At 55.8% G+C, this 115,343-nt stretch carries 89 protein-coding genes and 1 pseudogene (2 of these 90 running past the window's edge); 51 read left to right on the top strand and 39 right to left on the bottom strand.

The features are described 5' to 3' along the window. On the top strand, positions 1-1,617 hold the 3' portion of the coding sequence (gene betA / locus LT85_RS18090) for a choline dehydrogenase (RefSeq protein ID WP_038491590.1). It extends 54 nt beyond the left edge of the window; the window shows 1,617 of its 1,671 coding nt (coding positions 55-1,671); its start codon lies beyond the left edge, outside the window; its stop codon occupies positions 1,615-1,617. Positions 1,618-1,667: 50 nt separating this feature from the next. Here the strand turns inward: betA and LT85_RS18085 are convergent, their stop codons facing one another. Then, positions 1,668-2,930 carry an MFS transporter gene (locus LT85_RS18085; protein WP_038491587.1) on the bottom strand — a complete coding sequence of 421 codons (1,263 nt, stop codon included), beginning with the start codon at positions 2,928-2,930 and terminating at the stop codon, positions 1,668-1,670. A gap of 138 nt (positions 2,931-3,068) precedes the next feature. Between LT85_RS18085 and LT85_RS18080 the strand changes: the two genes are divergently transcribed. Continuing rightward, positions 3,069-3,980 carry a LysR family transcriptional regulator gene (locus LT85_RS18080; RefSeq protein WP_038491585.1) on the top strand — a complete coding sequence of 304 codons (912 nt, stop codon included), beginning with the start codon at positions 3,069-3,071 and terminating at the stop codon, positions 3,978-3,980. Between the two features lie 302 nt (positions 3,981-4,282). Here the strand turns inward: LT85_RS18080 and LT85_RS18075 are convergent, their stop codons facing one another. The 6 genes from LT85_RS18075 to LT85_RS18050 form a co-directional block, all read right to left on the bottom strand. Then, positions 4,283-4,792 carry a DUF1993 domain-containing protein gene (locus LT85_RS18075; protein WP_038491583.1) on the bottom strand — a complete coding sequence of 170 codons (510 nt, stop codon included), beginning with the start codon at positions 4,790-4,792 and terminating at the stop codon, positions 4,283-4,285. A 93-nt stretch (positions 4,793-4,885) separates the two neighbouring features. Continuing rightward, complete coding sequence (locus tag LT85_RS18070) at positions 4,886-5,581, bottom strand: DUF4429 domain-containing protein (RefSeq protein ID WP_038491580.1); 696 nt, start codon at positions 5,579-5,581, stop codon at positions 4,886-4,888. Positions 5,582-5,761: 180 nt separating this feature from the next. Continuing rightward, a complete protein-coding gene (locus LT85_RS18065; protein WP_038491577.1) occupies positions 5,762-7,537 on the bottom strand; it encodes a glutamine--tRNA ligase/YqeY domain fusion protein in 1,776 nt (591 codons plus the stop codon). A gap of 203 nt (positions 7,538-7,740) precedes the next feature. After that, the gene (locus LT85_RS18060) at positions 7,741-8,535 is read right to left on the bottom strand and encodes a LytR/AlgR family response regulator transcription factor (RefSeq protein WP_038491574.1); all 795 of its coding nucleotides are present in this window, start codon (positions 8,533-8,535) and stop codon (positions 7,741-7,743) included. Next, complete coding sequence (locus LT85_RS18055) at positions 8,532-9,632, bottom strand: sensor histidine kinase (RefSeq protein WP_038491571.1); 1,101 nt, start codon at positions 9,630-9,632, stop codon at positions 8,532-8,534. Before LT85_RS18055 ends, LT85_RS18060 begins: the two co-directional genes overlap by 4 nt. Further along, positions 9,629-9,913 (bottom strand): 2TM domain-containing protein, encoded by a 285-nt coding sequence (locus LT85_RS18050; RefSeq protein ID WP_038496711.1) that lies wholly within the window; start codon positions 9,911-9,913, stop codon positions 9,629-9,631. Before LT85_RS18050 ends, LT85_RS18055 begins: the two co-directional genes overlap by 4 nt. A 255-nt stretch (positions 9,914-10,168) precedes the next feature. On the opposite strand from LT85_RS18050, the gene ugpQ reads away from it, so the two are divergent. The 6 genes from ugpQ (at position 10,169) to LT85_RS18020 (ending at position 17,214) form a co-directional block, all read left to right on the top strand. Continuing rightward, positions 10,169-10,945 (top strand): glycerophosphodiester phosphodiesterase, encoded by a 777-nt coding sequence (ugpQ, locus tag LT85_RS18045; RefSeq protein ID WP_038491568.1) that lies wholly within the window; start codon positions 10,169-10,171, stop codon positions 10,943-10,945. A gap of 88 nt (positions 10,946-11,033) precedes the next feature. Beyond that, entirely contained in the window at positions 11,034-11,669 is a 636-nt protein-coding gene (locus tag LT85_RS18040; RefSeq protein ID WP_253273570.1) for a hypothetical protein, read from the top strand. 61 nt (positions 11,670-11,730) lie between these two features. Beyond that, positions 11,731-11,964: a hypothetical protein gene (locus LT85_RS18035; RefSeq protein WP_038491566.1), complete on the top strand. Its 234-nt coding sequence runs from the start codon at positions 11,731-11,733 to the stop codon at positions 11,962-11,964. A 258-nt stretch (positions 11,965-12,222) separates the two neighbouring features. Beyond that, positions 12,223-14,847 (top strand): alanine--tRNA ligase, encoded by a 2,625-nt coding sequence (gene alaS, locus LT85_RS18030; RefSeq protein WP_038491562.1) that lies wholly within the window; start codon positions 12,223-12,225, stop codon positions 14,845-14,847. Between the two features lie 109 nt (positions 14,848-14,956). After that, a complete protein-coding gene (locus LT85_RS18025) occupies positions 14,957-15,511 on the top strand; it encodes an NUDIX domain-containing protein (RefSeq protein WP_038491559.1) in 555 nt (184 codons plus the stop codon). 113 nt (positions 15,512-15,624) lie between these two features. Beyond that, the gene (locus LT85_RS18020; RefSeq protein ID WP_038491556.1) at positions 15,625-17,214 is read left to right on the top strand and encodes a rhomboid family intramembrane serine protease; all 1,590 of its coding nucleotides are present in this window, start codon (positions 15,625-15,627) and stop codon (positions 17,212-17,214) included. Positions 17,215-17,222: 8 nt separating this feature from the next. On the opposite strand, the gene LT85_RS18015 is transcribed toward LT85_RS18020, so the two are convergent. After that, positions 17,223-18,572, bottom strand: coding sequence for a tetratricopeptide repeat protein (locus LT85_RS18015; protein ID WP_038491553.1), 1,350 nt, complete (start codon positions 18,570-18,572; stop codon positions 17,223-17,225). 252 nt (positions 18,573-18,824) lie between these two features. On the opposite strand from LT85_RS18015, the gene LT85_RS18010 reads away from it, so the two are divergent. From LT85_RS18010 to LT85_RS17995, 4 genes are all read left to right on the top strand, one after another. Beyond that, complete coding sequence (locus LT85_RS18010) at positions 18,825-19,052, top strand: sulfurtransferase TusA family protein (RefSeq protein WP_038491550.1); 228 nt, start codon at positions 18,825-18,827, stop codon at positions 19,050-19,052. A gap of 417 nt (positions 19,053-19,469) precedes the next feature. Next, entirely contained in the window at positions 19,470-20,222 is a 753-nt protein-coding gene (locus tag LT85_RS18005) for an electron transfer flavoprotein subunit beta/FixA family protein (RefSeq protein WP_014005149.1), read from the top strand. A gap of 97 nt (positions 20,223-20,319) precedes the next feature. Beyond that, the gene (locus LT85_RS18000; RefSeq protein ID WP_038491547.1) at positions 20,320-21,249 is read left to right on the top strand and encodes an electron transfer flavoprotein subunit alpha/FixB family protein; all 930 of its coding nucleotides are present in this window, start codon (positions 20,320-20,322) and stop codon (positions 21,247-21,249) included. A gap of 134 nt (positions 21,250-21,383) precedes the next feature. Further along, complete coding sequence (locus tag LT85_RS17995; RefSeq protein ID WP_038491545.1) at positions 21,384-23,174, top strand: acyl-CoA dehydrogenase; 1,791 nt, start codon at positions 21,384-21,386, stop codon at positions 23,172-23,174. A gap of 279 nt (positions 23,175-23,453) precedes the next feature. On the opposite strand, the gene LT85_RS17990 is transcribed toward LT85_RS17995, so the two are convergent. After that, positions 23,454-23,873, bottom strand: a complete 420-nt coding sequence (locus tag LT85_RS17990; RefSeq protein WP_038491542.1) for an NINE protein — start codon at positions 23,871-23,873, stop codon at positions 23,454-23,456. Between the two features lie 376 nt (positions 23,874-24,249). Between LT85_RS17990 and rpsP the strand changes: the two genes are divergently transcribed. From rpsP to LT85_RS17935, 11 genes are all read left to right on the top strand, one after another. Beyond that, positions 24,250-24,504: a 30S ribosomal protein S16 gene (gene rpsP, locus LT85_RS17985; RefSeq protein ID WP_038491540.1), complete on the top strand. Its 255-nt coding sequence runs from the start codon at positions 24,250-24,252 to the stop codon at positions 24,502-24,504. 17 nt (positions 24,505-24,521) lie between these two features. Further along, complete coding sequence (gene rimM, locus LT85_RS17980; RefSeq protein WP_253273569.1) at positions 24,522-25,115, top strand: ribosome maturation factor RimM; 594 nt, start codon at positions 24,522-24,524, stop codon at positions 25,113-25,115. A gap of 81 nt (positions 25,116-25,196) precedes the next feature. Continuing rightward, on the top strand, positions 25,197-25,946 hold the full coding sequence (trmD, locus tag LT85_RS17975) for a tRNA (guanosine(37)-N1)-methyltransferase TrmD (RefSeq protein WP_038496705.1): 750 nt from the start codon (positions 25,197-25,199) through the stop codon (positions 25,944-25,946). 168 nt (positions 25,947-26,114) lie between these two features. Further along, positions 26,115-26,507 (top strand): 50S ribosomal protein L19, encoded by a 393-nt coding sequence (gene rplS, locus LT85_RS17970; protein WP_038491534.1) that lies wholly within the window; start codon positions 26,115-26,117, stop codon positions 26,505-26,507. A 193-nt stretch (positions 26,508-26,700) separates the two neighbouring features. Further along, a complete protein-coding gene (locus tag LT85_RS17965; RefSeq protein ID WP_172657001.1) occupies positions 26,701-27,375 on the top strand; it encodes a CoA pyrophosphatase in 675 nt (224 codons plus the stop codon). Positions 27,376-27,590: 215 nt separating this feature from the next. Then, entirely contained in the window at positions 27,591-28,547 is a 957-nt protein-coding gene (locus LT85_RS17960; RefSeq protein ID WP_038491531.1) for a CobD/CbiB family protein, read from the top strand. A gap of 206 nt (positions 28,548-28,753) precedes the next feature. Continuing rightward, entirely contained in the window at positions 28,754-29,104 is a 351-nt protein-coding gene (locus tag LT85_RS17955; protein ID WP_038491529.1) for a DUF3579 domain-containing protein, read from the top strand. Positions 29,105-29,239: 135 nt separating this feature from the next. Continuing rightward, on the top strand, positions 29,240-32,080 hold the full coding sequence (locus tag LT85_RS17950) for a bifunctional diguanylate cyclase/phosphodiesterase (protein WP_038491526.1): 2,841 nt from the start codon (positions 29,240-29,242) through the stop codon (positions 32,078-32,080). Between the two features lie 63 nt (positions 32,081-32,143). After that, the gene (gene fumC / locus LT85_RS17945; RefSeq protein ID WP_038491523.1) at positions 32,144-33,535 is read left to right on the top strand and encodes a class II fumarate hydratase; all 1,392 of its coding nucleotides are present in this window, start codon (positions 32,144-32,146) and stop codon (positions 33,533-33,535) included. 279 nt (positions 33,536-33,814) lie between these two features. Further along, positions 33,815-35,581, top strand: coding sequence for an autotransporter assembly complex protein TamA (locus LT85_RS17940; protein WP_052135553.1), 1,767 nt, complete (start codon positions 33,815-33,817; stop codon positions 35,579-35,581). A gap of 26 nt (positions 35,582-35,607) precedes the next feature. Then, positions 35,608-39,636 carry a translocation/assembly module TamB domain-containing protein gene (locus LT85_RS17935; RefSeq protein ID WP_038491520.1) on the top strand — a complete coding sequence of 1,343 codons (4,029 nt, stop codon included), beginning with the start codon at positions 35,608-35,610 and terminating at the stop codon, positions 39,634-39,636. 14 nt (positions 39,637-39,650) lie between these two features. Here LT85_RS17935 and LT85_RS17930 read toward each other — a convergent pair whose 3' ends face one another. Beyond that, the gene (locus LT85_RS17930; protein ID WP_038491517.1) at positions 39,651-41,045 is read right to left on the bottom strand and encodes an MFS transporter; all 1,395 of its coding nucleotides are present in this window, start codon (positions 41,043-41,045) and stop codon (positions 39,651-39,653) included. 167 nt (positions 41,046-41,212) lie between these two features. Here LT85_RS17930 and pabB point away from each other — a divergent pair, with 167 nt between their 5' ends. Beyond that, entirely contained in the window at positions 41,213-43,108 is a 1,896-nt protein-coding gene (gene pabB / locus LT85_RS17925) for an aminodeoxychorismate synthase component I (protein WP_038496698.1), read from the top strand. Positions 43,109-43,181: 73 nt separating this feature from the next. Here the strand turns inward: pabB and LT85_RS17920 are convergent, their stop codons facing one another. The 6 genes from LT85_RS17920 to LT85_RS17895 form a co-directional block, all read right to left on the bottom strand. Beyond that, positions 43,182-43,613 carry an EamA family transporter gene (locus LT85_RS17920; protein WP_038491514.1) on the bottom strand — a complete coding sequence of 144 codons (432 nt, stop codon included), beginning with the start codon at positions 43,611-43,613 and terminating at the stop codon, positions 43,182-43,184. A gap of 58 nt (positions 43,614-43,671) precedes the next feature. Next, on the bottom strand, positions 43,672-45,189 hold the full coding sequence (locus LT85_RS17915; protein WP_253273568.1) for an efflux transporter outer membrane subunit: 1,518 nt from the start codon (positions 45,187-45,189) through the stop codon (positions 43,672-43,674). Positions 45,190-45,224: 35 nt separating this feature from the next. Then, a complete protein-coding gene (locus tag LT85_RS17910; RefSeq protein WP_038491508.1) occupies positions 45,225-48,446 on the bottom strand; it encodes an efflux RND transporter permease subunit in 3,222 nt (1,073 codons plus the stop codon). A 7-nt stretch (positions 48,447-48,453) separates the two neighbouring features. Then, positions 48,454-51,606 carry an MdtB/MuxB family multidrug efflux RND transporter permease subunit gene (locus LT85_RS17905; protein WP_038491505.1) on the bottom strand — a complete coding sequence of 1,051 codons (3,153 nt, stop codon included), beginning with the start codon at positions 51,604-51,606 and terminating at the stop codon, positions 48,454-48,456. A 17-nt stretch (positions 51,607-51,623) separates the two neighbouring features. After that, positions 51,624-53,060, bottom strand: coding sequence for an MdtA/MuxA family multidrug efflux RND transporter periplasmic adaptor subunit (locus LT85_RS17900; protein ID WP_038491502.1), 1,437 nt, complete (start codon positions 53,058-53,060; stop codon positions 51,624-51,626). Between the two features lie 350 nt (positions 53,061-53,410). Then, on the bottom strand, positions 53,411-53,917 hold the full coding sequence (locus LT85_RS17895) for a Spy/CpxP family protein refolding chaperone (RefSeq protein ID WP_038496695.1): 507 nt from the start codon (positions 53,915-53,917) through the stop codon (positions 53,411-53,413). A 379-nt stretch (positions 53,918-54,296) separates the two neighbouring features. Here LT85_RS17895 and LT85_RS17890 point away from each other — a divergent pair, with 379 nt between their 5' ends. Further along, positions 54,297-55,019 (top strand): response regulator, encoded by a 723-nt coding sequence (locus tag LT85_RS17890; RefSeq protein WP_172657000.1) that lies wholly within the window; start codon positions 54,297-54,299, stop codon positions 55,017-55,019. 54 nt (positions 55,020-55,073) lie between these two features. Next, positions 55,074-56,423, top strand: coding sequence for an ATP-binding protein (locus tag LT85_RS17885; protein ID WP_437177275.1), 1,350 nt, complete (start codon positions 55,074-55,076; stop codon positions 56,421-56,423). A 508-nt stretch (positions 56,424-56,931) separates the two neighbouring features. Here LT85_RS17885 and LT85_RS17880 read toward each other — a convergent pair. The 3 genes from LT85_RS17880 to LT85_RS17870 all read right to left on the bottom strand — a co-directional run bounded on the left by LT85_RS17880 (position 56,932) and on the right by LT85_RS17870 (position 59,512). Then, on the bottom strand, positions 56,932-58,323 hold the full coding sequence (locus LT85_RS17880) for a GntP family permease (RefSeq protein WP_038491493.1): 1,392 nt from the start codon (positions 58,321-58,323) through the stop codon (positions 56,932-56,934). A gap of 262 nt (positions 58,324-58,585) precedes the next feature. Then, entirely contained in the window at positions 58,586-59,155 is a 570-nt protein-coding gene (locus LT85_RS17875) for a glycine zipper family protein (RefSeq protein WP_038491491.1), read from the bottom strand. A 12-nt stretch (positions 59,156-59,167) separates the two neighbouring features. After that, positions 59,168-59,512 (bottom strand): hypothetical protein, encoded by a 345-nt coding sequence (locus LT85_RS17870; protein WP_038491488.1) that lies wholly within the window; start codon positions 59,510-59,512, stop codon positions 59,168-59,170. Positions 59,513-59,805: 293 nt separating this feature from the next. On the opposite strand from LT85_RS17870, the gene LT85_RS17865 reads away from it, so the two are divergent. Beyond that, positions 59,806-61,029, top strand: coding sequence for a CaiB/BaiF CoA transferase family protein (locus LT85_RS17865; protein WP_038496692.1), 1,224 nt, complete (start codon positions 59,806-59,808; stop codon positions 61,027-61,029). 33 nt (positions 61,030-61,062) lie between these two features. On the opposite strand, the gene LT85_RS17860 is transcribed toward LT85_RS17865, so the two are convergent. The 4 genes from LT85_RS17860 to LT85_RS17845 all read right to left on the bottom strand — a co-directional run bounded on the left by LT85_RS17860 (position 61,063) and on the right by LT85_RS17845 (position 65,328). Then, entirely contained in the window at positions 61,063-61,659 is a 597-nt protein-coding gene (locus tag LT85_RS17860) for an undecaprenyl-diphosphatase (protein ID WP_038491485.1), read from the bottom strand. Positions 61,660-61,900: 241 nt separating this feature from the next. Beyond that, positions 61,901-63,034 (bottom strand): porin, encoded by a 1,134-nt coding sequence (locus LT85_RS17855; protein WP_038491483.1) that lies wholly within the window; start codon positions 63,032-63,034, stop codon positions 61,901-61,903. 235 nt (positions 63,035-63,269) lie between these two features. Beyond that, positions 63,270-64,664 carry a sensor histidine kinase gene (locus LT85_RS17850; RefSeq protein WP_038491480.1) on the bottom strand — a complete coding sequence of 465 codons (1,395 nt, stop codon included), beginning with the start codon at positions 64,662-64,664 and terminating at the stop codon, positions 63,270-63,272. After that, positions 64,654-65,328, bottom strand: a complete 675-nt coding sequence (locus tag LT85_RS17845) for a response regulator (protein WP_038496689.1) — start codon at positions 65,326-65,328, stop codon at positions 64,654-64,656. Before LT85_RS17845 ends, LT85_RS17850 begins: the two co-directional genes overlap by 11 nt. Before the next feature lie 333 nt (positions 65,329-65,661). Between LT85_RS17845 and LT85_RS17840 the strand changes: the two genes are divergently transcribed. Next, on the top strand, positions 65,662-66,513 hold the full coding sequence (locus tag LT85_RS17840; RefSeq protein ID WP_172656999.1) for an amidohydrolase family protein: 852 nt from the start codon (positions 65,662-65,664) through the stop codon (positions 66,511-66,513). Between the two features lie 28 nt (positions 66,514-66,541). Here the strand turns inward: LT85_RS17840 and LT85_RS17835 are convergent, their stop codons facing one another. Further along, a complete protein-coding gene (locus tag LT85_RS17835) occupies positions 66,542-67,378 on the bottom strand; it encodes a ferritin-like domain-containing protein (RefSeq protein WP_038491477.1) in 837 nt (278 codons plus the stop codon). A gap of 142 nt (positions 67,379-67,520) precedes the next feature. Here LT85_RS17835 and LT85_RS17830 point away from each other — a divergent pair, with 142 nt between their 5' ends. Together LT85_RS17830 and LT85_RS17825 are read left to right on the top strand one after the other, a co-directional pair. Next, a complete protein-coding gene (locus tag LT85_RS17830) occupies positions 67,521-67,754 on the top strand; it encodes a hypothetical protein (RefSeq protein WP_038491474.1) in 234 nt (77 codons plus the stop codon). 84 nt (positions 67,755-67,838) lie between these two features. Further along, on the top strand, positions 67,839-70,286 hold the full coding sequence (locus tag LT85_RS17825) for a penicillin acylase family protein (protein ID WP_081992495.1): 2,448 nt from the start codon (positions 67,839-67,841) through the stop codon (positions 70,284-70,286). A gap of 57 nt (positions 70,287-70,343) precedes the next feature. Here the strand turns inward: LT85_RS17825 and LT85_RS17820 are convergent, their stop codons facing one another. The 4 genes from LT85_RS17820 to ugpB form a co-directional block, all read right to left on the bottom strand. Next, a complete protein-coding gene (locus LT85_RS17820; protein WP_038491471.1) occupies positions 70,344-71,423 on the bottom strand; it encodes a sn-glycerol-3-phosphate import ATP-binding protein UgpC in 1,080 nt (359 codons plus the stop codon). Between the two features lies 1 nt (position 71,424). Next, positions 71,425-72,276, bottom strand: a complete 852-nt coding sequence (ugpE, locus tag LT85_RS17815; RefSeq protein ID WP_038491468.1) for a sn-glycerol-3-phosphate ABC transporter permease UgpE — start codon at positions 72,274-72,276, stop codon at positions 71,425-71,427. Positions 72,277-72,309: 33 nt separating this feature from the next. Next, positions 72,310-73,194 carry a sn-glycerol-3-phosphate ABC transporter permease UgpA gene (gene ugpA, locus LT85_RS17810; RefSeq protein ID WP_038491465.1) on the bottom strand — a complete coding sequence of 295 codons (885 nt, stop codon included), beginning with the start codon at positions 73,192-73,194 and terminating at the stop codon, positions 72,310-72,312. Positions 73,195-73,507: 313 nt separating this feature from the next. Beyond that, a complete protein-coding gene (gene ugpB, locus LT85_RS17805) occupies positions 73,508-74,818 on the bottom strand; it encodes a sn-glycerol-3-phosphate ABC transporter substrate-binding protein UgpB (protein ID WP_038491462.1) in 1,311 nt (436 codons plus the stop codon). Positions 74,819-75,189: 371 nt separating this feature from the next. On the opposite strand from ugpB, the gene LT85_RS17800 reads away from it, so the two are divergent. The 5 genes from LT85_RS17800 to LT85_RS17780 all read left to right on the top strand — a co-directional run bounded on the left by LT85_RS17800 (position 75,190) and on the right by LT85_RS17780 (position 80,569). Next, positions 75,190-76,329 carry an acyl-CoA dehydrogenase family protein gene (locus LT85_RS17800; protein WP_038491460.1) on the top strand — a complete coding sequence of 380 codons (1,140 nt, stop codon included), beginning with the start codon at positions 75,190-75,192 and terminating at the stop codon, positions 76,327-76,329. A gap of 46 nt (positions 76,330-76,375) precedes the next feature. Continuing rightward, positions 76,376-77,293 carry an SDR family oxidoreductase gene (locus tag LT85_RS17795; protein WP_038491458.1) on the top strand — a complete coding sequence of 306 codons (918 nt, stop codon included), beginning with the start codon at positions 76,376-76,378 and terminating at the stop codon, positions 77,291-77,293. Between the two features lie 8 nt (positions 77,294-77,301). Next, positions 77,302-78,453 carry a CaiB/BaiF CoA transferase family protein gene (locus LT85_RS17790; RefSeq protein ID WP_038491456.1) on the top strand — a complete coding sequence of 384 codons (1,152 nt, stop codon included), beginning with the start codon at positions 77,302-77,304 and terminating at the stop codon, positions 78,451-78,453. Between the two features lie 90 nt (positions 78,454-78,543). Continuing rightward, a complete protein-coding gene (locus LT85_RS17785) occupies positions 78,544-80,202 on the top strand; it encodes an AMP-binding protein (RefSeq protein WP_052135293.1) in 1,659 nt (552 codons plus the stop codon). 49 nt (positions 80,203-80,251) lie between these two features. After that, positions 80,252-80,569 carry an SCP2 sterol-binding domain-containing protein gene (locus LT85_RS17780; protein WP_038491454.1) on the top strand — a complete coding sequence of 106 codons (318 nt, stop codon included), beginning with the start codon at positions 80,252-80,254 and terminating at the stop codon, positions 80,567-80,569. 64 nt (positions 80,570-80,633) lie between these two features. Here the strand turns inward: LT85_RS17780 and LT85_RS17775 are convergent, their stop codons facing one another. Further along, entirely contained in the window at positions 80,634-82,766 is a 2,133-nt protein-coding gene (locus tag LT85_RS17775) for a 3-hydroxyacyl-CoA dehydrogenase NAD-binding domain-containing protein (RefSeq protein ID WP_038491451.1), read from the bottom strand. Between the two features lie 22 nt (positions 82,767-82,788). Beyond that, the gene (locus LT85_RS17770) at positions 82,789-83,994 is read right to left on the bottom strand and encodes an acetyl-CoA C-acetyltransferase (RefSeq protein ID WP_038491449.1); all 1,206 of its coding nucleotides are present in this window, start codon (positions 83,992-83,994) and stop codon (positions 82,789-82,791) included. A gap of 188 nt (positions 83,995-84,182) precedes the next feature. On the opposite strand from LT85_RS17770, the gene LT85_RS17765 reads away from it, so the two are divergent. Beyond that, positions 84,183-84,806: a TetR/AcrR family transcriptional regulator gene (locus LT85_RS17765; RefSeq protein WP_052135292.1), complete on the top strand. Its 624-nt coding sequence runs from the start codon at positions 84,183-84,185 to the stop codon at positions 84,804-84,806. On the opposite strand, the gene LT85_RS17760 is transcribed toward LT85_RS17765, so the two are convergent. Next, positions 84,803-86,014: a citrate synthase family protein gene (locus LT85_RS17760; RefSeq protein ID WP_038491446.1), complete on the bottom strand. Its 1,212-nt coding sequence runs from the start codon at positions 86,012-86,014 to the stop codon at positions 84,803-84,805. The two genes, LT85_RS17765 and LT85_RS17760, sit on opposite strands and share 4 nt — an antisense overlap. Positions 86,015-86,108: 94 nt before the next feature. Here LT85_RS17760 and LT85_RS17755 point away from each other — a divergent pair, with 94 nt between their 5' ends. Continuing rightward, a complete protein-coding gene (locus LT85_RS17755) occupies positions 86,109-87,515 on the top strand; it encodes a CoA transferase (RefSeq protein ID WP_038491444.1) in 1,407 nt (468 codons plus the stop codon). 124 nt (positions 87,516-87,639) lie between these two features. Here LT85_RS17755 and sodB read toward each other — a convergent pair whose 3' ends face one another. Both sodB and xseA read right to left on the bottom strand, forming a co-directional pair. Then, positions 87,640-88,218 (bottom strand): superoxide dismutase [Fe], encoded by a 579-nt coding sequence (gene sodB, locus LT85_RS17750; protein WP_038491441.1) that lies wholly within the window; start codon positions 88,216-88,218, stop codon positions 87,640-87,642. 184 nt (positions 88,219-88,402) lie between these two features. Further along, positions 88,403-89,764: an exodeoxyribonuclease VII large subunit gene (gene xseA / locus LT85_RS17745; protein ID WP_038491437.1), complete on the bottom strand. Its 1,362-nt coding sequence runs from the start codon at positions 89,762-89,764 to the stop codon at positions 88,403-88,405. 823 nt (positions 89,765-90,587) lie between these two features. Here xseA and LT85_RS17740 point away from each other — a divergent pair. Together LT85_RS17740 and LT85_RS17735 are read left to right on the top strand one after the other, a co-directional pair. Continuing rightward, complete coding sequence (locus LT85_RS17740) at positions 90,588-91,166, top strand: TetR/AcrR family transcriptional regulator (RefSeq protein ID WP_038491434.1); 579 nt, start codon at positions 90,588-90,590, stop codon at positions 91,164-91,166. 82 nt (positions 91,167-91,248) lie between these two features. Further along, complete coding sequence (locus tag LT85_RS17735; RefSeq protein ID WP_038491431.1) at positions 91,249-91,989, top strand: 3-oxoacyl-ACP reductase family protein; 741 nt, start codon at positions 91,249-91,251, stop codon at positions 91,987-91,989. 435 nt (positions 91,990-92,424) lie between these two features. Here the strand turns inward: LT85_RS17735 and LT85_RS17730 are convergent, their stop codons facing one another. The 6 genes and pseudogenes from LT85_RS17730 to LT85_RS17705 form a co-directional block, all read right to left on the bottom strand. Then, positions 92,425-93,726 (bottom strand): MFS transporter, encoded by a 1,302-nt coding sequence (locus tag LT85_RS17730; protein WP_038491427.1) that lies wholly within the window; start codon positions 93,724-93,726, stop codon positions 92,425-92,427. Between the two features lie 588 nt (positions 93,727-94,314). Further along, positions 94,315-94,624, bottom strand: a pseudogene (locus LT85_RS17725) (thiamine pyrophosphate-binding protein); the annotation flags it as partial. Between the two features lie 148 nt (positions 94,625-94,772). Next, positions 94,773-97,454: an alpha-ketoglutarate dehydrogenase gene (gene mdeB / locus LT85_RS17720; RefSeq protein ID WP_052135291.1), complete on the bottom strand. Its 2,682-nt coding sequence runs from the start codon at positions 97,452-97,454 to the stop codon at positions 94,773-94,775. A gap of 34 nt (positions 97,455-97,488) precedes the next feature. Beyond that, the gene (locus LT85_RS17715; RefSeq protein WP_038491421.1) at positions 97,489-99,024 is read right to left on the bottom strand and encodes an amidase; all 1,536 of its coding nucleotides are present in this window, start codon (positions 99,022-99,024) and stop codon (positions 97,489-97,491) included. Continuing rightward, on the bottom strand, positions 99,017-100,294 hold the full coding sequence (locus tag LT85_RS17710) for an MFS transporter (RefSeq protein WP_038491418.1): 1,278 nt from the start codon (positions 100,292-100,294) through the stop codon (positions 99,017-99,019). Before LT85_RS17710 ends, LT85_RS17715 begins: the two co-directional genes overlap by 8 nt. A gap of 136 nt (positions 100,295-100,430) precedes the next feature. Next, positions 100,431-101,447, bottom strand: a complete 1,017-nt coding sequence (locus tag LT85_RS17705) for a 1-aminocyclopropane-1-carboxylate deaminase (protein WP_038491415.1) — start codon at positions 101,445-101,447, stop codon at positions 100,431-100,433. A 206-nt stretch (positions 101,448-101,653) separates the two neighbouring features. Between LT85_RS17705 and LT85_RS17700 the strand changes: the two genes are divergently transcribed. The 12 genes from LT85_RS17700 to LT85_RS17630 form a co-directional block, all read left to right on the top strand. After that, positions 101,654-102,163 (top strand): Lrp/AsnC family transcriptional regulator, encoded by a 510-nt coding sequence (locus tag LT85_RS17700; RefSeq protein WP_052135290.1) that lies wholly within the window; start codon positions 101,654-101,656, stop codon positions 102,161-102,163. Between the two features lie 1,514 nt (positions 102,164-103,677). Beyond that, positions 103,678-104,874: a porin gene (locus tag LT85_RS17690; RefSeq protein WP_038491410.1), complete on the top strand. Its 1,197-nt coding sequence runs from the start codon at positions 103,678-103,680 to the stop codon at positions 104,872-104,874. A 707-nt stretch (positions 104,875-105,581) separates the two neighbouring features. Continuing rightward, a complete protein-coding gene (locus tag LT85_RS17680) occupies positions 105,582-105,815 on the top strand; it encodes a hypothetical protein (RefSeq protein WP_038491405.1) in 234 nt (77 codons plus the stop codon). Positions 105,816-106,990: 1,175 nt separating this feature from the next. After that, positions 106,991-108,451, top strand: coding sequence for a mechanosensitive ion channel (locus tag LT85_RS17670; RefSeq protein WP_038491399.1), 1,461 nt, complete (start codon positions 106,991-106,993; stop codon positions 108,449-108,451). Positions 108,452-108,594: 143 nt separating this feature from the next. Next, positions 108,595-109,473 (top strand): hypothetical protein, encoded by an 879-nt coding sequence (locus tag LT85_RS17665; protein WP_038491397.1) that lies wholly within the window; start codon positions 108,595-108,597, stop codon positions 109,471-109,473. A gap of 997 nt (positions 109,474-110,470) precedes the next feature. Further along, the gene (locus tag LT85_RS17660; RefSeq protein ID WP_038491394.1) at positions 110,471-111,076 is read left to right on the top strand and encodes a MotA/TolQ/ExbB proton channel family protein; all 606 of its coding nucleotides are present in this window, start codon (positions 110,471-110,473) and stop codon (positions 111,074-111,076) included. A gap of 17 nt (positions 111,077-111,093) precedes the next feature. After that, complete coding sequence (locus LT85_RS17655; RefSeq protein ID WP_038491390.1) at positions 111,094-111,522, top strand: ExbD/TolR family protein; 429 nt, start codon at positions 111,094-111,096, stop codon at positions 111,520-111,522. Continuing rightward, positions 111,509-112,561, top strand: coding sequence for a tetraacyldisaccharide 4'-kinase (lpxK, locus tag LT85_RS17650; protein WP_038491387.1), 1,053 nt, complete (start codon positions 111,509-111,511; stop codon positions 112,559-112,561). Before LT85_RS17655 ends, lpxK begins: the two co-directional genes overlap by 14 nt. Beyond that, positions 112,542-112,727, top strand: a complete 186-nt coding sequence (locus tag LT85_RS17645; RefSeq protein ID WP_038491385.1) for a Trm112 family protein — start codon at positions 112,542-112,544, stop codon at positions 112,725-112,727. Before lpxK ends, LT85_RS17645 begins: the two co-directional genes overlap by 20 nt. Before the next feature lie 15 nt (positions 112,728-112,742). Next, complete coding sequence (gene kdsB / locus LT85_RS17640) at positions 112,743-113,507, top strand: 3-deoxy-manno-octulosonate cytidylyltransferase (protein WP_038491382.1); 765 nt, start codon at positions 112,743-112,745, stop codon at positions 113,505-113,507. A 220-nt stretch (positions 113,508-113,727) separates the two neighbouring features. Beyond that, a complete protein-coding gene (gene adk / locus LT85_RS17635; protein ID WP_038491380.1) occupies positions 113,728-114,384 on the top strand; it encodes an adenylate kinase in 657 nt (218 codons plus the stop codon). A 284-nt stretch (positions 114,385-114,668) separates the two neighbouring features. Then, positions 114,669-115,343: the 5' portion of a sodium-translocating pyrophosphatase gene (locus tag LT85_RS17630; protein ID WP_038491378.1), read on the top strand. It continues 1,791 nt past the right edge of the window; only the first 675 of its 2,466 coding nucleotides appear in the window; the start codon lies at positions 114,669-114,671; its stop codon lies off the right edge, out of view.

Raw genomic sequence — 115,343 nt, 5'->3', positions numbered from 1 at the left:
AACGTGCTGGCGACCCGCCTGACGGAAGATGCTGATACCAGCGTGTTGCTGCTGGAAGCCGGTGGCCCCGATTACCGTTTCGATTTCCGCACCCAGATGCCGGCGGCGCTGGCGTTTCCCTTGCAAGGGCGGCGCTATAACTGGGCTTATGAAACCGATCCGGAGCCGCATATGAACGGCCGTCGCATGGAGTGCGGTCGTGGCAAAGGCCTGGGCGGTTCCTCGCTGATCAACGGCATGTGCTACATCCGCGGCAATGCGCTGGACTACGATCACTGGGCCAGGCGTAGCGGGCTGGAAAACTGGTCCTACCTGGATTGCCTGCCGTACTTCAAAAAAGCCGAAACCCGCGATATCGGCGGCAACGACTATCACGGCGGCGACGGTCCGGTCAGCGTCACCACGCCGAAGAGCGGCAATAATGTGCTCTACCATGCAATGGTAGAGGCCGGGGTGCAGGCTGGTTATCCACGTACCGATGACCTGAATGGTTACCAGCAGGAAGGCTTCGGTCCGATGGATCGCACCACCACGCCGCAAGGGCGGCGCGCCAGCACCGCGCGCGGTTACCTGGACCAGGCTCGGGCCAGGCCTAACCTGACCATCGTCACCCACGCATTGACTGATCGCATCCTGTTCTCTGGCCAGCGCGCTATCGGCGTCGCTTATCTGCACCATGATCAGGCGCAAACCGCACGGGCCCGACGCGAAGTACTGTTGTGTTCCGGAGCGATTGCTTCGCCGCAAATCTTGCAACGTTCCGGTGTCGGTCCGGCGCAACTGCTGCGCCAGCACGATATTCCCGTGGTGCTGGACTTGCCCGGTGTCGGCGCCAATCTGCAAGACCATCTGGAAATATACCAACAGTACGAATGCAAGCAGCCGGTTTCACTGGCGCCCGCTCTCAAGCCATGGAACCAGCCGCAGATCGGCGCCGAATGGCTGCTGATGGGCACCGGCGTCGGCGCCAGCAACCAGTTCGAAGCCGGCGGCTTTATCCGCAGCGACGATAGTTTCGAGTGGCCGAACATCCAGTATCATTTCCTGCCGGTGGCGATCAACTACAACGGCAGCAATCCGATCAAGGTCCACAGCTTCCAGGCGCACATGGGGTCGATGCGTTCACCGAGCCGTGGCCGCGTCCATCTGCGTTCGAAAGATCCGCGCCAGCATCCGAGCATCCTGTTCAACTACATGTCGACCGAACAGGACTGGCAGGAATTCCGCAACGGCATCCGCATCACGCGCGAGATTATTGCGCAGCAGGCATTGTCTGCCTACGCCGGCCGTGAAATTTCCCCTGGCGTGCAAGTGCAGAGCGATGCCGAGCTGGACGCCTTCGTGCGCCAGCATGCGGAAACCGCTTTTCATCCATCCTGCTCCAACGCCATGGGCTACGACGAGATGGCGGTGGTGGATAACCAGGGACGGGTGCATGGCCTGCAGGGGTTGCGCGTGGTCGATGCGTCGATCATGCCGCTGATTACCACCGGCAACCTGAATGCGCCAACCATCATGATCGCGGAAAAAATCGCCGATCACATCCGTGGCCGCGAGCCCTTACCGCGCGTGCAGGTGCCGTACTACGTCGCCGGTGACAAACCTGCCCGGCAGTAATCGATGCAGCTTAGAGGCAGTTGCAAATTGGCTTTGACCAGATTCTGATCTCAGTCTTTTTGCAATGCGCCGATCACTAGCGTGGCCGCAGCGTAAGCGATACCGAGCAGACAGACCGTAGTCCAGCCGCCATTGATCCAAGCCAGTCCCGCGCTCGCAGCGCCTACAGCGCCACCGACGAAAAAAATACCGACGAATAAGCCGTTCAGACGTCCGCGCGCTTCGGGTTGCAACAGGTTGATGGCGCGCCGGCCTAGCGTCTGATCGATGGTAACGCCGGCATCCAGGCCGATCGCCGCCAGCACCAGCATGGCGATGGCGAGCAATGGATGGGCCGCAATAGTAAAACCACCCCAGCCGGCGCCGGCAACCCCAGCCAGCAGCAACGCCGCAATCATCAGCGCATGTGCTGCCCGGCTGGCGGGCCTGGTCCAACCGCGGTCGCCGATACGGCCCGCGAGCGGCGCCGCGACTGCGCCGGCGGCGCCGGCCAGCGCGAACAGGGCGATATGGCGCTGGTTCAGATTGAATGGCGCTTGCGTCAGCAGCAAGGCGACGGCAGTCCAGAACAGGCTGAAGGTTGCCATCGCCAGTGCTGCGGTCAGCGCACGCCGGCGCAACACGGGCTGGCTCAGCAGTAAATTCCACAGGGACTTGATCAAGTTCAGGTAAGGAAGGTCGGCAGCCGGTTGTCGCGTCGGCAGCGTGCGGCTCAGAGTGGCCGCCACCAGCGCAACCAATACGGTCAGCACCAGATATAGCAAGCGCCAGCTGCCGATATCCACCAGCAGGCTGGCGAGCGGCCGCGACAGCAGGATTCCCAGCATCAGACCGCTCATCACGTTACCGACCACTCTGCCGCGATGCGCTTCGCAAGCCATCAGGGCAGCCAGCGGCACCATGATCTGGATTGCGCTGGAAGCGCTGCCAGCCAGGAAGATGGCCAGCAGGAAGACCCAGCCTGAATCTGATACGGTCGCTACTGCCAGCGCCAACGCGCAGCAGGCCAGCAGACGCACGATCAACTGGCGGTTTTCAAGCAAGTCGGCCAGCGGCACTAGCAGGATCAGGCCAGCGGCGTAACCCAGTTGCGGCAGCATGGCGACCATGCCGCTCAGCCGGGAATCCAGTCCAAGCGCAGCGGCAATCGGCGCGATCAGCGTCTGGGTTGCAAATAAATTGATGACAGTAATGCCGACTGCGGCTGCAAATAAGAGTTGTAGCACAGCGGAGATGCCGTCGCTGGCGGCATGTGTGGCGATTGTCCTGGCGGCAGGGTAGGCGGCATTGGGCGGCAAATTGGGAACGCTCATGGGATTCTTTAGGTAGCATGGTTTGCAGCAGGTTCGGCGAAGTCCGATCCTTGGCAAACTGTTTCAATGAAGCGATTGTGCATCGCGCATGTTTATGCTACAAGTGAATTATTATCATAACTATTATGCGAGTTTGTTTTGAATACTCACGATATCGAGGCTTTCGTGGCAGTGGTAGAAACGGGCTCGATTGTTGCTGCCGCTACACGTTTGCATCTGACCCAGCCGGGTATCAGTCGCCGTGTCCAAAGCCTGGAGGACCGCTTGGGCGTGGCTCTGCTGGAGCGCCAGTCGAAACCGCTTAAACCTACCGCCGCCGGTAAAGAAGTCTATGAGCGCGGCCGTCGCGTGCTGGGTTCGCTGGCCGATTTGCTGGCCGGGGTAGAGTCCGGTTCGGATGTGAGCGGTGAATTTCGTCTTGGAATTGCACCTTTTCTGGCTGAATTGGCGCTTACCCGCCCGATTGACAGCCTGCGCAGCGAATTCGGCAAGCTGACTTTGCGCATTACCACCGGCTGGTCGCCCGCCTTGCTGACTTTAGTGGAAAGCAATGCAATCGATGCGGCGGCGGTAGTCTTGCCCGACGATGTGATGCCGCCGAATACACTGACGGCACATCTGCTCAGTCATCAGATGCCTCTGATTGTGGCTAGCCGTACGTCTTCATTGAGCGAGGGCAGCTTGTCCCTGGCTGAATTGGCCGCGCACGCCTGGGTGGTGAACCAGGACGGCTGCGGCATACGTCGCTCGATCCGGCATGCGTTGGATGCGGCGCGTTTGCCGCTGGATGTGGCGGTTGAGACCTTCGGTACCGAGCTGCAATTATCGCTGGTGGCGCGAGGGGTCGGGATTGGCATGATCATGCCGGGCGCGTGGAGGCGCAGCGCGTTTCGCGACCAGTTGCGCGTCTTGACAGTGCCTGAATTCAGGGGCGGTGTGAATACCTGGCTAGTGCATCCCCGGACCCCGGGCCGATTGGCGGCGCCGATCGAGCGGTTGCGTCTGGATATGAGCGTGATGCTGGAGGAAGAATTGCATTTTCCGGTTTGATATGCCGCAACAAGGCTATAACGCGGATTGGCGCAGGCAATAAAAAAGCGGCCCGCAGGCTAATGCCGTTCAGTTAAGACTGAACGGCATTTTTATTTATGGCAAGTTGCCGGCATCCATGAAGGATTTGCGAGAAAGGCTGGTTACCTCCTGAATGAAGAACGGCCCGGTCATCAGTTCGACCGGGCCGTCAAGGGCAGACCAAAGAAATATGCCGTTCGGATAACAAAGAAAAATCCTTAACTGAACGGCATTAGCCCGCAGGCCGCTTTCAATTTACGAAAAGATTATTTCCCGTGGACTTAGTAAGCGCCCATGAAATCACGCTTGCCGATTTCCACGCCGTTGTGGCGCAGGATGTCATAGGCGGTAGTGACGTGGAAAAAGAATTGCGGCAAGCCATAGCCCAGCAGATACGTCTGGCCGTTCAGCTTCTTCTCTTTCGGCGTACCTGGGCGCAAGACGATTTCCAGCGCTTCGCTGCCGTCGATTTTCTCAGCCGGCAGGCCATCGATGAATGCCAGTGTCTTCTTGATACGGGCATGCAGGTCGGCAAAGGTTTGTTCATTGTCTTCATACGAAGGCACTTCTGCGCCGGCCAGGCGGGCTGGTACGCTCTTGGCGAAATCGGCGGCGATCTGCACCTGGCGTACTAGCGGGAACATGTCTGGAAACAGGCGCGCCTGCAACAGTGCGTTCGGGTCGATCTTCTTTTCGGTTGCATGGGCTTCGGCTTTCGCCAAGACGTCGCTCAGGGCGTTTAGCAATTGCTTGAAGACGGGAATTGAAGTGCTGTACATGGAGATAGTCATGGAAATTCCTTGGTTGGTTGTCGCGTCATGCTCGAGGGAAGGTGGATGATTATAGTGCTTGCGGGGCGAGTCCGCTGACGACCTCGCAATTGCCTAAAGGCGCAGCAGTTTCTTCTTGGCAGCGACCCATTCCGAACGTGAAATCAAGCCCTGTTTAAACTGTTCCGCCAACAGGTCCAGCTGTTCGAAATCTATTGGGGGAAGCCCGGCGGGGGCTGCCGGGGAAACTGTTGGGGCAATTGTCGGAATAGTTGAAGCGAGAACTTCAGGCGTAATTTCTGGTGCAGATACCGGCTCTGGCGCAGCTTCTGGCACAGGTTCTACTATAGATGCAGATTCTTCTGATGTGTGTTCTGAAACTGACTCCGTTGCAGCATCTGATGCTGGCTCCGTTGGGGGTTCTGCCATTGCTTCCACTGCAGGTTCAGAGATAATTGCGGGGGCAGGGAGCAGCAGTACTGGCAGCTGCAATGCGGCAATTTTTTTCTCGATCTCGTTTTTGAGCAAAGTAAAGCGGGTCAGCTGGCGGCTGCTGAACAACACAGTATTGGCGTCGCTGGCGGCGCGGATCAGGGTGGCGTCGGCGGATTCGCCGTTGATCAGGAAGAAGCGGATATAGCCGTTGCTGAGCAGGCTTGGCAAGTGAATTCGGACGCCGCTCAGATCGGACAGCAATACATCCTTGTCGCCGTTCCTGGCCTGTGTCAGGCGGGCCATGGCGCCGGCCCGTTTGATCTGTAACCGGTCACTGAGTAGCGTTACCTGGCCATTTACGCCCCGTACTTGCATTTCTACCTGTATGACCGCTTGCCCCACGTCTGCTTACCTTGTTATTTACAACCCATTTGCCATCATCACAGCGTCAATTGTCGCCGCCTGTAGAGGCATAATGTAACACCGGCTGGAAAATGAATAAAGACGCAACACTGAATTTGCAGTGCGGCGTCTTTTTTTTGAGAGTTGGCCGGCTTATTTGCTCCAACCGTCCTTCAAGGTGACGGTGCGGTTGAATACCGGTTTGCCGGGCAGCGAGTCAATCCGGTCAGCAATGAAATAACCATGTCGTTCGAATTGGTAACGGTCTTCCGGCTTGGCATCTTTCAGGCCGGGTTCCAGATATGCGGTAATCACTTCCTTGGCGTTCGGATTCAGTGCAGCTTTGAAATCCTTGCCGCCGGCATCCGGATGCGGATCGGTAAACAGACGGTCGTACAGCCGAACTTCAGCTTCTAGCGCATGCGCCACGCTGATCCAGTGGATATTGCCCTTGACCTTGTAGTTGGCACTGCCTTCTGTGCCACTCTTGCTATCTGGAAAATATGTGCAATGTACTGCAGTGACCTTGCCGTCTGCATCTTTATCGAAACCGGTGCATTCGACCACGAAACCATGGCGCAGGCGGACCCGGCTACCTGGCTTGTCGGCTGTCGGCGGGAACAGGCGGAAATATCCTTTGACCGGGGTTTCCATGAAATCTTCCTGCTCGATCCACAGCGTATTGCTGATGGGAAAGTGACGCAGTGCGGTGGCGTGCTCCGGATGCGCTGGCGGATAGACTGGCGCATGACAAGCCACGGTTTCACCTTCGGGGAAGTTATCGATGATCAGCTTCAGCGGCCGCAACACTGCGGAAGCACGCGGCGCTTTCGGGTCGAGATCCTCACGCAGTGCGCCTTCCAGCGAACTCATGTCGATCCAGCCGTCCGATTTGGTGACGCCGGTGCGATCGCAAAACAGTTGCAGCGCTTCCGGCGTAAAGCCGCGGCGCCGGATCCCGACCAGGGTCGGCATGCGCGGATCGTCCCAGCCGTCGACGATGCCTTCGTCGACCAGTTGGCGCAATTTACGCTTGCTGGTGATGACGTAGGTGACGTTGAGGCGTGAGAATTCGTATTGATGCGGCACCGGTTTTTGCAGGAAGCCGGCGCTGCTCAGGTGTTCCAGGATCCAGTCGTAGAACGGCCGGTGATCCTGGAATTCCAGGGTGCAGACCGAGTGCGAAATGTTTTCCAGGGCGTCCGAAATCGGATGCGTATAGTCGTACATCGGGTAGATGCACCACTTGTCGCCGGTCCGGTGATGATGGGCGTGGCGGATGCGGTAGATAGCCGGGTCGCGCAGGTTCATGTTGGGCGAAGCCATATCGATCTTGGCGCGCACGATGTGCTCGCCATCCTTGAATTCGCCCGCCTTCATGCGGCGGAACAGGTCCAGCGACTCTGCCGCAGAGCGGTTGCGAAACGGCGAATCCTTGCCGACTTCACCGAAATTGCCGCGGTTGGCCGCCATCTCGTCGGCGCTTTGGCTATCGACATAGGCAAGGCCGGCGGTAATCAGGTATTCCGCCATTTCGTACAATTTGTCGAAATAGTTGCTGGCGAAGTACAAATGTTCGCCTGTGCCGTCTTTCCAGTCGAAACCCAGCCAGCGCACGCTGTCGATAATGGTGTCGACGTATTCCTGTTCCTCTTTTTCCGGATTGGTATCGTCGAAGCGCAGATTGCAGCGGCCGGCGTAATCACGCGCCAGGCCGAAGTTGACGCAGATCGACTTGGCGTGACCGATGTGCAGGTAGCCATTCGGCTCCGGCGGGAAACGCGTGATCACTTGCGGCAATGGCTGTCCCTGGCTGTCCTGGCGGTCAGCGTAGGCGCCAGCCGTCAAATCGGTTTCGATAATGCCGCGCAGGAAATTGGACGAGGCAGGTGCAGGTGGGGTATGGCCGTTGGTGTGATCTGTGCTCATGGAGGATTTATTTATACGCTTTGCAGAATGAGGTGATAACTCATTTTACCGTAGCGTGACGCTTTGCAGGCGCGACCTGAGGGATTTTGTTGCACTGCGATCAGCCAGCTGCAAAAAGGGTAGCAAAAGGGTAGCGGCTGACGCGATTTCATTGTTAAAAATGACATAATCAATCACGTCAAGTCTTTGCAAAGCGGGATCTCTTACATTTGTTTGAAAAGATGCGCAAATACCCGGCTGACCGCCAGGCTTTCACTACGGCCGCGCAATTTCAGAGACAACTTGCCACTTTCATCGCGGATTGCCATCTGGATGCATTGGTGATTGACGATAGTGCCGCGGTGCACCTGCCAGAACTGGCGGTTATCGATTTGCGGCAACAATTCCTTGAGACTGGTGCGTATCAGCGACTCGCTGTCGGCGGTGACGACATTGATGTATTTGTCGCTGGCTTCAAAATAAATCACCTCATTGATCGGGATCATGCGGATCTGGTTGCCGACGGCGGCGCGGATCATGGTCAGCGGCTCGGTATTGGTCCGTGGTTGCATATTGTGCAATTGGCCGATCAGGCGATCCAGAGCGGCATTACTGTCATTGTTTTGGTGCAGGCGCTGCTGCAAGCGGTCGATGGTCTTGCCCAGGCGCGCATCGCTGATGGGCTTCAGGACATAATCGGCGGCGGCATGTTCGAAGGCGGTAATCGCATACTCGTCGTAGGCGGTGACAAACACGATCAATGGGAACGCCTCATTCTCCGGCCATTCCTCGGCCAGTTCCTGGGCCGCTTCCAAACCGCTTTTTCCTGGCATCTTGATATCCAGGAACAGGATGTCGGGACGCTGCCGGAGGGTTTGCTCGACCACAGCCTGGCCATTGTCGACGCTGGCGATGATCTGCAGTTCAGGCCACAGGCGCTCCAAGGCTTGCCGCAGCGCGGCTGCCAGGATCGGTTCGTCTTCGGCTATCAGGGCGCGCAGATTGGATGGTGTAGTCATGACTGGATAGGTAATTGGAGTTGGGCAATGACGCCATGCGGAAGGTTAGGCTTGACGCTCAGGCTGGCCTGGGCGCCGTACAGCGCCTGCAGCCGTTCGTGGATATTACTGAGACCGATGTGGCTGCTGTGGCTGGCCGGTGCTTGCAGTGGTTCTGGCGCCAGGCCGAGGCCGGTATCGCAGACGTCGAGCAGCAATAGTTGGCCGTGGCGGCTGGCGCTGACCTCGATCCGGCCGCCTTCTATCTTGGGTTCCAAGCCATGTTTGATGGCGTTTTCGACCAGGGGTTGTAGCAGCATCGGCGCGATTACGGTATCGCGCAACGCGGCCGGCAATTGCAGTTCGAAGCTGAGACGGCTGCCCATGCGCAGCGACATCAGTTCCAGATAGGCTTCCATCAGGCTGAATTCCTGCGCCAACGTGGTTTGCTCGATGCGAGAGGAAGACAGCGAAGCGCGCAGGAAATGGATCAACTGATCCAGCATCTGCTGCGCCCTTGCAGCGTCCAATGCGATCAGGCTTTGCAAGGTCGCCAGGGTATTGAACAGCATATGCGGCTCAATTTGCGCCTGCAGCATCTGCAGTTGCGCCTGTAAGGCTTGCTTCTCGACGGCGACAGCGCGGGCTCGTTCACTGGCTGCCTGGTTGCGCAGTTCGGCCAGCGTGCTGAGGTTCCAGAAAAACAGGGTGGCGCCGATGCAGACCGAGACAGTCAGGATAATCAGGCCGAGGCCGCTTACATTCATATACATAGAGAAATTATCTGTGGGCAGGCCGAGCAGCTGGTTGGCCAAGCGGATACCGAGGAACTGGGCGATACCTGCCGCTATCAGTATGAAAGCGAGGAAGTGCGCCTTGCGCGGCATGGCATTACGCCAGATCAGGGAGCGGCCGGCTTCTATCAACACCATCGCCGTCAAGCCGATGCATAGTGAAAACACCAGGTTAGGCAGGAACCGGTCGCTGATGCGCATCACGTAAGTGACAATCACGGCGCAAATGATATCGATGCCGAGATTGATGTACAGGGTGCGCAGCAAGCGTCGTGCAAGCGGTTCGGCGGCGGGCGGCAATGCGGTCTCTGGAGCTGGATTCATGTTGGCGGAGTACGTTTATGTTTTTGTAATTCTCGTTCTATCATTCGTTGCTTCCACTGCGCGCCAGGATCTCTGAGGAATACAGCGAGGCCGTGAAAAAGCAAGCCGATTCCCCAGCCGAAGAGCGGTCCTAGTGCCCAAGGCTGACCGGGATTATGCAAGAAATTCAGCAGTAAAAGGCTGCTGTTTACAATCAAATATACTGCCAGGTGCAGGTAAAAGCCGATTTTCCGTTCGACTTGGCGGCGAGCGTCTTGCAAACTTTGGTTGGCGTCGTTCATGGCAGTCATCAATAGAGTGGGAATAAGGCCATTGTGAGCGGCTCCTGCGCCGCCAAAAAGTGGAATGCGACGAAACCGGCATTGCACGGCGCGAATCACCGCCAGCGGTCGCCGATTGCTAAAATTCTTGAATCCATGAAGAATGAGGCGCTTAACTGTCAACTAAGCGTGTCAGCCAAGCGCAGTCGGCTGGCAGCAAAAAGTGCTTGTAATACGCGTTTGCCATTCTCGTATATTCGATAGAAAGAAAAGATTATGTGGCCCTATCCAAAAATAGTCGCGCACCGCGGCGGCGGCACGCTGGCTCCGGAAAATACCTTGGCGGCCATGCGTTGCGGCCTGGAGCACGGCTTCCATGCCGTCGAGTTCGATGTCATGCTGTCGCGCGACGGGGTGCCGATTCTGATGCACGACCCGGTGTTCGGCCGAACTGTGCGGGGTGTTGGCAAGGTGTCCGACGTCAATGCCGACCAGCTGGCTGTGATGGATGCCGGCAGCTGGCTGGGTCCGCAGTTTGCCGGTGAGCGGATCTGCACCTACCGCCAGGTGCTAGCCTTTTGCCGGCAGAACAGCATCTGGATGAATGTTGAAATCAAGCCTGCCGAGGGATTTGAGATAGAGACCGGGCGAGTAGTGGCGCAAATCACCGAGGAGGTCTTCGAGGTTGAGCTGGCGGCGCATGTGGCGGCCAATGGTGGCGCCTGGCCCGATCCGGCATTGCCTTTGTTTTCTTCGTTTTCGTTTGATGCGCTGCGCGCCGCCCAGGTCGCCGCGCCCGATATTCCGCGCGGATTTTTGACAGATACGATCGCAGATGACTGGCAACAACGGCTCCAGGAACTGGATGCGGTAGCCCTGCATACCAACCACAAATACCTGTCGCCAATGCAGGCCCAAGCGGTGAAGCAAGCCGGTTACGGCTTGTTCTGTTATACGGTGAATACATCGGCGCGCGCCGCGGAAATACTCGGCTGGGGCGTGGATGGATTCTGCACGGACCGGATCGACTTGATTGCGGCCGATTTTGCCTAGTCTCCTGGCATTTACTTTGGTTTACGTTTCGTTACATGGCTTACAAGTCCTTTGTCGGCGAGTTGCTGCTGCTTGCGTTTAAGGTCACATGGGCAAGCAGCTCATCAGCCTAACCAGTCAACCCGAAAGGACTACCATGAGAACCACGAAATCACTCTCCTTCCTGCTGACAGCTCTCGTAACCACCTTGCTGGCGGTACCGGTCTTCGCACAATCTGTCGCCAGCGAAACCCAGCGTGACGTCAATCAGCAAAACCGGATTGAAAGCGGTTTGAAATCTGGCCAGCTGACTACCCGCGAAGCAGGTCAGCTTGAGCATCAGGAGACCAAGGTTGATCGCACTGAAGCCAATGCGCTCAAGAACGGCAATCTCAGTCCGGTGGAAAAAGCCCGCATTCAGGGCATGCAGAACAAAGTGAGCCAGAATATCAATGTAGACAAGCATAACGGCGCGATCGGCAATCCGAATTCAGCTTCCAGCCAGCGTATGCAAGCCGATGTGCAGCGCAACGCCAATCAGGAGAAGCGGATTGAAAACGGTATCAAATCCGGTAGCCTAGACAAGCGTCAGGTAGGCAACTTGCAGCGCGGCGAGGCGCATGTTGATCACACTGAAGCACGGGTTGCCCGTAACGGTCATGTCAACGCAAATGAACAGGCCCGCGTTAATCGAGTGCAGAACCGAGTTTCAGGACGTATTCACCGTGATAAAACGAATGGTTGATCGTTGATTTATCTTTAAGGCAACAGATTTGTTTGTTTTACCTAACTGAAAGGATTTCCAAATGAAGATCAATAAATTGCTGGCTGCTGTAGTTGTCGCTGCTTTCGCTCTGCCTGTCATGGCGCAAACCGCTGCCCCTGCCCCTGCCCCTGCCCCTGCCCCTGCGGCTCCTATGGCCGCTCCTGCAGCTGCACCGGATGCTGGTGCACCAGCAAAGGCGATGAAAAAGCACAAAAAACATCACCACAAGAAAAGCCACGCCATCACTCCAACGCCAGTCAATAAAGGCGCTTAATAGCGCGCAGCACGATTGATACAGGGTCAGATTTGGGCCGATTCTCCTGAATTTCTTACCTGATATCATTAAAAGCCCGTCGGGAGTGATCCCGGTGGGCTTTTTTCATACGTGTCCTGCTGAATCGCTTGGCAGGTATCACGTATAATCGAAGGTTTGCAAAAGTACCTATTTAGCAACGTCTTCGGACCGACCTCGGTTTGCCCGCGCTGCTAAACGTCGATTGCCCTTATTCCGTTTCATTTTTTGCCCAAGAACATGAACTCAGCCGAAATCCGCGAAAAGTTTCTCAAATTCTTTGAATCCAAAGGCCACACCATCGTGCGCTCGTCGAGCCTGGTCCCCGGCAACGATCCGACACTGCTGTTTACCAACTCCGGTATGGTGCAGTTCAAGGACGTGTTCCTGGGTACAGAAAAGCGCAACTACGTGCGCGCCACCTCGGTACAGCGCTGCCTGCGCGCCGGCGGCAAGCACAACGATCTGGAAAACGTCGGCTATACCGCGCGTCACCATACTTTCTTTGAAATGCTGGGCAACTGGTCGTTCGGCGACTACTTCAAGCATGATTCGCTGGTCTGGGCCTGGGAACTGCTGACCAAGGTGTACGGCTTGCCGGCCGATAAATTGTGGGCCACGGTGTATGAAACCGACGATGAAGCCTATGATATCTGGCACAAGGTCATCGGCCTGCCGAAAGAACGCATCGTCCGTATCGGCGACAACAAGGGCGCACCTTATGCGTCGGACAATTTCTGGCAAATGGCCGATACCGGTCCTTGCGGCCCTTGTTCCGAGATTTTCTACGACCATGGTCCTGATGTATGGGGCGGTCCTCCGGGCAGCCCGGAGCAGGATGGCGACCGTTATATCGAGATCTGGAACAACGTTTTCATGCAATTCGACCGCCAGATCGATCCGAAAACCGGCGTCGCAACCCTGACGCCGCTGCCGAAGCAATGCGTCGATACCGGCATGGGGTTGGAGCGCCTAGCTGCGGTGTTGCAGCATGTGCACAGCAATTATGAGATCGATCTGTTCCAGCGCCTGATCAAAGCCGCCGCGCGCGAAACCAATGTTACCGACCTCGAAAACAACTCGCTGAAAGTGATCGCCGATCACATCCGAGCTTGTTCCTTCCTGGTGGTCGACGGTGTGATTCCGGGTAATGAAGGCCGCGGTTATGTACTGCGCCGCATTATTCGCCGTGCGTTACGCCATGGCCACAAGCTGGGCCAGACCAAGCCGTTCTTCTATAAGCTGGTCAAGGACCTGGTGCTGGAAATGGGTGCTGCCTATCCGGAGTTGCCGGCAGTTGCCGAGCGCGTCGAGCAGGTCTTGAAGCAAGAGGAAGAACGTTTCGGCGAAACACTGGAAAACGGTATGAAAATACTGGAGGCCGAGTTGCTCAAGAATCCAAAGAAATTGAGCGGCGCCACAGCATTTACCTTGTATGACACGTTTGGCTTCCCGCTGGATTTGACGGCGGATATCTGCCGCGAACGCGACATCGAACTGGACGAAGCCGGCTTTGACGCCGCAATGGAACACCAGAAAAAGACCGCGCGCGAAGGCGGTAAATTCAAGATGACGGCGGCAGTGGAGTACAGCGGCGACAAGACCCGTTTCGTTGGCTACGATGAACTGACCCACGATGCCAAGGTTCTGGCCCTCTATGTAGATGGCAGCGCAGTGCAAAAAATCGAAGCCGGTCAAGATGCTATCGTGGTGCTCGACACCACACCGTTCTATGCCGAATCAGGCGGCCAGGTTGGCGATTCCGGTGTCCTGGAAGCCACTGGCGCCGTGTTTGAGGTGAGCGACACGCTGAAAATCCAGGCAGAGGTTTTTGGGCATCACGGCCACTTGCGCAGCGGTGCGCTGGCTGTCGGCGACAAGCTTAACGCCAAGGTGGATACCGCAGTACGCGGGCGCACCATCCGCAATCACTCGGCCACCCACCTGATGCACAAGGCTTTACGCGAAGTGCTGGGCGTGCATGTGGCGCAAAAGGGTTCCTTGGTCGATGCCGACAAGACCCGTTTCGACTTCAGCCATAACGCGCCGGTCAGCGCCGACGAAATCCGTCGTATCGAAGAAATCGTCAATCGTGAAATTCTTGCCAACGTCGCTACCGAAGCCAGGCTGATGTCGTTTGACGACGCCGTAGGCGCTGGCGCCATGGCCTTGTTTGGCGAAAAATACGGCGACGAAGTACGGGTGCTGTCGATCGGTACATCGCGCGAACTGTGCGGTGGTACCCACGTTACGCGTACCGGCGATATTGGCTTGTTCAAGATCATCGGCGAAGGCGGCGTTGCGGCCGGTATCCGTCGTATCGAAGCCGTGACCGGAGAAGCAGGTCTTGCATTGGTGCAAAATCTGAGTAACCGCGTCAATGAAGCCGCAGCTGCATTGAAGACGCAACCGGAAGAGCTGACTCAGCGTATCGCGCAGGTGCAGGATCATGTCAAGGCGCTGGAAAAGGAACTGAACAGCTTGAAATCGAAGCTGGCAGCGAATCAAGGCGATGAACTGGTCACGCAGGCGGTGGACGTCAACGGCATCAAGGTACTGGCGGCGACGCTGGAAGGCGCAGATAGCGCCGCCCTGCGAGAAACCATGGACAAGCTGAAAGACAAGCTGAAAACAGCGGCGATTGTGCTGGCGGCAGTCAAGGACGGCAAGGTCAGCCTGATCGCTGGCGTTACTGCCGACGCGACTGCCAAGGTCAAGGCCGGCGAACTGGTCAATTTCGTGGCGCAGCAGGTTGGTGGCAAGGGCGGCGGCCGTCCCGATATGGCGCAAGCCGGCGGTACCGATCCGAGCGGCCTGGCGGCGGCATTGCAAGGCGTAGTTGCCTGGGTTGGCGAACGCGCATAAAAGATCATCCCTCATGTCCGAGGGCGCAAAGCGGGAAGCATCAAATCGCAGTAGTATCGCGGTTTGATTCTTCCCGCTTTTTTATTATGTCTCCAACTAGAAAACTGCCATGAGTGAATTCAAATTCTGTCCGGTCTGTGCTGCATCGCTGGTTCAACGCGCTGATGAAGAGGAAGCTGGAAAATTGCGTCTGGCTTGTCCTGAGGGACACTGGACCCATTGGGATAATCCATTGCCGGTGCTAGCCGCCATTGTTGAGATTGACGGCAAGGTCCTGCTGGCGCGCAATGCGGCATGGGAAGAGGGCATGTTCGCGCTGATTACCGGTTTCATGGAACGCGGCGAAACACCGGAGCAAGGCATCGCTCGCGAACTCAAGGAAGAAACCAATCTGGATGCAGGAAAAATCACCTTGGTTGGCGTCTATGAATTCATCCGCAAGAATGAGCTCATCATCGCCTATCACGTTGAGGCATCCGGCACGATCAGGCTATCGCCGGAATTGCTGGAATACCGCCTGCTGGAACCCGCCGCGTTGCGGCCATGGCGCGCCGGCACCGGCCATGCCGTGGCCGACTGGATGCGCGCCCAGGGGCTGGCGGTAGAGTACGTTGACCGGCCTCTGCTGCAGAAGGCGCAACCTGAAGCCGCTTTGAAATCGTGAAGGCAGAATTGATCAGGCTGGAAGTTGCCTGATGCGTAAAAAATAACGCTGCAATGCGGCAATGACTGGGTAAAATCGCACTATTGCAAATTTTATCCTGCTCCTGAGCCGCCATGCTGATTATCCCGGTAGACCGTAAGCCAGACTGGAGGCGTCCGCCGCTGGTCACGATCCTGCTGGTACTAATAAATTTGCTGATCTACTTTGGCATTCAGTGGGGCGAGCGCAGTCACATGGAGCCGGCCGCCCAGTATTACCTGGTCGAGTCGCGCTTGCCGGAATTCGAATTCCTGGCCTACGCGCGTTACCTGGATAGCCAAAACAAACCGGAAGCGGGCAGCGCCATGCGCAAGGGGCTGGGGCGCTGGTGCCAGATAAGAGCGCGCGCCGACTTGGCGGCTGCGCGCGACGGCAAGACGGCTTCGCTGAAAGACTATCAGTCGTTGATCGAGCGCTGGTATGTGCTGGACGCGGACGTCAGGTTTTCCGCTCTGATGCAGCAAGCCCAGCCTGCGTTGCTGGGCACCATCAACGCCGATGATCTGGCGGAATGGAAAGAGCAGCGCGAACACTATCTAAGCATCCGCAGTCGCAGTTTCACCGAGCGTTATGCGCTCATCCCGGCACAAGCGTCCGAGCGTCCGCTCACTTTGCTGACGCATATGTTTTTACACGCTAGCGTCGAACACGTATTGGGTAATATGGTGTTCCTGGCGATGGTCGGTTATGCGGTGGAGATCTTGCTCGGCGGTGGCTGGTATTTATTGTTTTATCTTCTTTCCGGATTGCTGTCGGCCAGGTTCTATCTAGTGTTTGAAGGTGACAGCACGGCGCTGTCGCTGGGCGCCTCAGGCGCCATTTCCGGCGTCATGGGTATGTACACAGTGCTGTACGGTCTGCGCAAAATTCGCTTCTTCTACTGGTTCCTGTTTTATTTCGACTTCTTCAAGGCACCGGCGTTGATCATGCTGCCGATCTGGGTCGGCAAGGAAGCGTTCGACCTGTTGTTTGGCGAGCCATCGAATACCAATTATTACGCCCACATCGGCGGCCTTCTGGGTGGCGCCTTGCTGGCTTTGATATATCGCTTGCTGGCGCGAGGCAGATTGGTGCAGGCACATGCCAGCTTTGTCTCGCATGTTGACGACGACAAGTTGCTGCGAAGCTTGCAACAGAGTGCTTATGCAGCCTTGGCCAGGCTTGATTTCGAGCGCGCACGGCGCGACTTCGCCAGCCTGGTAAACAAGACGCTGGCGCAACAGAAAGCGCCGCAGCCAGACTGGCTGCTGCAGCTATTCAATTTATCGAAAGACGCGCCTTCCTCTGTAGCCTTCCACAAAACCGCCGAGATGCTGTTGAGCCTGCCAAAAGACAGGATCTGCGAAGACAAAATTCATCAGGTATATCTGGATTATGTCGCCAGTGCAGAGCCGCGGCCGCGGCTTAGTAACGAACAGTCGCTGGCGATTGCCAGGCGTTTTGCCATGAACGGCCAGCCGCAAACGGCGGCGGCTATCATGCAGATACTACTAGTGACCGCACGTCAGCATCAGCAGTTGCCGCTACTGATACAGTTTGTCGCCCGTGGATTCATGGCGGAGGGTAAGCGCGACAAGGCGCAACATTATCAACAGCTATTGCAGCGGCAATTTCCGCTGAGCGAAGAGAGCCGATGGGTGTCGAGTCCTGGCAATCGCTACTAAACTAACGTTCAGGCCGGTTCCGAGGCCCGGGCCAAGCCTTCGATCACTTTCTTATATTGCTGAGCTTCGTTGGCTGCAGGGTTGCCAGGCCATTGCGCGATGACGTGGTTAAACAAGGTTAAGGCGCGCGCATCCTGGCGCAGATGATCGGATAAGAGCTTACCGGCCAGCACCAGCACTGCCGGGACATCTTTGTGACGCGGCGCGCGCTTGTGGAAGCCCGAGATAATTTCAAGCGCGATCTGATATTCGCGCGCACTGGCGGCCGCGGCTGCGATTTCCAGAACATGATCAGGATTGTCGATTTTGAATTCGGGATCGAGCCGGCGGGCCTGCTTCCACGCGTCGCCTATTCGTCCTGCTTTCGCTGAACGCGCCAGCGTGAAAAGATGTCGCGGCGCATATTCGAGTTGCTTGGCTTTGTCGCCTTTTAATACCAGCAGTTTGGCGTAGTGACTCGACAATTGCGGATTGAATTGGTCGTAGCGCAATTCTTCCCAGATCATTTCCATCGCCATGTCGATGTTGCCGTCGCGGATCAGCGCACCGACCTGTTGCGCCAGGATGTCATCATCGCTCAAGGGACGATTGTTGCGGCTGCTGGCTAGCGCATTGATTTCAAAATTGCGGTCCGGCGAATAGCCGATTTCCTGATGGTATTGATACATCGTATAACCCATCAGGTTGAAGCCGACCAAGGTGAAGTAAGCGCAAGCAAAAATACCAACGGCGATCAGCAAGGTCAGTGATAGTTTGCCCACAAACAGCATGATGACAATCGGCGCGCATTGGCTTAGTATGAAACCAAACACCCAGAGTGCGAGATAAGGCCAGCCGCAGGCTTTGATCATCTTGAAAACGTTGAGAGGATTGATCGCGCTGGTGAAACTGTGGGTATAGCCAAGCACCATGATGCTGGCTGGCAGCATCAAATTTGCCACAGCGGTTCCCAGTAGTTCCAGCATGGGATGAATGGCCGCCAGGATGGCGATGAAGAAACCTTGCACTAACGTTATGAGTAGTAATTTATAGGGCGACATTTTATGGACGTCGTCGGCGTCGTCAAAATCCGCACAGCGTAAATTGCCGAGTGAAGTTTGTTCCAGAATTCGAAATGCCTGACGCGTCAGATCGAGCGAAAAACCAATGCCGACCAGGACCGCAATGAGCATAATGAAAGGGGAGAACCCACCATCTTCGTCGTTCCTGCCGAGCAGCCACAGGCCGGTACCGATCAGGGAGTAGACAGCCGGGTGCCAGATTAGCGGCCCTTGTAGCGGATACAGGAAAAATTGAGGTAAGCGTTGCCAGAACGGTGTGATGTTGCTGAAAGGCTTTTCGCCAAGACTGTCCTGCATGCTCGTTCCTAAGAATGTTTCGCCTGACGTGGCTGGTGTGCCCCGCGAATATGTTTATTACAGCGCAATACTTATCAATTGAATATTAGCATGTGGATATGCGGAAAGATTGTATTAAGGACATATTTGCTATTCACCATGCTGTTGTAAAAATGATTGATGCTTTGTTGCGATGCGTCAAAGCCGCTTGCGTTTGGAGTAGAATCAGCAAAGAGCAGCAAATGTTAAAAATCTTTACATTACGAAGTGGTTATGGAATTTAATAAAGAACTCGACGCACGCGGTTTGCATTGCCCACTGCCGATTTTGAAAACAAAAAAGGCGCTGGCGGATATGCTGAGTGGCGAAGTGCTACGCGTACTGGCCACGGATTCCGGCTCTGTGCGGGATTTCCAGGCATTTGCGAAGCAGACAGGCAATGATTTGCTGGAACAGAGTGAAGAAAACAGGGAATTCATTTTCTTCATGAAGCGTAAATAAGGGCCTGTTATTTTAATCGGGCACTCTCGTTTTTCACTGCAAGTCGTGTCATCGTTGTGAATACTGCACGGCCTGCTTCCTGTAGGTCGTGTTCAGCTTAAGCTGTATCCTGTTTTTCTCCTCCCCGACTTCTTCTTTTCCGCCCGTGTGTTCCGATGTGGCGAATCATCTTTTCGAATTGTCCCTGCAAGCCATGGATCGCGCTGAAAGTGTCTTGTTTTACAAGATCATGACGCTATTAGTCTATTTGCTCTAAGATTTAATAGAACGATCGTGCTAAATTTCAGCGTCGGAGCGAATTCTCTCTTATAATTCTCAATTGAGATTTACGTAAACGTTAACCTTGGCGTTAAGTTTTACGTTAGTCGCGCCAGTCCGCGCTACCCAGATTTTTTATTTCCATAAAAAGGCATAACGATGAAAGTATTAGTACCAGTCAAGCGTGTCGTCGACTACAACGTCAAGGTACGAGTCAAGTCGGACGGCAGCGGTGTAGATATTGCCAACGTCAAGATGTCGATGAATCCGTTTGACGAAATCGCGGTGGAAGAAGCAACGCGCCTGAAAGAAGGCGGCAAGGTCACTGAAGTGATCGCGATTTCCTGCGGCGTGACTCAATGCCAGGAAACTCTGCGCACCGCCATGGCGATCGGCGCCGACCGCGGCATCCTGGTCGACACCGCTGATACCGATCTGCAGCCGCTGGCGGTAGCCAAGTTGTTGAAAGCCGTCGCGGATAAGGAGCAGCCGCAGTTGATCATCCTCGGCAAGCAAGCAATCGACGACGATTGCAACCAGACTGGCCAGATGCTGGCGGCGTTGCTGGGTTGGCCGCAAGCCACTTTTGCTTCCAAAGTCGTGCTGGAAGACGGCAAGGTAACGGTAACGCGCGAAGTCGACGGCGGCCTGGAAACCATCGCCCTGACTCTGCCGGCTATCATCACCACTGACTTGCGCCTGAACGAGCCGCGCTATGTGACGCTGCCGAACATCATGAAAGCCAAAAAGAAAACGCTGGATGTGTTCAAGCCGGCCGATCTGGGTGTTGACGTTGCGCCGCGCCTGAAGACGCTGAAAGTAGTGGAACCTGCCAAGCGCAGCGCCGGTATCAAGGTGCCTGACGTGGCAACCCTGGTCGCCAAGCTGAAAAACGAAGCCAAGGTCCTGTAAGCGCCTGGCAAGAGCCTAGCACTTATAAAACACTTATCTAGAACCAAGCGCAGCGCCGCATGAATGCAGGCGAGCGCAGACAAAATCAGGAGCCCACATGACAGCCTTAGTCATTGCTGAACACGATAATGCCTCATTAAAAGGCAGCACTCTCAACACAGTTACCGCCGCCAGCCAATGTGGCGGCGAAGTCCACGTACTGGTCGCTGGCAGCAATTGCAGTGCCGCCGCACAAGCCGCCGCGCAGCTGGCTGGCGTCACCAAGGTACTGGTCGCCGACGCCGCTTACTTCGCCGATGGCCTGGCGGAGAACGTTGCTGAACAGGTACTGGCGCTGGCATCGGCTTATAGCCACATCCTGGCGCCGGCCACCGCGTACGGCAAAAATATTTTGCCGCGCGTCGCCGCCAAACTGGACGTCGGCCAGATTTCCGAAATCACCAAGGTCGACAGTCCGGACACTTTCGAGCGTCCGATCTACGCCGGCAACGCCATCGCTACCGTGCAATCTAGCGATGCCGTCAAAGTCATCACCGTCCGCACAACTGGCTTCGATGCAGCTGCCGCCGGCGGTTCGGCCGCAGTGGAAAATATCGCTGCAGCTGCCGACTTCGGCAAATCGGCTTTTGTGTCGCGTGAACTGGCCAAGTCGGATCGCCCCGAACTGACCGCCGCCAAGATCATCGTTTCCGGTGGTCGCGGCATGGGTTCCGCTGAAAACTTCAAGCTTCTGGAGCCGCTGGCAGATAAGCTGGGTGCGGCGATGGGCGCTTCGCGCGCCGCAGTTGACGCGGGCTTTGTACCGAACGACTGGCAAGTCGGCCAGACCGGCAAGATCGTCGCGCCGCAACTGTATATCGCCGTCGGCATTTCCGGTGCGATCCAGCATTTGGCAGGGATGAAGGATTCCAAGGTCATCGTCGCGATCAACAAGGATGAAGAAGCGCCGATTTTCTCGGTGGCAGATTACGGCATTGTCGGCGACCTGTTCGAGATCGTGCCGCAACTGGTGGCTGAGCTGGGTTAAGCCGACGGGCGCTTGATGAATGCCGAGACGTTGCAATATCTCGGCATTCTGTCAAAAATCGAATGCATAGGGGTGGTAATGTGAATGCTGGCAATGCCGGGTTCTCGTGCCACCCCGATTTTTAGGAGTAGCTCATGAGTTATGTCGCCCCATTGAAAGACATGCTGTTCGTGCTGAACGAACTGGCCGGTCTGGAGCAGGTCAGTACGCTGCCTGGTTGTGAAGATGCGACCCCGGAAACTGTGGAAGCGGTGTTGCAAGAGAACGCCAAATTTTGCAGTGAGGTGGTAGCGCCGCTGAATCGTAGCGGCGATCTGGAGCCGAGTTATTGGCATGACGGTCAAGTCACCACCAGCAAAGGCTTCAAGGAAGCCTTCAAGGCATTTGCCGACGCCGGCTGGCAAGGTGTGCAGCATCCGGTCGAATTCGGCGGCCAGGGCTTGCCGAAGCTGGTGGCGACGCCATGCATCGAAATGCTGAATGCCGCCAATCTTTCATTCGCTCTGTGTCCGTTGCTGAGCGATGGCGCCATCGAAGCCTTGTTGACTGCGGGCAGCGATGAACAAAAGCGTATTTACCTGGAAAACCTGGTGTCCGGAAAGTGGACTGGCACCATGAACCTGACCGAGCCGCAAGCCGGTTCCGACCTGGCGCTGGTGCGTACCCGCGCCGTGCCGCAGGATGATGGCACTTACAAAATTTCCGGCACCAAGATTTTCATCACCTACGGTGAGCACGATATGGCGGAGAATATCGTGCACCTGGTGCTGGCGCGTACGCCGAGTGCACCTGATGGCGTCAAGGGTATCTCGCTGTTCATCGTCCCGAAATTCATGGTCAACGCCGATGGCACTCCGGGTGCGCGCAACGATGTCCATTGCGTTTCGCTGGAGCACAAGCTCGGCATCAAGGCCAGCCCGACTGCCGTGCTGCAGTTCGGCGACAATGGCGGTGCGGTCGGTACGTTGGTGGGGCAGGAAAATCGTGGCCTCGAATATATGTTCATCATGATGAACGCGGCGCGTTTTGCAGTCGGTCTGCAAGGCATCAGCGTCGCCGAACGGGCTTATCAAAAGGCCGTGGCCTATGCCAAGGACCGCGTGCAATCGCGCGACCTGGCAGGCTCCGCCGGCGCCGTGACGATCATTCATCAGCCGGATGTGCGTCGTATGCTGATGAGCATGCGCTCGCAGATCGAAGGTGCGCGGGCGTTGGCCTACGTGACTGCGGCTGCGCACGACGCAGCGCATCATCACGCCGATGAAGCGACACGCAAGGCGAATCAAGCGTTCTATGAGTACATGGTGCCAGTGGTCAAGGGCTGGTCGACTGAGCTGTCGATCGATGTGGCATCGACCGGCGTGCAGATCCACGGCGGCATGGGTTTTATTGAAGAGACCGGCGCCGCGCAGTTCTATCGCGACGCACGGATCCTGACGATCTACGAAGGTACTACCGCAATCCAGGCCAACGATCTGATCGGTCGCAAGACGGTGCGCGATGGCGGTGCTGTCGCCAAGGGTATCATCGCGCAAGTGCGTGCTACGCAAGGCGAACTGGCCGGCAGTGGTGTGGCTGACTTGGTTGCGATCAGCAAGCAGCTAGCCATCGGCGCTGATGCCTTGGAGCAGGTTGTTACTTACGTTGTTGATAATCTGAAGAGCGATATCAAAGGTGTGTTTGCCGGCAGCGTGCCGTATCTGAAGCTGGCGGGGATCGTGCTGGGTGGCTGGCAGCTGGGCCGCGCGGCTCTGGTGGCTGCGCAAAAACTGGCTGCCGGTAGCGGTGACAACGGTTTCTATCAGGCCAAGATCGGTACGGCGCGCTTCTTTGCTGAACATATCCTGTCCCAGGCAGATGCTTTCCGTATCTCGATCACAGAGGGTAGCAGCGGCGTGATGGCGCTGACGGAAGATCAGTTCTGATCTTGTTCCAAGCGAAAAAAGCAGCCGGTTGGCTAATGCCGTTCAGTTAAGACTGAACGGCATTTTTATTTATGGCAAGTTACCGGCATTCATGAAGCATTTGCGAGAAAGGCTGGTTACCCTCCTGAATGAAGAATGGCCCGGTCATCAGTTCGACCGGGCCGTCAAGGGCAGACCAAAGAAATATGCCGTTCGGGTAACAAAGAAAAATCCTTAACTGAACGGCATTAGCCGGTTGGCTGCTTTTTTTATTGTCGTTTCATGAGGTGCGTGGCAGGTTCAACCATAGGCGCCACCTGTGAACAACAGGTCGAAAGTGCGCGCAATGGCGCCTATCAGGGCAATCGCGCCGACGCCCAGGGTCAGGACCACCAGCAAAATCACAAACCAGCTGGAGTCCGACTGGCGGCCGGAATGGGCGTTGTATTTTGCATCCCATTTTTCATCCGGAGTCAGGCCGATGATCAGTGATTCCAGGCAGGCAACCAGTCCCGAGATAATCAATGGCGCAAACAGGAAAGCTACCTGCTGGTCTTTGCCCCACAGCCAGTAAGCCAGCAATGATGTTGGCAAAGTTGCAAAGTGCAGCCAGCCCCAGATATCGCTGGGACCTTTCAGGTAAAAGCGGTGCAAGCCAATGCTGCCGAATACGGTGGCTGTAAAAGTGGCAAGTGTTTTGTTCTTGTGGCTTAGGGGCATTGGTGGGGACGGGGAGTGAATTGTTTGTCGCACGCTGCAAAAAACACCGCAAAATGCACTACTTTGCCTCAAATGAGGAAATTGCTAATATACTAGCGCCGTTATCGCTACTGATGTTGCCAACGCGCATCGTAAGCATCGGACAGCGAATTGAGGGTGTAGTGTACAACTTCCTCAATCAATTGACTGTCATCGATAGCATCTACCCAGTGCGCTTGTTACTTGCTCATGGAGCGGTAAAGCGATTTTTACAGCCTTGCAAATACCTTTTTGACGTAGTGACGCCACACCGACGACCGGCTTAGGTTGCGGGGTGGGTATAGTTTGCGTTATAATTTGCGGCTTTTTCCGTGTTCGAACACTTTTTGGAAACATTATGGTCGTTATTCGTTTATCCCGTGGTGGCGCAAAGAAGCGTCCTTTTTACAACATCGTAGCTACTGATTCGCGCAATCGCCGTGACGGTCGCTTCATCGAGCGTATCGGTTTTTACAATCCGGTAGCGTCTGGCGCTGAAGAGACTTTCCGAATTGCTCAGGATCGCCTGACGCATTGGCAAGGTGTTGGCGCACAAATGTCGCCGACAGTTGCACGTCTGGTTGCTGACGCTGCCAAGAAAACCGCAGCTTAAGTCTGTGGCTTGAACCGTTGAGCGCGTTAGTAGCTTTGTCGACCACAGCACAAACCGGGACTGCAATACCTTCGGATTTGGTCGTGGTCGGTTACATTACCGGCGCTTACGGTATCAATGGCTGGGTGCGGATAAAATCGTATTCAGCGGATGCAGATGCGCTGTTGCACGCCAAGACATGGTGGCTAGGCCGGCAGAACTCGCCGGAATTGCGCGATGTTGAAATGATGCAGGCCAAAAATCACAGTGGCGACATTGTGGCGCGCCTGATGGGCGTGGCAGGGCGCGATGCAGCCGAAGCCATGAAGGGCACTGTGGTGCATATTCCACGCAGCCATTTCCCGGCGCTCTCGGACGATGAATTCTATTGGGTCGATTTGATCGGCCTGGTGGTTGAAAATCTGCAGGGTGAACATCTGGGTGTGGTCGCTGATCTGATGGACAACGGCGCACATCCGATTCTTCGGATTACCGTGCCGGCAGTCGCCGATCAAGGCAAAGACCAGAATAAGGCAGCACCAGAATTATTGATCCCGTTTGTTGAGCAGTTCGTCAAGACGGTGGATCAGGCAGCAAAGAAAATCACGGTTGACTGGGGTCTGGATTATTGAATCCGGATTGAGTCCCAGGCAGCTGAAGTGGCAAACAAGATCCAGATCGCGGATTACGAGCGGAACAAGAAGGTGAGCGGTATGCAATTTGATGTCGTCACTCTGTTTCCAGAAATGTTTGCTGCATTGACGCAGTCGGGCGTTACCCGACGCGCATTTGAGCAGAAAAAGTGTGAACTGACTTTGTGGAATCCGCGTGATTTCACCACCGACAATCATCGTACCGTGGATGACCGGCCTTATGGTGGCGGACCCGGCATGGTGATGATGGCGAAGCCGCTGGAAGCAGCGCTTGACGCTGCCAAGGCGCGTCAGCAGCAACAAAGCCTGCCTACACCAAGAGTTATCTATTTGTCGCCGCAAGGCCAGCCGCTGACGCATCAGCGTGTCATGGAATTGCGTAGCGAACCCGGCCTGGTATTGCTGTGCGGTCGTTATGAAGCGGTGGACCAGCGTTTGCTGGACCGTTGCGTGGATGAGGAAATCAGCCTTGGCGATTTCGTTCTGTCCGGTGGTGAATTGCCGGCGATGGCTTTGATGGACGCGGTAATCCGGCAGTTGCCTGGCGTATTGAATGACGGTGCATCTGCGGTCGAGGACAGTTTTGTCAACGGCTTGCTGGATTGTCCTCATTACACACGGCCTGAACAGTATGAAGGCGTGGGAGTGCCGCCGGTGTTGATGGGCGGTCATCACGCTGAAATCGAAAAATGGCGGCGTCAGCAGATGCTGACGGCAACAGCAAAGAAGCGCCCGGACCTGATTCAAAAGATACGCGCGGCTGGCTTGCTAAGCACTGCAGATGAAAAATTTTTACGGAATATAGGTTGAGTGCGTAAGCGCCCGATCTGTTGTAGTTAGTAGCAAAGTAGTAAAAACGGCAGTACCAAGAGGAGGCCAGCCGGCCGCCTGTGTTTAACCCCATCCTCTACTGAGCAGTGGCCTGGCTAGAAGCCAAGACACAAAACGGCGTCAGCAAGATGGTATATGGAGCTAAAAATGGACTTGATCCAACAACTTGAGCAAGAAGAAATTGCCCGTCTCGGCAAGAATATCCCTGATTTCGCACCTGGCGATACAGTCGTCGTCAACGTCAACGTAGTTGAAGGTACGCGCAAGCGCGCCCAGGCTTACGAAGGCGTCGTGATTTCGCGTCGTAACCGTGGTTTGAACTCCAACTTTATCGTCCGCAAGATTTCTTCGGGTGAAGGCGTTGAGCGTACATTCCAACTGTACTCGCCATTGATCGCTTCGATCGAAGTCAAGCGTCGCGGCGATGTCCGTCGCGCCAAGCTGTACTACCTGCGTGAGCGTTCCGGTAAATCGGCACGTATCAAGGAAAAACTGCCACAACGTCGCAACACTGCAAAGGCTGCACCAGCGGCCGAGTAAGTTGTGTCGTAGCAGATACAGGTATTGCATAAAAAGGGGCGCCGTCAGGCGCCCCTTTTTTGCATTCGGCTGATCAATCTCCGATTGGTGTTGCTGTAAAGTAAAATGTCGGAAATTGTTATGATCTGTGAATACCGTAGGTCATTCATTGCCATCGCGGTAAAGTGTTGAAAAGCTTGTTAGAGGAATTTTCTTGGTTAAATTGACTTTCGATCCTTTGATGCTGCCCGTCGATGCGGTGGCCGGCGAGTCTGCGCTGGCGCCGGAAAGGATGAACGCAGCATGGCTGCGCAAGCGTTTTGCCCACCAGCCGGAATGGCATCCCGAAAACATGGATAGTCAAGCCATTCTGCGCATGTCGCCGGGCAAGCCTGTGACGCCGGCATCGGTGCTGATTCCTATCGTCATGCACGAAGAGCAGCCAACCCTGCTGTTTACCCAGCGCTCCGCGCATCTGACGGATCACGCCGGGCAAGTGAGTTTTCCGGGTGGGCGGATGGAGGAGAGCGATGCCTCGCCGATAGAAACGGCTTTGCGTGAAGCGGAAGAGGAAATCGGTTTGGCGCGCAATCAGGTCGAGGTGATTGGCACCATGCCGGAGTACTTTACCGGCACCGGCTATCGGGTCACGCCCGTGGTGTGCCTGGTCAATCCGCCGGTGAATTTGCGCGCGGATCCAGACGAGGTGGCGGAAATATTTGAAGTGCCGCTGGCATTCCTGATGGATGGCTTGAATCATCAATTGCGTAGTATCGATCTGCCTGACGGTTATCGTCGCAGTTTTTATGCGATGCCTTACGAGCGTTTTTTTATCTGGGGCGCCACTGCTGCGATGTTGAGAAATCTGTTCCACTTTCTGCGTGCATAGAATGATCGAATGCAAAGATAAGCGGATAGAAAATACGCTAATGGAGGGCAGCAATTTCGATACAAGTTTGATTCTCCGCCTATGCTGCGTTATCGTATGGGATATTGCAATTTCAGATGTGACGGCAAGGCCAGCGCGCCGCGTTCTGCGCGGTGATGGGATGCCGGTTATGGCAGCATCTTGCTGCGCCGTGGGTTGACTTATAAGGCTGGTTAATGACATTTCTCTCTATTCTGTTTGCATTGCTGATCGAACAACTGAAGCCGCTCCGCGCGGATAATCCCGTGTACGCATGGGTAAAGGCTTTCGCAAGCAAGATAGAGGCTTCGTTCAATGCCGGGCAGGCGCGTCAGGGCAGGCTGGGCTGGTTTTGCGTGATACTGGCGCTGACAGTGCCGACTGCGCTGATTTATTGGTTATGCGTGCATATAGGCGCCTGGGCGGCGTTGTTGTGGAATATTCTGATCGTCTACCTGACGCTGGGCTTCAGGCACTACAGTCATTATTTCAGTTCGATCCAACTCGCGCTCAACAGTGGCGACGAAGCTACTGCGCGGACCTTGTTGGCAGAATGGGCCAAGATCGACACTACGGATATGGATGTGAGTGAAATCTCCCGTATCGCAGTAGAGAAAGCGCTGATCACCACTCATCGCCATGTGTTTGGCGTATTTTTCTGGTTTCTGATGCCGGTCGGCCCAGCCTTGGCCGTCATGTATCGCATTGCAGAGTATCTGGCGCGTGGCTGGAATGAGCCCGACCATATGCGTAACGAAGCTTTCGGGCGTTTTGCGGCCCAGGCATTTTATTGGATAGACTGGATTCCTGCGCGTTTGACTGCGGCGGCATTTGCCGTGGTTGGTAATTTCGAAGATGCGATTTATGCGTGGCGCAATTTCGCCGAACGCTGGAAAAACGAGACTGACGGCATTATTCTTTCGACGGGTGGCGGCGCCATGGGAGTGCTGCTCGGCACGCCATTGGAAACTGCTGCGGTGATCTTGCCGGCAGATGCGTCAACGGTTGATTCGACTGCCATGGATGGCGACACTCCGCCAGGCGACATCCCTACACCGCGTGCGTTGCAAAGTACAGTCGGCCTGGTCTGGCGCGCTTTGTTGCTATGGATGTTTTTGCTGCTGTTATTGTCGGCTGCGGTCTGGCTCGGGTAAGTGCCGAGTGGTGCGGGGTAATGCAGGGATGGGAGTACGGGATGGTGCCGAAGTCTTCTATAAGATATAATACGTAAGAATAATCTTGGTGAATTTCATCAAGTATTTCAACTATGCAACATGGGTTGCTTGAAAACCGTAGCTTACCGCACCACGGGGTAGGCAAATCTCTGTAGCAAGCGTTATAGAAGAAACGAGCTGTATGCATGGCTGATACCATTCCATCTCCTGACGCACCACCCGCCAAAGAATTTTTCATCCAAGGCATTACCAGCGATGGCCGGCAGTTTCGCCCCAGTGATTGGGCGGAGCGCCTGTGCGGCGTCATGGCTTGCTTTCGTCCCGAAGGGTCGGGCGGACGCAATGCGCATCTGCAATATTCACCGTATGTCCGCCCGGTACTGCTGAACGGAGTGCGTTCAGTCGTCGTCAATGAGGATCTGCGCCAGATTGAGCCGCTGGCTTACCATTTTGTGGTTAATTTTGCCAAGGACAACGATCTGCAAATTTTGCAGGGATGCTTGCTGCCTGACGCTGAAGCGCCGAAATCCGTCTGATTTTTGTCTGTGAGATCAACAATTATTGCTCTATGGCTTGTAGTCGATTTTGTGCACTAAAAAGAAATCAACGCGCGGCGTTATCAGGTAACAAGTCCGTGTAATATTTCGCCTATTGTTCGCAATGGAGTAGAAATGTTTCGTCGTGGCTCGTCAATTTTCATACCCATTGCCTCTTTATCCAGTTTGATATTGGGCCTGGCGATTACGCTCGGCTTGTTTGTGTCGGTACGTCATCTCGAATACGAGAAAATGGATGCTGAATTCCGGCGTCTTGGCAGCGGTCATCTGAAAGCCGTGGTCGACGGTCTCGATGGACTGGTGCATGAACTGGAAACCGTGAATAGTCTGTTTGTCACGATGGATACAGTCAGTCGCGAACAATTCCACACCTTTACGACGCCGATGCTGCGCCGTGCTCCTTATATCAAGTCACTCGGCTTCCAGCGCCTGGTGTCGGCCGCCCAGCGTCCAGCGTTTGAAGCGGAAATGCGTAAGTATTACCCCAACTTCACGATTCGCCAGTTAAGCGATGGCAAGCCTGAACCGGCCACCGGTCACGAACAATACCGGGTAGTTGAATATCTGGAACCCATGGCGGGCAACGAGGCGGCGTTTGCCCTTGACTTAACACCAAGCGTGATCCAGGAAGAGGCAATGCAACGGGCGCGCGATACCGGTTTGCCGGCGGCTACCGATCTATTCGATTTAAAAGTTGCCCAGAATGGCGGTAAGCGGGCCATGATCATTCTGATGCCGGTGTACCAGCATGGCGCCGTACTGGAAACGGTCGATGACCGGCGCCGTGCGGTGATCGGTTTTACCAGCGCGGCACTGCGCGCCGATGCGTTCGTCAATAGTGTATTGGCGCGCGATGGCGTACAGGCGCGTGAAGATTTTTATTTGCGGGTGTATGCGAGTCCCAATCCTGAGGCGTCTTCATTGGTTTATCGCCAGGGCAACCAGATAACACCATCTGCGGCCAGCCGCTGGCTGCCGTCCTGGTTACTTTACGACGCGCCACAAGACATGTCGCAAACCTTCGAGCTTGCCGGCAAGTCCTGGTACATCGAAGCATCGTCGCCGCCGCGCGTATTCACCAAGAAAAATGCCGGTTCGATCCTGGTGTTGATACTCGGCAGCTTGCTGAGCTGGATGGGCGCCACCTATCTCTATTTCCTGTCAACGCGCTCGAAGCGTATCGAACAATTGGTGGATGCCCGTACGCAGCAAGTGCGGCTGGCGACGCAGATGATGAAAGAAGATATCGTCGCCCGCAAGCGCGCCGAGGATGCGCTGCAATTGCGCGAGCGCGCCATAGAGTCGAGCGCCAACGCCATCATCATTTCCAGCGCCAAATTGCCGGACTATCTGGTGGAATACGTCAATCCGGCCTTTGAATTGATTACCGGCTATAGCGCCAGCGAGATGATCGGCCGCAACCTGGAAGTGCTGCAAGGTGTTGATCACGATCAGATCGGCCTGGAGGAAATTCGTTCCGCCTTGCGCGAAAGACGCAGCGCCAATGCAGTATTTCGCAGCTATCGCAAGGATGGCACCTTGTTCTGGAATGAGCTGTATGTGGCGCCAGTGAAAGATAGTTCAGGTCGTGTCAGTCATTTCGTGACATCCCTGTACGACATCACTGAAATGAAGAGTTACGAGGCGGAGCTTGAGCATCAGGCCCGGCACGACACCTTGACCGGCCTGGCGAACCGTAACGTGCTAAGCGATCGCCTCAGCCAGGCGATTGTCTACGGAGAGCTGTACGGGCACCGGGTGTGGGTGCTGTTCGTCGACCTGGATCGTTTTAAATTCGTCAACGATACCTTGGGCCACAACGCCGGCGACTTGCTGCTGAAAGAAGTTGCCAGCCGCCTCAAGAGCTTCACCCGCGAAGCCGATACCATTGCCCGTTTGGGCAGCGACGAGTTTGTCTTGATTCTGCCGGAACGTCTTGACGAGGAACTGAGCGTCGGGCTGATCCAGGGCATGATGGATGCCATCGCGCGACCGCTGCAGATCGAAGGCTACGATTTTTTCCTGAGTTGCAGCATTGGTGTCGCGGTCTATCCGAATGACGGCACCGATCCGGAAAGTCTGCTCAAGCATGCCGATATCGCCATGTATCGCGCCAAGGAAATGGGCAACAACAATTACCAGTTCTATACCGCGGCGATGAACGAGCGAGCGCTGGAACGCTTGCGCATCGAGGGCGATCTGCGCAATGCGCTGGAGCGCAAGGAACTGTTGCTTTATTATCAGCCGCAGGTCGATCTGCGCACTGGCCGCATGGTCGGCATGGAAGCCCTGATTCGCTGGAAGCATCCGCAGCTCGGCATGATCTCACCGACCCGTTTCATCAACCTGGCGGAAGAGACCGGCCTGATCGTACAGATGGGTGCCTGGGTCATGCACACCGCTTGCGAACAAAACAAGACGTGGCAGCGCATGGGCCTGGGCTATCTGCGCATGTCGGTGAACCTGTCGACGCGCCAGTTCTTCCAGCAGAACCTGGTGCAGCAGGTGGCCAAGGTTTTGGAAGATACCGGACTGGCGCCGCATTATCTGGAAATCGAGTTGACCGAAAGCCTGGTGATGACGGATGTCGAGCTGGCAGTCGGTATTCTGAATGACTTGAAATCGATCGGCGTGCAACTGTCGATCGACGATTTCGGCACCGGTTATTCGAGTCTGGCCTATCTGAAAAGTTTTCCGATCGATGCGCTAAAGATCGATCAATCATTTGTGCGTGATATTACCGTCGATCAGGACGATGCCGCGATCGTTGCATCGATCATTTCACTGGCCCATAACCTACGCCTGCAGGTGATCGCCGAAGGCGTGGAAACGCAAGAGCAACTGTCGTATTTGCAACGCCATCGTTGCGACGAAATGCAAGGCTTCTATTTCAGCGAACCGGTATCTGCAGCAGACATCGAAATTCTCCTGCGCGAGGGAAAAGTATTACCATAGTGTCTTGACGCTCTGTCCTAACCCTGTTCGACCCACAGAATGTCGTCACTCTATGGAGCTTAAATGACCACCACCAGAACCGAACGCGATACCTTTGGCAAGATCGAAGTCCCGGATGACAAACTATGGGGCGCACAGACTCAGCGCAGTTTGCATCATTTCCATATTTCTACCGAACGCATGCCGAGCGAACTCATCATCGCGCTGGCAGCAGTCAAGCAGGCTTGCGCACAAGTCAACCAAGATCTCGGCAAACTGCAGAAAACCCAGGCCGCCGCCATCATCCAGGCTGCGCAAGAAGTGATCGCCGGCAAGCATCCGGATGAATTTCCGCTGTCGATCTGGCAGACCGGCTCTGGGACCCAGAGCAACATGAACATGAATGAAGTGCTGGCCAACCGCGCGTCGGAAATTCTCGGCGGCGTTCGTGGCGAGCAACGGCTGGTGCATCCCAACGATGCGGTCAACATGAGCCAGTCGTCCAATGATATCTTTCCGACCGCGATGCATGTCGCCTCGGCGCTCGCAGTCGCCAATGCGCTGTTGCCTGCATTGAAAAAGCTGCGCGCCACCTTACACAAGAAATCGCTGGATTTCGACGATATCGTCAAGATTGGCCGCACGCATTTGCAAGATGCCACGCCGCTGACGCTAGGCCAGGAATTTTCCGGATATGTCGCTCAGCTGGATCTGGCCGAAAAGATCATCACGGCAGCACTTGATCCGCTTTACGACTTGGCGGCGGGCGGCACTGCGGTCGGCACCGGCTTGAATGCACCGAAGGACTTTGGCAGCCGCGTGGCTGGGCAGTTGGCCAAGACAGAAGGCTTGCCATTTCGCAGCGCCGACAATAAATTCGCCGCGCTGGCTGCACATGATGCTCTGGTCGCTGCGCACGGCGCCTTGAAAACCCTGGCTGCAGCCTTGATGAAAATCGCCAACGATGTGCGCTGGCTGGCATCCGGTCCGCGTTCCGGTCTGGGCGAGATCAGCATCCCGGAAAACGAACCCGGCAGCTCCATCATGCCGGGGAAGGTCAATCCAACCCAATGCGAAGCGCTGACGATGTTGTGCTGCCAGGTATTCGGCAACGATGTGGCGATCAATTTCGGCGGGGCGTCCGGCAATTTCGAGCTCAATGTTTTCAAGCCGCTGATTGTCCATAATTTCTTGCAAAGCGTGCGTTTGCTGGCGGATGGCATGGCCAGCTTCGAAGAGCATTGCGCCGACGGCATCGCCGCCAACCGCGACCGCATCGCCGAGCTGATGGAACGCTCCCTGATGCTGGTAACTGCGTTGGCGCCACACATCGGTTACGACCGCGCGGCGCAAATCGCCAAGCATGCGCATCATGACGGCAGTACCTTGAAACAGGCGGCGTTGGCGCTCGGTTATGTGACCGAGCAAGAGTTTGCGGATTGGGTGCAGCCGCAGAAAATGACCTATCCAGAGTAAGCTGTTTGCCGGCGGCATCCGATTGCGGTTGCCGTCTTCGGCCAGTATGAAGTTAAATGATGTTACATCTAACCATATGCGGAGCGTTTCCCCTACAATAAGGGTTAAGGGATAATGTCTTTTCTGCAATATAAAAATAATACTTGTTAGAATGACTTTCCGTATTTCCTTGTTCGTGTCTATGTTCCTACTGCTTTTTCCGAAGACAAAAACCATGCCGCTGCCAGATGCAGCTTGTGACGCATGACGCCTTGCGTTGGCAGGTTCGTCACGCGCTTGATGCCGACCGTCTATAGCGCTATTTTCGCTCTGCTTTTAGTTGCAGGCAGCGTCGCAGCGCCCGCTGCCTTGGCCGCCTACCGGGTGGAGATCGATGCACCCGGTGACTTGAAAGCCTTGCTGGACCAGCATCTGGATTTGTCACGCTATAAAGATCGTGAAGACCTGAGTGAGGATCAGTTGAAATTCCTGATCGATACCGTGGATGAGCAAGTCACGCAATTGACTTCGACGGAGGGTTATTTTTCGCCAAAGACTACCGTGATTGTTGATCCGGGCGAAATTAAAACCATCCATTTAAAAGTGGATCCGCAGCAGCGCACTATGGTCTCTGCCGCCACTATCGATGTCACTGGCAATGCGGCCACCGAAGTCCCGGAGCGCGTCAGCCAGATCAAGCAGAACTGGGGCTTGCAGCCAGGCCAGCCGTTCCGTCAGGCAGACTGGGCCAAAGCCAAGGACGACGGTTTGCAAGTATTGCTCAAGAAGCGTTATCCGGCGGCCAAGGTGGCAAGTTCGGAGGCGCGGGTGACGCCGGAAGACAGCGATGCGCAACTAAGCGTGCAATACGACAGCGGCCCGGGTTTTACCCTGGGGCCATTGCATATTACCGGCACCAAGCGCTATCCGACGAGCATCATCGAGAACGTCAACCCGTTGCGGGTCGGCGAAGAGTACAGCGTCGAACGTTTGCTGCTGTTGCAACGGCAGATCCAGAACACGCCTTACTTCGGCAATGTGATTGTCAGCATTAACGATGATCCGATGCATGCCCAGGAAGCACCGGTCAACGTCCAGGTCACAGAGTTCCAGACCCAGCGCATACGCACCGGCGTTGGCTATGCGTCGGATACCGGCGCGCAAGTACAAGGCCGTTACACCAACTATAACGTGTTCGGTAAAGCCTGGGTGTTTGACGCCCAGACCAAGATCGAGCAGCGGCGGCAATACGGATCATTGGACCTGTCGATGCCGCCGGATACCCGCAGCTTTGTCAACGGCGTCAATGGTTCCTATGACCGGACCACCTTGCAAGGGGTCGATCTGCGCAGCATGCGCGTAGGCCTGAAGCGCGCGCGCTCACTGGAAAACTACGATACCGCATTAACGCTGGATTACTACCGCGACCGCCTGCAGCAGACCGATGGCGCAGTCCTGCCGCCGAACACCGTGATCCAGCCCGGCCAGCATCAGGCCTTGGTGCCAGGTTTTGCCTGGGTCCGGCGCGATGTCGATAATTCGATTTTCCCGCGCAGCGGCCATATTTTTTCGATACAGACCGGCTTCGCCTTGAAAGGCCTGCTGACCGACCAGACTTTTTTCCGGGCCGACGGCCGCTATAAGCAATTTTTCCCGGTCGGGAAACGCGACGTCGTGATCTTGCGGACTGAACTTGGCGGCGTGTTTACCGCAGGTTCCAGCGCTGCGGTGCCGGCCTCCTTGCTGTTCCGTGCCGGCGGTAATGAATCCGTGCGCGGCTATAGTTATGAAAGCATCGGCAATTCGCAAAACGGCACGATTTATCCAACCAAATATCTGGCGACTGCCAGCGCCGAATACCAACACTGGGTTAGCGAGCAGTGGGGCGGCGCCCTGTTTTACGATGCCGGCACCGCGACAGATAACTGGTCGGACCGTACCATCAAGGTCGGAGTCGGTCCTGGCGTGCGTTATCGTAGTCCGGTCGGCACGGTCAATGTCGATCTTGCCTACGGTATCCAGGCCAAGCAGTTCCGGCCGCATATTTCTCTGGGTATCGCCTTCTGATTTTTTCCATTTTCAAGATTGAACGCATGACCGAAGCTATCGCCAACTCGACAGAACCAGCAGCACCGCCACCGAATCGGGGCGGTGCTTCCGGCCGGTTGCGCTGGCTGTGGCGAACGCTGGCGGCATTGGCGTTGTTACTACTCCTTTTATTCGCAGCCTTGTTCTACGGCGTGCGCTCCGAGTCCGGCGCACGTGCGCTGTGGCAGCTGAGCACATGGGCGCTACATGGCAATCTCTCCGGCCAGCTGACCGGCGGCACGCTGGCGGATGGCTTGCAGCTGCGTAATCTGGTGTATCGCGACGCTACCCAGCAATACAAGATCGACCGCGTCGACGCCAAGTGGCGGCTGGGCTTTTCGCCATTGAAGCTGCAAGTCGCTTACCTGCACGTTGGCGATGTTGATGCCCGCCTGGAACCGACGCCGCCAACGCCAACGGTGATGCCATCCAGCCTGAAGCTTCCCTTGCAACTGGCGCTCGACGATATCTCCCTGAATAAGCTTTCCTTGCACCAAGGCCTGACTACTACCGAACTGAGCCATCTGCAATTGCATGGAGAGTCGGATGGCCTCCAGCATCATCTGGTGTTGGAGCGCTTGGATACACCCTACGGGAAAGCCAGCGCCAAACTCAGCCTGAACGGTGCGTCTCCCTTTGCATTGAATGGAGGTGCGGAGCTCAGCGGAGGGTTCCAGCACGGCGATGAAACGGAAAAATATCAGCTGGATGCAGCATTGTCCGGTAGCCTGGCAGCACTGGGAATCGACCTCAATGCGCGCGGCGATAAATTGAGCGGCACCGCCAAGATAGCGGTTACGCCATTTGCACCGATTCCATTCCAGCAGATTGAATTGAATGTCGCACACATCAACCCGAAACTGTTCAGCAGCGGCGCGCCGCAGGCGGACCTGAGTTTACAGGCAGCGTTGAAGCCGATAGCGCCACCGGGCGCCAGTGCCGCTGCCGATGTCGATTTGTCTACCTTGGCAGTGAGTGGTCCGATTCATATCGTCAATACGATGGCCGGCGCCTTGGATCGGGACCGCCTGCCCTTGATCCGCGCCAGCGCAGAATTGCGGCTCGATACGCAGACCCAACGACTGTCTCAGCTGCAACTGAAGCTGGTAAAAGACGCCAGCATTACTGGCCAGGGCGAATACCATAGCGACGGTAAAAACAAGAATAGCGGCGAATTCAGTTTCGATGTCGCCGGCCTTGATCTGCAAGCGCTGCATGGCAAGTTAAAGCCGTCGCAACTACGCGGACCGGTGAACGTCAAGTTGACGCCGGAAAACCAGCAAATCAGTGCGAACCTGGCGGATGCGACTTACAAGGCAAAGCTGGAAGCGGTGATCGACGCCAAGCAGATCGTTCTCAAAACAGCGCAGCTGGCTGCCGGCGCCGCCCGGGTTGATGCCAGTGGCAGCCTCGGACTCAATGACGGCATGGCTTATGCAGTGAAGGGCACCCTGCGCGATTTCAATCCCTTCCTGTGGATTAACAGCAGCGCACCAGCCAAGAACGTGGCGCGCGCCGGCAAACAGCCTGCTGCAGCAAAATCTCCTGCGAAAGCCGTCGCCGCCAACATCAACATGGATATCGACGCCACCGGCAACCTGACGCCGGAGCTCAAGCTGAAGCTCAAGTTCGCTATTCTTGACAGTAGCTATGATCAGCTGCCGATGAGCGGCAACGGCGTGCTCAGTGTGGCAGGTAAGCGTTTGCTGCCGAGTGACTTGGCCTTGTCGGTGGCCGGCAACCAGGTGCAAGCCAAAGGCGCCTTCGGCGCCGCCGGCGACCGTCTCAACCTGAAGGTAGAGGCGCCGGAATTGCAACGGCTGGGATTCGGCATCTCGGGCGCGTTGCATCTGGATGGACAGCTGAGTGGCACAATGCAAAGGCCTAACGTACAAGCGACCTATCATGCCGAGAAACTGGCGTTCGGGGAGCATCGGGTGGATAGCCTTTCCGGCCAGGCCGACGTGCAAGCAGATCTGAACGCCAAGCTCGATTCGAGCAGCAATCACCTGGCAATCACGATCGATGGACGCGGTTTGCATAGCACCGATGTGGCGCTGGATAAACTCAACCTGAACCTGGCCGGTACCTACGGCGCGCACACCCTGAAACTGGAAAGCAGCGGCGAGTTGCATGGCAAGCCTTTGCACGTGACCATGGCTGCGCAAGGAAAACTCAGCGAAAGCAAAGCCGGGTACGGCTGGCAAGGGCAGGTCAGCGAATTGCAAAACCAGGGTACGCCGCGCATCAGCCTGGTCGCGCCTTTGTCTATTACTGCGGAAGCGGGTCGCGTATTTCTCGGCGCTGCCCGTTTGAATGTGGCGGACGCGCAGATCGACCTGAAAAATTTCAGTTTCGATCACGGCAAGATCCAGTCTGCGGGCACCATCAATGCGCTCAACGTGGCGACAATTTTTAGCCTGGCGCATGAGTTTGGCGGCCCGGAACTACCCGTAAAAACGGATCTGGTATTGGACAGCAACTGGGATTTTTCGCTTGCCGACAGCATGAGCGGTTTCCTGCAAATCACCCGACGCAGTGGCGACTTACGTGTCAATCCGGGACGTGGCGATATCAATCTGGGTTTGTCTGAACTGAAATTGCGCGCCGATTTGCAGGCCGACCGTATCAAGCTGGACAGCCAACTGGCGGCCTCAAGGATCGGTACGCTGGCGGCCCAGGTGCAATTGGCTTTACAAAAAATCGATGGCGTGTGGAGCGTCGGCGACAGTTCAACATTATCAGGTCAGGGCACGCTAAGGGTGCCGCAGTTGAAATCGATTGGTGCGCTGATTGGGCCGCAAGTGGCGCTGGACGGAAGCATTGGCATGGATTTGAATCTGAGCGGCGATCTTGGCAAACCGAAATTGTCCGGCATGGTCACCGGCGACAAGCTTGCCGTTACCTTGTTCGATCAGGGAATTCAATTGAAGGACGGGACTGCGCGCTTGAAATTGGCGGATAACGTGGTCGATTTGCAGCAGCTGGAATTCCATGGCGGCGACGGCAACGTGCGCGCCACCGGCCGGCTGGAACTGGGACACGATAATCCCGACCTCAGCGCGAGCGTGATTGCAGATCATTTGCAATTGTTCGCCAGCCCGGACCGCCAGCTGATGCTGTCCGGTCAGGCCAAGATTGCAAATGTGAAGGAACAATTACACGTCGACGGCAAGTTCAAGATCGACAAAGCCTTGTTCGACCTGCCGAAAAGCAGTGCGCCGACGCTGGGCGATGACGTGGTGATTGTTCGCAAGGATGTGAAGGCGCGGGCGACGCCGCTGACGGAGCAGGAGCGTCTGGCCAAGACGGCGCAGAAACCTGCTGGCGGAGCGACGCCGGTAATGAATGTGGAAGTTGATTTCGGCGACGATTTCCGCTTCCGCGGCAGCGGCGCCGATCTGTTGCTGCGTGGCGCCATGCAAGTCCGCAGCGAGCCTTACCAGCCTTTGCGTGCTACCGGCACGATTCATGTCGCTAACGGTACTTATGAAGTGTTTGGCCGTAAGCTGGCAATCGAACGCGGGCTGATCAATTTCCAGGGACCGATCGACAATCCGAATATCAATATCCTGGCCATGAAGCGCAACCAGGAAGTCGAAGCCGGCGCGGAAATTACCGGCACTCCTTCTAACCTGCGCGTCAAGCTGGTGTCCGAACCGAATGTGGCTGACGAGGAAAAACTCTCCTGGCTGATGTTCGGCCACGGCAGCGATAGCGCCGCGCTCGGGCAGCGCCAGGCGGCAGGGCAGGCGCTGGCTTTGCTGGGTAATTATGGCGGCAAGAAGATTGCCCAGGGCATCGGGTTCGACGAATTCTCTATCGGTTCCAGCGACTCGGGCATCGAAAACGAGCAGGTAGTCAATCTGGGTAAGGCGATTACCGAGAAAATCAATCTCGGCTACGAACAGAGCCTGACCAGTGCCGCCAGCATCCTGAAACTGACCTGGCAATTCTCGCGGCGCTGGTCGATGGTCATGCGCGGCGGCACCATCAACGGGCTTGAAGTGTTGTACAACCTGCGCTTCGATTAAGCGCGGTATAGCATTTATCCAGCGCGGCGGCCGGACATCTCGGCGCCGGCGTCTGGCTGCAGTTTCAAGGCAAACGGCAGCGAAGCCATGGCAATCAGCGCAATCAGTAAAAAGGCCGGCCAGAAATCTGCGCTGACGATAGTCGCATGTCCCTGCAACTGATTCGACATCTGCAGCGCATAGCCACCGACGGTCACTCCCAGGCCGATCGCCAGTTGCTGGGCGACGCTGGTCAGGCTGGTAGCCTGGCTCATCTGCTGCTGGTCGATTTCTGCGTAGGCGATCGCATTCAGACTGGTAAATTGCATTGACCGCACGCAACCGCCCAGCAACAGCATCAGGATGATGACGATGTGCGAAGTGTCAGCTTTCAGAACGCCAAAGGCCGCCATCGACAACGCGCCCAGTAAGGTGTTGTACACCAGCACACTCCTGAAGCCGAACCGTCTTAGTACCTTCGTGGTCATGGTTTTGACGAAGATAGCACCAGCCGCGGAAGCGCAGGTGAGCAAGCCGGATTGGAACGGCGTCAGGCCGAAGCCGAGCTGGAATAACAGCGGAAGCAGGAAAGGCAAAGCGCCGACGCCGATACGGAACAGCGATCCGCCGTAGACATTCATGCGCAGCGTCGGAATCTTCAACAACCGCAGGTTGATCAGTGGATACGGGGTGCGGAATGCGTGCCATACATAGGCCAGCAAGCTCACGCTGCCGGCAATCACGCACACCAGTGAAACGTCGCCGGCGACCAGATGACGGCCGGCGCTGGCCAGCCCGAACATCAATGTCGAGCAACCTACGGCAGACAAAAGAAAACCGACAAAATCGAGCGGCACGGTATCGTCGCTGCGCAGGTTTTCGATATAGCGTGTCGCCAGATAGATGCCGAGAATGCTGATCGGCACATTGATGAAAAAGATCCAGCGCCAGTGGAAATAGGTGGTGATGAAACCGCCCAGAGGCGGTCCGATGACAGGTCCCAGCAATGCAGGGATGGTCAGGTAGCTGAGGGCGCGCACCAGCTCTGCCTTGGACGTGGTGCGCAAGATCACCAGGCGGCCGACCGGCACCATCATGGCGCCGCCTATCCCTTGCAGGAAGCGGGCTGCGACGAATTCTGCCAGCGTGTTCGACATGCCGCACAGGATCGAACCCAGCATGAAAACGCCGATGGCGCTGCGGAATACGGTGCGTGCGCCGAAACGGTCGGCCATCCAGCCGCTGATCGGGATAAATACCGCCAGGCTCACCAGATACGATGTCATCGCCAGCTTGAGTGCGATCGGGCTTTCTCCCATGTCATGCGCCATCATCGGCAGCGAGGTAGCGATCACGGTGGAGTCCATGTTTTCCATGAACAGGGCGCAAGCCACAATCAGCGGGGTGAGGAAGACGCGGGATATAGCCATGGAGTGGGGACGTGAGTGTTGCAAATAATGTCGCCACGGCAAGCAAAAGCCGCAGGTTATCGGTTGCGCTGACAAAGAGCATAATTATATCGTTTTAACCAATAGGCTTCCGATCAGGTAGCATGCAGGCTGTCGTATTCGCTGCCTGTGGCTTTTTTGCAAAAATCATGATCAACACGTCTCACTCACCGACCGAATGTTTCGCATTGCTGGACGACCGCAGCACCGTGGCGGCGAACTCTCTCTCCTCTCGCCTCTACACCGGTCACGTCCGTAGCCTGCAGTGTTTTGCAGCGGACCAGTTGCCTTTGCTGATGGAACAGATGCAGCAGGCGTTGTGCGATGGCTTGCACGCAGTGACCTTGTTTACCTATGAGCTGGGACTTGGGCTGCAGCAGATATCGCTGCAGCAGCCGGAACAAACGTCGCAACAAGCGCGGGGAAAAACATCACAGCCGCCGCTGGCCCAGATTTTATTGTTCAAGGATTGTCGCTTATGCAGCGATGCCGAAGTGGATGCCTGGCTGGCGCAGCGTGAAGCCGCTGACGCTGAAGCGAGCAGCTGCGCTGGTATCGCCAATTTGCAGCCGAATGTCAGCGCCGGGCAGTTTGCCGAGGCTATCGCAAAAATTCACGCCTACATTGAGGCTGGCGATACCTATCAGGTCAACTACACTTACCGCTTGCGCTTCGACGTCTACGGCAGTCCGGTTTCGCTGTTCCGGCAACTCAGGGCCAGGCAGCCGGTGCCTTACGGCGGCTTGATCCAGTTGGCTGACGGCGCGATGGTGTTGTCGCTGTCGCCCGAACTCTTTGTGCGGCATGCCGATGGCTTGCTGACGGCGCGCCCGATGAAGGGCACCGCCGCCGCCAGCGGCGATGCACAGCAGGATCGCGCAGCTGCCCAAGCGCTCGCAGCAGATCCGAAGAACCTGGCGGAAAACCTGATGATCGTGGATTTGCTGCGTAACGATCTGGGACGCATTGCTGTTCCCGGTTCGGTGCGCGTGCCGAAATTGTTTGAGGTAACCCAATTCAATACCGTGCTGCAAATGACTTCCACGGTGCAAGCGCAAGTACGGGACGATGTCAGTCTCAGTGCCGTGATCCAGGCGCTCTATCCTTGTGGCTCGATTACTGGCGCACCCAAGCACCGCACCATGCAAATCATCCAGGAGCTGGAGCCGGATCCGCGTGGTCTGTATACCGGAGCGATCGGCTGGTTCGATGCGGAACCGGCAGGGCGGCAGTTCGGCGATTTCTGCCTGTCGGTGCCGATCCGCACGCTGTGGCTTGCGCCGCCCGCACCGCAGGGCCAGCATGGCGCAGCCATCCGGCGTGGCGAAATGGGTGTAGGCGCCGGTATTGTGCACGACAGCGTGGCGGCCGAAGAATATGCAGAATGTGCATTGAAAGCGAAATTCCTGACGGGGTTGTCGGGCGATTTTTCCTTGTTTGAAACCATGTATGCGACCAGTGTCGACGGTTGCCGTCATCTGGATTTACATCTGCGGCGCTTGCAGGAGTCCGCCGTCTACTTTGGTATTCCTTGTGACGAGCCAGGGATGCGCCGTATTTTGCAGAAGCACTGTGCAAGTCTTGCAGCCGGTGCCCACCGCTTACGCTTGAACTTGTCGGCAAATGGCGATTATGGCGTCGAAAGCGCGAGCCTCGCCGAGCTCGATATGCCGGTCAGGCTATTGATTGCAGATACGCCTACGCAGAAAGACGACTTGTTCTTGAGGCACAAAACTACCGTGCGCCAGAGTTACGATCAAGCCTGGCAATCCGCGCAACGGCAGGGGGCCTTCGATATGCTGTTTTTCAATCAGGAAGGCGAGCTGACCGAAGGCGGCCGTAGCAGCGTGTTTCTTAAACTCGATGGGCGCTGGTACACGCCGCCGCTGACATCAGGTGCGTTGCCTGGCGTGATGCGCAGCGTTGTATTGAACGATCCACTGTGGAATGCTCAGGAGCGGCAGCTGAGTAAAGAGGATCTGCTGGCAGCAGAACAGATCATGGTGTGCAATGCGCTGCGTGGAACGATGCTGGTGACGCTATGAACCGGAATCGGTGTGGATCCCGGATTGCGCTAAAACGCAATTAACAAGCGATTAACACGCAGTTAAAACGCAGTTAAAAAGCGATAATCACCACCGAGCCGGCGACGATCAGCGAGCCGCCTATGGCTACTGGCCAGGTCAGCTGCTCACCGGCGAACAACAGGCCGAGCACGATGGCAAAGGCGACGCTCAGTTTGTCGATCGGCGCCACCTTTGAAATGGGGCCGATTTGCAATGCGTGGTAATAGCACAGCCAGGACAGGCCGGTAGCGATAGCCGACAAGACCAGGAACAGCCAGTTGGAAGCACCGACCAGCGTCGGCTTCTGCCATTCGTCACGCAAGGTGACGATGCCGGCGATCACGAACAGGATGATCACGGTGCGAATGAAGGTGGCGAAGTTCGAATTCATGCCGGTCACGCCGAACTTGCCGAAGATTGCCGTCAGACCGGCGAAAAATGCAGAGCCAAGAGCAAATAGCTGCCAGCTTGAGCCGAAGTTCATTTTTTTTCTCCCGTGTGCTATATCGCTTTTACCAGTTTGATAGACTGAGCTGCACCGTCTACTGCTTTACCGTCGCCTTGGCAGCGCTGCTGGCATCGCGATCGTTGAGTGTGGCGTTGTTAGGCAGTTCAGCCTGGTCCCAACCGCCGCCGAGCGCCTTGATCAGCTGTACGCTGGCGGCAAAGCGCCGGTTTTGAATATTCAACGCCGACAGGTCTGCGTTAAACGCAGTCGCCTGCGCTGTCACGACATTGCTGTAGCTGACGGTACCAGCCTTGTACTGGTTCAGGATCAGTTCGGCGGCGTGATGGGCGAATTTTACAGTCTCGCCTTGCACAGCAGCCTCTTGCTCCAGAATCCGCAATGCCGCCAGGTTATCTTCAACTTCCTGAAAGCTGGTCAGCACCGCTTGCCTGTATGCCGCGACATTGGCGTCGTAGGCAGCAATCGCCTGATCGCTTTGAGCGCGTCGCGCACCGCCGTCAAACAGCGTGGCCGCAAGTGTCGGTCCGAGCGACCAGATGCGGTTGGGTACTGTCAGCCAGTTGGCGAAACTGCTGCTTTGAAAGCCGCCGGACGCTGCCAGGGTCAGGTTGGGAAAATACGCTGCCTTGGCAACGCCGATTTGAGCATTTGCTGCGGCTGCCTGGCGCTCGGCTGCACTGACATCTGGCCGCCGTTCCAGTAGCGTCGACGGCACGCCGACCGGGATATCCGGTAGCACTGCGATCAGCGGCGCTGGCGTAATCGAGAACGTAGAGGCCGGCTGGCCGGTCAGCAACGCGATGGCGTGTTCCAGTTGCGCTCGCAACACACCGTTGTCCAAGGCTTGGGCCTGCGCACCTTTGAGCTGGGTTTGCGCCTGGATGACATCGGATTGCGCGGCAACGCCAACCGCATACTGGTTCTGGGCAAGTTGCAGCGATTTCTGATAGGCCTCCACCGTATCGTTGAGCAAAGTCTGTTGCAAGTCCAGTACCCGTAGCTGCAGGTAGTCTTGCGCCAGTGTGGATTGGGCGCTGAGCCTGGCCACTTGCAAATCGGCCGCGCTGGCTTGCGCCGACGCCTGGTTGGCTTCCACAGTACGGCTGATGCGACCCCACAGATCGGGTTCCCAACTGACGCTCGGGCCGAGCGAGAAACTGTTCCCTACAGAGCTGCTGCTACCTGTTGTACTGCCGGCACTGTTGCGGCTGCCACCTGAACGGGTGGCGGAAACGCTGGCCGATACCGTCGGCAGGTAAGCTGCTCTGGCCGACTGGACCAGGGCTGCCGCCTGGCGGAATTGGGCTTCCGACTGCGCCAGGTTCTGATTGGATATGTTGACCTGTTCCACCAAGGCGTTGAGCTGCGGATCCTGATAGATTTCCCACCATTTTCCATGCAGTTCCTGGTCTTTCGGCGTGGCGGTCTTCCAATCCTTGTTTTCCTTGAACGCGATCGGAGCAACGGTGGCCGGACGGATATAGTCCGGCCCGACTGCGCAGGCGCTTAACAACAGCGCCGCGGCGGCCGCCGCCAACAGGGTTTTATGCTTGGGTGCTTGCATGTGCGTGTGGGTATGCGAGTGATTCATGTCAGATCCATTGATTGTCTTGTCGTGTCTTTGGCTTACACCGCTTCAGCGACGTCCGGCGCCGGCCTGCCGCCGCGCCGCTCCCATTTATCTTTGCTCCACAGGCGGAAGCGATCCATGTACAGATATACCACTGGGGTCGTGTACAAGGTCAGCAACTGGCTCATGATCAGGCCGCCGACGATCGCGATACCCAGCGGCCGCCGCAGTTCGGCGCCGTTGCCTGCGCCCAGCGCCAGCGGCAATGCACCCAGCATGGCCGCCATGGTGGTCATCATGATCGGCCGGAAGCGCAGTTTGCAGGCTTCGAAAATCGAATCGCGCGGCGATAACCCCTGTTCACGTTCTACATGCAGCGCAAAGTCGATCATCATGATGGCGTTCTTTTTGACGATACCGATCAGCAGGATCACACCGATCAAGGCAATCAGGCTGAAATCGGTGCCGGTCGCCAGTAGCGCCAGCAGGGCGCCGACGCCGGCCGAAGGCAGGGTCGAGATAATCGTGATCGGATGGACATAGCTTTCATACAAGACGCCGAGAACGATATACACCGCCAGCAGCGCCGTCAGGATCAGCACCGGCTGGCTGTTCAGAGATGACTGGAATACGTTGGCGGTACCCTGGAAACTGCCGTGCACCGAGGTCGGGACACCGATCCGCGCCATTGTGTCGTTGATCGCCAGCGTTGCTTCAGACAGCGACACGCCAGGCGGCAGATTGAAGGAAATGGTAGAGGCGATGAACTGGCTCTGGTGATTGACTGCAAGCGAGGTGCTGGTTGGCTGGAAGCTGGAAAACGCCGCCAGCGGCATCTGCTGCTCGGCAGAGGTCGACAAAGTCAGCGCCAGCGAGGAATTGGAAGCCAGCTTGCCGCCGGCGGTCAGGGCCGGCGGTGTGCCCAGCGCCGAAGTGGTGGGCGACAGATTGGCCGTACTGGCAGGGATGCTGACGTAAGTGTCATGCAGGATTTGCGAGCTTTGCCAGTACTGCGGCGCCGCTTCCATCACTACGTGATACTGGTTCATGCCGCTGTAGATGGTCGATACCTGGCGCTGGCCAAACAAATCGTTCAGGGTGGAGTCGATCAGTTGCGGTGTGACGCCGCTACGGATCGCCGTTTCACGATCAATGGTAAGCGTGGTTTGCAAGCCTTTGTCTTGCTGGTCGGTATTGACGTCAGCCAGCTGTGGCAAGGCGGTCATGGCATCGCGAATTTTCGGTTCCCAGGTCCGCAATTCGTTGAGGTCGTCGGCTTGCAAGGTGTACTGGTACTGGGCGTCGCTGGAACGGCCGCCGACCCGGATATCCTGTACCGATTGCATGAACAGGTTGGCGCCGGGCACATGGCTGAGTTTGCCGCGCAGGCGAGCGATGACCTTGTCGGCGGTAAGCTTGCGTTGCGTCAGCGGCTTGAGCGTGATGAACATGTTGCCGCGATTGCTCTGGCCGCCGCCGGTGAAAGCGATCACGCTCTGCACATCTGGATCCTTGCGGACGATATCGACAAATTCATTCAACTTGACCTTCATCGACTGGAACGAAATCGACTGGTCGCCTTGGATGCCGCCTATCACCAGGCCGGTATCCTGCTGTGGGAAAAATCCTTTGGGAATGACTGTGTAAAGATAGATATTCAGTACGATGGTGCCAAACAAAATGAGCATCATCAGTGGCGAAAAACGCAGCGCCCACGCCAGCGATCGTTCATAACCGCGGAGCATGGCGTCGAAGGCGCGTTCGGTGGCATTGAAGAACCGTCCCTGTTTGCGGTGCGGTTCATGTTTCAGCAGGCGCGCGCACATCATTGGCGTGGTGGTCAGCGACACCAGCAGCGAGACCAGGATCGCTACCGACAAGGTGACCGCAAATTCGCGGAACAAGCGCCCCACAATTCCACCCATCAAGAGAATAGGAATGAACACCGCGATCAGCGAGATACTCATCGATAGCACCGTAAAACCGACTTCCCGGGCACCAAGCATGGCGGCGGCAAACGGCTTTTTACCGGCTTCAATATGGCGGGAGACATTTTCCAGCACCACGATTGCATCGTCCACCACGAAACCGGTGGCGATCGTCAGCGCCATCAGGGACAGGTTGTCGAGGCTGTAGCCGAGCAGGTACATGACGCCGAAAGTGCCGATCAGGGATACCGGCACTGCCACCGCGGGAATGAAGGTGGCGCGGCCGTTACGCAGGAACAGGAACACCACCATGATCACGAGCCCGATCGACATCAGCAACGTCTTTTCGGTATCCTGCAAGGATGCGCGAATGGTAGGCGTTCGGTCCAGCACGACGTCGAGATTGATGGCGGCTGGAATCGAGGCGCGTAACTGCGGCAGCAGGGCACGCACATCGTCGACGGTTTCGATGATGTTGGCCCCCGGCTGGCGATTCAGGATCACCAGCACGGACGGCTTGCCGTTGGCCGAACCGGCGTTACGGACATTGGCCACCGAATCGATCACCGTGGCGACATCGCTGACTCTGACGGCCGCGCCGTTGCGGTAGGCGACGATCAGCGGCATGTATTCGGCGGCAGTCTTGGCCTGGTCGTTGGCGTAGATTTGCCAGTTCTTGTCGCCGTCTTCCAGCACGCCTTTGGGGCGGTTGGCGTTGGTTGCGGCAATCGCGGTACGCACATCCGCGCTGCCGATGCCATATTTATTGAGCGCGGTCGGATTCAACTCGACCCGCACCGCCGGCTGCGAACTGCCGCCGACGCTGACCTGGCCGACGCCGGTTACCTGCGACAGCTTTTGCGCCAGGATGGTATCGGCGGCGTCGTACATCTGGCCTTGCGTCATGCTGTCAGAGGTCAGCGACAGGATCATGATCGGCGCATCGGCCGGATTCACCTTGCGATAGGAAGGATTGCTAGGCAAACCTGTCGGCAGCAGGTTGCGCGCGGCGTTGAGTGCAGCCTGAACGTCACGGGCGGCGCCGTCGATGTCGCGGCTGAGGTCGAACTGCATGGTGATGCGTGTCGAACTGAGCGAACTCGACGAGGTCATTTCGGTAACCCCGGCAATCGATCCGAGCGCCCTCTCCAGCGGCGTCGCAACGGTGGCGGCCATGGTTTCCGGGCTGGCGCCGGGCAAGCCGGCAGAAATCGAGATGGTCGGGAAATCGACCTGCGGCAGGGGAGATACCGGCAACAGCCTGAATGCCACCATGCCGGCCAGCGCCACGCCGATGGTCAGCAGCGTCGTGGCGATCGGCCGTTCAATAAAGGGACGCGATATATTCATGCTGTCATCACGGCTTAACCGGCTCCGCGCTAGCGTCGCCATGCTGGCTATCATCGCCCTCGTCGCTATCGGCGTCCTTGTCGCCGAAGCGTTCCCGCACGCGGCGCGCCAGGTTGTCGAACGCCAGATAGATGACCGGTGTCGTGAACAGCGTCAGCACTTGCGAAACCAGCAAACCGCCGACCATGGTAATCCCCAGCGGCTGCCGCAGCTCGGAGCCGACGCCGCTACCCAGCATCAAAGGCAACGCGCCCAGCAAGGCCGCCATGGTGGTCATCAGGATCGGGCGGAAACGCAATAGGCAAGCCTGGTAGATGGCGTCACGCGGGCTCTTGCCCTCGTTGCGCTCGGCATCCAGCGCAAAGTCGATCATCATGATGGCGTTTTTCTTGACGATACCGATCAGCAGGATGATCCCGATAATGCCGATGATGCCAAGATCGCTACCGGCGATCATCAGAGACAGCAGGGCGCCGACCCCGGCCGACGGCAAGGTCGACAGGATGGTGATCGGGTGGATATAGCTTTCGTACAGCACGCCGAGCACGATGTACATGGTGATGATCGCCGCCAGGATCAGCAGCAGGGTATTGCTGAGCGAAGCCTGGAACGCCAGCGCGGCGCCCTGGAAGCTGGTCTGGATGCTGGCCGGCAGGCCGATATCCTGTTCCGCCGCATGGATCGCCTTGACCGCGTTGCCGAGCGATGCGCCGGCCGCCAGGTTGAAGGAAATCGTGGTGGCAGGGAACTGGCCGATATGGTTCACCACCAATGGCGAAGTACGCTCCTCAATGGTGGCGATGCTCGACAGCGGCACCTGGTTGCCATTGCCGGCGACCAGGTAAATGCTGTTCAGCGCCGCCGGGCCTTTCTGGAATTCCGGTTTGACTTCCATCACCACCCGGTACTGGTTCGACTGGGTATAGATGGTGGAGATCAGACGCTGGCCGAAGGCATTGTATAAAGCATTGTCGATTGCCGCAGTGGTGATGCCGAGGCGAGACGCCGCATCGCGGTCAATCGCGATATAGGCTTGCAGGCCAAGATCTTGCTGGTTGCTGGCAATATCCGCCAGTTCCGGAATCTGGCGCAAGCGATCGATCAGCTTGGGCACCCAGATGCTCAGTTCATCGGCATTGGAATCCTGGATGCTGAACTGGTATTGGGTACGGCTGACGCTGTCTTCAATCGTCAAGTCCTGCACCGGCTGCATGTACAAGGTGATGCCGCCGACTTGGCGGTCCAGCTCCGGCTGCAGGCGACGGATAATGTCGCTGGCGCTCATGTTGCGCTCATCGCGCGGCTTCAGGTTGATTAGCATGCGGCCGCTGTTGAGAGTGGCGTTGGTGCCGTCGACGCCGATGAAGGAAGACAGGCTTTCGACAGCGGGATCTTTCAGCACCACCGCCGCCAACGCCTGCTGCCGTGTAGCCATGGCAGAAAAGGACACTGACTGGTCCGCTTCGGAGATGCCCTGGATGACGCCGGTATCTTGTACCGGGAAAAAGCCTTTCGGAATGAATATATACAGCACTGCGGTCAGCACCAGCGTGCCGATGGCTACGATCAGGGTCGAGAACTGATGCCGCAGCACCCATTCCAGAGCTACACCGTAGCGGGCAATGATGCGGTCGAGAAATTCGCCACTCTTGCGGTAGAACCAGCCCTGCTTTTCGTCGGGGATATGATGCAGCAGTTTGGCGCACATCATCGGTGTCAGCGTCAGCGAAATCACGGCGGAGATCAAGATCGCTACCGCCAGCGTGATGGCGAATTCACGGAACAAGCGGCCCACGACGTCACCCATGAACAGCAATGGAATCAACACCGCAATCAGCGAAAATGTCAGAGAAATGATGGTGAAGCCGATCTGTTCAGCGCCTTTCAGGGCGGCCTGCAGGGGCTTCATGCCTTCTTCGATATAGCGCGAGATATTTTCGATCATCACGATCGCATCGTCGACCACGAAGCCGGTGGCGATGGTGAGCGCCATGAGCGTCAGGTTGTTGACCGAGAATCCGGTCATGTACATGATGCCGAAAGTACCGATCAGCGACAGCGGCACCGCAACGCTGGGGATGATGGTGGCAGGTACGCTGCGCAGGAACAGGAAGATCACCATCACCACCAGGGCGATCGACAGCAGCAGCTCGAATTGCACGTCCGACACCGAGGCGCGGATGGTGGTGGTGCGGTCGGTCAGGATCTGGACATCGATGGCGCCGGGCAGGGTATCTTGCAGCTGCGGCAGGATCTTCTTGATGCTGTCGACCACGCCGATGACGTTGGCGCCCGGTTGTCGCTGGATATTCAGGATGATTGCCGGCGACTGGTTGGCCCAGGCCGCCAGCCGCACGTTTTCCGCATCGTCGACTACGTCGGCGATATCCGAGATGCGGATCGGCGCGCCGCTCTTGTAGGCGATGATCAGGTTACGGTATTCGTCGGCCGAACGTAGCTGGTCGTTGGCGTCGATGGTCGAGGCGCGCGACGGTCCGTCGAAACTGCCCTTGGCCTGATTGACGTTGGCGTTGCCGATGGCGGTACGGACATCGTCAAGATTCATCCCAAGCGCGGCGATCGCGCGCGGATTCAGTTGCAGCCGCACAGCTGGCCGCTGGCCGCCGGACAAACTGACCAGGCCGACGCCCGGCACTTGCGAAATTTTTTGCGCCAGACGGGTATCGATCAGATCCTGCACCTTCGGCAGCGGCAGGGTCTTGGACGTAATCGACAGCGACAGGATCGGCGTATCGGCCGGATTGACCTTGTTATAGATCGGCGGCGTCGGCAGATCGGCCGGCAACAGGTTACTGCCGGCGTTAATCGCGGCCTGGACTTCCTGTTCGGCGATATCGAGGCTCAGGTCCAGGCTGAATTGCAGCGTGATGACCGAAGCGCCGCCCGAACTGGTCGACGACATCTGGTTGAGGCCCGGCATCTGGCCGAATTGCCGCTCCAGCGGCGCCGTCACCGACGAAGTCATGACGTCCGGGCTGGCGCCAGGGTAGAGCGTTACCACCTGGATGGTTGGATAGTCGACTTCCGGCAGCGCCGAAAGCGGTAGCTGCTTGTAGGCGACGATACCGGCCAGGAAAATCGCCAGCATCAACAGGGATGTGGCGACCGGCCGGAGAATAAACTGGCGTGAAGGATTCATGCGTTCTTTACAACCGGTTATTGGCTGGCGCTTTTATTGGCGGCGGGTGCCGGCGCAGTTGGGGCTCCGCTGGCGGCGGCAGTACTGCCGCTGGAATCCTGGCGGTGACGGTGGCCGCCTTGATGGGCGCTGGCGCTGCTGGCGTCGGACGAGGCTGCTGCGCTTGTAGTCGCCGCCGCGCCGCCGCGCGCCACAGGTTCCACTTTTGCGCCTTCCTTCAGTTTGTCGATGCCGTCGACGACGACCGTTTCGCCGGTGGCGATGCCTTGTTCGATGGCGGTCGATTCACCCTCGGTCGGGCCAGCCGTTACCTGGCGGATGGCGACGGTGTGGTCCGGTTTTACCACATAGACGAAAGTGCCCTTGGCGCCGCGCTGGATGGCCGCGTTAGGGATCACGATTGCATCGTGGCGCGTATCGAGCAGCATGCGGGCATTTACAAATTGACTCGGGAACAAGGCGTAATTGGCATTGGGAGTTTCCGCCTTCAGTTTCACCGTACCGGTAGTGCTGTCGACCTGGTTGTCGATGGTCAGCAAGTTGCCGCTGTCGAGCTTGTTTTTCTGGTCGCGGTCCCAAACGTCGGTTGGCAACTTCTTGCCAGCCTGGATTTGCTTCATGACGCCGGGAATATTATCTTCAGGGATGCTGAATACGGTGGTAATCGGCTGCAGCTGGGTGATCACGACGATGCCGTTGGCGTCGCTGCTCTGGACTATATTGCCGAGATCGACCTGGCGCAAGCCGAGGCGGCCGCTGATAGGGGCGGTAATACGCGAATAGGTCAATTGCAGGCGGGCGCTGTCGAGTGAGCCCTGGTCCGACTTGACGGTACCTTCATATTGTTTGACCAGCGCGGCCTGGGTATCGACCTGCTGGCTGGCGATGGAATCCTGCGCCAGCAATGTGCGGTAGCGTTGCAAATCGATTTGAGCAGCCTTCAGCAGAGCAGTGTCTTTGGCCAGCTGACCTTCGGCTTGCGTCACGGCTACCTGGTAAGGGCGCGGATCGAGTTCCGCCAGCAAAGCGCCTTCCTTGACGATCTGTCCTTCTTTGAAGTGCAATTTCATCAACTGTCCGTTGACCCGGCTTTTGACTGTCGCCGTGGCTTCGGGAGTGACGCTGCCCAGGCCCGAGATATAGATATTGATATCGCCCGTTTTGGCTACCGCGACCCCAACCGGCAACGGCCCGCCTGCGCCGGCGAAAGCACCGCGCTTGCTGCCTTTGCCGCCTGCGCCGCCCTTTGATCCTTGTCCGCTTGCTGCTCCCGCAGCATCTGCGGGCTGATGATTCCTGCCCCAGATCAGGTAAGCGGCCGCCGCCAGTACAACAACTGCAATCAGCCACAGCCAGCCGCGCTGGAACCCGCCTTGATGCTTGTTCGGGAGTGGAACGGGCCGGCTTTGCGGCTGGCTGGGTTGGTCGATTTTTGGAGTCGGTGTAGTAGTCATCGCAGGCAGGAGGTCAGTCAGAGTGTGGTCAGATGCAATGCTGATATCCGCCGGAACTGGCGCTCGGCGGATTATGAAATTTAATTACATGAGTTTAGCGAGTAAATTTTACGGGCGTGTGTATTTATTAGAAATTGTTTCAATTTTATGAAAGGTGCGTGCTGGGCAGTGTAGCCGCAAGCGTGGTGGACAGCAATTGGGATGGGGCCCTGAGGCAGGGCGCCAGGCAAATCATGAAACCTCGAAAGTGCGCTGGCTATGGCTTGCTAAAGTTTAATCAGCACAACTGCCGGGGCTTCGTCATTTGCCCGGAAAAGTCGGGCCAGGATGGATCTGGCGCCGGGTTTTCGTTACGGACGGCCGTCAGGGCCGCCATCAGGACCGCCGCGGTGAAAGCCGCGATGGCCGAAGCGATGCTGTTCCAGGCGTTTGAAGTGCTCGTCGAAGACTTTTTGCTGTACCGGCGTCAGCACCGCATAGAACTCCTTGACTGCGGCAGTATGTTCAGCCAGGCGGGTTTCTGCCCGTTTCAAGAATTCCATTTGATGATCCAGACGTTCAGGGGCGGTTAGCTTGGCCCAGTCTTCCTTGCTTGGGCGTTGTGGCGGTACGGCTGGCTTGACCGGCTTGATTTTACCGATGAAGGTCTGCCAGGCCGGCTCCTGCGCTGCGGTGATCTTCAGGTCGTCATGCCATTTGGCCTGCATTTTTGCCATGTGGTCGGCAAATTTGGCTTGTTGTTCCGGTGTCGGCGGGCCCTTTTTTGCGCCATCCGTCTGGGCGTAGGCCGTCAGGCCTACGGCTGCAATGCTCAGTGCAGTCACGCCGATCAGTAGTTGTTTGCGAAGCTTGAACATGATGAGTCCTTCTATGAATGTGAGTGCCATCTGCACAGTTCGCATTGGAACGCGCTGGTGTATCGCCGGTTTTTCATAGAGGAGGGGCTTTGTATCCACGTGTATGGCATCAAGTTTGCTTTGTATCGCAAAGTGTCGACGGCCATGGCAGATATGCCAATATACAAATTACTATCGTATTTCTTGCGCCAGCTTGCCATAATCCTGAAAACGACAAATACTCGTTGCCGGCGTACATCAGATATAGTTAGCTTTGTATACTTCGTGATTGTTTGTTATTGCTGGCATAAATAGCTTTATTTTTCAGCCTTATTTTTCACCTTGTTTTTTGGATTGACCGTACCCCGGTCTCACTGCAGCACCTAGGATAATCAAGCATATGGAAACCGCTGCTCATATATTGGTGGTCGACGACGACCACGAAATCCGGACTTTGCTGGCCGAATACCTGGATGCCAACGGCTTCCGCACCCTGATGGCGACCAACGGCAGCGACATGCGCAAAGTGCTGTCGGAAACCCGGGTCGACCTGGTTGTGCTGGATCTGACCTTGCCGGGCGAAGACGGTCTGACACTGTGCCGCAACTTGCGCGCCGACTCGAATATCCCGGTGATCATGCTGACCGCTCGCGGCGAGCCGCTGGACCGCATTCTGGGTCTGGAAATGGGTGCCGACGATTATTTATCGAAACCGTTCGAGCCGCGTGAACTGTTCGCCCGCATCCGCAGCGTGTTGCGCCGCACCCAGGCTTTGCCGCCGAACATGGCGTCGCCGGAGGCTCAGCAAATCCAGTTTGGTCACTGGACCCTGGATCTGATCGCGCGTCATCTGGTTAACAGCGATGGCCTGGTGGTGGCCTTGTCGGGCGCCGAATATCGCATTCTCAAGGTGTTCCTGGATCATCCGAACCGTGTGCTGAACCGCGATCAGCTGCTGGAGCTGACGCAAGGCCGTGAATCCGATCCTTTCGACCGTTCGGTGGATATCCAGATCAGCCGTCTGCGCCAGAAACTGGGCGACGACGCCCGCACGCCGGTGATTATCAAGACCGTGCGAAACGAAGGCTACGTGCTGGCTACTGCGGTGACAGTGGAGTCATGATGCGACAGCGTTATTCAATGACGCCGGCTGTGCAGTAGAAAAGGAATGCTGTCCGTGAGAAATTTTTTTGGTTCGGTTGCGAACCGGGTATTCCTGATTCTGCTGGCCGGGATTCTGGTTGCGGTCGGCAGTACAGGCTGGCTGGCGGATAGCGAGCGACGCAAGAATTTCAAGGAGTGGTACGAATCGCGAATTGCCGATCGCATCGAACAGACTGTCATTTCGATCGACAATGTCGGTCCTGATACACGCTCGATTGTGCTGCAAACCAGCGAGAAATTCGGTCTAGAATCATATCTCGTCCAGGAGGCAGCGCCAACCGCCGACGACAATCCGTCGTTGGCGGCAGCGATCAAATCCAAGCTGGGCAATGATCGCTATGTGACAGTCACCAAGCAGAAGGACTGCAAACTGCGTGAGCGCAGAGGTCCCGATCCCAGGCATTTCGATGAATGCCAGGCGGTATATGTCAGCCTGAAAGACGGCGCCCTCCTGAAGATCAAATTGCGCGTCATGCGCGAGCCTGGCGCGCCTGGCGGTAGACCGCCCGGCATGCCTTTTCCTTCACTGTATTTTGCCATGTTCATGCTGTTGATCGCGGTGCTGGCGTTTATCGTGGCGAAGATGACGGCGCGGCCGATCCAGTTGCTGGCAAATGCCGCCGGCGAACTCGGCAGCGACATTGACCGTCCGCCGCTGGATGAAAGCGGCCCGACCGAAGTGCGGCAGGCCGCCACCGCCTTCAACGCCATGCAAGCGCGCATCAAACGGCAGATCCAGCATCGGACCCATATGCTGGCCGCGATCACTCATGATTTGCAAACGCCGTTGACCAGATTGCGCCTGCGTCTGGAAAAAGTCGGCGATGGTGAGTTGCGGCATAAACTGCTGGAAGACCTGGCGGTCATGCAAAGCATGGTGCGTGAAGGACTGGACCTGGCGCGTAGCATGGATTCGGCGGAACCGATGCAGAAGCTGGATATCGATTCCTTGCTGGACAGTGTTTGCGCCGATGCGGCTGATGCGCGGCAGGACGTCACGCTGGAAGGGCGCACCCGTGCTTCGATCGTGGCGCAGCCTAACGCTTTGCGGCGTTGCCTGATCAACCTAGTTGATAATGCGACGAAATATGGACGCTATGCGCGTTTGCAATTGGAGCGCGAGGGTAGCGATATTGTGATCCGGATTCGCGATGGCGGCGTGGGAATTCCTGCGGAGTTGCTGGAGACGGTGTTTGATCCGTTTTTCCGGCTGGAGACTTCGCGTTCGCGGGATACGGGGGGGACTGGACTTGGGCTGACGATTGCGCGCAATATCGCTGAGAATCATCGGGCTAGTTTGCAGTTGAGGAATCATCCTGCGGGTGGGTTGGAGGCTACTTTGCGGTTGCCGGCATTGAGCTGACCTTTTGCAGCCGGCAATCGCAAGCACGAGTTAAATGGGGTCGGAGTTTTTTTTCGCGCTCTTTGCGAAAATTACTCTGACCCCTTTTAACGGGCCACAGAGTGCTTGCGTTAGTAAATAAAGAATTTGCTACTCCGTGGATGCAAGCCGGGGGTAGCCCGGCAGCTAGTCACTTTTTCTTGCTTCGCCCCCTGGCCGGGCGCAAGAAAAGTAACCAAAAAGAAGGCGACCGCAAAGCCCTTGCCTTCCCTGCGGTCAGGTCCCCAAAAGAGGCGCGTGCCAGTCGGGTGAGACACAAACTCGCTGCGCTCAGACATGTGTCTCACAATTCCCGACCGGCACCCGCCTCTTTTGGCAAGTTCTCAATGCGGGGCACTTCAAAAGCAACGGCAACTTCAAAAGCAACGGCAACTTCAAAAGCAACGGCAACTTCAAAAGCAACGGCAACTTCAAAAGCAACGGCAACTTCAAAAGCCTGGACGACCTCAATTGCGTTGCTGTGCTTTTTCTATACGATACCTGTCAGATAGTAGGCGCCAATTACGACAAACACAGCGGCGGTCTTGATCATTGTCACTACAAAAATATCCTTGTAGGATTGGCGATGCGAGAGTCCGGTTACTGCCAGCAGGGTAATCACCGCACCATTGTGCGGCAGGGTGTCCATGCCGCCGCTGGCCATGGCGGCGACACGGTGTAGCACTTCCATCGGGATGCCGGCTGCTTGGGCGTTTTCTATGAAAGTGTGCGACATCGCTGCTAACGCAATGCTGAGGCCGCCGGAGGCGGAGCCGGTGACGCCGGCTAAAGTGGTGACGGTGACGGCTTCGTTGACCAGTGGGTTGGGGATGCTCTTGAGAGCGTTGGCGATGACCAGGAAGCCTGGTAAGCCGGCGATTACGGCGCCGAAGCCATATTCCGAAGCGGTGTTCATCGATGCCAGCAAGGCGCCGCTGACCGCCGCTTTGCTGCCTTCGGCAAATTTTGCCTTGACGGTGTTGAATGCAAATAGCAGCACTGAAAAAATACCGATCAGCAGGGCAGCTTCCACCGCCCAGATCGCTACTACGCCGGAGACTTGGGTGGTGATCGGTTTGCTCGCGCCGGCCAGCGTCATTTCGTGGCTGGAGCCGTAGAACGTCGGGATCCAGCTGGTGAATAATTTATTCATGACGCCCACCAGAACCAGCGGCAGCAGGGCGATGAGAGGATGCGGCAACTTGCCGTCGGCGACCGGTTCAGGTTCGTTCAGCAACTCGGTGCCGTAGCCCTCGCCGCTGGCGGCGGCCTTGCGGCGGCACCATTCCAGATAGAGCAGGCCGGTGACCAGAATGAAGGCTGCACCGGTCACGCCAAGCCAGGGTGCTGCCCAAGTGGTGGTGTTAAAGAAAGTGGTGGGGATGATGTTCTGGATCTGCGGCGTGCCGGGCAGTGAATCCATGGTGAAGGTGAAGGCGCCGAGTGCGATCGTGCCGGGGATCAGGCGTTTCGGAATGCCTCCCTGGCGGAACATCTCTGCTGCAAACGGATAGACCGCAAACACCACGACAAACAGCGATACGCCGCCGTAAGTCAATAATCCGCACACCATCACGATCGAGAGCATCGCGCGCTGGCGGCCGACGATCCTGATGACGCTGGAGACGATGGATTTGGAAAATCCGGAGAGTTCGATCACCTTGCCGAATACCGCACCCAGCAGAAAGACGGGGAAGTAGAGTTTGACAAAGCCGACCATTTTTTCCATGAAGACGCTGGTGAACATCGGCGCCACCATGCTCGGGTCGGTCAGCAACACCGCGCCGAGCGCGGCTACCGGTGCAAACAGAATGACGCTGTAGCCGCGATAGGCGACAAACATCAGGAACAGCAAAGCCAGAATGACAACGATGAAACTCATCCTCTATCTCCTTGGGATTGAAACGGGTCCGCTCTACCGGGTCAGGTCAACCAGCCCTGAATAGCGTCATGAAAAAACGGCAACATGTTATTGATAATATTGTAACGTGAGGCACGACTGGAAGCGGCTGCAAAAGCGCCTTGTTTCAGGGAGATATGAGGTTGTTACTTTCAGGCCAGGTGGCGGGAGTATCAGTTCACTCCAAAAAAAAGACATGTCTGAGCATGTCTTTTTGGTGGTCTGATCAACTTCGCAATTTCGATCAATAAGGAGTGTAGTCTGGCGGCGGACCATAATTGCCGCGTTGCGGAGGATAGTAGTCCGGCGGCGTTGAATATTGAGGGGGAGGAGCATATTGCGGCGGGGCATACTGGCGACGGCTGTTGGCGTAGCCGCCGGAGACCGGAACCTGGTTGCCCTTGGCGTACATGCATTGGGTGTACACGTTGTTGTACTCGCGTTGCATGCCGTAGCTGCTGCGGTTAGCCGAGTCGCCTGCAACCGAACTACCCGCCATCAAGCCTACGCCGCCGCCGATTGCAGCGCCGGCGCCGGCGCGCCCGGTTGCGGCACCGATCAAGGCGCCAGCTGCCGCGCCAATCAAGGTGCCGGCTGCCGCTGTGCCAGCCGCATTATTCGCGGCTGCCTGCGGCGCATACGGTCCTATTCTGTTCTGGGCTTCGCTGCGGCAAACATTTTCATCGTTGCGGAACTGGTCGTAGCTTTTACCTGCGCCGGGCAGCGCCATCACGTTGGGGCCTGTCGGTGCGGTGACGCAACCTGACAGCAGAACGGCCATCGACACCGCGAATACTTTAGTTGTTGTGTTCATCGTGATACCGCCTTATTGAGGTTGAGCTTGATCCGGCAATACTTTCATCCATCCTTTAGGGCAGCGCGGAATCTGCGGATAATAGCCAGCCGGGCTGGGGCAGTAATAGGCGTAGTTTGGCGCTTTTTCTATGTAGGCTTGCGGCTCCGGCTGCACATAGACTGGCGGTGGTGCGTAATACACAGGTGGCGGCGCGTAGTACACCGGCGGCGGGCCCCAATACAACGGTCCGCCGATGGTCACACCGATGCGCGGGCCGTAAAAGCCGCCATGTCCGTAGTAACCATAAGCAAAGCTAGATGAACTGGCTGCCATCAGGGCCGCCGCAGCTAGTATCAATAGAGCAATTTTCTTCATGATGTATTCCACGCATTTCTTGGTGATTAAATAGTAGTCCGGGCCATCGCAAGCGCGAAAAAGAGTTACTTCTAGTTGCAAATGTTGCGTGGCGCTACATCATTCTAACCTGTCGACAAGGCCCGGCGGCATTGGCTTGGGAGAGATTTGGATTGTTGCCAAATGGTATGTTTTTTTTCGCAAAACCGGTCTGGCAAAAAACTGCTTGCCACGAAGTAACCGATCTCGGCAAACGGGATGCCGGCTGCGGCGTATTCTATAATCTTCTGATTCACAGCCAGCAGATCGCAGACATGAACAAACCAACCGCAGAGCAGCAATCTTCCCTCCAGGGCGTTAAAGTAATCGAGCTCGGCACCTTGATTGCCGGTCCCTATGCGGCCAGCCTGTTGGGGCAGTTTGGCGCCGAGGTGATCAAGATCGAATCGCCTGGCGATGGCGATCCGTTACGCAAATGGCGCAAGCTGCACAACGGCACCTCGCTGTGGTGGTATTCGCAGAGCCGCAACAAGAAATCGTTGACGCTGAACCTGAAGTCGGAGCAGGGGCAGCAAATTGTGCGGGACCTGATCAAGGACGCCGATATCGTGATCGAGAATTTTCGTCCTGGCACCTTGGAAGGCTGGGGTCTCGGCTGGGACGATTTGGCGAAGATCAATCCCAACCTGATCATGGTGCGCGTTTCCGGTTATGGCCAGGATGGTCCTTATCATGCGCGCCCCGGCTTTGCTGCGATTGCCGAATCAATGGGCGGCTTGCGCAATCTGGCAGGTTATCCGGACCGGCCGCCGGTGCGGGTCGGCGTCAGCATCGGCGACACGCTGGCTTCCTTGTACGGCGTCATCGGTGCGCTGCTGGCGATGCATCATCTCAAGTCCAACGGCGGCAAAGGGCAGTTCATCGATATCGCCTTGTATGAAGCCGTATTCGGTGTGATGGAAAGCCTGATCCCGGAATATGCCGAGTTCGGCTTCGTACGCGAGCGCACCGGCGCCAGTTTCCCCGGCATTTCACCGTCCAGCACCTATCCTTGCATGAGCGACGAGCGGGGCGAACATTATGTGATCATCGCCGGCAACGGCGACAGCATTTTCAAGCGACTGATGCTGGCTATCGGCCGCAGCGACCTGGCGGAAGATCCGCGTCTGGCGCGCAACGACGGCCGGGCGCAGAACAACGACATGCTTGACGCCGCGATTGCCGACTGGACCTCGCAACACACCCTGGAACATGTGCTGCAAGTACTGGAGCAGGCCGATGTGCCGAGCAGCAAGGTGTATACCGCTGCGGATATTCACCAGGATCCGCATTTCCGCGCGCGTGACATGATCCAGCAGCATATGCTGCCGGACGGTCAGCCGATAGACCTGCCGGGTATCGTCCCCAAGCTTTCAGCGACGCCCGGGCAGACTAACTGGGTTGGCCCGGAACTGGGGCAGCATACGGCGGAAATACTGGCAGCCATTGGCAGGAGTCCGGAGCAGATCGCCTTGCTGCGAGAGCAGGGCGTCATCTGAGCGGGCTGATGCAAGCACCGTTTTGTCGCTTGCCTACTTGAGCATCCAGCCGCGCCGGATGAATGGCGCAAACAGATAACCGTAGATGAGCGATGCGTATCGGAACAGAGGGTTGATGTAGTACGCGGCGTAGCTATAGCAGATCCCTGCGCTAAGCGCGGCGACGATGGCAGCGCCAGCCATGTCGAATGGATAGTGAACTCCCAGGTATATCCGTGCCCACGCCATCGGCAGGCCGAGTAAGCTATACGCCAGGCCAATGGCGCGCAAGCGTTTCTGCAGGAGAAAGCTGAAGGCGACGCTCCATTGCAAGGTCAGGTGATCGCTGGGGAACGACGAATCCGGACTGTGCGCCAGGAAATTGGTGCCGAGGCCGATGGCGAAAGGCCGCGGATGTTCCCAAAGCATGCCGCACAGCATGCTGATCGACAAGCCGACGATGCCGGCCACGACAGCTTCCAGCATCAGTTTGCGTGTTGCTTCTGAGCCGCACAACCAGCCTGCCAGTAGTGAAATCGGTATCAGGTAAATCAGCCATTCGGCGGCGACCATAGCCGCATTGAGTGCGATTGAATTGGGATGTGCGCTGGCGTTGATCAGCAGGAACAGCGATTGATTGAATTCTTCCATGGGGCCTTAAGCTGTGGTAACTATCGATATGCCGCGTAAGGGCAGCCGTCGAATGGGTCGTTTGAGACACACAGATGGCAGGATAGTTGCAAAGACTTAGCATTGACTGAGGGCGCCTGGAGGGTTCCGTTAAGCAAATCAGGGCTCGTACACGACAAGCGTCGCCAACAATAAAAAAAGCTGGCAAGACGTGAGTCTTAGCCAGCTTAAATATTACGGACGTCGTTACGAAGAATCTGGATTAGAAGCGTGTACGCATGCCCATCGCAAATTCTGTCTGGTTTTTGAAGCCATTGGCCGAACCGACGCGGTAGCCGTCGTCAAGTTTCATGTAGTCGGCAGCGACATACAATTCGGTACGCTTCGACAGATGGTAGAAGGTTGAACCGTACAGAGTTTTTTTCTTGCCGCTACCGGTGGCGGTCGATCCGCTGGCATCAGCGTAAGCGTTGAGTGTGCTGGTGCCGGCCGCATTGTAGGCAGCGTTCTGGGCTTTCATGACCTGATAGCCGAGTTCGTAGTCGAACGAACCTTGTGGAGTGAATTTGGCCGATACCGTGTAAGCGTCGTCTTTACGCTGACCGAGCGCACCTTGCTCTGCTGTGTAATGGAAATAGCCGGCATTCAAACGCACCAGGTCAAATATATAGCTGCCGCCGAGGCCAAAGGATTTATGCTTCTCGGTGCTGCTGGTGAGGCCGTTACCCACGTCAGCCTGGTTGACGAAACCGGATACGATAAAATTCGAGCCGTTGTAGCCGATCGCCGCCGATTTGGTGGTGTTGTTGGAGAATGCACCTGCAACGTTACCAAACTGATAGCCAAGGCCGGCTACTACGCCGTTATCGAATACTTTTTTCCAGACCAGGCCACGGTCATAGCGGGTACCGGTGGCGCTGCCCGAGTAGAAAATCATTTGCTTGAAATTGTTGTTGTTGGTGAAGCCGCCTTCTTCCAGGCCCAGCTTGGAGCCGTAGGCATCACCGTAGACCTGCGAAAAATCGCGGGCCAATGTGTTTTGGCGGCCCAGCGTGATTTGGCCGAAAGTCTTGTCTTGCAGACCAACCCATGAATCACGGTTAAACAACACGCCCGGCGTGTCCATTTCACCGGTGCCGACCACAAATTCGGCTTCCAGCTTGAAAATGGCCTTGAGTCCGCCACCCAGGTCTTCCGCACCGCGGAAACCGATACGATTGCCGCTGAACCAGGCGACCGGGACGCCGGTCAGGCGGTCACCGTTGCTGTCCGCGTGGTTAACGGTGCTGATGGTGGCGTCGATCAGGCCATAGACGGTGACGTTGGATTGTGCGTATGCGGCGTTCACGGATCCCAGGGTCGCAAGAGCGGCCAGCGCTAGCAGCGATTTTTTCATTGTTGTCTCCAGATATTTATAGTTGAATGTCCCGATCGCGGGGATCGGTCCGCAGACTATAAAATTCGCAAGCTTACTAACTGCTTTCAGGAGACAAAATCGCAGGTCGGAGGGTGTGGAATTTGCGCCACAACACCTGGAAAATAAATCTTGCATTTGAAAGCTGGTCGTAAGCTTTCTTTCAGATAGGCGCTATTCCTTAGGCTGCGAGCTGCCTGTTTGCATAACGATATTGTTATGCGGGAGCCCTTGTTAGTGGCGGAAACGCAACGGTGACCTGCAGGCCGATGCCGCCAGGTGGAGTCGCTAGCGTGACGCTGGCCATACTGGCGGTTGCGATTTCCCGCACGATAGCCAGGCCCAGTCCGCTGCCGTCGGAACGGTCTTCTTGCAGACGATAAAAGCGCTCGAAAACACGTTCTCGCTCAGCTTCGGGAATACCGGGACCATTGTCTTCTATCCGTAGTAACGTGCCGTGCTCGCTGGCGCTGACCGAAACCGTGACTATGCCTCCGGACGGCGTGTAGCGCAGTGCGTTGTCGAGCAAATTGGCCACCAGTTCCTCCAGCATGGAGGGTGTTGCGTGCACCATGACCGGGTTGTCGCAGAATTCGAAACCGAGATCGATGGCTTTACTTTGCGCCAGTGTCGCCAGCTCTTCAATCACTCTCTGCACCACCTCAATCAGATTGACATCGCTTTGGCGCAAGGGATGGCCGATGCCCGTTTCGGCATTGGACAAGGTCAGCAACTGGTTCACCAGCCGGATGCCATGCTGTATGCCTTTGTTGATTGCGCGCAGCGCCGCATCCTTGCTTTCGCTGTCGCTGCTGCGCAAGCCGTAGTGAACCTGTGTGTTAAGTATCGTCAATGGCGTGCGCAGCTGATGCGAGGCGTTGGCGATGAAGCGCCCTTGGGCGGACATGTGATCGTCCAGCCGCTGGACATAGTCGTTGATGGCGTGCACCAGCGGCGCCAGTTCGGAAGGAACCGGTGTTGTGTCAAGCTCTTCCAGCGCACCCGGCTTGCGACGCCGGACGCGATCACGCAGGCGCATCATCGGCGCCAGTCCATGCCGCAAGCCCAGCAACAGCAGTAACCCTACCAGCAGCAGTATCATCAGTTGCTGCTGCACGGTGTGTTCCCACATGCGGTCCGACAGCGTCTTATAGGAATGCTGGGTTTGTGCGACTTCTATCATGACTGGCGCGCGCTCCGGATTGCCGACCACTTGTTGGAAGAAGGCCACGATGCGCACCGGTTGTTCACGGAACCTTGCGTTGAAGTAGACAGCTTCCTCATTGTGGTGGGTTGGTGGTGGCGCCGGTAAATCAGGCTGCCCCGCTAGCAGCGCGCCACGCGCCGTCACCACGCGGTAGTAGATCAAGTCATGTGAGTCGGACTGGAATAGTTCTAGCGCCGCAGGCGGAATGGTTACCTGCAGGCTCTCGTCTTCATAGCGTATTTGTTCCGCGATGATGCGCGCCGAACCAAGCAGCATGCGGTCGTGCACCACGGTCGCCATCTCGATGGCGCTGCTGTAGGTCACCCAGGTGTTGAAGCCGACAAACAATATCAGTGGCACCAGCAGCCACAGCAGCAGCTGGGTACGCAGGCTGTTAAACAACATGCTGGTGCTGCAGCAGATAGCCGAGTCCGCGCAAGGTGATGATGGCGGCATCGCCGGGCTCCAGCTTCTTGCGGATACGATGGATATAGACTTCGATGGCGTCTTGCGATACTTCTTCATCCATGGCGTACAAGCTCTCTGCCAGCGCCTGCTTGCTGACAGTCTTGCCCATTTTCATGATGAGCGTTTCCAGCACAGCGTGCTCGCGCCGGGTCAGTGTGAGCGGGGCGCCGTCTATCGAAAAGATCAGGCTGTTGCTGTCATAGTTGAGCGTGCCGCATTGCAGGATCGGGTTCTTTTGCTGGTTGGCGCGCCGCAGCAGCGCGCGGATGCGAGCCTCCAGCTCATGGACGTCGAACGGCTTGGCCATATAGTCGTCGGCGCCGCTGTCGAGGCCGCCGATGCGGCCTTCGACCGAGTTGTTGGCGGTCAGGATCAGCACCGGAACATTGTTGTGGCGCGCGCGCAACCGTTTAAGGACCTCGCCGCCTTGCAGCTTGGGCAGGGACAGATCGAGTATCACCAGCTCATACTGCTGTGTCAGCAACAGATGGTCGGCGTCAGCGCCGTTGTAGACGCAATCCACGGTGTATTTGTTGCGGTGCAGGATAAGCGCCAGCCATTCGGACAGCGGCCTGTTGTCTTCTACCAGCAAAATTCGCATATTCGTTTCCGTCGGAGAGATGCCGCACTGATCTTGCTGCGCGATGAGGCGCATTATAAAGCCGTAAATCCCGCCGCAGGGCAAGTGTCTGAAGAGCCAGGCGATATGCCGGTATTCCCGGGATTTTGATTTGCCCGGTCGAAATCTCGCATGCTATTATTGGTCCAGCCAATAGACCTATTGATGGGCAGATTAATGCGATCAGATTAATTTGCAGCAAATTTTTATCAGGCTGTGAAGTTTGTTGGCTGGCTTATCAAGTCTATTTACTATGTCAGTTCGGTCGAATCAGGCTGGAATGCCGGCCTGGACAAAATTTCATGAGGGTTATCGATGGCTATTGATTCTGGCGTCGGCGCGCCCCTGCGCATTGACGCGCATCAGCACTTCTGGTTGCTGGCCAACCGTGCGGGACAATGGCCGCCGGTTGAGCTTGCACAGATCCATCGCGATTTCCTGCCGGCGGACCTGACGCCGTTGCTGCAGCAGCACGGTATAAGCGGCAGCGTGCTGGTGCAGTCCTTACCCAGTATGAGCGATACCTTGTTCATGCTTAATTTGGCCGAAAAGAATGCGTTTATCCGGGCTGTAGTCGGCTGGTGCGACCTGAGGGCGGCGCATGCCGAGCAGCAGATCGGGTTGCTGGCGAGCCATCCGAAAATGCGCGGCCTGCGGCCGATGCTGCAGGAACTGGCCGACGACTGGATCGCCGACCCGTCGCTGGCGCCGGCTATCTGTGCCATGCAGCGTCACCGGCTGAGTCTCGACGCATTGGTCTTGCCACGCCATTTACCGGCCTTGTTGGAGTTTGCCCGGCGTTATCCGGATCTGCCCATCGTTATCGATCATGCAGCCAAGCCGCAGATCGCTGTTGCTCAATTGGAGCCTTGGCGCACGCTGATACGCCAGCTGGCGGAATTGCCGCAGGTATGTTGCAAATTGTCCGGGCTGGTGACTGAGGCTGCGCCAGGATGGACAATCTCGCAATTGCAGCCTTATGCCGCCCATGTGCTGGATGTCTTCGGCGCCGAACGCGTGATCTGGGGCAGCGACTGGCCGGTAGTCAACCTGGCTGCGGATTATGGCCGCTGGCTGGATACGACCGAGGCGTTGCTGGCGCACCTTGACGCCAGGCAGCGGCAACAGATTATGGGCGCGAATGCGCAGCGTTTCTATCGTTTGTAATAGCGCGCCGGGATGGCACTTGCCGCCGCTAACGCAAGAACACTTTGTTCATGATCTGCGTCACAGGATAGGTCACCATCGTCTGTACCGCAGGAGGCAAATCAAGCGGCCTCATGATCATCTTGATGGTCATGTCAGGGGACAAGTGACTGCGGATGGTGGTGTTCATCTGGCTGTGGATCCGTTGCAGCATGGCCTCGTCATTGGCGTGCGACGGCACCCTGGTGTTGAGCACGTGACGCAAGGCACAGGCGGCATCTTCGTTTTTCATTTCCATCGTGCGTCGCCGCAAGGCGCCAAAAATGCGATGACGGCGCAGACCTTCGTTTTGCCGGAAACGACGGAAATAGTGGAAAAAATGCTTGTAATGATTCACTTCGTCCTTGGCAATGCGCGAGGTCAGGTCTTTCAGCACCGGTTCGTCAGTACCGCGCGAAAGCGCGCTATAGAAAGTTGCGGTGCCAGCTTCCACCACGCAGCGTGCGACCATTTCCAGGCCTTTGCTGGGCTCAAGCAATTCAACTTTGCAATAGCCCGAATACTCTTCAAGGAAATTGCCATAGGCAGTTTGCCAGTCGAACTCCGGCCATATGTGTTCGACATAGGCCCGTAGCGCCTGGCCGTGCTGCAATTCTTCAACTTCCCATTGTTCGCGCAGCCAGCTGGAAATTTCCGGCTCGTCGCCGTAATAATCCACCAGATTCTGCGTATAGAGATCTGAACCGCTCTCGACAAACGAGGCGCATGCGACCAGATAGAAAAGGTTTTCATCGGGACGGACTTGCGCAATATTGATTTTTGAAAAATCCAGATCGGCGATTTTCCAGTGTGTAGATTTGGTATTTTCTTCGCGACCTAAGTGCATGATCAATCTCTCCATTTGGCTGTGACTGATAATCAGGTATGACGCGTACCGTAGCAATAGGTTCACGGTACACGATTTTTCGGCAATGTGTGCATTTCACACTCATGCTAGGATGAAGCTTTACCCGCAGCGAGGTGAGTACATGAGTGAGCAAACCAGTCAAAACGTCGAATATCGTGGCTACGTTATCGTGCCGAAACCAGTGCAGGGCCACGATGACCTGTGGCATGACGGCTATCAGATACTGAAAGCCGGCTCCAGCGTTTCCAGTCGCACCAATACCGAAAGTGCGCACAGCACCCAAGATACCGCCTACGACAGCAGTGTTGAATTCGCCAAAATCGAAGTCGACAACCTGGTGGCGTTGACTGATTAGGCAAACGGCGCAGGGAAGCGCATCTGTTGTCAGGTAGGTGTTGGCAGTTGTTTTATCGGCAATTGCAAAAAGAGGCTACCGCTTATGCAACGATCACTGTATCTCACCTATTCAGCTGGTTTTCTGGCATTGCTGGCGTCTTTGACGGTCGCAGGCGGTGATGCCAAAGAGCTTACCAAGACGCCTGCCAAGACATTTGCAGCTACGCAGACTTATCAGATTGCGGGCTTGAAGCAGCCTGCAGAAATTTTAGTCGACCAATGGGGCGTACCGCACATATACGCTGCGAATCAGGACGATGCTTTTTTTGTACAAGGTTTCAACGCTGCCCGTGACCGTCTGTTCCAGATCGATTTATGGCGTCGCCGCGGCCTTGGCCAGCTGGCGCAAGTGTTTGGTCCGGCCTATGTGCAGCAAGACCGCGCCACGCGGCTCTTTCTGTATCGCAGCGACATGCAACGCGAATGGCGCTCCTATGGCCCGCATGCAGAGCAAGTGGCGACCGCTTTTGTGGCAGGCATCAATGCCTATGTGGCCTACGTTGAAGCCCATCCTGATAAACTTCCCTTTGAATTCAAGCGGCTCGGATATGCTCCGGCCAAATGGCAGGCGGAAGATGTGGTGCGCATCCGCAGCCACGGCCTGACGCGCAATCTGCAGAGTGAAGTGGCGCGCGCCAATGTCGTTTGCAAATCCGATCTCAAATCCGACGAAATTCGCATCGGCCTGACGCCACAGTGGCAAACTGCGTTGCCGGAAGGCCTCGACCCTTGTTTGCCCAAAGACCTGCTGAAAGTGTTCCAGCTGGCGACGCAAGGCGTGAAGATCACTAAAGACAGCCTGCAAGCGGCGCAAGGAAATACGGATGCGGTAATGATTGCCGCGGCGGAGGATCCGGAAGAAATCACCGAGGGCAGTAATAATTGGGTGATCTCACCTTCAAAATCCGCCACCGGCCGCGCCATCATGGCCAACGATCCGCATCGCGCTTATTCAACGCCGTCCTTGCGCTATATCGTACATGTCAATGCACCGGGACTGGATGTCATCGGCGCCGGCGAGCCGGCGCTGCCGGGGATTTCGATCGGACATAATGGTAGCGTCGCCTTCGGTCTGACGATTTTCAATATCGATCAGGAAGATTTGTACGTCTATCAGCTTAATCCGGAACATGAGGGTCAGTATAAATACCAGGGTAACTGGGAGCCGTTCAAGATTATCAAGGAGCAGATCGATGTGAAAGGCGAAGCGCCTGTCAGTGTCGATCTGACCTTCAGCCGGCACGGCCCGGTGATCTTTGTCGAGCCGGGGAAAAATCGCGCCTTTGCGGTGCGCTCCGGCTGGTTGCAGCCTGGCATGTCGCCATATTTCGGTAGCATCGCCTACATGCGCGCCAAGACCTTCGCCGAGTTCAAGAATTCCTTGCTGCATTGGGGCGCGCCGACGGAGAACCAGGTCTATGCCGATACCAAAGGCAATATCGGTTGGGTGCCGGGAGGGTTGGCGCCGATCCGGCCTAATTGGGATGGCTTGCTGCCGGTGCCGGGTGATGGCCGCTATGAGTGGGCTGGTTTCTGGTCCGGCGACCAGCTGCCGTCCAGCTACAATCCAAAGCAGGGCTGGTTCGCCTCGGCCAACCAGATGAATTTGCCGCCCGGCTATCCCTACCGCGAGCGCAAGCTGGGTTTCGAGTGGACCAACAATGCACGTTTTACGCGTATCAGCGAAGTCTTGTCTGCGCTGGATAAAGTCTCGCTGGAAGATTCCATGCGCTTGCAAAACGACGATCTGTCGATTCCAGCGCGGCGTCTGGTGGCATTGTTGAAGCCGTTGTCGTCCAGCGATGCACAGACGCAGGCGGCCCTGAATCTGCTGGCCGGATGGGACGCCATAGAGCGTGCCGATTCGGCTCAGGCGGCTTTGTTCGAGGTCTGGCTATCGCGGCATCTGGGCAAGGACTTCAAGGCGGCGGTGCTGAGTCCCGCAGCGGCGGATGCCATGGGCGCGCCGGATACCGCCGTGCTGTTGGATACCCTGGAGCATCCCGAGGCACGCTTCGGCCAGGATGCCGTACAAAAGCGCAACCGGGTTTTACTGGCTAGCCTGACGGCAGCCTATGCTGAAATGGAAAAACTGCAGGGCAGCGACCCCACGCAGTGGCAGTGGGGCAAGCTGCATCACAATCTGATGGAGCATCCACTGGCGGCTGCGGCGGATGAGGCCACGCGGGAAAAATTGAATGTCGGGTCGATGTCCACCCATGGCGGCGCTTACTCGCCTAACCAGTCGACTTATCGCAGCAGCGATTTCCAGCAAACCAATGGACCTTCGTTCCGGGTAGTGGTTGACGTCGGTAATTGGGATAATTCACGGGCCGTCAATTCGCCAGGGCAGTCAGGCGATCCGGACAGTCCGCATTATCGCGACCTGGCCGACAAGTGGCTGAAGGGGGAATATTTCCCGCTGCTGTATTCGCGTGCAGCGGTGGAGAAGGCGACGGTAGAGCGGATACGCTTGCAGCCGCTTAACTGACTTGCACTGACTGCAGCCTGGGTGACGCCAACCCAGGCTGCATTAGCTAGCCAGGCGTCAGGAAAAATCGATGCGCTGCGTAGTTTGCGCATTAAACCAGTGCAGCGCCGCGGGGTCGAAGCCGGCAGTGATTTGCTCACCGGCCACGACTGCTGTAGTCGCCGGCACCCGCATTACTAGCAACTGGTCGCCAATCGAAGCATGTACCAGCAAATCGGCGCCCAGTGCTTCCACCAGTTCCGCTCGCATGCTCAAGCCAGGCAGGCCGAAGATCAACTGTTCGGGACGCAATCCCATGATGCAGTCATGGCCGGCAATTGCATTGCGGGTGAAAGGCAAACTGATGGCAGCGGCATTCTCTATCATGAAGCTGTTGCCGTCCGCCGCCACGCACCCATGCAGCAGATTCATTGGCGGCGAACCAATGAAGCTAGCGACAAAAGTGGTGGCAGGCCGTGCATACACCTCGGCCGGCGTGCCGATTTGCTCGGCGCGGCCGCCATTCATGACAATCATGCGCTGGCCCAGGGTCATGGCCTCGACCTGGTCATGCGTCACATACAAACTCGTGGTGCCCAGGGTGCGGTGCAGCTTCTGGATTTCCAGGCGCATCTGCACGCGCAGCTTGGCGTCCAGGTTGGACAGCGGCTCGTCGAACAGGAATACCGCCGGTTCGCGCACGATCGCGCGTCCCATCGCCACCCGCTGGCGCTGGCCGCCCGACAACTGGCGCGGCGTGCGCTGCAATAGCGCGCCGAGTTCCAGGATCTTGGCCGCCTTTTGCACGCGGGCCTCGATATCGTCCTTGCTGAGACCGCGGATCTTCAAGCCGTAAGCCATGTTCTCATACACACTCATGTGCGGATACAAGGCATAGTTCTGGAACACCATCGCGATGTCGCGGTCTTTCGGCTCCAGTTTGTTGACTACGCGGTCGCCGATGACGATGTCGCCGGAGGTGACTTCCTCCAGCCCCGCTACCATGCGCAGCAAGGTCGACTTGCCGCAGCCGGAAGGACCGACCATGACAATGAATTCGCCGTCGGCGATGTCGATCGAAATGCCGTGGATGATATCGACGGCCTTGGGTGCCTTGCCGTAGGTTTTCTTGACGTTTTCTAGGTGTACTTTTGCCATATCACTTCTCGGAATCAACCAATCCTTTAACAAACCATTTTTGCATCACCACCACCACCAGCCCGGGTGGCAGCATCGCCAGCACCATGGTGGCCATGACCATATTCCATTCCACTGCTGAATCGCCGCCGACGATCAGCGTCTTGATACCGATACCGATCGGATACATGTCCTGGTTGGTGGCGACCATCAGCGGCCACAGATACTGGTTCCAGCCGTAGATGAACATGATCACGAACAGCGCGATGATATTGGTGCGCGACAGCGGCCAGATCACATCCTTGAAAAAGCGCAATGGGCCCGCGCCGTCGATGCGCGCCGCCTCCGCCAGTTCGTCCGGGATGGTCAGGAAGAACTGTCGGAACAGGAAGGTGGCGGTAGCCGATGCAATCAGCGGAATGGTCAGGCCGGCATAGGTATTGAGCATGTGGAAATCGGACACCACCTGATAGGTCGGCGTGATACGCACCTCGACCGGCAGCATCAAGGTCATGAAAATCATCCAGAAAAACAGCGAGCGGCCGGGGAAGCGGAAGTAAGTCATGGCAAAGGCCGACAGCATCGAAATCGAGATCTTGCCGATCGCAATCGCCAGCGCTGAAATCAGGCTTACCACCAGCATGCGCGCTACCGGCGGCGATGAAACGTTGCCGGAAGTGCCCTTGGTCAGCAATGCGCTGTAGTTTTCGATGAAATGAGTGCCGGGCAGCAGGGACAGAGGCGCTGCCGAGGCTTGCTCTGCAGTTTGCGTACTGGCGACAAAGGCGATGTAAAGCGGAAAGGCGATGATGATGACGCCCAGGATCAGCACCAGATGGCTGACCATATCGAGGATGGGGCGGCGCTCAATCATGGGCGTCTTTCAAGGCATTGCGAGAAATGGTTTTCATGCGTACTGGACTTTCTTTTCAACATATTTGAACTGGACCACGGTCAGCACGATGACGATGGTCATCAGGATCACAGACTGCGCAGCCGCACCACCCAGGTCGCCGCCCTTGAAGCCGTCATTGAACACCTTGTAGACCAGGATGTCGGTGTCCTTGCCGGGGCCGCCTTGGGTGGTAGCCTCGATAATCGCAAAGGTGTCGAAGAAGGCGTAGACAATATTAACCACCAGCAGGAAGAAGGTAGTGGGCGACAGTAGCGGGAACACAATGGTGGCAAAGCGCTTGACCGGTCCGGCGCCGTCGATGGCGGCGGCTTCAATGAGCGATTTCGGTATCGATTGCAGGCCGGCCAGGAAAAACAGGAAATTGTAGCTGACCTGTTTCCAGACGGCGGCGATCACGATCAGGATCATCGCGTGACGGCCATTCAAGACATGGTTCCAGTCGATGCCGACGTAGTGCAGCCAGTGGGAGACGATGCCAAGAGTCGGACTGAGCATGAACATCCATAGCACGCCGACTACCACCGGCGATACCGCGTACGGCCAGATCAGGAAGGTTTTGTAAACGGCAGCGCCTTTGATGACGCGATCGGCGAAGGCGGCCAGGATCAGCGACAACGACAGGCCGAGTCCTGCAACCAGTACCGAAAAGACGGCGGTGGTCTTGAATGATCCGAGATAATTGCTGTCGGCGAACAGCGTACGGAAATTATCGAACCAGACGAATTCCGAGTAGCCGCCAAAGGCGTCCTGCAGCAGCATTGACTGGTACAAGGCTTGTACCGCTGGCCAGACGAAAAATAATAGGGTAACAATGATCTGCGGCGCGACCAGCGCATAGGGTAGCCAGGCAGATTTGAAGCGAGCGCGTTTTTCCACGATGGGACTTTCAGGGTGTGGCTAAGATGCAGTTCCCGCAGTGTAGGCGAACACCGCGGGAAAGACTAAGAGACTGTTGCAAAATTAATCTGGCGTTGTTGCCCTTGCAGGGCGCCCCCGGGCTTGCAAGCCCGGGCCGTTCCGCAGGCAGACGACAATGTCGTCTGAAACCCCTGCTACACCCTCCTAGCCGTACTACTCGTACTGTCTTCGTCGGCGCGCCTAGCCAGTTTAATTTTGCAACAGCCTCTAACTATTCAAGCTTTGCCGAAAACCAAAGCCTTATGCGGCCCTGGTTTAGCGATAGTGATGATTACTTGTTGGTTTTTTCAAAACGTTCCAGCAACAGGTTGCCGCGCTCCACTGCAGTATCCAGCGCTTGCTTGGCAGATTTCTTTCCGGCCCAGACATTTTCCAGTTCTTCGTCGATGATCGTACGGATCTGCGGCATGTTGCCGAGGCGGATACCGCGCGACTTGTCGGTGGTCTTGGTGATCATCTGCTTGACTGGGACGTCGGTGCCAGGATTGCGATCATAGAAGCCGGACTTGCGGGTAATCTCGTAAGCAGCGAGCGTGGTCGGCAGGTAACCGGTCTCCTGGTGCCACTTGGCTTGCACTTCCGGCTGAGAGAGGAACTTGAAGAACTTGGCCACGCCTTTGTAGTCTTCGGTTTTCTTGCCGCCCATGACCCACAGCGAAGCGCCGCCGATCATGGTGTTTTGCGGTGCGCCGGGGACATCGTTGTAGTAAGGCAGCGTAGCGATACCAAACTTGAACTTGGAATTCTTGGCGATATCTGCATAGCTGGAAGACGAGCCGGTCAGCATGCCGCATTCGCCGGCATAGAATTTCGAGGTTGCCTCATCCTTGCGACCGGCATAGGTAAACAAGCCTTGCTTGGCCCAGTTCGCCAGGTTCTCGATATGCTTGACGTGCAGTGGGCTGTTGAACTTGAGGCGTGTATCGAGACCGTCGAAACCGTTGTTCTTGGAAGCGAATTCAACGTTGTGCCAGGTCGAAAACGACTCCAGCTCCACCCATGACTGCCAGGTCGTGGTGTAGCCGCATTTGGCGCCGCTGGCTTTCAGCTTGGCGGCATCTGCTGCCAGCTCAGTCCAGGTGACTGGCGGCTTGTTCGGGTCGAGGCCGGCCTTGGCGAACATGTCCTTGTTATAGAACATGACAGTGGTCGAACTGTTGAAAGGCAAGGACAGCAAACCGCCCTTGGGGGCTGCATAGTAGCCGCCGATGGCCGGTACGTAGGAGGCAGGATCGAACGGTTCGCCGGCCAGTTTCATGACTTCCGACACCGGCTTGATGGCGCCTTTGGAGTACATCATGGTGGCGGTGCCGACTTCGAACACCTGCAAAATATCGGGGGCGTTGCCGGCGCGATAGGCGGCGGTTGCGGCAGCCATGGCTTCGTCGTATGCGCCCTTGTAGATCGGAACTACCTTGTACTCGGTCTGGCTCTTGTTGAATTCGTTGGCCAGGCCGTTGACGCGATCGCCGAGGGCGCCCGCCATCGAATGCCACCAGGATATTTCAGTAACGGCATGTGCCGATACGCTTACTGTGGCGAGCGCGCAGGCGATGGCTAGTGCGTTGAATTTCAATTTCATGGGGCCCCCGTAAAGTTTTTGATAGTAGCGAATCGATATGACGACCGCGTGACAGTTGTGGACTCGTCCCAAACCGGGATTCTGTAAAGCCGGATTCTATAGGTGACTTTATGGACGGCGCAACGTTTGTTTTGCCATTTAGCCATGGCCGTCCAACTATGTGCGTTAGCTGCGGCTTGTCTTCGTTAGTTAGTATGAGTACCTGGAATGTATATTGGTGTAATAAAAATTACCTATCACCTGAGGAGCGCCACTAGCTTTGCGATTGACAAGAGATAAATCCTTAAATACCATCGATTGCAATGTTTTTTTACGTAAAAACGACATAAGTGTAAATTAAATTACACGTCATAAAAATATCAGGAGAATCAATGATCCCGCGTCAGCTGTTCAATTCCGACCACGAAGAATTCCGCCAAAACCTGCGTCGTTTTCTTGACACTGAAGTGTTGCCGCGCCACGCCGCCTGGGAAGAGCAAGGTTTTGTCGATCGCGATATCTGGCAGCGCGCCGGGGAATTAGGTTTCCTCTGTACCAACATGCCGGAAAACTACGGTGGTTCCGGTGTCGACCGCAAGTTCAGCACCATCGTGCTGGAAGAACTGGCCAGCACCAACGCTTCCGGCATCGGCTGGCCGCTGCACTCGGACATCGTGGCGCCTTATCTGCTGCGCTACGGCAGCGAAGAATTGAAGCAAGCCTGGCTGCCGAAGATGGCGGCGGGGACGGCGATTACGGCGATAGCCATGTCGGAGCCGGGCACTGGTTCAGATTTGCAGGCGATACAGACCACGGCGATTGAAGATGGCGACGATTACATCGTCAACGGCTCCAAGATTTTCATCACCAATGGCTACAACAGCGATATGGTGGTGGTAGCGCTCAAGGTAGGCGACAAGGCGCGCGGCGCCAAGAACGTTTCCTTGCTGGTGATCGAAGCCGACCGCCCCGGTTTCAGCAAGGGCAAGCCGCTGAAGAAAATCGGCATGAAAGCGCAGGATACCTGCGAACTCTTCTTTGAAAACGTGCGGGTGCCGAAGACCAATATCGTCGGCCAGATCGGCGCCGGGTTTACTATGTTGATGCAGGAACTGGCGTGGGAGCGGCTATTGATCGCCATTACCTCGGTGGCCAATGCCGAAGCGATGCTGGACGCCACCATCGAATACACGCGAGACCGCCAGGCGTTCGGCCGTTCGGTGTCGTCATTCCAGAATACCCGTTTCAAACTGGCCGAGATGAAAACCGAGCTGCAGATTGCCCGGGTGTTCGTCGACAGGTGCGTCGAGCTGGAAGTCAAGGACGAGCTGCAGGTGGATGCCGCAGCTGCCGCCAAATACTGGTGCTCCGACTTGCAAGGCAAGGTGTTGGATCAATGTTTGCAACTGCACGGCGGTTATGGTTTCATGCAGGAGTATCCGATTGCGCGGGCCTTCATCGATGCCCGCGCCCAGCGTATCTATGGCGGCACCAATGAAATCATGAAAGAGATCATCTCGCGGAACATTTAAATGGTTTTCCGTGGATGAGGGTTTTTAATTAACGAAGATATACACCATGACAAATGAATTACGTTACGACGGCCGCGTGGCCATAGTCACCGGTGCTGGCAATGGCCTCGGCCGGGTCCACGCTTTGCTACTGGGAGCGCGTGGCGCCAAGGTGGTGGTGAATGATCTTGGCGGCGACGTCCACGGCGGCGGCAAATCCAGCGCTGCCGCCGATCAGGTCGTGGCTGAGATTATCGCCGCTGGCGGCGAGGCAGTCGCCAACTACGATTCAGTGGAAGACGGCGACAAGATCGTGCAGACCGCGCTCGATCATTTCGGCGGCATCGATATCGTGATCAACAACGCCGGCATTTTACGCGACAGCAGCTTCGCCAAGATGACTGAGGATGACTGGGATCTGATCTACCGCGTGCATGTGCTGGGCGCTTTCCGCGTCACCCACACCGCCTGGCCGCACATGCGCAACAAGGGTTATGGCCGCATCGTCATGACGACTTCCGCCGCCGGCATCTACGGCAATTTCGGGCAGGCCAACTACAGCATGGCCAAGATGGGTTTGATCGGCATGGCCAATACGCTGGCGGTTGAGGGCGCGTCCAAGAACGTGCTGGTCAATACGATCGCGCCGCTGGCAGGTTCACGCATTTCGGAAACCGTGATGCCGCCGCAGATGCTGGAAGCGCTCAAACCGGAATATGTCGCGCCGCTGGCAGCCTATCTGTGCCACGAAAGCAGTAAGGAAAACGGCAGCCTGTTCGAAGTCGGCGCCGGTTTCCATGCCAAGCTGCGCTGGGAGCGCACCCAGGGCCACCATTTCCAGGGCAAGGCTTTCGGTCCGGAGGAGATTGCAGAAAAATGGGCGGAGATTGGCGATTTCAATGACGCCACTTATCCCAAGACCATTGGCGAGTCCTTGATGTCGATTCTACAAGGCGTGAATTCGCCATTCGGCCAAGGCAACTAGTTTCGGCCATGGCCAATCCGCTTCTGTCCGGCATCCGGGTGCTTGACCTGACCCGTTTGCTGCCCGGCCCCTTTTGCAGTTTTTACCTGGCGCAGCTGGGAGCCGAAGTGATCAAGCTGGAAGAGCCACAGGGCGGCGATTATGCCCGCATGCTGGCGCCGGAGCTGTTCATTCTGGTTAATCGCGGTAAAAAATCGGTCACCCTCGATCTGCGGCAACAGCAAGCCGTGGAAGTGCTGAAGTCGATGGTCGCCGAGGCCGACGTCTTGATTGAATCGTTCCGGCCTGGCGTGATGGACAAGCTTGGCTGCGGTTATCAAACATTGAAGCAGGTCAATCCGCGTCTGGTGTACGCAGCGTTGACCGGCTATGGTCAGACCGGGCCTTATAAAGACCGCGCCGGGCACGACATGAACTACTGCGCGTATGCCGGCTTGCTGGATCAAACCGGCGTTGCCGACGGCGCGCCGGCGCTCTCGAATTTTCAAAGCGCCGACCTCGCCGGCGGTGCACTGACCTGCGCACTCGGCATCCTTGCCGCAGTGATCGGCGCGCAGGCGTCTGGCCAAGGCACGTTGGTCGACGTCGGCATGCTGGATGGCACGCTGGCGCTGCAGGCACTGTCGCTGGCGACCATCCGCACGCTCGGCGAAAGCAAGGCGCGCGGTAGCGACATGCTGAGCGGCGGCTTGCCCAATTACAGCATCTATGCCTGCGCCGACGGCAAGCATGTGGCGCTGGCAGCGCTCGAACCGAAATTCTTTTTCAATTTCTGCAAAGCCGTCGGGCGGCCCGATCTCGCCGCCTTGCCGCTGACGCCAGGAGCGGATGGCGATGCATTGCGCGACGCCCTCGGCATATTATTCAAAACACGCTCGCGCGACGAATGGGAAACCCTGCTGGCGGACAGCGATTGCTGCGTGTCGGGTATCTACAGCCCGCAGGAAGCACTCGTCAATCCGCAAGTCAGGGCGCGAGGCCTGATCAGGATGGAGGACGGTAAACCAGTATCGGACCTGCCGATCCGATTTAGCGACACCGATGTTGCGACGGTTAGAGGCTGTCCTGCGTTGGGAGCGGATACCGCAGTCGTGCTGGCGCAATTGGCGGGTATGGATGACAAGTCGTTGACTGCGCTGGCGGCTAGCGGTGCAATCTAATGGATGCAATGCAAGGCGATTTCAAGCAAGACTAAAGAAAATATAAAAAGCAGCAAGCAGCTTCCCTGATCTTTGTGTGAGGAGACACCCGTGAACGAACAAAAGAATTCGGTGCAAATGATGTTGCAATGGGCGGCTGCAAAACCCAACGCATCCTGGCTGTTTCAACCGATTCTTGGGCAGTGGAAAACCACAACCTGGGCACAAGGCAGCGATCAGGTCAGGCGCATGGCGGCAACGCTGAAAGCCATGAACTGGGCACCCGGCAGCCGCATCGGCATCTCTGGCCGGAATACCGCGCACTGGATCATGGCGGACCTGGCGATTACCATGGCCGGTCACGTCAGTGTCGGCTTGTATCCGAAGCAGGCATCTGCCACCACCCGTTATATCCTCGAGCATAGCGAAGCCAAGGCGGTGTTTCTAGGGCCGATGCCTGATGCAGACGATTTTATGGCCGCGATTCCGTCTTCGGTCTGCACCATTTCTTTTCCCTATCAGGAAGCGCCGGTGGGGCAACTCAAGTGGGATGAACTGGTTGCGGCCACTGCGCCCATGGCGTTGGAAGCCTATCAGGCGCCGCCGCCAGAGGCGCTAATGACTCTGATCTATACCTCGGGCACCACCGGCAATCCGAAAGGCGTGATGCTGAGTTACGGCAATGTGCTGTTTGCTGTCTACAGCATCATGAACCTGGTGCCGTCCCTGGGCCAGGAATGCTACTTCTCCTATATGCCGCTGGCTCATGCATTCGAACGTTTTGCGATCGCGTTACCGAGTTGCTATAACGGTGGCGAAGTGCATTTTCTTGAGAATGTCGACAAGATGGGTGAGCAGTTGGCGCAGGTCGCGCCGACTCGCTTCTTCGGCGTGCCGCTGGTATATGGCCGGATCCAGACCGCCATCCTGCACAAGATGCCGCAGCATAAACTTGACCGCTTGATGGCAATCCCCTTGCTGCGTACGATAATCCGGCGCAAAATCCGGGTCGCCGTCGGTTTGCAGCATGTCCGCTTCTGCCTGTCGGGAGCTGCCCCGATACCGGCCGCGCTGCTGGACTGGTACAAACGCAACCTGGGTTTGGTCGTATTGCAAGGCTATGCGCCGACCGAAGCCTCGGTCTATTCCAGCGCTTGCCTGCCGGACCAGAACCGTATCGGTTCCGTCGGCAAACCGCCACAGAACGCCGGCTTCAAGTTATCCGACGACGGTGAAATCCTGTTCAAGCATCCGGGCTTGATGATGGGTTATTACAAGGATCCGGAAAGCACCCGGGCGGCGTTTACCGAGGATGGTTATCTCCGTACTGGCGACAAGGGTAGGGTGGACGAAGACGGTTATCTGTATATCACCGGCCGGATCAAGGATATTTTTAAAACCGCCAAGGGAAAATATGTCGCGCCAGCACCCATCGAATGTTTGCTGGCCCGTGATACGGATCTGGAAAACCTGCTGTTCATTGGCAGCGGCATGAATCAGCCAGTGATGGCGGTGACCTTGACCGCTGCGGCGCGCGGCAAGCCGCGCGCCGAAGTGGAACAGGGTTTGATCGCCGAGATGGCTGCGGTCAATACGACGCTGGAACCACACGAAAAGATCGCCAAGTGCGTCGTGTTGAAAGATGCATGGAACATAGAAAACGGCTTGATGACGCCGACCATGAAAGTCAAACGGAACGAGGTGGAGAAGCGCTACGCCGGACTGATGGAGCGGGAACTGCAGATACGCAGTGCGGTCGGATGGGAATGAACGGCAGAAAATATCATCAACAGATTTTTAAACAACCAGAGGAAATGCAATGACAGTCAACGACATCATAAAACTCATGCCGACAGCGCTGGATAGCGTCGCCGCAGGGAACATGAAAAGTACTATCCAGTTCGACATTTCAAAGCCGATGTACCTGTTGATCGATCACGGTAAGTGCAGCGCGCACGAAGGCATGGCCGATGCTTCCGACGTCACGTTGACGATGGCGGATGACGACCTGAAGGCAATGCTGAAAGGCGAACTCAACGGCGCCATGGCATTCATGAGCGGCAAGCTGAAACTGAAGGGCGACATGATGCTGGCGCAGCGGATTCCTTCGTTGTTTGACGCCAGCAAGATTTCCTGAATAGCGGGAGTCAAGGTTGGGTTAGCGCAGCGCTAACCCAACTAACTGAGTGAGGGTGTCTCGGTCATTCGAAGCGTTTGCCGTGCTCCGCCATCTTCACCAGTATTGCCGCCGGTGCAAAATAGCTGCCGAACTGCTCAGCCAGCTGTTCCGCACGTTTGACGAAATTGACCAGGCCATAGGCATTGATGTATTGCAGCGCACCGCCCTGGAACGGCGCAAAACCCCAACCGAAAATGCTGCCGATATTGGTGTCCGCAACCGTCATCACCACGTTCTCTTCGTAGCATTTGGCGGCTTCGTTCGCCTGCACAAACATCATCCGTTCGATCAGATCCTTTTGCGGCAATTGCTTTTCCGCTAGTGGGAAGGCTTCCAGCAAACCTGGCCACAGGTGCTTGCTGTCATTTTCCGGATAATCATAGAAACCTTTGCCGGCTTTCTTGCCCTTGCGGTCCAGTTGGGTCACCATTTTTTCCAGTCCCGCGTCGGCCGGATGCCCGGCAAAAGGCTTGCCTGTCGCAGCGAAATCCTTGCGCGTCTGTTGCAGGATATGCAGCGACAAGGACAAGCTGACTTCATCGTGTACCGCCAGTGGTCCGACCGGCATGCCGGCCTGCAAACCAGCCATTTCAATAGAGCGCGGATGCTGGCCCTCCATCAATAACTTCATGCCTTCCATCACATACGTGCCAAAGACGCGCGAAGTGTAAAAGCCGCGCGAATCATTGACTACTATCGGCGTCTTCTTGATTTGCTGCACATAGTCGAAGCCGCGTGCCAGCGTTTGCTGGCTGGTATGTTCGCCGACAATGATTTCAACCAACGGCATCTTGTCCACCGGCGAAAAGAAATGCAAACCGATGAAATTGGCCGGACGTACGCTGGCTTGCGCCAGACCGGTGATCGGCAGCGTCGAGGTGTTCGAGGCGAAGACGGCATCGGCGCTGAGCACTGCCTCCGTCTTTTTGGTCACCGCGGCCTTGATCTCGCGGTCTTCAAAGACCGCTTCGATAATCAGATCGCAACCCGCCATGTCGTTGAAATCTACAGTCGGATGGATGCGTGCGAGGAAGGCGGTCTTGCCGGCTTCGGTCTGCTGTTTGCGCCGAATCGCCTTGTCCAGCAGTTTGCTGGAGTAGTTCTTGCCATTCTCCGCAGTTTCCATACTGTTATCCAGCAGTACCACTTCGATGCAGGCTTTCGCCGAGGCGTAGGCAATCCCTGCGCCCATCATGCCTGCTCCCAGGATGCCGACCTTGCTGACTTTGGATGACGCAAAGCCTTCCGGGCGCGACTTGCCCTTGTTGATGGCGTTGAGCTGGAACCACAGGGTGCCGATCATATTCTTGGCGACCGGCGACAAGGCGCAATTGACGAAGTAGCGCGATTCGATTTCGCAGGCAGTATCGAAATCGACGATCCCGCCCTCGAATACGCAGCTCAGGATGTTGGTGGCGGCCGGATAATTGCCATGGGTTTTGGCGCTGGCCATCGATGGCGCGATTGCCCATAACTGGCCATTGCCCGGGCTGCGTGAATCGCCGCCGGGCCAGCGGAATTTCTTGTCGTCCCAAGGCTGCTTGGTTTTGGGGTTGGCCAGGCACCAGGCCTTGGCTTTCGCCAGCATGTCTTCCTTGTCGCTTGCGAGTTCCTGGATGATGCCTTGCTGCAGCGCTTCCTCCGCACGCAGCTCCTTGCCTTCAAGGATCAGCTGCAGGGCGCTCTGGATGCCGATCATGCGCGGCAAACGCTGCGTGCCGCCGCCGCCCGGCAGCAAGCCGAGCTTCACTTCCGGCAGGCCGAACTTGGCTTTCGGATTGTCGATGGCGATACGGTGATGGCAAGCCAGCGCCAGTTCCAGGCCGCCGCCCAGCGCAGTGCCGTTGAGCGCGGCCACCACCGGACGTCCGCATAACTCCAGGCGCCGCATGAATCCCTTGAATTCTTGCACCAGATCGAAAGCCGCTTGTGCTTCAGTGATCTGGTACAGCTTTTCGATATCGGCGCCGGCAACGAAATCCGCCTTGCCGGAGGTGATGATGACGCCGGTAATCGTCGGATCCGCTTCGATTCGGGTAATCGCTTCCATGAATGGCGCAGTCAGCGCCTCGTTCAGCACGTTCATCGAACGGCCGGGCATGTCCAGGGTGAGGGTGGCGACGTTGTCGCTGTCTTTTTGAAAATTTACGCTCATGATCTTTTATCCGGTCAGTGAATCAAACACGCTCGATAATGGTGGCAATACCCATGCCGCCACCGACGCATAGCGAGATCAGCGCAGTCTTCTTGCCGCTGCGCTCCAGCTCATCAAGCGCGGTGCCGAGGATCATGGCGCCGGTGGCGCCAAGCGGATGGCCCATCGCAATCGAACCGCCATTGACGTTGACCCTTTCCGGATCGAGATCCAGGTCGCGGATGGCGCGCATGACAACTGCAGCGAACGCCTCGTTGATTTCAAACAGATCGATATCCTTGGCCGACATCTTGGCTTTGGCGAGCGCCTTGCGCGCCGCCGGTGCGATCCCGGTCAGCATGATGGTCGGTTCCGATCCCGTGACTGCCGTCGCCACGATCCGGGCGCGTGGCTTCAATCCCAGCTTTTCACCCATTTCTTTGCTGCCGACCAGCACCAGCGCGGCGCCGTCGACGATGCCGGAAGAATTGCCGGCGTGGTGCACGTGATTGATTTTTTCGACGGTCGTATATTTGCGCAGCGCAGTCGCATCGAAACCCATCTGGCCGATCTGCTCAAAGGCCGGATTCAGCGCAGCCAGATTTTCTATCGTGGTTTGCGCGCGGATGTATTCGTCATGGTCCAGTATCACCAGTCCATTCAGGTCGGTCACCGGGATCAGTGATTTAGCGAAGCGGCCTTCGGCGCGCGCCAGTGCAGCCTTCTTTTGGGATAGCAGGGCGAAGTTGTCGACATCGCTGCGCGAAAAATTTTCCAGGGTGGCGATCAGGTCAGCGCCTATGCCTTGCGGCGCAAAACCAGTGCTTTGGTTGACCCGCGGGTCCATGAACCAGGCGCCGCCGTCGGAACCCATGGCCCAGCGCGACATGCTCTCGACGCCGCCCGCCACCACCAGCTGCTCCTGCCCGGACATGATCTTCATCGCCGCCAGGTTGATCGATTCCAGTCCGGAAGCGCAAAAGCGGGATTGGGTCACGCCCGCCACCGACTGGTCCCAGCCGGCATACAGCACTGCTGTGCGCGCAATGTCCGCGCCTTGTTCGCCGACCGGCGTCACGCAGCCAAGCACCACGTCATCTACCTGGGATGTATCGAGCTGGTTGCGTTGTTCCAGCGCGTGCAGCAGTTGCGCCAGTAGATTGACAGGGGTCACCTGGTGCAGGCAGCCGTCTTTCTTGCCTTTGCCGCGCGGGGTCCGTACGGAATCGAAAATATATGCTTCAGTCATAGCGTCTCCGGCTTGTGTGCGTATGTAATAGAAATTACACTTACATTGATGTTTGATTTATGCTGAACGCCAACTGTAGTGAAAGCGGCGCTTAGCGTCAATTGATAGCCCACTCTAAATCGGGCATCTGAAAAGTGCATTAGTGCAGCGGTAAAATTAATTACACATAGTGTGAAAATAACAAAGCCATGTCTTCGGAAAAACAGAAAATCATCCTTGACCGCGCTTTGCTCAAGCCGGTGATACAGCAAAGGATAGAGAGCGCGGTGTTGGATTTGTTCTCGCAGCGGGAGTTTCACAGCGTCAGCTTTGGTGAAATCGCCAGTGCTGCCAATGTCTCCTTGCAAACCATTTATAAATACTACGGCAGCAAGGAAGCGCTGTTGTTTGCCTGCCTTGAAACCTGGCTGGGTGCGCTGGCGTCGCGCATGTTAGACCACTTGCAGGGCATCGAGAGTTGCCAGGACAAGCTGCGCAAGGTGTTTTGGGTTGTGCTGGATTTTTTCGACCGCAATCCCAAGGTGAGCCAGCTCATCATGAGCTCATTGCAAATCAGCGCCTGGGGCCGCGACCGCACGTTTCGCCAGCCGGAAATGATGGAAGTCCTGATGCAGACCTTGACCGACGGCCGCGCCCAAGGCGTGCTCACGGATGAAGTGGATGAGAAAATCCTGCTGGACTATTTCATCGGCATCCTGGAGCGGCTGGTGCACATGCACACCATGCGTGGCGAGAAAGAAGCGCTGGCGTTGCAGGCGAACGCGTTGTTCAGGATGCTGTGGCGGGCGATCTCCCGGCCGCAAGCCGGTTAATCGAGGAAGTCGAAAGATCCCACATAGCGCGCACGAGGCCTGATCAACTGCCCGGTCGAGGCTTGTTCCTTTGCGTGGGCGATCCAGCCGGCGCAGCGGCCCAGCGCAAACAGCGTCTGCGATGTCCCGCGCGCCAGGCCGAATGCGTATTCAATCGCCGCCAAGGAAAAATCGACATTCACCGGCTGACCGCTTAGCGCGCTGGCGGCTTCGCCGATTTCCAGCAACTGCGCGATATTACCGTGTCGTGTTTCTTGCGCCGCCAGCATTTGCAGCAGCATGCGGCCGCGCGGATCGCCATCCGGATACAGCGGATGGCCAAAGCCGGGTAAGCGGTTACCGTAGCCGCTGGCTATCCCGGGTTGCGCCAAATGCTGTTTCAGAGCGCCATGCATGTCATCGCTTTCCAGCGCAGCGTCGATCAGGGTACGTATGCGTAGCGATTCTCCGCCGTGGCGCGGACCAGATAAGGCAGCCAATCCGGCAAGCAACGCAAGGGGTAGCGGCGCGCCGGTGGAAGCCACGCAACGTACCGTAAATGCGGAGACATTCAACTCGTGATCGGCGCACGCGACCAGCGCAGCCCGCACCAGATTTGTCGCAGCGTCGTCGAGACCCCAAGCATTGCCGCATTGCTGATGCAGCGGTAGCATGCTGACATCCGTATTAAGCAACGCGGCCGCTACAAGTTGCATGAGCTGTGCACCATTTGTCGGCAGCTCTGCTGCAATCAACAACGGTGCTGAGGCCGCCAGTAAAGCGGCAGTGCGTTCCAGCGGCAGGAAAGTAGAGAAAGGCTGGCGCATGTGCCGCCATTGCGCCGGTGTGATTTGCATTACATTTGTGTCGAACATATTCGCTTTGCCGTCGTCCCACAAGATCACGGCAACCTGCTCCAGCGTTGCGCTTTGCGCCAGTTTCATGGCGTCATGGCCACGGTAGCGGATGACGCCATGCTCAATCAGGGTAATCCGCGATTCCAGTATCGGCTTGCCCCAGTCTATCGCCTGCTCGACGGTATGCCCCGCCTGGCGGCCATCTTTGCGCCGAGCCGCAAGGCGCAGTACCTGGTCGCGCGGATACAGCTTGCTACGCACATTTTTGCTTGGCACGGAGTCGAGCATGCCGCGGCTGACATAGGAATACAATGTAGCCGTACTGACGCCGAGCAAGGTTGCCGCTTCATCTGCCGTGAGCATTTTCTTCATCGGGAAAATTTCTTTGTATTGATTGTCGCAATCAAGATTGACGCAGACTGTTAGCAAATTCTAGACTGAATCGTTACTAGCGATAAGGAAGATTATGCAACCAGATACCTTGGCCAATAAGCTCGTCGACACTATCTGGCATACTGCCGGTCGCGATCAGGATGCGCTTGGCCACCTGCATTTTTCAAACCTTGGAACGCAACTGCCATCGGTATTTCCGGTGGGCGCATTGGCGTCAGCCACAATCGGTGCTCAGGCGCTGGCCGCTGCTGAATTCTGGCATCTGCGCGGCGGCCGGCAGCAAACCGTGAGCGTTGATCAGCACCATGCGCTGGCGATATTTCGCAGCGAACGTTATCTGCTGATAGATGGGAAACCTCCCGCTGATCCCTGGAGCCCGATAGCGGGTTACTACCAGGCGGGTGACGGTCGCTGGATTCAATTGCATACCAATTTTCCGCATCATCGCGATGGCGTGTTGCGCGTCTTGCAATGCGTCGACGACCACACCGCCGTAGCTGCAGCGATCGCTGGCTGGAATGCCGCAGAACTCGATGCGCGGTTGGCAGAAGAGGGCATGTGCGCAGCATTGATACGCAGTCCAGAGGAATGGCGTGCCCATCCGCAGGCCGCCGCCATCGCCGCCTTGCCGCTGTTTGACATCACGCATGTCAGTGATGTCCCGGCTGAACTGCCGCGTGCGACGGTGGAGCGGCCTTTGGACGGGATACGGGTACTCGACCTGTCGCGCGTGATCGCCGCGCCGGTAGCTGGCCGCACCCTGGCGCAGCATGGCGCCGAGGTGCTCGCGATCAGCGCCGCGCATTTGCCGAATATCCCGACGCTGGTGATCGACAATGGCCGCGGCAAGCGTGCGGCCCAGTTCGATTTGCGCAGCGAAGCAGGGCGTGAACGTCTGCGTGAACTGATCCGTGGCGCCGATGTTTTCCTGCACGCTTACCGGCCGGGTGCACTCGATGCGTACGGTTTTACCAGCGACGAATTGCAGACCTTGCGGCCCGGACTGGTTGAGGTCAGTCTTTGCGCTTATGGCCATGCCGGCCCCTGGGCCGGACGGCGCGGCTTTGACAGCCTGGTGCAATCCGCCACCGGTATCGCCTGGGAAGAAGGACAGGCGGCGCGCAGCGACAAGCCAGGCAAACTGCCGTGCCAGGCGCTTGATCACGCTACTGGCTATTTGGCCGCGTTTGGCGCCATGAACGCGTTGCACAAGCGCGCAGTCGAAGGCGGCGGCTGGCGAGTACGTGTCTCGTTGGCACAAACCGGACGCTGGCTGCAATCCCTGCCGCGGCTTGCGAACGGCTTGCAGTACGCGGATATGACAGCGGATGAAGTACAAGGATGGCGGCAAACGATGTCGTCATCGTTCGGAGCGGTCAGCGCCATAGCGCCGGCTGAGCAGATGCCGCTGACGCCGCCGCACTTCGATTTGCCACCGTCGGCGCTAGGCGCCCATGAAGCGCGTTGGCAGCAACGCTGAGAATTGAGAATTGAAAATTGATGCGGTAAATAAAAAAGCGCTTACTATCAAGTAAGCGCTTTTTTGACATGCCTGCCGATGATTGTCGGACCGGCTATAACAAACTGCTTGTCATGCGAATTGCTTAAGCAAAATTCTGCGAAGCAAATTCCCAATTCGCCAATGCCCAGAATGCTTCCAGGTATTTTGGACGAGCGTTACGGTAGTCGATGTAGTAAGCGTGTTCCCAGACGTCGACAGTGATCAAAGGCTTAGCGTCAGTAGTCAGCGGAGTCGCTGCGTTCGAAGTCGATACCAGGCCGAGCGAACCGTCGGCGTTCTTTACCAGCCAGGCCCAGCCGGAACCGAAAGTGCCGACTGCAGTCTTGGTCAGTTCAACCTTGAAGTTGTCGAACGAGCCCCACTTGGCGTTGATCGCATCTGCCAATGCGCCGGTTGGTGCGCCGCCGCCATTTGGCGACAGGCTGTGCCAGTAGAACGTGTGGTTCCAGATTTGCGCTGCGTTGTTGAAAACGCCGCCGGACGATTTCTTGACGGTGTCTTCCAGCGACAGGTTTTCGAATTCTGTGCCAGGGATCAGGTTGTTCAGGTTAGTTACATAGGTCTGGTGATGCTTGCCATAGTGAAATTCCAGAGTCTCTTTGGAAATGTGTGGAGCTAATGCATCCAGAGCGTACGGCAGAGGCGGGAGAGTGTGTGCCATGTTGTGCGTCCTTCCTATAGTTTTATTGGGATTACAAAGAAGCTGTTGCCTATACATCTTACGAACAGTTTCCAGGAAAGAGCTATTGTAAAGCGCTTAGCTATTCCATGCAGCAAGCTTGCGCTTTCCCGTTATATTTATTCGAAGCTTATGCGACTTGCGTCAGATGACAAGCAGTCTGTGCTCAATCCAGCGTTGCCTGAACACTATCTATGCCGACCTTGGCGCTGCCTTCCGCCAGCTGCACGGTGACGAAATGCCGTGGCTGGAGTTCTTTCGGTGCACGAATCACATGGCCCTTGGCATCGGAGACGATGGCGTAGCCGCGTTCCAGTGTACGTTGCGGATTCAACAGTTCAAGCTGCGCATTCAGGGCTGCCAGCGCTTGGCGGCTGTTATGGCTTTTTGCCGTCAACGCGCTACCGAGACGCCGGCTTTGCTCCAGTAATATCTGACGCGATGTTTTGGTGCTGGGGATTTGCGCATTCAAGCGGGTGCGCAAATTCAATAAGGCATAGCGCGATTGTGTCAGGGGGATGTGGGTTGCATGCTGCAGCCTGTTTTGCAGACTCTGCAACTTGACTCTTTCATGAGCGATGGTGGCGGCCGGACTGCTCAGGCGGCGGCCTAGCCAGTCCAGAGTCTGGCCGGCTTCAGCCAGCTGCCGGCGCAGGGCGCGGGTCAGGTCATCGGCATGGCCTTCCAGCGTCGCCAGCCAGTCGCCGCGTGGTACGGTCGCCAGCTCGGCGGCGGCGGTCGGAGTGGCGGCGCGTAGATCGGCGGCGAAGTCTGCGATCGTGAAATCGGTTTCGTGGCCGACGCCGGAAATCACAGGCATCGGCGCAGCCACAATTGCTCGCGCCACCGCTTCGTCATTGAAGGACCATAAATCCTCGATGCTCCCGCCGCCACGGCAGACCAGCAGCAACTCGCACTCGGCACGCGCAGCAGCGGTATTGATAGCGCGTGCGATCTTTTCAGCGGCGCCGTCGCCTTGCACCGGAGTAGGGTAAAGGATCACGCGCACATGCGGCGCACGCCGCGCCAGCGCGGTCAGGATATCGCGCAGCGCCGCTGCTTGCAGGCTTGTGACAATGCCGATGGTTCTTGCAAATGGCGGCAGTGGACGTTTGCGCGCCGGATCGAACAAGCCCTCGGCGTTCAGTTTTTCCTTCAGGCGCAAAAAAGCTTCGTACAGGTTGCCGACGCCGGCACGCCGGATCGCCTCGACATTGAGCTGATAGTCGCCGCGCGCCGCATACAACGTCACCAGTGCCCGCACTTCGACTTTGTCGCCATCGCGCGGCGTAAAGCCGGCATGCTGGGCGCGGCCCTTGAACATCACGCCGCGCACTTGCGCCGCATCGTCTTTGAGCGTGAAGTACCAGTGACCGGATGCATAGCTTTTGAAGTTCGATATTTCACCCGATACCCAGGCCAGTGGAAAACTGCGTTCCAGCATGCGGGCAACGGCTTGATTCAGGGCCGATACTGTGAGTACTTGCGGGCCGCTGGAATAGTTGTCGTTGGTGCTGGAGATATTCATGCTGGCTTCCGGTTGAATTAGAGTTCATTTCATCAATATACGTTCGCACTCACGTATATTGATGAAATGAGCTTTGGTCTCCCGGCCGATCACAGGCACGGGCGCTGACATTGTAAAGCACAGCCGCTGCACAGCAATGGAAAAGTGAAACAAATCAAGGGCTTGTCTGGAATGCAGTGGGCTTGCGCACAAGCTTATCCACATATTCTGTGGGTAACTGTGGATTGCTGCCGGGTTGTGGATATCTGTTAGCGGGACGATGACAAAATGCACATCCATTGTCGGGAAAACTCAACTTCCCATCCGTAAAGCCCTGTTTGAGGCGTATTTGCATCCATCCTTCACACTGGTGAAAACACGATGCCAATCAAGGACTTAATGCGAATCCAGTGTGCTTGTTCACAAAGTTATCCCCAAAATCTGTGGAAAACTTTATGCGCTCGCAATGATGCGTAAAGTTTGCCGGCGTACAGTGCGCATACCTCGATTGCTCATTTCTTGTGGGTATGATTGTCCGGAGATTTTCCAGGCAATATTTTCGGTTGCGCCCGTCTTTAATTTCGATACGTGAAAAATCAGTTGGGCGTAATTTACTGCTTTATAAGGAAATTTTTTTAGTTTCGGGAGGATGAGCCTATGCGCTGGGAATTGTCTTTGCTTATCAGTCCAAGCCGATCTAAATCAAGCATTTCAAGCGTTTCAAGCGTTTTGCAACCCAAAGAGCACGCCCCTTAATGCCAAAGACTAATTCAAAGCCATGTTTCGACTATATGTTATTATATGTAATTGACAGATCAGTCCATAATTGGCTATTATAAAATCCATGGCACGACCAAAAGAATTCGAGAACGAAGTAGTACTTGAGAAGGCTATCGAAATCTTCTCGACGCATGGCTACGAGGGCACATCGACCGATGAACTACTGCAGGTCATGGGCATTAGTCGCCAGAGCATGTACAACACGTTTGGCGACAAAAAGCGGCTTTATCTGGAAGCCCTGCAACGTTATGTCGTTGGTAGCGTCAACGATCAAATCGATGCATTGAGCGCACCTGCCTCCCCAATGATGGGGGTGGAAGCGCTGATGGATTTTGCCGTATCGCGGGCAGTTGCCGATCCAGAACCGAAATGTTTGGGTATTAGCGCCATCTGCGAATTCGGTCGTGCGGATTCAGAAGTGACGATGATCACCGAAATGGCAAGCAAGATTTTCATTTCCTCCCTCGAGCGCAGGCTTGTCGAAGCCAAGAAGGAGGGCGAAATTGGCGAGGAAATTGGTCCCCAGGCTGCGGCACAGTTCCTTTTGGCTACGCTGACCGGCATTAAAGTCGCAGCCCGTGCCGGGGCAACCGAAGAGAATTTACGCGGCATTGCCCGCATAGCACTGCGAGGTATCCGGTAAAAACAAGCAACGCACCAGGCGTGTTTTTTTACGTCTAATTATAGATTGATTAGTCCAAAATTAAACTGAAAGGAATTAAATCATGTCACGTCCTCTGTCCAATAAAGTCGCTTTAGTCACTGGCGGTTCTCGCGGCATCGGAGCCGCCATCGTTCGCCGTTTGTCACATGACGGAGCAGTGGTTGCATTCACCTATGCTGCTTCCGAAGACAAGGCAAATGTTCTTGCGGCGGAAATCAAGGCCGCCGGTGGAGTGGTTTTACCGATCAAGGCCGACAGCGCCGATATAGCGGCGGTGCAACAAGCCGTTGCCTTGACCGCCGAGACATATGGCGGCATCGATATCCTTGTGAACAATGCGGGCATACTCAAGCGCGGCACGATTGACGAATTCAGCCTTTCTGACTTTGACCAGATGGTTGCCGTTAATCAGCGGGCGGTCTTTGTCGCCATACAAGCAGTCTTGTCTCACATGCATGAAGGCGGGCGCATCATCACCATCGGCAGCGTGACCGGCGACCGCATCGGGTTTCCAGGGGCGTCCGTTTATGGAATGACCAAAGCAGCAGTTGCTTCATTGACGCGCGGCTTGGCGCGCGATCTTGGCCCACGCGGCATTACCGTCAATACCATCCAGCCCGGCCCTATCGAAACAGACATGAATTCTGATGAGAATTCCCGCGCGATGGTGCGGCCGCTCATGGCCCTTGGTCGTATGGGGAAGGATAGTGAAATTGCCAGCCTCGCCGCTTATCTGGCTTCACCTGAATCTAGTTTTGTTACTGGTTCGGCACTCACGATCGATGGCGGCTACCTGGCCTGACTAAACAAAGAACGGTCATGCATTCGTAAGGAGAAAGACAATGCAATAGACTATTGTTGAAACCCACGGCGGCCCCGAATAACTTAAACTACACAGCCCGTCGCAGGTTCCCGGCCCGAACCAGGTGCGTGTGCGACTTTCTGCGGTGGGCAAAATTCATGGATACCGGCGCCAGGCACGGCATCTTCTGACAAGATAGAATGCCTCCTTTCGGTCCCGGCGTTGAAGGGGCTGAGCGATGTGATTTTTGCTTCAATCCGTCACGTATTGTTCTGGTGTCGATGCCACTTCCCTTTATTGGGACTCGGTCTGACAGGCTAGGAATCTTCACGTTTGAGTCGAGAGTTTCGATGAGACGTCGCTCGAATAGGGCAGTTATCACGGCCAGGCTAATGCGTGCGAGCAGATTTGCCCATTTTTAAGTTCTTGAAAATACTAATTTTGCAACAATGCGTTGGCTGCCGCACTTTCCTTACCCGCGGATCCGGGGCTTGCCCGTGGCGCCCGCACAAAGAATGCCACCGCCAGCGCACCTGCCAAAGCGATGCCGCCGCTAAGAATGAATGCGCTCGTGAAAACCTTGGTCCACTGCACCAGGAATCCGGTCAGTATCGGGGCAAGAATGCCTGCGGTGTTGGCCAGAAAGTGCACGAATCCGCCAACGCCGCCCATGCGCCCCGGTTCGACCGTATCCAGAATAATCGCCCAGTACCCGCTAAGCGTCAGATTCATAAAAAATACGGTGACGGCCATCAAGGCAACTGCTGCGCCGACACTATCGGCAACGCCGGCTAGCGCTACACAGGCGGCAGCTACCAGCAGGCCGCCGACGATCACAATCTTGCGCGCTCTCAGCGCATTTCCGGTCCAGCGGAAAATCAGGTCGGAAATGAAGCCGCCTGATGCGATTCCAATGAAGCCGAGCCCCCAGGGAATCATGTTCGCGATACTCATCGAAGACAGGCTCAGATGCCTTTCCATCATCAGATAACTGGGAAACCAGGAAAGGAAAAAATACAAGATGTAGGCATAGCCAAAACCCGCGAGCGAGGTTGCCAGAATCGTCGGGCTCTTCAAATACGCCATCAATGGTCTGTTGGGAAGCGCTTCCGTGGCATCGCCGGGGGATTTTTCCGATGCCGGCAATTTTCCGGCGCCGCGAATCCAGCGGTTTCCTTCCGGCTGGTCAGAGGAGAATATCGTCCACATGAGAGCCCATAACAAGCCAACGGCTCCGATAACAACAAAGGGAATGCGCCAGCCCCAACGAACGGCCATCAGTCCGATCACAGGCCCTGCGAGTGCTGCGCCTAGCTGCAGGCCGGAGTTGGCGAATCCGACCGCGGTGGTTTGTTCCTTGCGGTCGAACCAGCGGCTAATTATCTTGTTGGTGCAGGTAGCCAGGGGGCCTTCGCCGGCGCCAAATATTACCCGGATAACCAGCAGGCTGAGGAGGCCGGAAGCAACTGCTGTCAGGCAGCAGAAAATCGACCACACGGAGATGGCCGCAATCAGCACCCGCCTTGCGCCAAAGCGGTCAGCCGCGTATCCGCCAACAAAGCAAAACAGGGCGTAACCTACAAAAAAAGCGCTGAAGACGATACCCAGATGTGCCGGATCTAAATTAAATTCTTTGGCGATTAATGGTGCTGCAACCGAGAGTGCCACACGATCAAGATAGCTGATTATGCAAGCAAGGAATAACATGAAGACAATAAACCAGCGGAATTTCATCATTGTTTGCTCCGGGGCCGGGGGGCCGGTATGTCGGCCCAACTATTTTTCCTGTCTGTGCCAGGTCTTGCGATGTCACAGTTTAAATACGCAATGATCGTAATCTTAAATCAACTAGATTGCCAAAGATTACGTATATAAAAATACTCTCTATCGATGTGCCATTGCCAGAGCTCGTTCTCACTTTTTCCCTGAGCAGACTTTGATGATTAGGGTAGCTGTTGGAAGTGCCATTAAATTTCTTGAAATCGATATTCCTAAAATTAAGTGGCGCAGGGTCAGTGACAGACTTTATTAGTCATTATCAGGTGTGATAATGACTAATAAAGTCTGTCGTGGTTAAAAGACAGTTACTTTGAGTTTGCACAGACGCAAAAGTCGACGCTATTTGGTCCGTTGGAAAGAACGCCATATACTCAAGTTTGTACAGGACAGGCCTATGCGCTGGTGCTTGCTGCTCTGTTTGATGATGTAGAAGAGGGATTGTCGCTATTTATGGGGAAAAATTGAATCTATCTTCTAAAATTTCAACTGGTTCGAAAATACCCGGGCAGGTCACATGGTCAGCGTGATGCCTAGCGTATCGCATTACTGGAAGGCATCCTGCTCTATCACATGCAAAGACACTTTTCCGGAGATGACGATCATCGGAATTGAGTCCATGAATGCAATTACAAGGCCTGTGATCGCGTTCGTCACACCAGAGCCGGAGGTCACCATTGCGACGCCGATCCTGGTCGAGCTGCACGAGTAGGCATCCGCAGCATGGACTGTCCCCTGTTCGTGGCGCACCAGAATGTGCCGGATTTTCCTGACTGAATAGCGCGTCGTAGATGTGCAGCACGGCTCCGTCGGGATAACCGAATACATGTACGACGCTTTCTTCCTGCAGGCAGCGAATCACGATTTCTGCACCGGTCAACTTCTCTCGGCTATTCGATACTAATCGTGTCACCCGGTTTCACCAGCAGTTCAATAACTTCCACTTCCTTGAAGTCGCTGATATCCTGGACATTGGCTTTAACCATAGTCACAAGTTAACTCCTTGCTCAAACCGTAGTTGACAATGGCTTTGTAAGATCAACGCCTAGCGCTTCGGCAAACGTTACCAATTGCTCTTGCGCATTTCCATGTAATTCTCTCAGTGCGGTAAACGCGATCCACTTCGCGTCGATTTCGAAAAAATCACGCAGGCTAGCGCGCGTGTCGCTACGACCAAAGCCGTCAGTACCCAGCGTTACATAGGTAGCCGGAACAAATGCGCGTATGCTTTCAGGTAGATTCCTTACATAATCGCAGGCGGCAATGACTGGCGCCTTGCTGCCACCTAGCTGTTGCGTGACGAACGCTTCCTGCGGCGCGCCGGATAAACGTCTTGTACGCTCTGCGACTACGCCGTCGCGCGCCAGTTCAGTGAAACTGGTGACGCTCCAGACTTCTGCGTTCACGGAAAATTTCTCTTTCAACAGCGCTGCAGCAGCAATCGCTTCTTTCAAGATAGGTCCCGCAGCCAGCAGACGGACGTCCACATTTTCATGCCGCTCCAGGCAGTACATGCCGCGAATGATGCCGTCTTCGACATCGGCTGGTATGCTCGGCTGCGCTTCATTTTCATTAGTGACCGTGACGTAATAGAACACGTCTTCATGATGCTCCATCATGCGGCGCATGCCATCCTGCACGATGACAGCCATCTCATACGCATAAGCTGGGTCGTAGGATATGCAGTTCGGAATGGTGGCGGCGATGACGTGGCTGGAACCATCCTGGTGCTGCAATCCTTCGCCTGCAAGGGTGGTGCGGCCTGAGGTGGCGCCAATGAGAAATCCGCGTGCGCGTTGGTCAGCTGCTGCCCAAATCAAATCGCCGATGCGCTGGAAGCCGAACATTGAGTAGTAAATGTAGAATGGCAGCATCGGCAAACCGTGTACCGAGTAGCTGGTCGCGGCTGCCGTCCAGGAAGAAATTGCTCCCGCTTCCGTGATACCTTCTTCCAGGATTTGGCCATCTTTCGCTTCGCGGTAATACAGGATCGAACCAATATCTTCCGGCTCATACAGCTGTCCTTGGGACGAATAGATGCCAATCTGGCGGAACAGATTAGCCATGCCGAAGGTGCGTGCTTCGTCGGCGACGATCGGCACGATACGTTTTCCGATCTCGTCATCCTTCAGTAATCCACCGAGCATGCGCACCAGCGCCATGGTGGTTGACATTTCCTTGCCGTCTGCCTCTAAAGCGAACTTGGCATACGACGCAATGGCGGGCACGGCGATCTTGATCGCTGGGTCCGTGCGGCGTGGCATGAAGCCGCCGAGCGCGACGCGACGCGCCTGAAGATGCTGCATTTCCGGGCTACTTGGCTCTGGTTTATAGAAAGATAACACCTCGCAATCGGCGTCCGAAATCGGCAGGCGAAATCGGTTTCTAAACTCCAGCAGGTCGCTCGTATCCAATTTCTTTTGCTGGTGAGTCGTCATCTTGCCTTGGCCGGCCGTTCCCATGCCATAGCCTTTTTTTGTTTGCGCCAGAATCACTGTCGGTTGTCCTCGATGCGTGGTGGCAGCGTGATAGGCTGCATGAATTTTCTTCATGTCGTGGCCGCCACGGCGCAGCCGATCGATTTCATCATCCGTCAAGGTAGCGCCGATCGCTTTCAGACCAGGCGTCTGGCCGAAGAAATGTTCACGATTGAAGGCCCCATCATTGGCGGCGAACGTCTGCAACTGACCGTCAACTGTTTGGTTCAGCGCTTGCACCAAATCCCCGGATTGGTCTCGGGCAAACAAGGGATCCCAGTCTGAGCCCCACAATAACTTGACGACGTTCCAGCCGGCGCCAGAAAAAATAGTTTCGAGTTCATCGACAATGTGGCCGTTGCCGCGCACAGGTCCGTCCAAACGTTGCAGATTACAATTAACGACAAACACTAGATTATCCAGTTTTTCGCGCGACGCCAGACTCAAGGCAGCCAGCGATTCAGGCTCATCCATCTCGCCATCACCGAATACTCCCCATACCTTGCGATCTTGCGGCGCCATCAGATCGCGATGCTCCAAATATCGCATGAAACGCGCATGGTAAATCGCACTGATAGGGCCGAGACCCATCGAACCGGTCGGGAATTGCCAGAAATTCTCCATCAGCCATGGATGAGGATAGGACGAGAGGCCATACGTGCCGTGCTTTTTTGCTTCTATCTCTTGACGGTAGAAGGACAGCTCTTTCTCGGTCAGAGTACCTTCGAGAAAGGCGCGCGCATAGATACCCGGTGCCGAGTGCGCCTGGAAATACACCAGGTCACCGCCGAACGAGTCGGTACGAGCACGGAAGAAATGGTTGAAGCCGACTTCAAACAAGTCGGCGGCCGATGCATAACTGGCGATGTGTCCACCCAGTTCGCCATAGGCGCGATTGGCGCGCACCACCATGGCCAACGCATTCCAGCGCATCAGGCTGGCAAGATGTTGCTCAATATCTAGTGCATCGGATCCCCCAGGAAATGGCGGTTCGTTCGCAACGCGGATTGTGTTGGTATAGGGTGTATTGCGCGAATCTTGCCATTGAATGCCCAACTGCTGTGCGATCGTGCTCAAACGCGACATGAGATAACACGCTCGCTCGGGACCGGCAATATGTATCACTGCTTGCAGTGCGTCGAGCCACTCGTCCGTTTCCTGCATGTCGCTATCGAATTGACTGTTTAAACTCTTGGCGGATGACATTTTCATAGCCCCTTTTCTTGATTACATGCGTAGTGCAATGCTAAACCGCAGGCATGCCGATAGTTGAGGTTTCATCTGCTTCCTGCGCACCCGGTCCGTACGGCGGATGGGTGACGATAGCGGTCAATCCGGCATCGGCCGCTTTCAATGCTTCCAAATCCGGTCGCGGCCGGCGCATTTCCGGGCGGCTGTCGAAAAAACGCTCGAAAGCACTGGCACAGGCTAATAAATAAGCATCTGCCCGGAAGGCGCCAATCAGCTGCAAACCGAACGGCATGTTGTTGTGATCGCTGCCGCACGGCATAGAGAGAGCAGGATTGGTGGTCAGCGTAACCACATAGGTGAGCGACAGCCAGCGATAATAATTTTCGAGCACGACGCCATTGACCTCTTTTAAAAACAGATCGGACCAGGGAAATGGCGACACCGGCGTGGTCGGCGAGAGTATCAAATCATAGTCGGTGAATACAGCTTGAAAGCGGCGGAACATACGCGTCTGCTCGGCCTGAGCCCAGGCGCAGTCAGCTAGTGTCATGGCGGCACCCAGCTCGTAGTTGGCGCGGCAATTCGGTCCTAGCGAAGCAGGGTCGTGCTTATAGGCTGCTTCGAGGCCGGCGACAAAACTCTCAGCACGTATTACGTCGAAGCAGCGATGCGCGTCGCCAAGGTCGAATTTGACTGGTGAGCATTCTTTAACATACGGACTCAGGGCGTTGATCTTGCTGCGAAATACTTTGCGTATGTTGTCATCGACTTCGCAAATACCGAAGTCTTCGGTATAGCCTATGCGCAACTCGGCCAAATCGATATCCTCCAGTGTGCTGAAAGCGTCTCCGGCGATTGGATAGCTGAGCGGGTCTGCTGTATGCATACCGACGCTTGCTCTAAGCTGAAGCAATACATCGGCCATCGTTCTGCCCATTGGTCCGACTACCGAAATTGGCGTCCAGCCCAGCAATTTTCGTTCACTTGGTATCAAGCCGGGAGACGACCGAAATCCCACTACACCGCACTTGGCTGCAGGAATACGCAGCGAACCGCCGGTATCCGAACCGCTGCACAGTGGCAGCATGTCTACCGCCAGAGCCGCTGCGGAGCCGCCGGATGAGCCACCTGCATTCAAGAGCGGATTAAATGGGTTGCCGGTTGCACCCCATACGGAATTTCTGGTATTTGCCCCGGCCCCCATTTCCGGCACATTGGTCTTGCCCGTCACAATCGCACCCGCAGCGCGCAAGCGCGCCACCAGGGCATTGTCCCTGGTTGGAACATTGTGACGATAAATCGGCGAACCGTAAGTCGTCAGCAATCCTTCGGTTTCTTCTAGGTCCTTGATACCGATTGGCAGGCCATGCAATGGTCCCAAATGGCCGCCTTCGATCACCGCCGCCTCTGCCACTGTAGCCTCGCGGTGTGCGCGTTCGAAGCAGGTGGCGGTAATAGCATTGATATGCGGATTGATCGCTTCTATCCTGCTGATGCAGGCATCCAGCAATTCCACCGGCGATATTTCCTTTGACCCGATCAGGCGGCGCAGTTCGACGGCGCTTTTTTCAACGATGTTTTTTTCAAGCATGGGATTCCTCAGTATTGTTCGCGACTTCTGGTTGCGATCTGTTGTTTGCCATCTCTGTTGCCGCCTTGCCGGTCTTGATAAATATGCTTACGACAACAGAAAGACATGCAGCAGCAATCAAAAAGCCGAATGCATAATCGTAGTTGCTGAAAGCGCTGACCAGAAAACCTATCACCAGCGGCGAGATAAACCCCGCGGATTGGCCACCCAGATTCACCATGCCGATGCTGCTGCCTACCAGACGTTCCGGGAATATCTTAGTGGGCAGAGCTATACAGGTCGCGAGCACGAAGGATTTAAAAAAATAGACGAGACATTGATAAGTGATGACGCCGGCGACGCTATCGGCCGTGTACATGAAATACAGGAACACCGCGGTCGATACCGAACTGGCTATTAGCAAATAACGCTCTTTGCCATCGAAAAACCGCACCATCACCCAACCTCCAATCGCTGTTGAAATACCGGCAAGCACATATGGCAGAGGTAAAAGCAAACCAACCGATTTTAGATCCAGGCCGCGTTGTGTCATCAGATAGGTAGGCATCCAGGAATCCAGTCCTTTGTTGACTATGCTGAGCCCGAACCACACTGCAACGATTTTCCACATCAGTGGGGTTTTTAGCAGATTTCTGAAGGCTTCCATGTCTATTTTTTTCTTTTCTGCTCCGCTTCCTTTTTTTATCGGTTGGGTCTTGGCCGGCCTGATGAAAAACCAATACACTGCGCTGAAAACAAAACCTGCAATACCCATGTAATGAAATACATTACGCCAGCCGAAATGAATAATCATCGGCGCAACGATCAGCGGCGCCAGCATGCTCCCGACGTAGTTGGATGACATCAGTAGCGCTGACATCTTCGGACGCTCCTCGTTCGAGAAAACCTCGGCCACGCCCTTGACGCTTGCCGCTGGAAATGCACCTTCGCCGAGGCCGAAAATAAACCTGATCAGCACCATGCTGGTCAAAGACCAAGCGACGCCGGTGACGCCGGTGAAAATCGACCAGAACAAGATTGACACCACAATCACGGGCTTGGAGCCGAAGCGATCCGATAGCCAACCGCCGGGTAGTTGCATTAATGAATAGCCGAGAAAGAAGCTACTCAGTAATATGCCAAGTTCAGCCGGTTTCAAGTGAAAATCACTGGCGATATGGGTGACGGCGAAAGTAATCGCGGCCCTGTCGATGTACGACACGCACCATCCCAGATAGAGCAACACCAGCACGACATATTTGTGATTATTTTTCTCTAATGCGGTATCCATGCAAGGCCCTCCGGGCTTCGATGTCCACGAACTAAGAAAGATGCCCTTATCGCCATTGCTGGCGCTGGGCGAATCCTTGCGCCGATCCGGGCACTTTTTGCGAATGTCCGCAAGAAGCACCGGAGAGTGACACTCTTTAACCGTTGCGGAACAGAAAACTATAGGCATTCAGCGCCGGTACGCCGCCGAGATGGGCATACAGGACCTTGGAGCCTTCCGGGAATTCGCCCAGCCGCACTTTCTCGATCATCCCGTGCATCGACTTGCCCTCGTAGACCGGATCGGTCAGCATACCCTCCAGACGGGCGCAAAGGCGGATGGCTTCAAGCGTACCTTCGTTCGGCAGGCCATATTCGGGACCACCGAAGCGCGTATCCAGAATTACGTCCTTGGCGGTGATGTCACGGCCGAGTTCGACCAGCCCGGCAGTATTTTTGGCGATGCGCAGAATCTGATCGAAGGTCTGTTGTGGTTTGGCCGAGGCGTCGATGCCGATGACCTTGTCGGCGCGACCATCTGCCGCAAAACCCACCAACATGCCGGCTTGCGTGCTGCCGGTCACCGAGCAGGTCACGATGTAATCGAATTTGAAACCCAGCTCGGCTTCCTGTTGCCGGACTTCTTCGGCAAAGCCAACGAATCCCAGTCCGCCGCGCGGGTGTTCCGAGCAACCTGCAGGGATCGGAAATGGCTTGCCGCCGGCTTTGCGCACATCTTCCATGGCTTGTTCCCAGCTTTGCCGGATACCGATATCAAATCCCGCTTTGTCCAGCCGCACATCGGCACCCATGATGCGAGACATTTCGATGTTGCCGACTCGGTCATACACCGCATCTGAGTAGTTCACCCAATTCTCTTGCACCAGGACACATTTAAGGCCCAAATGAGCGGCCACCGCCGCCACCTGGCGTGTTTGATTAGACTGGATCCCACCAATTGAAACTAGCGTGTCATAGCCGCCTTCCAGTGCTTCAGGAATGAGGTACTCGAGTTTTCGCGTCTTGTTGCCGCCAAAGGCCAGGCCGCTGTTGCAGTCTTCACGTTTCGCGTACAAATCGACTTTTCCGCCGAGATGGGCGCTGAGCCGTTTGAGCGGCTGGATCGGTGTGGGGCCGAAAGTCAGGGAATGACGGGGAAATTTCTTCAGGTTCATGTGAATTGCTCCTGGGGTTAGGGTGGGTATCCACGCATCAAAGCTGGCAAAGAAAACAGGCATGTCTGAATCCAACTTTTATCGATCGTGAGATTGAATTCATATTAGAATTAAAGCGAAGAAATATGGTTGCAAATTCCTTGCTTAATTCGACTGTAAAATATGATTTTTATTAAATTACCTATTTTTATTTTGAAATAACTAATATGAAAGCAATAAAAGTAAATTCAGAGGCGTTGCCGCCCGATGCTGTTGGTGAAGCCATGGATCGCACCGATCGTGCCATCCTTAAAATACTTCAACGTGATGCATCCATATCAAATGTTACGTTGGCGGCGAAAGTGAATATGAGCGCACCTGCGTGCCTGCGGCGCGTGGAACGCCTCAAGGAACTGGGGCTGATCAAAGGGATTGTGGCGCTACTTAATCCACGCGCCCTTGATGTAGGAACACTGGTCATGATCGGTATTGTTCTGGACAGGTCGACGCCGGAATCGTTTGCCAATTTCGAAAAAGCTGTGCAGAAGGTCTCCGGCTGCCTTGAATGCCACGTTGTCACCGGAGAGTTCGATTACTTCATGCTTGTGCGCACCAAGGACAACGACAGCTACAACCGGCTACATGCTGAACAACTGCTGTACTTGCCCGGTGTGAGGCAAATCCGTACTTTCATGGTTCTTAAGCAGGTTTTCTCCAACACGCAGTTGCCCATCTAAAAACGTCAGAGCGGCGAGCACAGACGGAGTGGCGATGCTGATGTACGCGCATTATGTGGCGCGCCACATAATGCGCAGTCTTCGAGCAAGCGGCATTCATATTTCACGGGCTGGCTCTCATACGCTACGTCACTCATGTGTGCAACATTTAGTAGAGGCTGCCGGGATATCCAAGGCGCGGGCCTACACCACATCGTGGTGTAGGCCTAGTTTTTTGATTAATTCATTTAGCAGACGACTGGGATCATAGGACTCGGATGGCGCAATCTGCATGTCTGCTAAATGAGTTGGAGTAGCGCCTCTAGTCGAAACGGTTTTTGGCTTACGTCCGTTCCCAACTCTTGGTCGGTTTAAAAAACATTGGCGACACCATTGGCCTGCAAGAATATTTCTCGGAATTGCTTGCTATACGTGACCGCTTTCACATTCTCACGTTAGATGCGTGCCTTCATTATCATATTTTTCCGACAAACAACGCCCGCCGCGCCTTGCTGCGATTTCTTGCATACGATCGATGCCGAGTCGGCGCTTTTTAATATGGCATTCTCTACACCAATGCCCATTGATGATGCTATGCGAGGATGCCGTCCACATATGGCCTTGTGCGCACCGCCAACGCATAGAAGTACGGTTAGTGAGATAACTAGTAGATAAACATTCCCCTCAGCGATCTGGTGCGCCCGATCAAATTTCTCCATGCGGGTTTTCGTCTTTTCACACGCATGACACCAACTCCCTTTTTGATCGCGGATGCTCTGTCTCGCCAGTGGTGACCATGCGCGCATTCAAATAGGAGCATTGAGTCAGCGCTCGCGCTTTGATCGGAAAGACTCGGTCCACCGCGTTCGGCAGCTATCGTTTGCATCATCTCTATTGTTGGCTTAAAAGTACCGCCAGACCTGAATGCAGGTGAGGGTGGGGCATGATGAGGCCGTTCTGTTGGCATAAGAATTTTCCGCAATTCGGCGGCATGCACTCCACCGAGCGCATGGATTTTGCGGAAGATCGAAGCACTTACAGAAATTCTGGCATGCCGAATATGGCTGATAGTTCGGGTGTCGCTGTGAAATACCAGTAACTTTGTTTCGGATCTTCATCCGTAATTGCCGTTTATTGGCTCGCACTAGGGATTCAGTGCAATTTCATTCGATCGCTCGTTTAAAGGAAGTGTTAAAAATAGTTAAATACTGGGGCTGATTTGTGGCGCGATGATTGCCAATATAGCAGACGATGTTAGTATGGATTCGTACGAAAGAGTATCGTCGTATAACTGTTTTAAGGATTCGACCCATCGACTGAAAAGTTGATGGGTTTTTTTTTGACAAATCGTCGTAAATGTTAAATTTGCGTGTGTTTTATTCGCAACAGAATCTACTAATAACTATTTCTTTTCCAAAAATTTATTCTTGTAAAAGACCAAACAAACCGTCTACATCTATTGACGCTTTATCTTTGTCACATCCGACAAGATGTGCGGATCTTTAAACGCAGTACCCCTAATAAAAGGACGTCAAATGAAGAAATCACTCATCGCGCTGGCCGTACTCGGTGTAATCGCAGGTGCAGCCCAAGCCCAAAGCTCGGTCACCATCTACGGTATCGTTGATACAGGTATCGTCTACACCAATCCAGTCTACAATTCCTCGACTGGTACAACTGGCAGCAAATTTAGCGTCAACTCCGGCGTCATCCAAGGTTCGCGTCTGGGTTTCAAGGGCGTTGAAGATCTGGGTGGCGGTTTGAAGGCTCTGTTCCAATTGGAAGCTGGTTTTTCGAACGATACTGGCGCATTGCAAAAAGATCCTAATGGTTCTTCAGCTCTGTTCCGTCGTAAATCGGTGGTCGGTCTGGGTGGTAACTTCGGTTCCGTCCTGCTGGGTCGTCAAACAGACATCCTGGACGATGTGAGCCAATGGACTTCGGTTCAAGACTTCGGTGGCGTTACTGGTAATGTCGGCCATAATCTGGACCGTTTGGAAGGCACACGCACTAACAACTCGATCCGCTACAACACACCAGATCTGTCCGGGTTCACCGGCAGCCTGATTTATGGCTTCGGCGAAACAGCTGGTCAAACTTCGAGCGGTCAATCGTTCGGTCTGGGCGGTCAATACGCTAACGGTCCACTGGGTCTGTTCGCCGCTTATTACCAATCGAAACTGGGTACAGGTAATGCATTAACTACCAATACAAGTGATGTTTCGCTGTTGGGTGCTTCGTTCGCTGGTGTAGGTAACCCGGGCGACACAGCACTGAAGACATTCAGTCTGGGCGCAAGCTACCAAGTTGGTCCTGCCCGACTTTACGGTAACTGGTCGCGCGTTAAACAACCTTTGGCATACGCCCCAACTCAGGTCACTACGGGCATTCTGCAACCAGGCGGCTTCACTGTTGGCAGCTTCAACAACAAAAAGGCTGACATCTTTGAACTGGGCGTAAACTACGCTGTTACAGCACCTTTGCACCTGCTGGCTAGCGTTCAATACAACAAGCTGACATTCGTCAATGATGGTTTGGGTGATCCGACAAAGGGCCGTCTGCTGCAAATCAACTTGGGCACAGACTACTTCTTGTCGAAGCGCACTGACCTGTATGCATTTGTGTCGAATCTGCGCGCTAAAGACGCCATCAATCCTGGCGTCTACGGTGACAGCACCGGTTCAGATAACAACCAGACTGCAGTTGCTGTTGGTATTCGCCACAAGTTCTAATGTAATCCAGGTGGGTTAAGAAAAAATGCGGGTCTCTAAAAATTAGGGCCCGCATTTTTATTGCGTATCTGATTTTCTGTATCAGAATATAACGATCATCGGCTTGATCACGTCGACTTGCATTGCCCTTGTTGGCAATATCGTTTTAATGGTTGTTCTGAGCCTGTCTTGGATCTGAGGCGAAAATACAATGAGGCCATCAGCTGAAATGAGTGACGAGGTTCAACGGGCCAACATGCAGTTGAAATGGGCCGGGTAATTGACGGCCGTACATTTTTTTGAAATGCGGGGAGGTGGGGCGTCGATGGCGGCCGTTTTTACGCTGTCGCAGATGATGACCTTGCTTGATGAACTATCCGAACCGGATCGAGCCCGTGTATTTCAAGGGTTGGCTGATTTTGAGCAAGCAAGATCTAGTATGGTCGTTTCCTCTTCCCAAAAAACTGTATGAGATAGATGTCTGCGACGTATTGCAGAGCGTAGTCTGAAGCGATCATGGGAAATAGAATTGCGATGGACCACTTTGAACCTGCCAACAAAAAATCACGGCTGACCCAGGTCGTTGGGCAACTGACGGGAAGGAAATTTTGTGCTTATCATGGAGGACAAGCGGACATCACTACAGGATCCTATCTGATCCGTAAGGGGAGAAAAATGTGGATGTGCGCTGCGTGTATGGCGTTGCGCACCACGAAAGGAAAATGAGTATGTTGGTCGTACAAGGCGCGACAATTCCAGATGAAGTTATTGATGCGTGTGCCAGGAGAATGAAAGTCGCTTCGTTCCAAGAATATGACATACAAGCAGTGGTTGAGCGCTATGGCGTTTCACGCGAAGATCGCCTTTCTATGCGCGTTGCCGACCTCGTGATCGAGCGCGAACAAGCTGCAGGAAATATCACATTCGCCGATCGGTATTGGAGATGGACGATCAGCGGTTGATCAACGATGTTCGTTGTTGTCCGCCAATTTACCGTCCGAACAAGCCGTGCTTCTCATAAATGCGCCCATAGCTGAACATTTCACGCCTGAATTCACGGTTCATTGATATCTGGTTCTGCAAGCCAGTTATTCGCCGCTCTGATTATCATCGATGGTCGCCCCTGTAGTAAAGGCAGCGTACGGCCAGAATAAATAATCTTCAAAACAATACAATACGGAGGCGCGTTTACCGCGGATTGTGATCGCATTGTCTACCGACAGATCTGCTATCGCACTCGGCGGTGCCCCATGTCTTGCGTAACATTGGACAATGAAAATTTATGCATGAAAATTGAAAAAATAAATTTAAATTGACAATTATGAACATTTTGTATTCTGGTATTCTAGAGCAAGCTATACGGTGCAGGAAGAGCCATATTGTGCATTACGTGAATAAATTTTTTCACGCCGGCTATGCCCATATGAATATCGAGACCTATGTTGAGCAAGCATACAAAGGCATTCTTAAACTCCCCCGTAGAGAATACGGCCAATCCTTTTGCGCACGACGATCCCAATTTTTTGTTAACGATAGTGATGGACAGATTGCGTTTGAAACATGACGCCGATCTATGTCGTCTAGTGAATGTGGCGCATCCAATTGTCAGTCAAATTCGTCATCGTACTCACCCTATTGGCGCATCAATGCTTCTCAGCATCCATGAAATAAGCGGGCTGAAAATTGACGAGCTACCTACTTTGTTGCAGGTTCAGCCGATTTGCGCGTTTCCACAATTGGAATCTGGTGAAGGTAAGACACATAGTTCCCAGAAGACGACGCTGGAGACGATCCTGTCTGGCAGAAGGGGGCGCTAGATGGGGAGCTCAATTTATGAATATTGAATTTTCCTGAATGGAAAATGTTGGTTTAGTTATCTCTGCAGTCAATCGGATGTTACGTTTCCAAACTTATCCAGTAACGGCAGCAATCAATAGCTACAATCAATCCCACTTCGGAGGTGCCCACAAGTATTCATGTCACTGACAGATCACTTAAGATCCAGATCGCTTGATTATCAATCAGCATAAAGCAGTCGTTGAGGCATAGCCTATCGTCATAGAGTCCATTGTGCTTTATTACGGTTTTTATTCGTGGAACAAACATTGACAGGTCGCTCATTTATCGGGGGAACGAAATGGATTTATCCGGCTTTTTGATTTCGCTACAAAGTACGTTGGGAGCTTATCTGCCAAAGATCGCCGGAGCTATCGGTATCTTGATCCTTGGTTGGCTGATTGCTGTCATCGCCCGGGCAGCGGCCCGCAAACTACTGAGCACATTACAAGTAGATCAACGCATCATCGAGAGTACAGGACAGCAGGGGACCAGGGTCGAAGCTATCATTGCAGGCGGAGTGTTCTGGCTCATTTTGCTCATTACTACGGTAGGGATCTTCAATGTTCTGAACTTGTACGCGATTTCCAGTCCGTTTGCGCAACTCGTCACCAGGATTATTGGCTACCTGCCAAATCTCATCGGCGGCACGGTGTTGGTGCTTGTCGCTTGGGTCATTGCATCGCTACTGCGTAGTTTGGCCAACAAGGGGCTGCGCGCTGGAAAACTTGATAGTAAATTGTCTGAATCGACTGGCATGCGACCAATGAGTGGCTATTTAGGCGATGTGCTATTTTGGTTGATCATCCTTATATTCATCCCTGCCATTCTGGCTGCCTTCAATTTGAATGGCCTGCTATCGCCGGTACAGGGTATGGTTGACAAACTGTTGGCGATTGTACCTAACATCTTCGCGGCAGCCGTTATTGGATTTGTCGGCTGGCTACTTGCCAAGATCCTGCGCGGCTTGGTGACCAATTTGTTGGTGGCGGCAGATGTCGACAGGTTTGTGCAGAGTATTGACAGTGTGACCCAAGTCAAACTTTCAAGTCTAATAGGTACGGTGGTCTACGTTTTCATTTTTGTGCCGACATTGATTTCCGCACTTGATGCGCTCAAAATTGAAGCGATCTCTCGGCCGGCAACGAATCTGCTGGATCAATTTCTTAGCGCTGTGCCTAATATCATTGCAGCCGTGGTAATTCTTCTCGTGACTTTTTATGTGGCACGCTTCGTCAGCACACTGATGCAAAAGCTGCTCGTTGCTGCCGGCGCGGATAGTCTGCCATCAGTGCTCGCTCTTGAAAAAATACTGACTGGGCAACTGCTGCCTTCTGTGCTGACTGGACGTTTGGTGATTTTCTTCGCCATGTTGTTTGCCGTGGTAGAGGCAGCCAACCGCTTGGGTTTCTCGCAGGTGCGCGACGTGATGACGTTGTTCATAGAGTTCGGTGCGCATATCCTGATGGGCAGTATTATTCTCATCATTGGATTCTGGCTGGCTGGATTGGCGAGACGAGTCATCGAACAAGCCGAGAACGACAGTAGCAAACTATTAGCACGTATTGCACAGTTCGCGATTCTTGGACTGGTATTTGCGATGGGCTTACGTGCGATGGGTATCGCCAACGAAATCGTACAACTTGCATTTGCACTGACAGTCGGGGCCATTGCTGTTGCTGTTGCATTGGCTTTTGGCTTAGGCGGACGTGAAGCTGCGGGTAAGCTGCTGGACCGCTGGTTTAATCGTACTGGTAAATAGGACTGTTGGGTCTAGTAAAGGCCAGGCCGGATTGTAATATCCGGCCTTTTTGACCCTACCTCAATAAACGGTCGCTACTGGTTTTTGGGTACGGTCACTCTGCCTGGCATAACGGACGATTCGAGACAAAATAAGGGGGAGGAATGGCGCAAGATCTGCAATTTTTCGATAGATTGTATCAAGGTTTTGAGGCTGAATATCTGGTAGCTGCTGCGATGTTCGGTGCTGGCTTTGAAGCTTTTAAGTTGCCAGGGGATTTTGGATTTGACCTGCTTGTATCGAATCAGCTAAATGTGCTGCGACAGACGTTTAAGCCAGAGAAGGACGATGAACAGCGAACACCGTTTCCGTATGCAGTGCAGGTCAAGTCACGCCGTGCGCGACCTGGAGATATTGGTTTGGTGGACGAGCTTGGTAGGCACGAGTTGGATATGACGTTCAGTCTTAAGCAGGACGAATACGACAAATTGACGTCCAGCGAGAAGGCGTTTCTTGTATGCGTGCTCTTCCTGCCAACGGACCACCGGTCACTATCATCTCGTCCAGTGATTTTCTGGCTGAAGGGAAATCAATTGCCTGCACTGAACGAGCGGGGGTATCTGGTTTCAGGGGTAGATGGAAAAGGCGTTTCACAACTGACGCTGACGACCGTCTATCGTTTCGTGCCGATGATGAAGCGGAATGCGTTGATTGATACGATAGCGAAGTCAATTGAAGCAACTGGTAGCGCGGAAGACGGCAAGAAGGCGCAACAACTCATCTTGGACAACGCCATTACAGCGTGCCGGAAACAACTAGCTGATCTGTTGCCTGAAGAGGTCGCGCTCAATCGGACTGGTAAAGAATATGTCTCATTTCGGCGACTGGAATGGGATAAATCGTCGAAGACATTCGGTAGCGAATTGTCGAAGCCGAAGAAGCTTGATGATTCCCATACCGATTTGACCAGTCTTGGAACGAAGACACGGATCTTTCCGGTGGACGATCGCGGCGTTGAGCACTGGCTCACTCAGAGAAACTAAACGTGTGGGAGTTGTGATTTGAGGTAGCCAAAATGGCTTGTATTCGTTCATGACTGATCGCTCAAATCAAATTCATGCCGCTCAGTAAAATTTCAGAAAGCACGATTCAGGTTCTCTCCAAAATGTGCAGAGAGAAAATGCGATGGATTACCGGCTTTTGGATGAATCCTGATTGATGGTGGCGGCAACGGTCGTATTGGAGTCATTTATCGCTCCAAATTGTGTCTCTACTTCAATAGTGCAAAAGATGATAGCTATCCGCGGCGTCTGCCGTCAGTTTGTGGCCTTGACCTGCCCGGGTATTTTCGGACCAATTCATTGATACCTAAATACCAATGGGGTATTTTTACCCATATCCTCGAATATGCTGTGCACGGCATATTCGAGGATATGCATGAAAATGGCCAAACTACGGACAGTAATTGCATGCGCTTTACTTAAGCTATGCGACGTGTCCGGAGTTGCTGACCATGAGAGGTTTTATTTGGACAATGCTTACGAGCGCATGTTTTTTTGCCCGCAATCATAATCCGATAGACTTTATTGTTTGTCATCAATTTTTGATGTGGTTATTAGTTTCGGCAATATCTGACGTCCAAAATTAAAGATAATTTCCGTCATTCTGGTCTGTCACGGGTTCCTAGCCCCTCGTGACAGACTTTATTATCGCGTGACAGACTTTATTAGTCATTATCAGGTGCGATGTGGATGGGATCTGCTGAATTTTTAAGCGAAGCAAAAAAAGCCTTTTAAATCATTGGATTAAATTCTGACTTCAGTACTTGTCCACAATCTTGTTCACATAATATGTGCGGAACTCGGCGCGTCGGCTGAGCAACACAAAACACAGCATTAAAAATTTCTACTCAGCAATGCTTGTCACGCTTGCCCGCAAGCCTTCAACACGTTACATTCTGCATCCATGCCGATGAACCCCTCATCGACATCGTCCTACTGATTCGCTCTACTGAATTCGTATCTCACCAAGGAGTTTCTTTTGTTTGCCATTATTCAAGCTGCGGGCTGGCCGATCTGGTTGTTGTTAATTGCCTCCATCATTGCCACCGCATTGATTATCGAACGTCTGGTTTACCTACGCCGCCCGCGGATTTTGCCGCCGCAATTGTTGCAAGAAGTGATACGGGTTTATCACAACGGTAAGATCAATAGCGAAGTACTGACCAATTTGGAAACCAATTCGCCGCTGGGCCGCGTGCTGGCCGCCGGCTTGCGCAACGTCGATGCGCCGCGCGAGCTGATGAAGGAATCGATTGAAGAAGCGGGGCAGGCGACTGCACATGATCTTGAGCGCTTCTTGACCACACTCGGCACGATTGCTTCGCTGGCGCCGTTGATGGGTTTGTTCGGCACAGTGGTCGGGATGATTGAGATTTTTGGCGCGACTACCGGCGCAGGTGCCGATCCTGCCCAGTTGGGCCACGGTATTTCGGTGGCGCTGTATAACACTGGCTTCGGCCTGGCGATTGCGATGCCTGCCTTGATTTTCTATCGCCATTTCCGTGCCTTGGTGGACGGTTTCGTGGTGGACATGGAACAGCAAGCGGTAAAATTTGTCGATACTGTGCATGGCGCGCGCAAATAGAAATAAAGACAAAGACTATGAATTTTCGTAAAGGCAAGGGTCGTGAAGACCCTGAAATCAACCTGATCCCGTTCATCGACGTCTTGCTGGTGATCGTGATTTTCCTGATGGTGACTACCAGCTACAGCAAATTCACCGCGCTGCAGATCACCTTGCCGACCGCCGATGCCGACAAGGCGATGACGCAGCCGCAAGAGATCAACGTCGCCGTCAGTCCGCAGGGCCAGTATGCGGTCAACAACGTGCAGGTGTCTTCCAAGGATGCGGCGTCGCTGGCGCTGGATCTGAAGAGTGCGGTGCAGGGCGATGGCAAGGGCGATCCGGTGGTGATCATCAACGCCGACGCCATGGCGACTCATCAGACTGTGATCAATGTGCTGGAAGCTGCGCGTCTGGCAGGTTTCGACAAGATCACGTTTGCGGCCCAGACTAGTGGCCACAAGTAAGCCATCGCTTGAAGCTACCCTGAGCGCTGCCTGGCAGCGGCGCGGCTTGCTGGCATGTCTGCTGTGGCCGTTGTCGCTGTTGTTCGGTTTGCTGGCGGCGCTTCGGCGCCGTCTATATGCCAGCGGTTGGCAGGCTAGCACGCGCCTGCCGGTGCCGGTGATCGTGGTCGGTAATATTTTTGTCGGCGGTACGGGAAAGACGCCGCTGACCATCTGGCTGGTGCAGGCGCTACGCCAGGCCGGTTATATCCCCGGCGTGATCTCGCGCGGCTACGCTGCACAGTCCGGCGATGGCCAACCGCAGCTGCAACATGTGAACGCGACCTCGCTGGCGGCTGAAGTCGGCGACGAGCCTCTGCTGATTGCCGGCCGTGCGCAATGTCCGGTGGTGGTGGGCCGCGACCGGGTGGCGGCGGCGCAAGCCTTGCTGCAGGCTCATCCTGAAGTCAATCTGATCTTGTCGGATGATGGCTTGCAACATTACCGTTTGCAGCGGGACATCGAAATCGTCTTGTTCGATGCCCGTGGCGCAGGCAACGGCTGGCTGCTGCCGGCCGGGCCATTGCGTGAACCGGTTTCGCGCCGGCGCGACTTTACCGTGGTCAATGCGGCATCGATTCCTGTGTCCATGCCGGCTTCATCGATTCGCATGCAACTGGAGGGGAATCAGGCTGAACAACTGGCCGATCCGACGCAGACGAGAATGCTGGCCAGCCTGCAAGATCCGATGCGCAAGATCACTGCGGCTGCCGGCATCGGCAATCCGCAACGCTTTTTCAACACGCTGAGCGCTGCGGGACTGGTGTTCCAGACCCTGGTCTTGCCCGATCATCATGATTTTTCCGACAACCCTTTTGCCGCCCTGCAAGCCGAGGTGATCCTGATCACTGAAAAGGATGCAGTAAAATGTCGGCAAATAGCTTCTATTAAAAACGACCCGCGCATCTGGGTCGTTCCGGTGACGGCGCAGATTGACGCCTCGCTGGGCCATCAAATACATCAAATTCTGGAGAAACTCCGTGGACATTCAACTGCTTGACATCCTGGTTTGCCCGATCTGCAAAGGGCCGCTTCATCACGACAAGAAAGCTCAGGAACTGATTTGCAATGCCGACAAGCTGGCTTATCCGATCCGCGACGGAATCCCGATCATGTGGGCTGACCAGGCGCGCGACCTGAATAGCCCGGCCGCTCCCGCAGCTTAGGCGGTGGGAGATATTGTGAGTTCGACCACGCCTTTCACGGTCATCATTCCCGCGCGGCTGGCGTCCACGCGTTTGCCTAACAAACCGTTGGCCGATATCGGCGGCAAGCCGATGATCGTGCGCACTGCAGAACGTGCTGCGCAGTCCGGCGCGGCGCAAGTGATCGTGGCCACCGACCATGCTGAAATCCTGGCGGTGTGCGCACAGCATGGCATCGCTGCGCGCTTGACGCGTTCCGATCACCCATCCGGCACCGACCGTATCGCGGAAGTGGCGGCGGCGCTAGGACTGGCTGCCGATGCGGTGGTGGTCAACGTGCAGGGCGATGAACCGATGATAGATCCGGCGCTGATCGCCGCTACCGCTGCCCATATTACGTCTCAGGTGCCGATGGCGACTGCGGCGCATGCAATACATTCGGCGGCCGATGCGTTTAATCCGAATGTAGTCAAAGTGGTGTTGAACCAGGCAGGGCGCGCCTTGTATTTTTCAAGGGCGACGATCCCATGGCATCGGGATGGTTTTGCGCAGTCGCAACAACAATTGCCGGCAGATTATCTGCCGTTGCGGCATATCGGTCTGTACGCCTACAGTAATGGTTTTTTGCAAACCTATCCGACCCTGGCCGTCTCGCCGCTGGAGCAGATTGAAGCGTTGGAGCAGTTGCGGGTACTGTGGCACGGTTATCCGATTGCAGTGCATATTGCGCCTGCAGCGCCGGCTCCCGGGGTGGATACGCCGGAAGACCTGGAGCGGGTGCGCAGTTTTTTCAACACATGAAAATTACAGGAACTACCGGGAAATTATCGTTGAACCAACAGAAATCGCTCTCAGGGCTGGCTGTTTGGTAAAATTGTATGGTAAGTTTCATGCAAAGATAGCGTGATACAAGTAATTGCAAGTGCGAATTGCAAGTGCGAAGCATCTCAGGAGACGTCGCTGCATAGCTAGCTGTGCGCCGTCGCCACAATAAATTCACAAACTCACCTTAGGACTTAACATGCGCCTCATCCTTTTAGGAGCGCCTGGTGCCGGTAAAGGCACGCAAGCGACTTTCATTAAAGAGAAATTCAACATTCCGCAGATTTCCACTGGCGACATGTTGCGCGCAGCAGTCAAGGCTGGCACTCCGCTTGGTATCGAAGCGAAGAAGGTGATGGACGCAGGCGGCCTAGTATCCGATGACATCATCATCGGCCTGGTGAAAGACCGCCTGAAGCAGGCGGATTGCGCCAATGGTTACCTGTTCGACGGCTTCCCGCGCACTATCCCGCAGGCGGACGCCATGAAAGAAGCCGGCGTGTCGATTGATTACGTCCTGGAAATCGACGTGCCAGACAGCGCCATCATCGAGCGCATGAGTGGCCGCCGCGTGCATTTGTCGTCGGGCCGTACTTACCACGTCACATTCAATCCGCCCAAAGTCGAGGGCAAGGACGACGTCACCGGTGAAGACCTGATCCAGCGCGACGACGACAAGGTAGAGACCGTCAAGAAGCGCCTGTCCGTGTATCACGAGCAGACCGAAGTGTTGGTCAATTATTATGGCGACTGGGCCAAGGCCGGTTTACCAGGCGCGCCCAAGTATCGCAAGATTGCCGGCGTCGGTCCGGTCGAGCAAATACGCGACAGCGCGTTTGCGGCGTTGGAAGCATAAAAGAAAAAGCGGACTTCGGTCCGCTTTTTCTTTTAGTTAATAAAGGTTCGCTAAAGTCATTTAGAATCAACCAAGGCTTCAAGCTTCGGATTGCAACCCGGGAGCGGTAACAAGTCAACGCCAGCCCAGGCATTTCTCTGAAAATAAAAGGGCGACGAAAAATTTTGCGTTACGCAGTATCGGCCGGGAATCGAAAACGCCACGTTGGCGTTCACGAAGACCGGTGAAATGGTGTGATTGTCTTATTTTGTCGTGCAGCCGTTCGAAAAACAGGAGGAGTCAACATGGCATCAAGTCTATGGTTTGCCGTCGCTTGTGGCATCATTGCCGTTATCTACGGGCTGGTTTCACGTAGCTGGATATTAAAGCAGGATCCCGGTAATCCGCGCATGCAGGAAATTGCCGCAGCCATTCAACAAGGTGCCGCTGCTTACCTGGCGCGCCAGTACCGCACCATCGCCATTGTCGGCGTGGTGTTGTTTATCGTTATTGCGCTATTACCCGGACTGGGGCTGGTGACGGCCGCTGGCTTTCTGGTCGGCGCAGTGCTGTCAGGCGCTTGCGGGTTCATCGGCATGAATGTTTCGGTACGCGCCAATGTGCGCACCGCGCAAGCCGCAACCAAAGGCATCGGGCCAGCGCTGGACGTGGCTTTCCGCGGCGGCGCCATTACCGGCATGCTGGTGGTGGGACTGGGATTGCTGGGCGTGACCTTGTTCTTCTTGTTCCTGCTGGCGTTTGTCGGACCGTCCGGGTTATCGCTGCATGACATCATCCGTCCTTTGATCGGCCTGGCCTTTGGCGCTTCGCTGATTTCGATTTTCGCGCGTCTCGGCGGCGGCATCTTTACCAAGGGCGCCGACGTTGGCGCTGATCTGGTGGGCAAGGTTGAAGCCGGTATTCCCGAGGACGATCCGCGCAACCCGGCGGTGATCGCCGATAACGTCGGCGACAATGTC

Source organism: Collimonas arenae (assembly GCF_000786695.1).
GTDB lineage: Bacteria > Pseudomonadota > Gammaproteobacteria > Burkholderiales > Burkholderiaceae_D > Collimonas > Collimonas arenae_A.
Note: the sequence above shows the minus strand (reverse complement) of the source record. Positions and strands in the feature narration are given on the sequence as shown.

Coding starts and splice junctions, on each gene's coding strand:
- LT85_RS17680 (WP_038491405.1), top strand. CDS start 105,582: ATGTTGGTCGTACAAGGCGCGACAATTCCAGATGAAGTTATTGATGCG.
- ugpE (WP_038491468.1), bottom strand. CDS start 72,276: ATGATTGAGCGCCGCCCCATCCTCGATATGGTCAGCCATCTGGTGCTG.
- LT85_RS17850 (WP_038491480.1), bottom strand. CDS start 64,664: ATGTTGTTTAACAGCCTGCGTACCCAGCTGCTGCTGTGGCTGCTGGTG.
- LT85_RS18050 (WP_038496711.1), bottom strand. CDS start 9,913: ATGAACGACGCCAACCAAAGTTTGCAAGACGCTCGCCGCCAAGTCGAA.
- pabB (WP_038496698.1), top strand. CDS start 41,213: ATGATCAACACGTCTCACTCACCGACCGAATGTTTCGCATTGCTGGAC.
- LT85_RS18060 (WP_038491574.1), bottom strand. CDS start 8,535: ATGACTACACCATCCAATCTGCGCGCCCTGATAGCCGAAGACGAACCG.
- LT85_RS17910 (WP_038491508.1), bottom strand. CDS start 48,446: ATGAATATATCGCGTCCCTTTATTGAACGGCCGATCGCCACGACGCTG.
- LT85_RS17790 (WP_038491456.1), top strand. CDS start 77,302: ATGGCCAATCCGCTTCTGTCCGGCATCCGGGTGCTTGACCTGACCCGT.
- ugpQ (WP_038491568.1), top strand. CDS start 10,169: ATGTGGCCCTATCCAAAAATAGTCGCGCACCGCGGCGGCGGCACGCTG.
- LT85_RS17855 (WP_038491483.1), bottom strand. CDS start 63,034: ATGAAAAAATCGCTGCTAGCGCTGGCCGCTCTTGCGACCCTGGGATCC.
- mdeB (WP_052135291.1), bottom strand. CDS start 97,454: ATGAAAATGTCATCCGCCAAGAGTTTAAACAGTCAATTCGATAGCGAC.
- LT85_RS18065 (WP_038491577.1), bottom strand. CDS start 7,537: ATGAGCACAGATCACACCAACGGCCATACCCCACCTGCACCTGCCTCG.
- LT85_RS17705 (WP_038491415.1), bottom strand. CDS start 101,447: ATGAACCTGAAGAAATTTCCCCGTCATTCCCTGACTTTCGGCCCCACA.
- fumC (WP_038491523.1), top strand. CDS start 32,144: ATGACCACCACCAGAACCGAACGCGATACCTTTGGCAAGATCGAAGTC.
- xseA (WP_038491437.1), bottom strand. CDS start 89,764: ATGAATATCTCCAGCACCAACGACAACTATTCCAGCGGCCCGCAAGTA.
- LT85_RS17870 (WP_038491488.1), bottom strand. CDS start 59,512: ATGAAGAAAATTGCTCTATTGATACTAGCTGCGGCGGCCCTGATGGCA.
- LT85_RS18020 (WP_038491556.1), top strand. CDS start 15,625: ATGCTGATTATCCCGGTAGACCGTAAGCCAGACTGGAGGCGTCCGCCG.
- LT85_RS18025 (WP_038491559.1), top strand. CDS start 14,957: ATGAGTGAATTCAAATTCTGTCCGGTCTGTGCTGCATCGCTGGTTCAA.
- LT85_RS17940 (WP_052135553.1), top strand. CDS start 33,815: ATGCCGACCGTCTATAGCGCTATTTTCGCTCTGCTTTTAGTTGCAGGC.
- alaS (WP_038491562.1), top strand. CDS start 12,223: ATGAACTCAGCCGAAATCCGCGAAAAGTTTCTCAAATTCTTTGAATCC.
- LT85_RS17670 (WP_038491399.1), top strand. CDS start 106,991: ATGGATTTATCCGGCTTTTTGATTTCGCTACAAAGTACGTTGGGAGCT.
- LT85_RS17865 (WP_038496692.1), top strand. CDS start 59,806: ATGAACAAACCAACCGCAGAGCAGCAATCTTCCCTCCAGGGCGTTAAA.
- LT85_RS17710 (WP_038491418.1), bottom strand. CDS start 100,294: ATGGATACCGCATTAGAGAAAAATAATCACAAATATGTCGTGCTGGTG.
- LT85_RS17900 (WP_038491502.1), bottom strand. CDS start 53,060: ATGACTACTACACCGACTCCAAAAATCGACCAACCCAGCCAGCCGCAA.
- LT85_RS17760 (WP_038491446.1), bottom strand. CDS start 86,014: ATGAAGAAAATGCTCACGGCAGATGAAGCGGCAACCTTGCTCGGCGTC.
- LT85_RS17770 (WP_038491449.1), bottom strand. CDS start 83,994: ATGACTGAAGCATATATTTTCGATTCCGTACGGACCCCGCGCGGCAAA.
- sodB (WP_038491441.1), bottom strand. CDS start 88,218: ATGGCACACACTCTCCCGCCTCTGCCGTACGCTCTGGATGCATTAGCT.
- LT85_RS18055 (WP_038491571.1), bottom strand. CDS start 9,632: ATGAATCCAGCTCCAGAGACCGCATTGCCGCCCGCCGCCGAACCGCTT.
- LT85_RS17950 (WP_038491526.1), top strand. CDS start 29,240: ATGTTTCGTCGTGGCTCGTCAATTTTCATACCCATTGCCTCTTTATCC.
- LT85_RS17780 (WP_038491454.1), top strand. CDS start 80,252: ATGACAGTCAACGACATCATAAAACTCATGCCGACAGCGCTGGATAGC.
- LT85_RS18010 (WP_038491550.1), top strand. CDS start 18,825: ATGGAATTTAATAAAGAACTCGACGCACGCGGTTTGCATTGCCCACTG.
- LT85_RS17880 (WP_038491493.1), bottom strand. CDS start 58,323: ATGAGTTTCATCGTTGTCATTCTGGCTTTGCTGTTCCTGATGTTTGTC.
- LT85_RS17860 (WP_038491485.1), bottom strand. CDS start 61,659: ATGGAAGAATTCAATCAATCGCTGTTCCTGCTGATCAACGCCAGCGCA.
- LT85_RS17690 (WP_038491410.1), top strand. CDS start 103,678: ATGAAGAAATCACTCATCGCGCTGGCCGTACTCGGTGTAATCGCAGGT.
- LT85_RS17765 (WP_052135292.1), top strand. CDS start 84,183: ATGTCTTCGGAAAAACAGAAAATCATCCTTGACCGCGCTTTGCTCAAG.
- rplS (WP_038491534.1), top strand. CDS start 26,115: ATGGACTTGATCCAACAACTTGAGCAAGAAGAAATTGCCCGTCTCGGC.
- LT85_RS17915 (WP_253273568.1), bottom strand. CDS start 45,189: ATGAATCACTCGCATACCCACACGCACATGCAAGCACCCAAGCATAAA.
- LT85_RS17730 (WP_038491427.1), bottom strand. CDS start 93,726: ATGATGAAATTCCGCTGGTTTATTGTCTTCATGTTATTCCTTGCTTGC.
- LT85_RS17655 (WP_038491390.1), top strand. CDS start 111,094: ATGAATTTTCGTAAAGGCAAGGGTCGTGAAGACCCTGAAATCAACCTG.
- LT85_RS17840 (WP_172656999.1), top strand. CDS start 65,662: ATGGCTATTGATTCTGGCGTCGGCGCGCCCCTGCGCATTGACGCGCAT.
- LT85_RS17800 (WP_038491460.1), top strand. CDS start 75,190: ATGATCCCGCGTCAGCTGTTCAATTCCGACCACGAAGAATTCCGCCAA.
- LT85_RS17795 (WP_038491458.1), top strand. CDS start 76,376: ATGACAAATGAATTACGTTACGACGGCCGCGTGGCCATAGTCACCGGT.
- LT85_RS17775 (WP_038491451.1), bottom strand. CDS start 82,766: ATGAGCGTAAATTTTCAAAAAGACAGCGACAACGTCGCCACCCTCACC.
- LT85_RS17735 (WP_038491431.1), top strand. CDS start 91,249: ATGTCACGTCCTCTGTCCAATAAAGTCGCTTTAGTCACTGGCGGTTCT.
- LT85_RS17740 (WP_038491434.1), top strand. CDS start 90,588: ATGGCACGACCAAAAGAATTCGAGAACGAAGTAGTACTTGAGAAGGCT.
- ugpB (WP_038491462.1), bottom strand. CDS start 74,818: ATGAAATTGAAATTCAACGCACTAGCCATCGCCTGCGCGCTCGCCACA.
- LT85_RS17995 (WP_038491545.1), top strand. CDS start 21,384: ATGAGTTATGTCGCCCCATTGAAAGACATGCTGTTCGTGCTGAACGAA.
- rpsP (WP_038491540.1), top strand. CDS start 24,250: ATGGTCGTTATTCGTTTATCCCGTGGTGGCGCAAAGAAGCGTCCTTTT.
- LT85_RS17875 (WP_038491491.1), bottom strand. CDS start 59,155: ATGAACACAACAACTAAAGTATTCGCGGTGTCGATGGCCGTTCTGCTG.
- LT85_RS17930 (WP_038491517.1), bottom strand. CDS start 41,045: ATGGCTATATCCCGCGTCTTCCTCACCCCGCTGATTGTGGCTTGCGCC.
- LT85_RS17665 (WP_038491397.1), top strand. CDS start 108,595: ATGGCGCAAGATCTGCAATTTTTCGATAGATTGTATCAAGGTTTTGAG.
- LT85_RS17700 (WP_052135290.1), top strand. CDS start 101,654: ATGAAAGCAATAAAAGTAAATTCAGAGGCGTTGCCGCCCGATGCTGTT.
- LT85_RS18000 (WP_038491547.1), top strand. CDS start 20,320: ATGACAGCCTTAGTCATTGCTGAACACGATAATGCCTCATTAAAAGGC.
- LT85_RS17935 (WP_038491520.1), top strand. CDS start 35,608: ATGACCGAAGCTATCGCCAACTCGACAGAACCAGCAGCACCGCCACCG.
- LT85_RS18005 (WP_014005149.1), top strand. CDS start 19,470: ATGAAAGTATTAGTACCAGTCAAGCGTGTCGTCGACTACAACGTCAAG.
- LT85_RS17890 (WP_172657000.1), top strand. CDS start 54,297: ATGGAAACCGCTGCTCATATATTGGTGGTCGACGACGACCACGAAATC.
- LT85_RS18075 (WP_038491583.1), bottom strand. CDS start 4,792: ATGACTATCTCCATGTACAGCACTTCAATTCCCGTCTTCAAGCAATTG.
- LT85_RS17820 (WP_038491471.1), bottom strand. CDS start 71,423: ATGGCAAAAGTACACCTAGAAAACGTCAAGAAAACCTACGGCAAGGCA.
- adk (WP_038491380.1), top strand. CDS start 113,728: ATGCGCCTCATCCTTTTAGGAGCGCCTGGTGCCGGTAAAGGCACGCAA.
- LT85_RS17955 (WP_038491529.1), top strand. CDS start 28,754: ATGGCTGATACCATTCCATCTCCTGACGCACCACCCGCCAAAGAATTT.
- LT85_RS17905 (WP_038491505.1), bottom strand. CDS start 51,606: ATGAATCCTTCACGCCAGTTTATTCTCCGGCCGGTCGCCACATCCCTG.
- LT85_RS17835 (WP_038491477.1), bottom strand. CDS start 67,378: ATGCACTTAGGTCGCGAAGAAAATACCAAATCTACACACTGGAAAATC.
- LT85_RS18070 (WP_038491580.1), bottom strand. CDS start 5,581: ATGCAAGTACGGGGCGTAAATGGCCAGGTAACGCTACTCAGTGACCGG.
- LT85_RS17920 (WP_038491514.1), bottom strand. CDS start 43,613: ATGAACTTCGGCTCAAGCTGGCAGCTATTTGCTCTTGGCTCTGCATTT.
- LT85_RS17715 (WP_038491421.1), bottom strand. CDS start 99,024: ATGCTTGAAAAAAACATCGTTGAAAAAAGCGCCGTCGAACTGCGCCGC.
- LT85_RS17755 (WP_038491444.1), top strand. CDS start 86,109: ATGCAACCAGATACCTTGGCCAATAAGCTCGTCGACACTATCTGGCAT.
- LT85_RS18085 (WP_038491587.1), bottom strand. CDS start 2,930: ATGAGCGTTCCCAATTTGCCGCCCAATGCCGCCTACCCTGCCGCCAGG.
- LT85_RS17845 (WP_038496689.1), bottom strand. CDS start 65,328: ATGCGAATTTTGCTGGTAGAAGACAACAGGCCGCTGTCCGAATGGCTG.
- trmD (WP_038496705.1), top strand. CDS start 25,197: ATGCAATTTGATGTCGTCACTCTGTTTCCAGAAATGTTTGCTGCATTG.
- LT85_RS17895 (WP_038496695.1), bottom strand. CDS start 53,917: ATGTTCAAGCTTCGCAAACAACTACTGATCGGCGTGACTGCACTGAGC.
- LT85_RS18035 (WP_038491566.1), top strand. CDS start 11,731: ATGAAGATCAATAAATTGCTGGCTGCTGTAGTTGTCGCTGCTTTCGCT.
- LT85_RS17830 (WP_038491474.1), top strand. CDS start 67,521: ATGAGTGAGCAAACCAGTCAAAACGTCGAATATCGTGGCTACGTTATC.
- LT85_RS18015 (WP_038491553.1), bottom strand. CDS start 18,572: ATGCAGGACAGTCTTGGCGAAAAGCCTTTCAGCAACATCACACCGTTC.
- LT85_RS18040 (WP_253273570.1), top strand. CDS start 11,034: ATGGGCAAGCAGCTCATCAGCCTAACCAGTCAACCCGAAAGGACTACC.
- LT85_RS17960 (WP_038491531.1), top strand. CDS start 27,591: ATGACATTTCTCTCTATTCTGTTTGCATTGCTGATCGAACAACTGAAG.
- LT85_RS17825 (WP_081992495.1), top strand. CDS start 67,839: ATGCAACGATCACTGTATCTCACCTATTCAGCTGGTTTTCTGGCATTG.
- LT85_RS17990 (WP_038491542.1), bottom strand. CDS start 23,873: ATGCCCCTAAGCCACAAGAACAAAACACTTGCCACTTTTACAGCCACC.